This is a genomic window from Kocuria sp. CPCC 205235, from assembly GCF_040980905.1.
GTDB classification, from domain to species: Bacteria; Actinomycetota; Actinomycetes; order Actinomycetales; family Micrococcaceae; genus Kocuria; species Kocuria carniphila.
This window is the reverse complement of the sequence record NZ_JAVKPR010000001.1, coordinates 229,752-324,116: the sequence shown is the minus strand read 5'-3', so window position 1 is coordinate 324,116 and position 94,365 is coordinate 229,752. Positions and strand designations below refer to the sequence as shown.

General features: G+C 64.7%; 92 protein-coding genes and 3 pseudogenes (1 of these 95 cut by a window edge). 52 read left to right on the top strand and 43 right to left on the bottom strand.

Annotated elements, in window-relative coordinates:
• Positions 1 to 83 precede the first annotated feature (83 nt).
• The 4 genes and pseudogenes from RF638_RS01545 to RF638_RS01530 all read left to right on the top strand — a co-directional run.
• Positions 84 to 404, top strand: a pseudogene (locus tag RF638_RS01545) (MarR family transcriptional regulator); the annotation flags it as partial.
• 66 nt (positions 405 to 470) lie between these two features.
• The gene (locus tag RF638_RS01540; protein WP_095798754.1) at positions 471 to 872 is read left to right on the top strand and encodes a molybdopterin-binding protein; all 402 of its coding nucleotides are present in this window, start codon (positions 471 to 473) and stop codon (positions 870 to 872) included.
• The gene (gene modA / locus RF638_RS01535) at positions 869 to 1,666 is read left to right on the top strand and encodes a molybdate ABC transporter substrate-binding protein (RefSeq protein ID WP_095798755.1); all 798 of its coding nucleotides are present in this window, start codon (positions 869 to 871) and stop codon (positions 1,664 to 1,666) included. Before RF638_RS01540 ends, modA begins: the two co-directional genes overlap by 4 nt.
• Positions 1,663 to 3,336, top strand: coding sequence for an ABC transporter permease (locus RF638_RS01530; protein WP_368841269.1), 1,674 nt, complete (start codon positions 1,663 to 1,665; stop codon positions 3,334 to 3,336). The genes modA and RF638_RS01530 overlap by 4 nt, the downstream gene beginning before the upstream one ends.
• On the opposite strand, the gene RF638_RS01525 is transcribed toward RF638_RS01530, so the two are convergent.
• From RF638_RS01525 to RF638_RS01500, 6 genes are all read right to left on the bottom strand, one after another.
• Positions 3,333 to 3,512 carry a hypothetical protein gene (locus RF638_RS01525; RefSeq protein WP_095798756.1) on the bottom strand — a complete coding sequence of 60 codons (180 nt, stop codon included), beginning with the start codon at positions 3,510 to 3,512 and terminating at the stop codon, positions 3,333 to 3,335. The two genes, RF638_RS01530 and RF638_RS01525, sit on opposite strands and share 4 nt — an antisense overlap.
• A 3-nt stretch (positions 3,513 to 3,515) precedes the next feature.
• Positions 3,516 to 3,722, bottom strand: a complete 207-nt coding sequence (locus RF638_RS01520; RefSeq protein WP_095798757.1) for a helix-turn-helix transcriptional regulator — start codon at positions 3,720 to 3,722, stop codon at positions 3,516 to 3,518.
• Positions 3,722 to 4,201 carry a DUF2975 domain-containing protein gene (locus tag RF638_RS01515; protein WP_095798758.1) on the bottom strand — a complete coding sequence of 160 codons (480 nt, stop codon included), beginning with the start codon at positions 4,199 to 4,201 and terminating at the stop codon, positions 3,722 to 3,724. The genes RF638_RS01520 and RF638_RS01515 overlap by 1 nt, the downstream gene beginning before the upstream one ends.
• 76 nt (positions 4,202 to 4,277) lie before the next feature.
• A complete protein-coding gene (locus RF638_RS01510; RefSeq protein WP_143470017.1) occupies positions 4,278 to 4,700 on the bottom strand; it encodes a hypothetical protein in 423 nt (140 codons plus the stop codon).
• Positions 4,701 to 4,793: 93 nt separating this feature from the next.
• A complete protein-coding gene (locus tag RF638_RS01505) occupies positions 4,794 to 6,398 on the bottom strand; it encodes an ABC transporter permease (RefSeq protein ID WP_368629884.1) in 1,605 nt (534 codons plus the stop codon).
• A complete protein-coding gene (locus tag RF638_RS01500; protein WP_368841268.1) occupies positions 6,395 to 7,513 on the bottom strand; it encodes an ABC transporter ATP-binding protein in 1,119 nt (372 codons plus the stop codon). The genes RF638_RS01505 and RF638_RS01500 overlap by 4 nt, the downstream gene beginning before the upstream one ends.
• 113 nt (positions 7,514 to 7,626) lie before the next feature.
• On the opposite strand from RF638_RS01500, the gene RF638_RS01495 reads away from it, so the two are divergent.
• On the top strand, positions 7,627 to 8,028 hold the full coding sequence (locus RF638_RS01495; protein WP_016997151.1) for a RidA family protein: 402 nt from the start codon (positions 7,627 to 7,629) through the stop codon (positions 8,026 to 8,028).
• A gap of 154 nt (positions 8,029 to 8,182) precedes the next feature.
• Here the strand turns inward: RF638_RS01495 and RF638_RS01490 are convergent, their stop codons facing one another.
• The 3 genes from RF638_RS01490 to RF638_RS01480 form a co-directional block, all read right to left on the bottom strand.
• Positions 8,183 to 10,048, bottom strand: a complete 1,866-nt coding sequence (locus RF638_RS01490; RefSeq protein WP_368841267.1) for an AMP-binding protein — start codon at positions 10,046 to 10,048, stop codon at positions 8,183 to 8,185.
• A 138-nt stretch (positions 10,049 to 10,186) separates the two neighbouring features.
• The gene (locus RF638_RS01485; RefSeq protein ID WP_315278703.1) at positions 10,187 to 10,957 is read right to left on the bottom strand and encodes an SDR family NAD(P)-dependent oxidoreductase; all 771 of its coding nucleotides are present in this window, start codon (positions 10,955 to 10,957) and stop codon (positions 10,187 to 10,189) included.
• 166 nt (positions 10,958 to 11,123) lie between these two features.
• Positions 11,124 to 12,851: a CocE/NonD family hydrolase gene (locus RF638_RS01480; RefSeq protein ID WP_368629887.1), complete on the bottom strand. Its 1,728-nt coding sequence runs from the start codon at positions 12,849 to 12,851 to the stop codon at positions 11,124 to 11,126.
• 165 nt (positions 12,852 to 13,016) lie between these two features.
• Here RF638_RS01480 and RF638_RS01475 point away from each other — a divergent pair, with 165 nt between their 5' ends.
• Positions 13,017 to 13,958, top strand: coding sequence for an MBL fold metallo-hydrolase (locus RF638_RS01475; RefSeq protein ID WP_368841266.1), 942 nt, complete (start codon positions 13,017 to 13,019; stop codon positions 13,956 to 13,958).
• A 14-nt stretch (positions 13,959 to 13,972) separates the two neighbouring features.
• Here RF638_RS01475 and RF638_RS01470 read toward each other — a convergent pair whose 3' ends face one another.
• The 8 genes from RF638_RS01470 to RF638_RS01435 form a co-directional block, all read right to left on the bottom strand.
• A complete protein-coding gene (locus RF638_RS01470; RefSeq protein WP_259916325.1) occupies positions 13,973 to 14,200 on the bottom strand; it encodes a hypothetical protein in 228 nt (75 codons plus the stop codon).
• Entirely contained in the window at positions 14,190 to 15,239 is a 1,050-nt protein-coding gene (locus tag RF638_RS01465) for a DUF2332 domain-containing protein (RefSeq protein ID WP_368841265.1), read from the bottom strand. Before RF638_RS01465 ends, RF638_RS01470 begins: the two co-directional genes overlap by 11 nt.
• A gap of 157 nt (positions 15,240 to 15,396) precedes the next feature.
• Positions 15,397 to 16,692 (bottom strand): MFS transporter, encoded by a 1,296-nt coding sequence (locus RF638_RS01460; RefSeq protein WP_259916331.1) that lies wholly within the window; start codon positions 16,690 to 16,692, stop codon positions 15,397 to 15,399.
• A gap of 146 nt (positions 16,693 to 16,838) precedes the next feature.
• The gene (locus tag RF638_RS01455) at positions 16,839 to 17,762 is read right to left on the bottom strand and encodes an alpha/beta hydrolase (RefSeq protein ID WP_259917698.1); all 924 of its coding nucleotides are present in this window, start codon (positions 17,760 to 17,762) and stop codon (positions 16,839 to 16,841) included.
• A 12-nt stretch (positions 17,763 to 17,774) separates the two neighbouring features.
• Entirely contained in the window at positions 17,775 to 18,938 is a 1,164-nt protein-coding gene (locus tag RF638_RS01450) for an NAD(P)/FAD-dependent oxidoreductase (protein WP_259917700.1), read from the bottom strand.
• A 68-nt stretch (positions 18,939 to 19,006) separates the two neighbouring features.
• Entirely contained in the window at positions 19,007 to 19,969 is a 963-nt protein-coding gene (locus RF638_RS01445; protein WP_259917702.1) for a phosphotriesterase, read from the bottom strand.
• A gap of 9 nt (positions 19,970 to 19,978) precedes the next feature.
• Positions 19,979 to 20,992: a phosphotriesterase gene (locus RF638_RS01440; protein WP_259917704.1), complete on the bottom strand. Its 1,014-nt coding sequence runs from the start codon at positions 20,990 to 20,992 to the stop codon at positions 19,979 to 19,981.
• 510 nt (positions 20,993 to 21,502) lie between these two features.
• Positions 21,503 to 22,246, bottom strand: a complete 744-nt coding sequence (locus RF638_RS01435; RefSeq protein WP_259917707.1) for a GntR family transcriptional regulator — start codon at positions 22,244 to 22,246, stop codon at positions 21,503 to 21,505.
• Between the two features lie 223 nt (positions 22,247 to 22,469).
• Between RF638_RS01435 and RF638_RS01430 the strand changes: the two genes are divergently transcribed.
• The 4 genes from RF638_RS01430 to RF638_RS01415 all read left to right on the top strand — a co-directional run bounded on the left by RF638_RS01430 (position 22,470) and on the right by RF638_RS01415 (position 27,341).
• On the top strand, positions 22,470 to 23,093 hold the full coding sequence (locus RF638_RS01430; protein ID WP_095798800.1) for a thymidine kinase: 624 nt from the start codon (positions 22,470 to 22,472) through the stop codon (positions 23,091 to 23,093).
• A 479-nt stretch (positions 23,094 to 23,572) separates the two neighbouring features.
• Complete coding sequence (locus RF638_RS01425) at positions 23,573 to 25,249, top strand: Mu transposase C-terminal domain-containing protein (protein ID WP_129701449.1); 1,677 nt, start codon at positions 23,573 to 23,575, stop codon at positions 25,247 to 25,249.
• Positions 25,243 to 26,160: a TniB family NTP-binding protein gene (locus RF638_RS01420; protein ID WP_166826448.1), complete on the top strand. Its 918-nt coding sequence runs from the start codon at positions 25,243 to 25,245 to the stop codon at positions 26,158 to 26,160. Before RF638_RS01425 ends, RF638_RS01420 begins: the two co-directional genes overlap by 7 nt.
• Positions 26,157 to 27,341 (top strand): TniQ family protein, encoded by a 1,185-nt coding sequence (locus RF638_RS01415; protein WP_368841264.1) that lies wholly within the window; start codon positions 26,157 to 26,159, stop codon positions 27,339 to 27,341. The genes RF638_RS01420 and RF638_RS01415 overlap by 4 nt, the downstream gene beginning before the upstream one ends.
• Positions 27,342 to 27,404: 63 nt before the next feature.
• Here the strand turns inward: RF638_RS01415 and RF638_RS01410 are convergent, their stop codons facing one another.
• Together RF638_RS01410 and RF638_RS01405 are read right to left on the bottom strand one after the other, a co-directional pair.
• Positions 27,405 to 28,007: a cadmium resistance transporter gene (locus RF638_RS01410; protein ID WP_016997609.1), complete on the bottom strand. Its 603-nt coding sequence runs from the start codon at positions 28,005 to 28,007 to the stop codon at positions 27,405 to 27,407.
• On the bottom strand, positions 28,004 to 28,363 hold the full coding sequence (locus tag RF638_RS01405) for a helix-turn-helix transcriptional regulator (RefSeq protein ID WP_006590980.1): 360 nt from the start codon (positions 28,361 to 28,363) through the stop codon (positions 28,004 to 28,006). The genes RF638_RS01410 and RF638_RS01405 overlap by 4 nt, the downstream gene beginning before the upstream one ends.
• Positions 28,364 to 28,556: 193 nt before the next feature.
• On the opposite strand from RF638_RS01405, the gene RF638_RS01400 reads away from it, so the two are divergent.
• From RF638_RS01400 to RF638_RS01385, 4 genes are all read left to right on the top strand, one after another.
• Positions 28,557 to 29,153, top strand: a complete 597-nt coding sequence (locus tag RF638_RS01400) for a recombinase family protein (protein ID WP_010534181.1) — start codon at positions 28,557 to 28,559, stop codon at positions 29,151 to 29,153.
• 7 nt (positions 29,154 to 29,160) lie between these two features.
• A complete protein-coding gene (locus RF638_RS01395) occupies positions 29,161 to 30,558 on the top strand; it encodes a Mu transposase C-terminal domain-containing protein (protein ID WP_368841263.1) in 1,398 nt (465 codons plus the stop codon).
• A complete protein-coding gene (locus RF638_RS01390; protein WP_368841262.1) occupies positions 30,555 to 31,355 on the top strand; it encodes an AAA family ATPase in 801 nt (266 codons plus the stop codon). Before RF638_RS01395 ends, RF638_RS01390 begins: the two co-directional genes overlap by 4 nt.
• A gap of 240 nt (positions 31,356 to 31,595) precedes the next feature.
• Complete coding sequence (locus RF638_RS01385) at positions 31,596 to 32,219, top strand: recombinase family protein (RefSeq protein WP_119296828.1); 624 nt, start codon at positions 31,596 to 31,598, stop codon at positions 32,217 to 32,219.
• 228 nt (positions 32,220 to 32,447) lie between these two features.
• On the opposite strand, the gene RF638_RS01380 is transcribed toward RF638_RS01385, so the two are convergent.
• The 4 genes from RF638_RS01380 to RF638_RS01365 all read right to left on the bottom strand — a co-directional run bounded on the left by RF638_RS01380 (position 32,448) and on the right by RF638_RS01365 (position 35,642).
• Positions 32,448 to 33,221 carry a sulfite exporter TauE/SafE family protein gene (locus RF638_RS01380; RefSeq protein ID WP_062862459.1) on the bottom strand — a complete coding sequence of 258 codons (774 nt, stop codon included), beginning with the start codon at positions 33,219 to 33,221 and terminating at the stop codon, positions 32,448 to 32,450.
• Entirely contained in the window at positions 33,218 to 33,841 is a 624-nt protein-coding gene (locus RF638_RS01375) for a rhodanese-like domain-containing protein (protein WP_062862458.1), read from the bottom strand. Before RF638_RS01375 ends, RF638_RS01380 begins: the two co-directional genes overlap by 4 nt.
• Before the next feature lie 78 nt (positions 33,842 to 33,919).
• Positions 33,920 to 34,222 carry a rhodanese-like domain-containing protein gene (locus RF638_RS01370; RefSeq protein ID WP_119296827.1) on the bottom strand — a complete coding sequence of 101 codons (303 nt, stop codon included), beginning with the start codon at positions 34,220 to 34,222 and terminating at the stop codon, positions 33,920 to 33,922.
• A gap of 40 nt (positions 34,223 to 34,262) precedes the next feature.
• Positions 34,263 to 35,642: a rhodanese-like domain-containing protein gene (locus RF638_RS01365; protein ID WP_062862456.1), complete on the bottom strand. Its 1,380-nt coding sequence runs from the start codon at positions 35,640 to 35,642 to the stop codon at positions 34,263 to 34,265.
• A gap of 124 nt (positions 35,643 to 35,766) precedes the next feature.
• On the opposite strand from RF638_RS01365, the gene RF638_RS01360 reads away from it, so the two are divergent.
• From RF638_RS01360 to RF638_RS01335, 6 genes are all read left to right on the top strand, one after another.
• Complete coding sequence (locus RF638_RS01360; protein WP_062862455.1) at positions 35,767 to 36,024, top strand: metal-sensitive transcriptional regulator; 258 nt, start codon at positions 35,767 to 35,769, stop codon at positions 36,022 to 36,024.
• Between the two features lie 63 nt (positions 36,025 to 36,087).
• Positions 36,088 to 36,507: a DUF302 domain-containing protein gene (locus tag RF638_RS01355; RefSeq protein ID WP_062862454.1), complete on the top strand. Its 420-nt coding sequence runs from the start codon at positions 36,088 to 36,090 to the stop codon at positions 36,505 to 36,507.
• 53 nt (positions 36,508 to 36,560) lie between these two features.
• Entirely contained in the window at positions 36,561 to 37,916 is a 1,356-nt protein-coding gene (locus RF638_RS01350; protein WP_062862453.1) for a rhodanese-like domain-containing protein, read from the top strand.
• Between the two features lie 309 nt (positions 37,917 to 38,225).
• On the top strand, positions 38,226 to 38,492 hold the full coding sequence (locus RF638_RS01345; protein ID WP_062862452.1) for an SHOCT domain-containing protein: 267 nt from the start codon (positions 38,226 to 38,228) through the stop codon (positions 38,490 to 38,492).
• The gene (locus tag RF638_RS01340; protein WP_368841261.1) at positions 38,489 to 39,982 is read left to right on the top strand and encodes a multicopper oxidase family protein; all 1,494 of its coding nucleotides are present in this window, start codon (positions 38,489 to 38,491) and stop codon (positions 39,980 to 39,982) included. The genes RF638_RS01345 and RF638_RS01340 overlap by 4 nt, the downstream gene beginning before the upstream one ends.
• 284 nt (positions 39,983 to 40,266) lie before the next feature.
• Positions 40,267 to 40,857, top strand: a complete 591-nt coding sequence (locus RF638_RS01335; protein WP_095798774.1) for a recombinase family protein — start codon at positions 40,267 to 40,269, stop codon at positions 40,855 to 40,857.
• A gap of 102 nt (positions 40,858 to 40,959) precedes the next feature.
• On the opposite strand, the gene RF638_RS01330 is transcribed toward RF638_RS01335, so the two are convergent.
• Positions 40,960 to 42,021, bottom strand: coding sequence for a LacI family DNA-binding transcriptional regulator (locus RF638_RS01330; RefSeq protein ID WP_368629891.1), 1,062 nt, complete (start codon positions 42,019 to 42,021; stop codon positions 40,960 to 40,962).
• Positions 41,982 to 43,709 carry a glycoside hydrolase family 13 protein gene (locus RF638_RS01325; protein WP_368629892.1) on the bottom strand — a complete coding sequence of 576 codons (1,728 nt, stop codon included), beginning with the start codon at positions 43,707 to 43,709 and terminating at the stop codon, positions 41,982 to 41,984. The genes RF638_RS01330 and RF638_RS01325 overlap by 40 nt, the downstream gene beginning before the upstream one ends.
• 293 nt (positions 43,710 to 44,002) lie before the next feature.
• Between RF638_RS01325 and RF638_RS01320 the strand changes: the two genes are divergently transcribed.
• Genes RF638_RS01320 through RF638_RS01305 form a run of 4 tightly spaced genes read left to right on the top strand, consistent with a single transcriptional unit; the run spans position 44,003 to position 49,087 of the window.
• Entirely contained in the window at positions 44,003 to 45,139 is a 1,137-nt protein-coding gene (locus RF638_RS01320; protein ID WP_095798775.1) for an ABC transporter ATP-binding protein, read from the top strand.
• Between the two features lie 57 nt (positions 45,140 to 45,196).
• Positions 45,197 to 46,426: a maltose ABC transporter substrate-binding protein gene (locus RF638_RS01315; protein ID WP_095798776.1), complete on the top strand. Its 1,230-nt coding sequence runs from the start codon at positions 45,197 to 45,199 to the stop codon at positions 46,424 to 46,426.
• Positions 46,426 to 48,057: an ABC transporter permease subunit gene (locus RF638_RS01310; RefSeq protein ID WP_368841260.1), complete on the top strand. Its 1,632-nt coding sequence runs from the start codon at positions 46,426 to 46,428 to the stop codon at positions 48,055 to 48,057. The genes RF638_RS01315 and RF638_RS01310 overlap by 1 nt, the downstream gene beginning before the upstream one ends.
• A 1-nt stretch (position 48,058) precedes the next feature.
• Positions 48,059 to 49,087, top strand: a complete 1,029-nt coding sequence (locus tag RF638_RS01305) for a sugar ABC transporter permease (RefSeq protein WP_216823186.1) — start codon at positions 48,059 to 48,061, stop codon at positions 49,085 to 49,087.
• A gap of 274 nt (positions 49,088 to 49,361) precedes the next feature.
• Here RF638_RS01305 and RF638_RS01300 read toward each other — a convergent pair whose 3' ends face one another.
• Positions 49,362 to 50,396, bottom strand: a complete 1,035-nt coding sequence (locus RF638_RS01300; protein WP_095798778.1) for a hypothetical protein — start codon at positions 50,394 to 50,396, stop codon at positions 49,362 to 49,364.
• A 196-nt stretch (positions 50,397 to 50,592) separates the two neighbouring features.
• Between RF638_RS01300 and RF638_RS01295 the strand changes: the two genes are divergently transcribed.
• The 5 genes from RF638_RS01295 (at position 50,593) to RF638_RS01275 (ending at position 55,842) form a co-directional block, all read left to right on the top strand.
• Complete coding sequence (locus RF638_RS01295; RefSeq protein WP_158222960.1) at positions 50,593 to 51,630, top strand: phosphotransferase family protein; 1,038 nt, start codon at positions 50,593 to 50,595, stop codon at positions 51,628 to 51,630.
• A gap of 23 nt (positions 51,631 to 51,653) precedes the next feature.
• A complete protein-coding gene (locus RF638_RS01290; RefSeq protein WP_368841259.1) occupies positions 51,654 to 52,382 on the top strand; it encodes a phosphotransferase in 729 nt (242 codons plus the stop codon).
• 119 nt (positions 52,383 to 52,501) lie between these two features.
• Positions 52,502 to 53,389: an SDR family oxidoreductase gene (locus RF638_RS01285; RefSeq protein WP_109223188.1), complete on the top strand. Its 888-nt coding sequence runs from the start codon at positions 52,502 to 52,504 to the stop codon at positions 53,387 to 53,389.
• A 212-nt stretch (positions 53,390 to 53,601) separates the two neighbouring features.
• A complete protein-coding gene (gene argS / locus RF638_RS01280; protein ID WP_368841258.1) occupies positions 53,602 to 55,242 on the top strand; it encodes an arginine--tRNA ligase in 1,641 nt (546 codons plus the stop codon).
• Positions 55,243 to 55,353: 111 nt separating this feature from the next.
• Positions 55,354 to 55,842: a GNAT family N-acetyltransferase gene (locus tag RF638_RS01275; protein ID WP_058874201.1), complete on the top strand. Its 489-nt coding sequence runs from the start codon at positions 55,354 to 55,356 to the stop codon at positions 55,840 to 55,842.
• A 76-nt stretch (positions 55,843 to 55,918) separates the two neighbouring features.
• Here the strand turns inward: RF638_RS01275 and RF638_RS01270 are convergent, their stop codons facing one another.
• The gene (locus tag RF638_RS01270) at positions 55,919 to 56,086 is read right to left on the bottom strand and encodes a hypothetical protein (protein ID WP_167318961.1); all 168 of its coding nucleotides are present in this window, start codon (positions 56,084 to 56,086) and stop codon (positions 55,919 to 55,921) included.
• A 160-nt stretch (positions 56,087 to 56,246) separates the two neighbouring features.
• The gene (gene trpS / locus RF638_RS01265) at positions 56,247 to 57,287 is read right to left on the bottom strand and encodes a tryptophan--tRNA ligase (RefSeq protein ID WP_095798781.1); all 1,041 of its coding nucleotides are present in this window, start codon (positions 57,285 to 57,287) and stop codon (positions 56,247 to 56,249) included.
• 537 nt (positions 57,288 to 57,824) lie between these two features.
• On the opposite strand from trpS, the pseudogene RF638_RS01260 reads away from it, so the two are divergent.
• The 3 genes and pseudogenes from RF638_RS01260 (at position 57,825) to helR (ending at position 60,986) form a co-directional block, all read left to right on the top strand.
• Positions 57,825 to 58,158, top strand: a pseudogene (locus RF638_RS01260) (hypothetical protein).
• Positions 58,151 to 58,378, top strand: a pseudogene (locus RF638_RS01255) (rRNA methyltransferase); the annotation flags it as partial. The pseudogenes RF638_RS01260 and RF638_RS01255, both read left to right, overlap by 8 nt.
• Positions 58,379 to 58,742: 364 nt before the next feature.
• Complete coding sequence (gene helR, locus RF638_RS01250; protein ID WP_368841274.1) at positions 58,743 to 60,986, top strand: RNA polymerase recycling motor ATPase HelR; 2,244 nt, start codon at positions 58,743 to 58,745, stop codon at positions 60,984 to 60,986.
• A gap of 81 nt (positions 60,987 to 61,067) precedes the next feature.
• On the opposite strand, the gene RF638_RS01245 is transcribed toward helR, so the two are convergent.
• Positions 61,068 to 62,249, bottom strand: coding sequence for a cytochrome P450 (locus tag RF638_RS01245; RefSeq protein ID WP_259915421.1), 1,182 nt, complete (start codon positions 62,247 to 62,249; stop codon positions 61,068 to 61,070).
• 124 nt (positions 62,250 to 62,373) lie between these two features.
• Positions 62,374 to 63,333, bottom strand: a complete 960-nt coding sequence (locus RF638_RS01240; RefSeq protein ID WP_202976196.1) for a LysR family transcriptional regulator — start codon at positions 63,331 to 63,333, stop codon at positions 62,374 to 62,376.
• Between the two features lie 157 nt (positions 63,334 to 63,490).
• Between RF638_RS01240 and RF638_RS01235 the strand changes: the two genes are divergently transcribed.
• The 6 genes from RF638_RS01235 (at position 63,491) to RF638_RS01210 (ending at position 67,855) form a co-directional block, all read left to right on the top strand.
• The gene (locus RF638_RS01235; protein ID WP_368841257.1) at positions 63,491 to 63,679 is read left to right on the top strand and encodes a ferredoxin; all 189 of its coding nucleotides are present in this window, start codon (positions 63,491 to 63,493) and stop codon (positions 63,677 to 63,679) included.
• Positions 63,680 to 63,684: 5 nt separating this feature from the next.
• Positions 63,685 to 64,884, top strand: a complete 1,200-nt coding sequence (locus RF638_RS01230; RefSeq protein ID WP_368841256.1) for an NAD(P)/FAD-dependent oxidoreductase — start codon at positions 63,685 to 63,687, stop codon at positions 64,882 to 64,884.
• A gap of 63 nt (positions 64,885 to 64,947) precedes the next feature.
• Entirely contained in the window at positions 64,948 to 65,529 is a 582-nt protein-coding gene (pyrE, locus tag RF638_RS01225) for an orotate phosphoribosyltransferase (RefSeq protein ID WP_368841255.1), read from the top strand.
• A complete protein-coding gene (locus tag RF638_RS01220) occupies positions 65,522 to 66,172 on the top strand; it encodes a TrmH family RNA methyltransferase (protein ID WP_368841254.1) in 651 nt (216 codons plus the stop codon). The genes pyrE and RF638_RS01220 overlap by 8 nt, the downstream gene beginning before the upstream one ends.
• Positions 66,173 to 66,496: 324 nt before the next feature.
• Complete coding sequence (locus RF638_RS01215) at positions 66,497 to 66,739, top strand: hypothetical protein (RefSeq protein WP_238663143.1); 243 nt, start codon at positions 66,497 to 66,499, stop codon at positions 66,737 to 66,739.
• Between the two features lie 39 nt (positions 66,740 to 66,778).
• A complete protein-coding gene (locus tag RF638_RS01210; protein WP_368841253.1) occupies positions 66,779 to 67,855 on the top strand; it encodes a lipase family protein in 1,077 nt (358 codons plus the stop codon).
• 115 nt (positions 67,856 to 67,970) lie between these two features.
• On the opposite strand, the gene RF638_RS01205 is transcribed toward RF638_RS01210, so the two are convergent.
• Positions 67,971 to 68,573 (bottom strand): TetR/AcrR family transcriptional regulator, encoded by a 603-nt coding sequence (locus RF638_RS01205; RefSeq protein WP_368841252.1) that lies wholly within the window; start codon positions 68,571 to 68,573, stop codon positions 67,971 to 67,973.
• 114 nt (positions 68,574 to 68,687) lie between these two features.
• Here RF638_RS01205 and RF638_RS01200 point away from each other — a divergent pair, with 114 nt between their 5' ends.
• The 9 genes from RF638_RS01200 (at position 68,688) to ald (ending at position 78,648) form a co-directional block, all read left to right on the top strand.
• Complete coding sequence (locus RF638_RS01200) at positions 68,688 to 70,115, top strand: FAD-dependent oxidoreductase (protein ID WP_368841273.1); 1,428 nt, start codon at positions 68,688 to 68,690, stop codon at positions 70,113 to 70,115.
• Positions 70,116 to 70,212: 97 nt separating this feature from the next.
• Positions 70,213 to 70,851: a TetR/AcrR family transcriptional regulator gene (locus tag RF638_RS01195; RefSeq protein WP_368841251.1), complete on the top strand. Its 639-nt coding sequence runs from the start codon at positions 70,213 to 70,215 to the stop codon at positions 70,849 to 70,851.
• Positions 70,848 to 71,624 (top strand): VC0807 family protein, encoded by a 777-nt coding sequence (locus tag RF638_RS01190; RefSeq protein WP_368841250.1) that lies wholly within the window; start codon positions 70,848 to 70,850, stop codon positions 71,622 to 71,624. The genes RF638_RS01195 and RF638_RS01190 overlap by 4 nt, the downstream gene beginning before the upstream one ends.
• Positions 71,621 to 72,331, top strand: coding sequence for an alpha/beta hydrolase (locus RF638_RS01185; protein WP_368631308.1), 711 nt, complete (start codon positions 71,621 to 71,623; stop codon positions 72,329 to 72,331). The genes RF638_RS01190 and RF638_RS01185 overlap by 4 nt, the downstream gene beginning before the upstream one ends.
• A gap of 110 nt (positions 72,332 to 72,441) precedes the next feature.
• Complete coding sequence (fbaA, locus tag RF638_RS01180; RefSeq protein WP_016995989.1) at positions 72,442 to 73,464, top strand: class II fructose-bisphosphate aldolase; 1,023 nt, start codon at positions 72,442 to 72,444, stop codon at positions 73,462 to 73,464.
• A 127-nt stretch (positions 73,465 to 73,591) separates the two neighbouring features.
• Positions 73,592 to 74,986, top strand: a complete 1,395-nt coding sequence (locus tag RF638_RS01175) for an amidohydrolase (RefSeq protein ID WP_368841249.1) — start codon at positions 73,592 to 73,594, stop codon at positions 74,984 to 74,986.
• A 63-nt stretch (positions 74,987 to 75,049) separates the two neighbouring features.
• Positions 75,050 to 76,684: an AbgT family transporter gene (locus RF638_RS01170; RefSeq protein ID WP_368841248.1), complete on the top strand. Its 1,635-nt coding sequence runs from the start codon at positions 75,050 to 75,052 to the stop codon at positions 76,682 to 76,684.
• A gap of 91 nt (positions 76,685 to 76,775) precedes the next feature.
• Positions 76,776 to 77,198, top strand: a complete 423-nt coding sequence (locus RF638_RS01165) for a DUF3151 domain-containing protein (RefSeq protein ID WP_368841247.1) — start codon at positions 76,776 to 76,778, stop codon at positions 77,196 to 77,198.
• Between the two features lie 361 nt (positions 77,199 to 77,559).
• On the top strand, positions 77,560 to 78,648 hold the full coding sequence (gene ald, locus RF638_RS01160) for an alanine dehydrogenase (RefSeq protein WP_095798791.1): 1,089 nt from the start codon (positions 77,560 to 77,562) through the stop codon (positions 78,646 to 78,648).
• 104 nt (positions 78,649 to 78,752) lie between these two features.
• Here the strand turns inward: ald and RF638_RS01155 are convergent, their stop codons facing one another.
• Positions 78,753 to 80,162, bottom strand: a complete 1,410-nt coding sequence (locus tag RF638_RS01155; RefSeq protein ID WP_095798792.1) for an amino acid permease — start codon at positions 80,160 to 80,162, stop codon at positions 78,753 to 78,755.
• 251 nt (positions 80,163 to 80,413) lie between these two features.
• Between RF638_RS01155 and RF638_RS01150 the strand changes: the two genes are divergently transcribed.
• Positions 80,414 to 81,703: an adenylosuccinate synthase gene (locus RF638_RS01150; RefSeq protein ID WP_259915436.1), complete on the top strand. Its 1,290-nt coding sequence runs from the start codon at positions 80,414 to 80,416 to the stop codon at positions 81,701 to 81,703.
• A gap of 123 nt (positions 81,704 to 81,826) precedes the next feature.
• On the opposite strand, the gene RF638_RS01145 is transcribed toward RF638_RS01150, so the two are convergent.
• A complete protein-coding gene (locus RF638_RS01145; RefSeq protein WP_095798794.1) occupies positions 81,827 to 82,090 on the bottom strand; it encodes a hypothetical protein in 264 nt (87 codons plus the stop codon).
• A gap of 489 nt (positions 82,091 to 82,579) precedes the next feature.
• Here RF638_RS01145 and RF638_RS01140 point away from each other — a divergent pair, with 489 nt between their 5' ends.
• Positions 82,580 to 84,007, top strand: a complete 1,428-nt coding sequence (locus RF638_RS01140) for an amino acid permease (protein ID WP_095796614.1) — start codon at positions 82,580 to 82,582, stop codon at positions 84,005 to 84,007.
• On the opposite strand, the gene RF638_RS01135 is transcribed toward RF638_RS01140, so the two are convergent.
• Together RF638_RS01135 and RF638_RS01130 are read right to left on the bottom strand one after the other, a co-directional pair.
• Positions 84,004 to 84,336, bottom strand: coding sequence for a DUF202 domain-containing protein (locus tag RF638_RS01135; RefSeq protein ID WP_095796170.1), 333 nt, complete (start codon positions 84,334 to 84,336; stop codon positions 84,004 to 84,006). The two genes, RF638_RS01140 and RF638_RS01135, sit on opposite strands and share 4 nt — an antisense overlap.
• A 3-nt stretch (positions 84,337 to 84,339) precedes the next feature.
• Positions 84,340 to 84,732 (bottom strand): YidH family protein, encoded by a 393-nt coding sequence (locus RF638_RS01130; RefSeq protein WP_095796171.1) that lies wholly within the window; start codon positions 84,730 to 84,732, stop codon positions 84,340 to 84,342.
• A gap of 322 nt (positions 84,733 to 85,054) precedes the next feature.
• Here RF638_RS01130 and RF638_RS01125 point away from each other — a divergent pair, with 322 nt between their 5' ends.
• Positions 85,055 to 85,345, top strand: coding sequence for a hypothetical protein (locus RF638_RS01125; RefSeq protein WP_368841246.1), 291 nt, complete (start codon positions 85,055 to 85,057; stop codon positions 85,343 to 85,345).
• Between the two features lie 60 nt (positions 85,346 to 85,405).
• On the opposite strand, the gene RF638_RS01120 is transcribed toward RF638_RS01125, so the two are convergent.
• Positions 85,406 to 87,394: a M13 family metallopeptidase gene (locus RF638_RS01120; protein ID WP_368841245.1), complete on the bottom strand. Its 1,989-nt coding sequence runs from the start codon at positions 87,392 to 87,394 to the stop codon at positions 85,406 to 85,408.
• Between the two features lie 75 nt (positions 87,395 to 87,469).
• On the opposite strand from RF638_RS01120, the gene RF638_RS01115 reads away from it, so the two are divergent.
• A complete protein-coding gene (locus RF638_RS01115; protein WP_259915444.1) occupies positions 87,470 to 87,847 on the top strand; it encodes an MmcQ/YjbR family DNA-binding protein in 378 nt (125 codons plus the stop codon).
• 49 nt (positions 87,848 to 87,896) lie between these two features.
• On the opposite strand, the gene RF638_RS01110 is transcribed toward RF638_RS01115, so the two are convergent.
• From RF638_RS01110 to paaA, 7 genes are all read right to left on the bottom strand, one after another.
• Positions 87,897 to 88,766 (bottom strand): formate/nitrite transporter family protein, encoded by an 870-nt coding sequence (locus RF638_RS01110; RefSeq protein WP_095796616.1) that lies wholly within the window; start codon positions 88,764 to 88,766, stop codon positions 87,897 to 87,899.
• A gap of 428 nt (positions 88,767 to 89,194) precedes the next feature.
• The gene (locus RF638_RS01105; RefSeq protein WP_095796174.1) at positions 89,195 to 89,968 is read right to left on the bottom strand and encodes an enoyl-CoA hydratase/isomerase family protein; all 774 of its coding nucleotides are present in this window, start codon (positions 89,966 to 89,968) and stop codon (positions 89,195 to 89,197) included.
• Between the two features lie 114 nt (positions 89,969 to 90,082).
• Positions 90,083 to 91,276: a 1,2-phenylacetyl-CoA epoxidase subunit PaaE gene (gene paaE / locus RF638_RS01100; protein WP_368841244.1), complete on the bottom strand. Its 1,194-nt coding sequence runs from the start codon at positions 91,274 to 91,276 to the stop codon at positions 90,083 to 90,085.
• Between the two features lies 1 nt (position 91,277).
• Positions 91,278 to 91,856: a 1,2-phenylacetyl-CoA epoxidase subunit PaaD gene (gene paaD / locus RF638_RS01095; protein WP_303382947.1), complete on the bottom strand. Its 579-nt coding sequence runs from the start codon at positions 91,854 to 91,856 to the stop codon at positions 91,278 to 91,280.
• 5 nt (positions 91,857 to 91,861) lie between these two features.
• Positions 91,862 to 92,698 carry a 1,2-phenylacetyl-CoA epoxidase subunit PaaC gene (gene paaC / locus RF638_RS01090; RefSeq protein WP_368841243.1) on the bottom strand — a complete coding sequence of 279 codons (837 nt, stop codon included), beginning with the start codon at positions 92,696 to 92,698 and terminating at the stop codon, positions 91,862 to 91,864.
• Positions 92,695 to 92,991: a 1,2-phenylacetyl-CoA epoxidase subunit PaaB gene (gene paaB, locus RF638_RS01085; protein ID WP_016995969.1), complete on the bottom strand. Its 297-nt coding sequence runs from the start codon at positions 92,989 to 92,991 to the stop codon at positions 92,695 to 92,697. The genes paaC and paaB overlap by 4 nt, the downstream gene beginning before the upstream one ends.
• 2 nt (positions 92,992 to 92,993) lie before the next feature.
• On the bottom strand, positions 92,994 to 94,028 hold the full coding sequence (gene paaA / locus RF638_RS01080) for a 1,2-phenylacetyl-CoA epoxidase subunit PaaA (protein ID WP_303382945.1): 1,035 nt from the start codon (positions 94,026 to 94,028) through the stop codon (positions 92,994 to 92,996).
• A 202-nt stretch (positions 94,029 to 94,230) separates the two neighbouring features.
• On the opposite strand from paaA, the gene paaI reads away from it, so the two are divergent.
• Positions 94,231 to 94,365 carry the beginning of a hydroxyphenylacetyl-CoA thioesterase PaaI gene (gene paaI / locus RF638_RS01075; RefSeq protein WP_303382944.1) on the top strand. The gene runs 276 nt beyond the window's last position, so only the first 135 of its 411 coding nucleotides appear in the window; it begins with the start codon at positions 94,231 to 94,233; its stop codon lies off the right edge, out of view.

Here is a 94,365-nt window from a genome sequence, read left to right as displayed (position 1 = left end):
CCTCGGAAGACCTCGACCCCTACCCGGTGAGCGACGCGCTGACAGATCTACACCCTCGATTGTGAAGAGCCCTCAAACCTGGGGAAATGGAGGTCATGAACTACCTCGCGGAGAATCCAGGTGAATCGGTCAGTGGGATCGCGCGGGGGACGCGATTGTCCAAGAGCCTGGTGTCGCGATACGTGCGAGAGCTCCACGGTGTGGGACTCGTGCAGTACCGAGTTGACTGCTTTGACGCGCGGTTCAGAATGATCGAACTCTCGGAGTCGGCGCGGAAAGAGATCCAACTTAGAGCGGAAGTCTCCGTGCAGTTTGCTCTCTATGAACACGAACCGTGGCTGTCCTATAAACAACAACGTGATGCTCTTGACCTTATGAAGTCATTGGCGGACATTCTCCGGTGACAGCATTGATCCGAATTTACGGAATCTACTCATGATTGGGGCCGCAGATGCGGATAGTCTCATGACATGACTTTGTTGCGGGTGGCGGATGCGGCGCTCTTTCTCGGTGTCAGCGATGACACGGTGCGGCGGTGGATCGATCAGGGCACGCTCACTCGTCGGCAAGACTCATCCGGTCACGCGGTTGTGGACGGGGTCGAGCTGGCGGAGCTGGCCAAACGTAATGCGGTGAACCCCAGGGATCCCAACAGCGGCAAAGGATCCGCCCGGAACCGGCTGGTCGGACTGGTGACGACCGTGACCTCGGACAAGGTGATGTCCCAGGTGGAAATGCAGTGCGGTCCCCACCGGATTGTCTCGCTGATGAGTACCGAAGCAGTGCGAGAACTCAAGCTCGAACCGGGATCGGTCGCGACGGCGGTGGTCAAGGCAACCACGGTCATTGTCGAGTCCGGAGATTTCTCGTGAGGGCTCGGGCGATACTTGCCGTGCTGAGTGCGGCGGCAGCACTATTTCTGACGGCGTGCGGAACCGGCGGTGGTATTGACGAGAGGTCGAGCGAGAGTGGGGGAGCGGCGTCGTCGGCGGAGGGAACGCTGACGGTGTATGCGGCGGCGTCGCTGACCACGAGCTTCGACCGGCTGGCCGAGGAATTCGAGGCTGAGTACCCGGGCGTAGATGTGACGGTGGATTACGGCGGCTCGACCGGCTTGGCGCAGCGGTTGCAGGAGGGGGCGCGGGCGGACGTGTTTGCGTCTGCGGACGAGCGGACCATGCAGCGCCTGACCGATTCGGACCTGCCGTCCGGTGAATCAGAGATTTTCGCGAGCAATACGCTCACACTCGTCGTGCCAGAGGGCAACCCTGCCGATATCTCCGGGCTGGACGACCTTCGGAAAGACGGTGTGAATTTTGTCCGGTGCGCGCCAGAAGTGCCGTGCGGAGCGGCCGCGGATGAACTCGAAAAGGCGAATGGCGTAGCGCTGAGTCCCGTGAGTTCGGAACTGTCTGTGACCGACGTGCTGGGCAAGGTGACGTCGGGTCAGGCGGATGCGGGACTCGTGTACGTCACGGATGCCAAGGCCGCGGGGGGTCGTGTGGAAACGATCGAGGTTCCGCATTCGCAGGACGTCGTCAATTACTACCCCGTGGTGACGTTCCCGGACTCGCCGAACGCGACGGCCGCACGGGAATTCGTCGACGCGCTCACGAGTGAGCGTGGCCAGACCATCCTGCGGGACGAGGGGTTCGGGGCGCCGTGACGCGCGCTCGCTTCCGGACGGTGCCCGGGTGGGTGCTGGTACCGGCGTTGATCGGGGCGCTGTTCGTGCTTCTGCCGTTGCTCGGGATGCTGCTGCGCGTGGATTGGCCGAACCTGTGGAGTTTGCTGACGTCAGAATCCTCACTCACCGCACTCGGTCTGAGCTTGCGCACGGCGTTGATGTCGACGGTGCTGTGCGTGGTGTTGGGCTGTCCGCTGGCGTTGGTGCTGGCCAGGGTCCAAGTGCCTGGACTACGGATACTGCGATCACTGGTGCTCCTGCCCCTGGTGCTGCCACCGGTGGTGGGCGGTATTGCGCTGCTGTACACCTTTGGTCGACTTGGACTCGTGGGCCAGCAGCTGGAGGCGCTCGGGATCTCGATCGCGTTCTCCACGACCGCGGTGGTGCTCGCGCAAACGTTCGTTGCGCTCCCGTTCCTGGTGGTCTCCCTCGAGGGTGCGCTGCGAACCATGGGGACCCGTTATGAAGAAGTTGCCGCCGGGCTGGGAGCATCGCCAACCGTTGCGATGCGGCGGATCATTATTCCCCTGGTGACCCCGGCCCTTGCATCGGGTGCGGCGCTGTCGTTCGCGCGCTGCTTGGGAGAGTTCGGTGCGACCCTAACTTTTGCCGGAAGTATGCAGGGTGTCACTCGCACGCTGCCGCTCGAGATCTACCTGCAGCGTGAAACTGACCCGGATGCCGCGATCGCGTTGTCACTTCTCTTGGTTCTGGTTGCCGTGGCGGTGGTCGGATTTTCGGCACCCGCTCGACGACGCCGCGGCGTCGGCTTTCGTGCGGGACTTTCCGGTTGGCTGCGGGGCGCGGGGCGTTCCGAGCAGGGTTCGGCTGATGCCGATGGGGTCAATGCTTCACCGGTGACCGGTCCAGGCGATGCCGTCGATCGGGGTCGTGGTGAACCCTTCAGTGCGGGATTGCAGCCGGGACCTGGCGACCTCCGGGGGCTTGAGGTCAATCCAGTAGCCGAGCAGAACTCAGTGGCCGATCAACGCAAGGAGACTTGGATGGATGTGCACGTGGTCGTCGCTGAACGGGCAGTCATTGCTGAGTTTCGAGCTGATCGGGGACAGACCGTCGCGTTGGTCGGACCCAATGGGGTGGGTAAGTCGACGGTGTTCGCGGTGATTGCGGGTCTCCTGGCACCCGACCGGGGACGAGTGCGAGTGGCGGGGAGCGACGTCGTCGACCTGGATACGAAGGGTCACGGCACCTGGAGGCCGGCGCACCGGCGGGGCGTGGCGTTGATGGCGCAGGAACCGTTGTTGTTCCCGCATCTGAGCGTGTTGGAGAACGTGGCCTTCGGGCCGCGGTGCAAGGGCCTGGGCCGGGAGGCCTCGAGACGGGCGGCTCGTCGTTGGCTGGATGAGACGGGTGCGGGGCGGTTCGCTGACCGTTATCCGGAGCAACTTTCGGGGGGTCAGGCGCAGCGGGTCGCAATCGCGCGAGTATTGGCGGCGGAACCGGAACTGGTGCTGCTGGATGAGCCCCTGAGCGCTCTGGATGTATCGGCCCGCCCGGAAATTCGGAGTGTCCTGAAACGAGTGCTGGCGGACCGGACCGCGGTGATCATCACGCACGACCCGGATGACGTGGCCGAGTTGGCGGATCGCTCGGTGCGTTTGGTGCCGGTACGGGGCCGGGCAGGCTAAGGAGCTTGGCGGGAGCGGCGTCGAAGTGCTCTCGCTGTGAGCGTCACTGAGCCAAGGGCCAGCAGAACGCCGATCCCTTGCAGTCCCGGGGAATCATCACCTTCCCCCAGGATCATTCCGGCAACGCCCACGGCGAGGCCCAGTATGCCGAAAAGGATGATGACAAGAAGCCTCATGGTTCAGTCCTCGACCCACTCGAGGAGATCCCCGGGTTGGCACTCAAGCACGCGACACATGGCGTCCAGCGTGGTGAAACGGACAGCTTTGGCGCGGCCGTTCTTGAGCACGGCCACGTTGGCGGGAGTGAGCCCCACGCGTTCCGCGAATTCGCCAACACTCATTTTCCGTTTTGCGAGCTCAACATCGATGCGCACGACGATGGGCATCAGATCACCGCTTCCATGTCGGTGCGCAGCGTGGTGGCCTGGCGGAGGAGCGCTCGCATCACCACCATGAGCAGCCCCAGCACGGTGACGCTGGTCAAGACGAGGAACATCAAGAGGGGTAGTCCGGGATCGTCGGCGTTGAAGCCTACGGCCAAGAACACGCCCAGCAGGACGGCCCAGGCTGCGGCAATGGCCCACACAATGGCGTCCACCCATTTCAAGGAAGACTGCGTGAAGATGCGGTCACGGTTTACCAGCGTCAAGAGCTTCCACGTGCAGACGACCACGACCTGAGCGCACACCACCCAGAACACGGTGATGGCAGTCAGCGGCCACCGCAGGTGAGCCATGTCCGGTGACTCCTGGGCCATATGCGCAAATTGGCCGGGCAGGGACATCACCTGAAGCAGGACGAGGACTCCGAAGAGAACCGCCAAGAAAATTCTGAGGGGCACAACGGCCCAGCGTTCCGACAGCATGCATTGAGTATCGTTTGAAATCTATCGAAAGTCAATAGCTTCTCGCTGAAGCAAGAGCATCACGCGTGCTCAGTGCTCAGTGCTCGACCGAGTACCGGGCGTTCAGCGCTTTCGCGAGTTCCTTCATGTCGACTTCTCGATCGGGGAACGACCTCTGCTGAACCTCGGACGGGTCCGCGACAAACCAGTTGGCCCCTTCCACGATGTACACAGCACCGGAGGGGTCGGCGGCACTCGCGGCTGCCGATCGGGCTTCCTGGTGTGTCTCCGAAGCTTGGAACCAGAGGATCTCTACGGATTTGGTGCACATGCGAGATTCACCGGTCGGTTGAATGGAAGTCGAAATCGAGATCGGTTGTCCTTGAGCATGGTCCGCGCATCCGACGTGACCGTCCACCGCTCGATAGACGTCATCCATGGAGTCGTAGGCGGGTAAGGCTTCGGTGGGAGTGCATGAGGCCGCCATGAACAGCATGCCTGTTGCTGAAGCGAGAAGCATTCGCTTCTTGACCAAGGGGTACATGGTCGCCCCAATTCATGGTGAGGTGTATCGCCCGTCTAGGTCACTTAATCATCTCATAAGCATGCTTACTTAATCTCTCGGAATGTCCCTGCGACGGAACGCGGCCACGGCCAAGGCGGCCGTGAGAACGGCGACGGTCGAGATCCAGGTGAGGGCGGCGGCGTCGGCGGCGGAATCACTGGCCAGGCGTGCGACGTGATGGAACGGCGAGAGGTCCGTGACCCACGAGGGCACGCTCAGGAGCGGTCCCAGGATGGCGACGATCACCACGAACAACACCGGCACCCACGCGAGCACCGTGAGGCGGGGGGAAAGGGCGTAAACCAGCACGGCAAGGGAGGCGAACAGGGTCAGCGCGGGCAGATACGTGGCCCAGATCAGCAGAAGGCCCGAGTACACGCCATCTACCGTGATCACCGCGTCCGTGGTGGCGGCCAGGACCAGAGTGCTCAAGAGCAGGACCACCGCGGACACCACGAAGGCGAGCGCCCACCAGCTCAGCAACCACCGGATCCGGGCCACGGGTAGTGACAGGACAAGTTCGGTGCGACTATCCGTTTCCTCACCGTGCAGCCGCGATGCAAGCGCCACGGCCAGGGCCGCCGCGCCGCACGCCAGGGTGGTCATCGCGAGGTCCAGGAAGCCTTGCACGGCACGGTCCGAACCGCCCATGATCGCTTGATACGAGGCCGGAAGGTCCGCGAATGAGTCCCGCATGGACGGCGCCAACGACCCGTAGGTCACGGCCAGGAGCACCAGGGCGATCAACCAGGTGATGTTGGAAGTGCGGGTCAGCCGGACACCCAGGGAGAGTGGGCCGCGTAGGTAACTCGCGGCGTGTGACCGCCCGGAGCGTTGCGGAAGCAGGCCAGCGTCCAGGTCGCGGCGGGACTGCAGGGACATTGCGGCCAGCGTCGCGAGCAGGGTGAGCCCCACGGCCAGCAGAAGCGGCCACCAGCGCAGCTCCACGAACGCGCGCGTCTGCATGGACCAGGCAATGGGCGAGAACCACGAGAGCCAACTGCCTTGCAGTTCCATGATGTCGCCCACTCCACGCACCACAACGGCCACGCCAAGCACCGCGAGCCCGAGGCCCATGGCACCGCGGGGCGTCGAAGAGAGTTGCGCGCACAGCAATCCCACCGCCCCGAACACCAGCACCTGCACCCCGATCCCCGCGCCGAAGGCCCAGCTGTCTTGGGCCGGAAGGTCGAGCATTAGCATCGATCCGGCGCACACCAGCGTGATCAAGGTGGCGGTGATGAGCAGCATGACCGTGGCCGCAGCGGGTGCCGCGTGCCGCCCGACTCGTGTGGAGCGCAGCAGCTCGATCCGCCCGGCGGACTCCTCACCGCGTGTGTGGCGCACGGCCGTTTGCAGGGCCATGATCGCGACTGCCACCACGATGAACAGCGTGTATTCATTGGCCATCATGGCCCCTACGGTGTAGTCGTCCAGGCCGTAGCCGGGGCCTCCCATGAAGATGCCGCTGGGCTGTCCCATGATGGTGGCGCGCACCTGGCGTTCCTCGGCGCTCGAGAAGACCTGCGCGAGTTCCTGACCGCCCCCGGCCAGCAGCAGTCCCACGGCCACGACCCAGATGGGCAACCGGATGCGGTCGCGTTTCAGCGCCAACTTCAGCAAGGTGGCCGTGCCTTGCAGCTCGCGTGTCATGACGGGTCCGGTTTCGCAGGCTTCCCAGGCGCGCGAGTCTCCACGCCGACGACGCCGCCCGGGCCAGCTGCCTGCCCCGCCTCACCGTGCGGTTCCGCGCGGTAATGACGCATGAACAACTCTTCAAGCGAGGCCGGAGCAACGTGCAGTTGTCGTACGTGCAAGCTGTGGAGGCCGGGAAGCATGTCCTGGAGTGCGGCCGGTTCCACCTGCCCGGTGATGTGGAACCCCTCGGCCATCTCATGGATTTGCAGCTCGCCCAGATCCATCGAGTCATCGAGCAGCGCGGGGTCATGTGCGGTGATCACGTCGATCGTGACCCGGGTCAGGTGGCGCATGTCCTCCAAGCGGCCTTGCTCCACCACGGAGCCCTCGCGGATGATGGCCACGGTGTCACACAGCTGTTCCACTTCGGAAAGGATGTGGCTGGATAACAGCACGGAAACGCCCTCGGCCCGGCGCTGCCGCACGACCTCTTGGAACTCGCGCTCCATGAGCGGGTCGAGTCCGGATGTCGGTTCATCCAGGACCAGAAGCTCGGCATCCGAGGCGAGCGCGGCGATCAGCGCGACCTTCTGCCGGTTGCCCTTGGAGTACGCGCGCGACTTCTTGCGGGGGTCCAGCTGGAACCGTTCGGTCAGCTCTGCCACGGCGCCTTCTCGGGTGCCACCGCGCATCCGGCACAGCAGGTCGATGCATTCGCCACCGGTCAGCCCGGGCCACAGATTCACGTCCCCGGGCACATAGGCCAGGTGTCGGTGAGCATCGACGGCGTCCCGCCAGGCATCTCGTCCGAGCACGGTCGCGGTGCCCGAATCCGCCCGCAACAACCCCAGCAGAACTCGAATGGTCGTCGATTTACCCGACCCATTGGGCCCCAGGAAGCCCGCGATCACTCCGCGGGGAATCTGCAGGTCCACGCCGTTGAGCACATGGGCTTTTCCGAACGACTTGTGGATTCCTTGCAGGTCAGTAGCCAGATCGGCGGGATCGGGTGGCTCTACAGCGCGGACCGCTGTGCCGACGTCGCGCTCACCGTGACCCTCGCGCTCACCCGGCGGGGCGGCGTCGTCAATGGAAGGTGTAGCTGCTCGGTGACGTGGATGGGACGGCATGATGCACGGCCTCTGAAGGACGAGTCACGAAAAGTGATACCTCTATGTTGCACCCGTCACGGGGGTTTGGGAAGGTTGAGCGGATTCATCTTTCGCCTTCTTGAGGAGTGCTCATGCCCCGCCGCCAGAGAATCGTTCCGTCCTGCCTGCCCGCTCACGTCGCGGACAACAACGCCTATTCCTACGGCGTGCTGGACGGTGACACGCTGCACGTGTCCGGCATGGTCGCCTTCGCCCCGGACGGTTCCTACGTGGGCGAGGGCAACATCACCGCCCAAGCCACCCAGGTTTTCGACAACCTGCAGGCCGTGGTCGTCGAGGCCGGCGGCACCCTGGAGGACGTCGTCTCCACGACCACCTACCTCGCCTCCGCGGACTACGCGGGCGCGGTGGGCGAGGTGCGCAAGAAGTACTTCACCGGCGACGTCCCGCCCACCTCTACCGTGGTGGTCGCCCCCATGGCGCGGGAGCAGTTCATGGTCGAGGTTTCCGCGATCGCGCGGACCGCAGAATAGAGCCGACGACGCCGCTCGGGCGCCGTTCCGCGCGGTTGGTTACGCGCCGCGTATTTCGGCTATCCCTTCGGATTTTGCTGCCGCGCCGTTGGGTGCGGTCCGGTGCATGCAGCGCCCAGGTACGTCACCCCGGGACTGCCCTGAGCCACTTCGGCTACTTCCCACGCAGCGACGGGAAGTCGGTGTCCGCGTACTCCACGTGTTCACCCGCCGGTTCCGCACCGGCTGCTGGGTGCAGTCGGATTTCGCGGTCACGCAGTTCCACGCGGCGGATCTTGCCGGAAATGGTCTTGGGTAGTTCGAAGAACTCCAGTCGCCGCACGCGCTTGTACGCCGCCAGGTTCACACGGCAGTGGTGGAGGATGCTCTCGGCGGTTGCCGCATCGGGTTCGTGGCCATTGCCGAGGACCACGTAGGCCTTGGGAACGGCCAATCGGATGGGGTCCGGTGAAGGAACCACGGCCACCTCGACCACGGCGGGATGTTCGATGACCACGGACTCCAGCTCGAACGGGGAGAGCCGGTAATCGGAGGCTTTGAACACGTCATCGGCGCGGCCCACGTATGTGAAGACGCCGTCCTCGTCCTGAGAGACCACGTCACCGGTGTGGTAGACGCCGTCGCAGAACGCCTCGGCGGTCTTCTCCGGATCCCCGTGATACCCCGGGGTCAGACTGATGGGGCGGGGATCCAGACGCAGGCACAGCTCGCCTTCGTCGGTGCGTTCTTCGCCGGTCGCGGTGTCGATGAGCACGGTTTCGTAACCAGGCAGGGCCCGGCCCATGGCTCCGGGCTTGACCGGCATGCCCGGGGTGTTGGCGATCTGCAGCGAGGATTCGGTCTGACCGTAACCGTCGCGGATGTCCGTGCCCCAGGCGTTCTTAACGCGGGAGATGATCTCGGGGTTCAGCGGTTCGCCGGCGGACACCGTCTTCTGTGGCGGGTTCTTGAGGTGACTCAAATCGGACTGGATGAGCATGCGCCACACGGTGGGTGGTGCGCAGAAGGACGTCACACCCTCGCGCTCCATCTGGTCCATCAGAGCTCGGGCATCGAAGCGTGAGTAGTTGTAGAGGAACACCGTGGCCCCGGCGATGAACGGTGCGAAGAAGTTCGACCACGCGTGCTTGCCCCAGCCCGGGGAGGCCACGTTCAGGTGCACGTCACCGGGTTCCAAGCCAATCCAGTACATGGTCGACAGGTGCCCCACGGGATAGGTGATGTTCGTGTGCTCCACCAACTTGGGCAGCGACGTGGTGCCGGAGGTGAAGTACAACAGCAGCGGATCATCGGCCGGTGAGGACTCGAGCACCTCGAAGGTTTCCGGGCCGGAGCAGGAGTCCGCGAAATGGATCACCGGGTGCTCACCCACGGTGGAGGAGCGCTCGGGTGGCGAAGCGGCGGCGTCGTCGGCCTGGGAAGTGGAAGGTGCGGCCGGATTGCTCGGCAGCACGGAAGGTGGAACGGGCTTGCGGAAGTCGGGCTGGTCGTCGACCTCGATGATCGTGAAGTCGCCAGCGACATCGGCGAATTTCTGCGCGTTGGTGTGGGAGGTGACCACCCACTTGGCCTTGCCGCGTTCCAAGCGATCGCGCAGGTCAGCGGGGCCGAGCATCACGGTGGTGGGGATCATGGGCGCGCCGAGCTTGGTGCATGCGAGCATGGTTTCCCAGAGCTCCACCTGGTTGCCGAGCATGAGGATCACACGGTGACCGCGCTGCACACCCTGCTCGCGCAACCACGTGGCCAACTGCGAGGACCGGACGGAGAGATCGCGGTAGGTGCGGCGGGTTTCGGTGCCGTTCTCCTCGACAATAACGAGGGCCTCCCGGTCTGCTTCGTCGCCGTGGCCGAGCGCGTCGAACCAGTCGAGGGCGAAGTTGAAGTGCGTGAACCGGGGCCACTCGAACTCGCGGTGAGCGGCGTCGAGATCCGTGCGCAACCGCAACAACTGATCCCTGGCGGCGCGAAACTGCTCCGTGACGGACCGGGTGGAATCGGATGAGGTGGGAAGAGTCATGACGTCCTCGCTTGGCTGTCCGGCGCGGACCGCAGGCCGGTTCACCGGACCCTCGCGGTCATCAGTGACCTAAACGTACTGCACAGGCAGCTCAAGTTGGGCCCATCATGTCCGTTGGTTACGAGGGCTCCGTGTGCATTATTGTTCGCGAGAATCTTTCGAGAACCGCCGGGCCTTGCGCTGCTCACCCAGGAACTTGTTGAGAACCGCGGACCGCCTGGTCTTCCGGTCTCCGCCGACCACGTGGTCGCGGCCGGCGAAGAGGCCGTTCAGGGCGAGGCGTGCGACCAGCTCGGGGTCGTTCTTGGTGGAGTTATCGCCGAAGGCCGTGTTCTGCATCCCGGCTCGGTCATGGAATTCGGTGGCAGTCGCCCCCGGGAGGAGTGCGGTCACGTTGACGTCGTACTCGCGCAATTCCTCTCTCAGCCCCTGCGCGAAGCTGTACATGAACGCTCGCGTGGGGCCGTAAATCGACTCGTACGGGGTGGGCGTGGTCGCGGAGAGCGAGCTGGTGATCAGAATGTTGCCCTGCCTGCGCTCGGCCATGTGTCGGACTACGGGCTTGGCCAGCAGGATCTGCGAGGTGACGTTGAGCGAGAGCATCTGCAGTTCGTCGTCGATGTCGGTGTCGATGAAGGCCCCTCCGAGGCTCTTGCCCGCGTTGAACACCGCAACTTCCAACGGGCGGTTCAAGGATTCGACCTTTGCCCAGACTTCTTTCGGCCCGTCGGGGCTAGAGAGGTCTGCACGCACCGGGTACACGGTTACCTCCAAGAGTTTTCCTGGCAACTCATCAATGCGCGAGCTCGCGCCAACCCCCACAATGTCGTACCCGCGGGCCGCAAGTCCCTGGGCCAGGTAGAACCCGATGCCCGATGAAGCTCCCGTCACGAGTGCAAGTCCGGCCATGTCAGTTCTCCTCGTCCCAAAGGTGTCGGGTGCCGATCGCGGCCAATGGTCAACTTCGTAGTGACAAGCCGCTTCGCCCCGTTTGTCGTGAGGGCCAACGATAACAGTGGACCTTTGGTGGGTCACGGGGTTGCGCCTACCCGCCCCAGCGAGGCGCCGTCAGCGTCTACGCCTCAACACCTTTCACCGTGAACGGCAGCACCAAACGGGACTGATGCTTCGCGTCCCGGTAGATCTTGTGCGTGACCGGGCGGCCCACCGGCAGGTGGAAGGCATCCGGGGGCAGCAGGGAGTTGTGCTCATCGGCCAGCGGCTCTGCATTGGACAGTTCCACCGTCAGCCGGTGCCCCTGCTTGAAGGTGTTCGCGAACGGGTAGAGCCGCAGTACGTACTCCTCGACAGTCCCCGGCTCCACCGGTTCGGTGCGAGTGTGCGGGTGATACGGGTTGCCCTCGGTCGTACGCTCGTCCAGCTCGCGGTGTGAAGCCTTGAGGTATCCCGTGGTGATCAGCTGGCGCTTCCCATTGGGAGCTGTGTCCCACATGCGCAGGATGAAGTTGGTGTCGTCTTGGTCGATCTCCGCGAAGATGTGTGCGGCACCGGTCCCAATCATTTCCGTAGGTTCGTCGAAGGGTTCGGTGTCCCAGCGGAGGATCTCCACCTTGTCCGTGACGGTGAGCGGGGCCTGATAGAAGCCGTCCGGGGCCGCGTACTCAGCGCCCATTAGCTCAGGCTCGAACGACAGCTTCCGCCGGGGGCGCAAGTACAACGGCCGGTACTCGACCGGCAGCGGTGGCCATTGCTCACCAGACGCGATCTCTCGCGAACCTTCCACGAACACGTTGACGGCGGGACCATCCATGGCCCCGTTCTCGATGCCCTTGAGCCAGTAGTCGTACCAGCGGAACATCTTGTCGTGTTCCTCGATGAACGGGCGCGACTGCATTGGAGGGTAGGACCCGATATCCAGTTTCTTCGGTCCCTGAAGCGCATCGAACAGTTCGATGGTCCCGTCCATGGTCCAGCCGCGGCCCTGATCGATTTGCAGGTACACGGGGATGTCGATGTTCGGGGCCAATGTGATGGGATTGCGTTCCTCGTACCACTCACCGTCCAGCTCATTGGTGATGATGTCGAACCAGGCCTCGTGGTTCTTGGGGTAGTTCAGGACGTGGACGAGATTTGGCCACGCGGCGACGTCGGGATCGGCCAGACGCTCGGCGACCCGCTCCTGGATCTCGCCCGGCGAGAATGTCTCGAGCATGCGGGACTTGACGTTGTCCGTGAAAGCCCAGCCGGAATCGCCGCCGCGTCCCTCGCGTGCGGCGCGCGGCATGAACCACATGATGCCGCCGTGGTACGTGGTCTCGTAGAAGTCGTAGTGGCCACCGGAGACGAATATGGCTTTCAAGTGCGGCGGGCGTTCGGCCGCGGCCAGCACCTGCATGGAGCCGAAGTAGGAAATGCCGATCATGCCCACGTTGCCGTCGCACCAGGGCTGCTCGGCGACCCACTCGATGAAGTCGTAGGCGTCCTGTCCCAACGAGACGCCACCGGCGTTGTAATTGCCAATATGCTCACCCTCGGCATGACCGGTGCCGCGGAGGTCGCCGATGACGTGGGCGTAGTCCTCTTTGACCACGCGGGTGATATCGCCAGCTTCGATGCACCCGTCCCACATGGGGCTGGGCCGCCGCTGCGCGGGCATGGTCAGCGCCATGGCCTGCAATTCCTTGCCGTACGGGCTCAGGGCGACGAGCGCAGGACGAGGCTTATTCTCGGTGCCGTGATAGACGTCCGCAATCAGATTGACGCCGTCGCGCATCGGAACTTCGAGGTTCTTGCGAACTGCTATGGATTCCCCGCCGGCGTCCAGCGTTTCAAACTCGGCCATGAGTGGGTAGCTCCTTCACTAGCGCCGGAGCGCACGCCGTCCTGGTGACGGGCACGATCCCTGGGCACTTTATGGAAATATTATTATACTAAAGTTAGTGTGTGCAAGACCACACCGCACAATGGACTCAGCAGTCCTCGGCCGTTCGTCCCGTAGGAGATCACCATGACGCACAGCGTTCCCGTCCATCCGTTGGTTTCACCGTGGGGTCGCTTCGGTCTCTACAGCTTCTTCATCGACGCACCCGAACCCGCCATCGTGGACACGGGCATCGCGTCCTCTCCCGCGGACGGTATGGCCCCCGAACTCGAAAAGCTCGGCCGCAACATCAAGGACGTTCGCTGGATCCTGCTCACCCACGGCCACATCGACCACATGGGTGGCGCGTATGCGCTCTGGGAAATGACCGGCCGCAAGGCCCAGGTGGTCATCCATCACGACGACGCCGCCCTCCTCCGCTCGCGGCGAGCCCACGTCGACCAGTACATGGAGACGCGAGCCCGGTACCTGAACGACCCCGAGGGTGAAGAACAGCAGATGGGCATGGCAAATCAGGTCATCTCGGGTGAGATGGAGCCGCAGGTGCTGGTTCGTGGCGGTGAAACGTTATCTCTGGGCGGCGACGTCACCGTGTCCGTTCATCACATCCCTGGTCATACCGCTGGTTCGGTCGCGTACTGCATCGACGGTCAGAACGACGTGTTCGTGGGCGACTCTGTTCAGATCCACGGCGCGGCCAACGGCTTCCCAGGCTATGAGGATCCGGTCGCTTACCGTTCAAGCCTCGAGTACCTGCGCGACACAGTGGAGCCCAACCGTCTCTTCCTGGGCCACCCCTATCGCAACGCCGCGGGTGAGGCGTACGAGATCGGTGTTTCGGGAGACCAAGCACGGCACGTGATCCAGGAAAGTATCGACATCGAGTCCCGTGTAGCCGACGCCGCTCAGCGGTACCTTTCCGACGGCCTCCGCGAGTCGGATTCGCCGTACTCTCCGTATGCTGCGGTCGCGGAAGAGCTGGGTTACTCCGGTGACCCAGCCCTGGAGCCGTCACCCTTCTTCACCACGATGCACGGGTATGCGGAGCAGGCGGGTGTGGTGCAGTAGCCGCGTCGCTCGCGTTACTCCCGTCCATGGACATGGTTCAGGAGCACATAGATCACCAATCCCGCAGCGATCAGGACTGCGAACACAATCGATGATGTTGTGTCGCTGATGATCCCGTTGGCCCTCATGGCGAGTGTTCCGATACCTATCAGCACTAGCAAAAAGGATGGGATGAAAGATTTGATGGTCTGGGAAATCCCGCGTTCGGAATCTGAACCGGTCGCTTGTTCATCAGTTTCCATACCCCATGGCATCAGTCCTGGGGCCATCTCGCAATAGCCCTTCGGCCAGTTTTTTGCTCGCTCCCTCAGCGATCCCGATTCGTTCGTAGCTCTGCCCGTGAGGACCAACGACTGCGCACGGCCGGCCGTTTAGTGCGAGCACGGTTCGTCCGTTGACAGGTACGGAGATCCGCGAAGCGACCGTGGGCAATACGTCTTCACCCTCATTGCTGATCCACGTCACGTCAGGCATGGATTCCATCAGCTCGACGAACTGATCACGGCGTTCAGGCGTCAGATAGACGAGGACCGCACTGTGAAACACCACCACGCCTGCGTTCTTGGGGGCCTCGGTGATTAATGCGGAAATGTTGTCGAGGAGATCACCCTTCACGAGCATCGGAGGGTCCGCAGCAACTAACTCCGCCGCTGCCCGAAAGCGATGACGGCGGTCATCGTGCTCCGGCCAGATCAGAGTCTCAAGCCACTTCACTTGATCAGAATCTCGTAGATCAACCGGATTTAGGTCGATCCCCGCACGGAATACGACAGTAGGAAGTTGGTTGGGGACACTGTCCGCTTCAATGCGGCAGGACAGCTCAACCGAACTGGGTCCAGTAGTCGGATCAAGCGGAACAACACCTTGATCGGTCTCGTACCGATAGCTGTACTGATCCGGATAAAGACACAAACCCGCGGACGCCCCCACCTCGATGAGAGCGAGCGGCCCCCGCAGTCGGCTCAGGACCGGGAGGAGCACGGCGCACTGCCCGGCTTCATTGGTTTGAGTTGCCCGCTCCCGAATCACCGATTCGACCTCGAGCCAACGCGATAGTAACCAAGGACGCAGTTCCGAATACGATCCGACTGGTGCACCACAGAAACGGGCGGCCGTGAAAACCAGATTGGGTTGGCGCTTCGAGGTAGGGAGATCATCAATCAGCCCCAGCACCTCGGAATCGTCCGCAATGGAAGTGGCCCAGTCGTAGAAAATCGGGGACAGTTCTTTGACCTCGATCTCGGCCCACCGCTGGTACAGCTCCGCCACCGTTTGTTCCATAGTCGTCAACCTACGGCATGAGGATCCAGACAACGCTCATGACCCACGACTGATCGAAGCGCGCTCGAGACTGGTCCAAATAAGCGGAGTGAACCCCGCGGACCGACCAACTCGATCAGCGGGGCTCACACGGTTCGGTGGACGGCGCGGTCGCCGGTTACACCTCCACCAGCTTCCGGTCCTCTTCCCGCCGGCCCACAATGCGGGGCGCGGTTTCCTTGAGGAACAATGCAAAGATCGTGGCGACAATGGCACCGCCGCAGCTCACGAGCAGCGCCACGGGAAGCCCGAACTGATCGGCCGCGATGCCGGTCAGTAGGGGATTCAAGAACCCGCCGATGAGTTCGCCGATTCCTGTGGGTAGTCCCACGGCCAGGCCAGCGTAGATCGCGGGAACGGACTCGGCGGGAATCACCGACATGGCCATGCCGCCCACGCCCATACCGGCGGCGAAGATGAACACCGCCAGGGCCATTAACAACGGGCTGGAGAAAAACAACAGGCTCAACGGGGCCATCACGGACAACAGTCCGAAGATCACCGAAGTGGGCTTGCGGCCAATGCGATCCGAGATCAGCGGAACCACGAAACCCCACACCGCGGTGCCCAGTCCGAATGCAGCCATGACCATACTCATGGTGCCCGGCGAGAAGCCCTTCATGCTGGTCAGGTAAACGGGACCGAACACCATCAGTGCCATCAGATAGACCATGAAACCGCTGAAAATCAGGATCGACAGGATGATGTTCCGGTTCTTGAGCACCTCTTTGAGCTGACCCTTGGGGCGCACGCGGGCTGCGGAAGCCGCCCCGTCGGCACCGTGAGAATCCGAGGCGGAAGGCGCCAGAGCGGCGTCGTCGACCTTGGGCTCACGCATGACCTTCCAAATGATCGCGGCCATGATCAGGCCGGGAACCAAGGTGAGGAAGAAGGCAGTGCGCCAATCGAAAATGGTCGCGAGGGCCACGATCACCAGCGGTGCCAGGATGGATCCGAACGAGCCGTTTGCGGTGTTCATGGTGAAACCCAGGTTGAAGCCGCGGCGGCGCGGGGAGGATTCCATCGCGAGCACGGACTGGGTAACCGGGATGATCGGGCCCTCGAGCAGGCCCATGAGCAAACGCAGGATCACCAGGTGCGCGAAGGTGACTACGAAGCCCTGGAAGAACGAGGTCAACGAGAACGCGACCATCAGGATGACCAGGTAGAGACGCTTGCTCTTGACCTTGTCGGAAATGCGCCCGCCGATGATTGAGGCGAGCGCCCAGGTCACGGACAGCGCCGCAGCGAGCAGACCGATGGACTTATTGTCCAGATGGATGTCTTCCTGAATGAACGGGATCAGAAAGTTGAGGATCAGTCGGTCGAAGAACACGAAACCGACGGTGAAGAAGAAGATCGCGACGATCTTGTTCTCATAGGTCCAGAATTTCGTACGGGGTGAAGTGGACATGGTGGCCTCTCGGGTCACTCAGTGCTGTCGCATAGTGAAACTGATGGATCACAGGCTTTCTATGCTGGGCAGGTTGAAAGCGGCGGCGCGGACACGTGGGTCCGCGCCGCCGTCGTTATTTAGGGGTGGTGGCTGAGTCCGGTGTCTTAGCTCCGGCGCAGGAACTCAGCCGTCTCCGTGAACACCCGTTGGAATTCGGGGATCCAGGAGAAGTGCTGGACAAAGCCGTGGTTGGCTCCGTCGTAGCGGGACACGGTGGCGTTCACGCCGGCTTCCTGCAGGCGCTTGCCGTAGAGCTCGCCCTCATCGCGCAGTGGATCGTGCTCCGCGGTGACGATGAGGGCTGTGGGCAACCCGGAGAGATCCTCGCGCTTGATCGGAGAGACCAGTGGGTCGGATCGATCCGCGCCACTCTCGAAATAAAACGCGTTGAACGGTTCCAGGATGCCGGTTTCCAGGCCGTAACCCTCTGCGTTCTTGCGCAGGGAGGGGTAGCGGTCCACATCGAAATCCAAGTCCAGGGACGGGTAGTACAGGATCTGGTGTGTGATGCGGTCGAAGCCGTCGTCGCGGGCTTTTGCGGCGACCGCGGCGACGAAGTTGCCGCCGGAGCTGTCACCGGCGATCGCCAGCGTGCGCCCGTCCCACTTCAGCTCCCCACTGTTCTCCGCAACCCAGCGGACCACGCGGTAGCAGTCCTCCAGGCCGGCCGGGAACTCGTGCTCGGGGGCGAGTCGGAAGTCAACGGCCACGACCTCGAGGCCCGTCTCCTTGGCCAACGAACGCGCAATGTGGTCGTGAGTCTCGAGGCTCCCGGAGAAGAACGCTCCGCCGTGGAAGTACACGAGCACGCCGTAGCTTTCGGCCTCGGCGGGCGTGTAGATCCGCACGGGTACGTCTCCGGACGACGTCGCTGCGGTCGCCTCCCGCACGTCATGGATCGGCAGGCGATCCGCCACCGGTGGTACCTGTGCGTTCTCCCCGGCACGCATGGCCACGGGGTCCAGGGGTGAACCGTCCGGCTCGGGAAGGGACTTGAGGAACTCGGCAATCTTCGGGTGAATGGTCATGGAGTGCGCCTCCTACTTGGTGCTGGAGTCGAGGTCGGCAGTGTCGTGATCCGCGGCCTGCTGCTCGGCGGGGTTCTGGTTCTCGGGCTTCTGGCCGGGGAACACGGAGTTGACCTCGTCCTCGGTCCAGCCGGAACGGGAGATCCGCTGCAGCTCGTCGGTCACGGGTTTGCGGTCGGCCTGGTACTGGGCCAGCGCTTCTGCCACGGTATCGGCCGTCTTGAGGGCGTCGGCAAGTCCACCGGCGTCCAGGATCGCGGAGTTCGCACCCTGGCCCTGGTGGTGGAGCATGGAGTGGGCGGCATCGCCCAGCAACGCCACACAGTCTGAGTGCCAGTTGTCCACGGGGTCGATGTCGTACACGGCCCGCAGGTTCACGGTGTCCATGTTCAGGCCGCGGGCGATGTCCACGATGCGCTCGTCAAAGCCCTCCACGGTCTTGAGGATGTCTTCCTTGGTGACGTCCGGTGACCAGGTGCTGTCCGGAATCAGTGCGGTGATGTCGAAGGACACCTGGTTCCGGTGGCGCAGCGGCAACAAGTACACCTTGGTGCCGTGGCCGATGTACATGCGCAGGTTGTCGTCGTTGATCATCCCGTGGGCGTCGTCGATGGAGATCACGGAGCGGTAAGCATGCTCACCGGAGAACACCGGCTGGTTGTCGCTGAACAGCTGCTTGCGCACCACGGACTTGATACCGTCCGCACCCACCACGAGGTCTGCGGTGACGACCTCACCGTTGGTGAACGTGAGAGTGGCGTTGCTGCCGTTGTCCTCGATCTTCTCCAGCTTGTGGCCGAGCTTGACCATGCCCTGCGGAAGCGCACCCACCAGGGCTTCGATGAAGTCACCGCGGTGGATCAAGTAGGTGTGCTTCTCCTTGCCGTCCTCGGGCCAGTCGTCCTTCATGATGGGATCGCCGGTGGCCGTCAGGATCTCGAAGTAGTCACTGGGAGAGCTCACCGCAGCGATGTTGTCGAAGATGCCCCACTCACGGAAGCGATTCATGGACGAGGGACGCAAGCCGATGCCCGCGCCCACCTCGTGCATTCCGGAGGCCTGTTCGTACACGGTCACGTTCGCGCCCAGGGCGCTCAGAGCGGCCGCCGCGGACGCGCCGCCGTAGCCGCCACCCACAATGGCGATGGTCAGGTTCTGAAGGTCCGAAGTCTTCATGGTGTGTCACTTTCTGGTGAGATCTGCGGTGAGCGGAGCGCCGTCGTCCCGCCCCGCATGAGAAGTGCTTATTTCTGGATCGAGAGGAAATCGGCAGGGTTGTGGATGAAGAGTGTGTCGATAGTTGCCTGGTCCACGCCCGCTTCGCGCAGGTCCGGGATGAGGTCCTCGAACAGGTAGTTCACGGTGTGGCCTTTCACGCCCGGCCAGCCCAGAGGACTGCAGTTCGCGTCCACGCCGGCAAGAGCCTTGTCGAGGTGGCCCTCACCCAGGAAGCGCAGGAAGTGATCCAGGCGCTCCTTGCGCGGACGGGCCCAGAACGGCGGATCAGGCAGTTCCGTCTCGTAGCCGAACGTGTCGAAACCGACGCGGCCGCCCTGCTCGGCGATCCAGGTGTCGCGCGTGTTCTGGGCGTTGACGCCGTCGTCCGCGTGACCGAAGAGCACTCGGTCCAGCGGCAGGCCTTCCTCGTTGAAGATGTTGATGGCGTTTTCCGCATCGATCGCCAGGTGGGTGAGGATCGGAACACCCGTGGCGAGCGCAGCGCGGGCGGCCGCGCGATAGATGCGCTTGTCCAGATCGGTCATCTTGCCACCGCGGGAAACGCCCACCTTGATCACGCCGGCCTTGGATCCGGTGTCTCCGATTCCCACGGTGATCTCGTGAATGAACACCTCGGCCAGGTATTCCACGGAGGCGCGGGCGAAGTGCGGCAGTGCCGTATCGCCACCCACGAATCCTGTGCACGCAATGATGTTCACGCCGGTCTTGGCGGACAGGGACTTGTAGTAGTCCACGTCGCGGCCGTTGCAGATACCGGTCACATCCACGAACGAGCCGCCGCCGTACTCGTGGAACGCACGCAGCTTGGGCACGGTTTCCTCGTAACGCTGCTCCGGGGTCTTCCACCACTGGGTGTCCAGTTCGGAGCCCGGCATGCCGTAGCCGATGTGTTCGTGGATGGCCACGATGCCCAGTTCTTCGGCCGGGATGGTTCCCAGCACGGTGTTTACTTTCGACAACTTCTTCACCTCAAGAATTCAGGATTGGTCGGCGCGGTGCGCCGGGGCCACGGTCAGCAGGTCACGCGGGTTGCTCTCCAGGATTTGCTGCGCGTGATCCGCGCTGAGTCCCTTGGCCACGAGCTGCGGGACGAACGTGGCCGCGACATAGCTGAAGGGCAGGTCGTAGTCGGGTTGGCCCTTGGCCACGCCAATCGCGTTCGAAGACAACAGAATCTTGTCCGCGTGGCCGGCATCGACAAGCTCGAGCACCAGATCCGCGCGCTCCTCGTCGGTGAGGTGGGCGGCGTCGTCGTTGAGACCCACGTGATCGAGCGCGACGTACGCACCCTTCGTGGCCACCTCGAGCGCCCCGTTCGACGACGCCGCGTCCTTACGATCCAGCCCACCCACCAGCACGCGGCGGGCCGGGATGCTCTCGGCGAGCACGATGTCCAGGTCGTGGAGGGCGTCCGCGCCAAAGCGGATCGAGACGGGGACCCCGGAATTCAGGGCCGCTCGTGCCGCACCGCGGAAAAGGCTTTCCTCGGTGGGGGTCATGCCGTCGCGCGCTGCCGCGGTGGCGACCATGCCAGCTGCGGCGCGACGTTCAACGCGCGGAACAACCATGCCCTCGGTGACCTCCTTCTCGAAGAGGTCGGCGAACTTCTCCGCGGGCCACGGCGTGGGTGGATTGGTCTGCGGGGTGAGGAAGTAACCGCCGAGCATTTCCTCCGGGCCCATGCCGGTGGTCGCGATGATGTGCACACCAGTGGACTTGGACAGCGCCTCGTAGAGCTTGGGATCGCGGCCGTGGAACATGCCGGTGCTGTCCACGATCGTGCCGCCACCGTGCTCGCGGAAGTCCTTGAGTTTGGCGGCGAGGGTCTCGAAGATCTCGGCGCGATCCATGGACACGTCCGGCGCGAACTGGGCTCCCGGGATCACCGAGAGCAGCGCCTCGTGGACCGCAATGATTCCCAACTGATCGGCGGGAACGGGACCGAGAACTGTGTTGACCGTTGCATTGCCGACAGTCTCTGAATCTGTCATGGGCACTACCTTTCATCGGCGTCACCGACCATGAGGGTGACGCGGTGTGGAGCGTGGGGCACTTCGCGTCCCCTGGCTTGTGGCTGCCGTTGATGGCCTTCCGTGGTGGGCCGTGTCGGTCTGCTCGCAAGTAGGGGCGGGTGCTGGCGGTCGTCAACGTGAGAAGCGATGAACCGGAGAGCCTCGTGTCCGCCGTACGGGCCGTAGCCATCGCCTGTGGTGTGATCTGAGTAACGTTGTGGCACCAATATACATATTGTTATGCCAAAGCGTAAGTGGAGTGCAGCTGGGAATTTCAGCCGGATCTATGGCGCAGGTCAGGGGTGGATTGGGAGTTGACGAGGTTGGGAGCGGCAGCTGGATCCCACCTCAAGCGATGCCGCAGCCCTCCCGATCGCATGATGTTCCGCTAGAACCCTTAATGGCTCGCCCAAGGGTCCTCATGGCCCACGGTGTGTCATCAGCGGCCCTAAGGGCACACTGAATGCTCCACCTGCTGAGGCTGCTCGACTACGCGCCGGTGATGAAGTGGTACTTGAACTCGTCAGCACGGTGAACGGCGGTGCGCCAGCCGGCGGGAAGTCCTCCCGTGGCGAAGAACAGCGTCTCGATGACCAGCAAGGGGCTCCCCTCGGGGACGCCAAAGGTCTCAGCTTGCCGCGGAGAAGCTGCCGTAGCCCAGGCTTCATGTTCAGCGCGTTCCAGTGTGATGCCGAACTGCCGCTCGAGAAGTTCGAACGCGGAGCCTCTTTCTTCCAACGCGCCACCGGTCGGGATGAACTCCTTGGGAGCGCGGATGTAGACATCTGCTTCCACGAGCGGGGCGCCCTCCACCGAAATCACCCGCGTGAAGTGCAGCAGCTCTTCGCCCTTGGACAGGTCGAGGTTCTGTGCAATCCGAGTCGGCGGCACCACGCGTTCGACACCGGTAACCGTTGACTCCGGGTCGAGGCCAGTGTCGGCCAGGAACTGGTACAGGGCACCCGAGCGAACGGTAGCCGGTCGATGCACCCGAGAGCCCGGCACGGGAAACGTTCCTTTGCCTTGCTTGCGGTAGACGAATCCTTCGACCGAGAGTTCTTTCAAAGCCTGACGGATGGGCGCACGGCTCACGTCGAAGCGGTCCAGAAGTTGCGCTTCAGTGATGGGGGTTTGAGGGTCGGCGGAGCCATCAATGATCTCGTGACGCAGAATGTCCTTGATCTGCCGGTACAGGGGGATACCAGACGACGAATCGAGCTCGTTCACTGGCACGATCGCCCTCCCCTATACCTGGGTTCGCCGGATTTACTCCCGACAGTCAAGCATAGTTTCCCAGGACAAATCGCTGCCAGGAACAGCTCATTCAAGGACACCTGCCCAGATAGCCATCAGCCCGGCGGAGAGGCAATCACCTGCGATTTCCGGTCAGTGATCGATGTGGTCCCACGGCACATCCACGCGTCCCGGTCGGTTGCTGCCGATAGACTGTCCCACCGTGGCCAAGCTCTACTTCCGCTACGGCGCGATGAACTCCGGAAAATCCACGGGTCTGCTGCAGGCGGCCTACAACTACGAAGAACGCGGGCAGCGGGTGTTGCTCGCCAAACCCCAGGTCGATACCAAGGGCGAGGACCAGATTCTGTCCCGCTTGGGTGTCACGCGCACGGTGGATTTCTTGATCCCCCACGGTGCGAGCGTGCTCGAACTCTTCCACCGCTACGCGACAGGTGACGATCCGGATGCGCTCCTCGAGCACGTGGACGCCAAACCCGTTGCGTGCGTTCTGGTGGATGAAGCCCAATTCCTCGAAACCGACCAGGTAGATGACCTGCTGCGCATCGCCGTGCTCCACAACGTTCCGGTCATGGCCTACGGCATCCGCACGGATTTCCGCACCCAGGCGTTCCCAGGTTCGGCGCGCTTGATGGAGCTCGCGCACTCGCTGGAAGAGCTGAAGACCATTTGCCGCTGCGGCCGCAAGGCCGTGTTCAACACCCGCAAGGTGGGGGAGCGGTTCGTGTTCGAAGGCGATCAGGTCGCCATCGACGGCGTCGAGGTTACCTATGAGTCCCTGTGCGGGCAGTGCTACCTCACCGAATCCGGTGGCCGACTGGGCTGAGGTGCCGCTTCGAAAGGCCGAAGCCTATCTCTTCCGTAAAGAGTCACCACATGACGGGTGTGGGGACAGGCCGGGCCGCCCGATTCAATATTGCCGCATGAGCGTCGGTCGGCCTGAGGGCAATCACTTTGCACTTCTGAATAGCCGAGTTGGGCTGTCCAGCCACGGAGTGGTTCTCATAAACAAATCTCGAACGGCAGCGCTGGCACAGCGGATAGTTAGCTGAACATGCTGGTTGTCGGTTAACTCCCTGAAGTTGCAGTCATGTGGATCTCGGGTAAGTGGCGGGATGTTTCGCAGATTATGGGATGCGAGACGTCTCATCGCAAAAATTTGCTGTCATTTTCCGAAGTCGCCTGCACATCCGGCCCCGTGTTCTCGGGGCTTGTGCAGTCGGCTGTTGAACGCTGGCCGTTCAGTAGTCGTGTGCACTAAAGTCGTTTTTGCTCAATAGTCCTGTTCTCAAAGGAGAGGCAGGGATGGACGAAGAACCATACGGGATCCCGTCGCCGGGGCATTTAACGATGTCGGATGCTCAGTGGGAGCAAACTCGGTTGCGTGCTGAAGTGATCGGCAATCTCGCCGAGCGTGACCATGTTGGGGTGGCTGCTGCCGATGAAGCCGCCGTCGAGCTGGGAATCTCTCGCCGACAGGTGTACGTGCTGTTGGAACGCTACCGTCAGGGCTCTGGTCTGGTGACCGATCTCGCCAGCCGACGGTCCGACGGTGGCAGGGGTGGTAACCGGCTGTCGGAGCCGGTCGAGCAGGTCATTCGCGAGCTTGTCCGCACACGGTACTTGACGCGACAGAAGCGAAGCATCGCTTCGCTGCACCGCGAGATCGCCCGAGTCTGTGCTGTGCGGGGGTTGCCGGTGCCGGCGCGGAACACGGTCGAGACGCGAATCGCACGGATGAATCCGATAGCAGTCGGTCGGCGACGAGAAGGGCCCGACAGTGTGCGGCCCTTGCAGTCGGCCGGTGATGACGTCCCAGCGATCGGATCCATCTTGGACCAGGTACAGATCGATCACACCGTCATTGATCTGATCGTCGTCGATGAGCGGGAACGGAAGCCTGTCGGCCGCCCATATCTGACGTTGGCGATCGATGTGTGCAGTCGCTGTCTCGTGGGCATGGTCGTGACTTTGGAGCCGCCCTCGGCGGTGTCTGTGGGCTTATGCCTAGCTCACGCAACCGGTGATAAACGGCCCCGGCTGGAACGACTCGGGATCGAAGCAGACTGGCCGATGAGCGGGAAGCCGAAGGCGTTGTTCGTCGATAACGCCGCCGAGTTCAAGAGCGAGGCACTCACCCGTGGGTGTGAGCAGCACGGCATCGCACTGGACTACCGGCCGCTGGGCCAGCCGCATTACGGCGGGATCGTAGAACGCGTCATCGGCACGGCAATGCGCGAGATCCACGAGCTGCCAGGCACGACGTTCTCGGACCCAGGTGAGCGTGGCCGGTATGACTCCGAGAAAATGGCTGCACTGACTCTTGCCGAACTGGAGAAGTGGCTGAGCCTGGCAGTGGCTGCGTACCACGGCACCGTCCACAGCACGCTGGGCCTGACTCCGGCTGGGCGCTGGGCTGAGGGTGTCCTCGCGGACGGCTCTCCTGTGGTCACGGCGAATCCGACAGCGTTCTTGGTGGATTTCCTGCCGGTGATCCGGCGGAAGCTGACGCGTACCGGATTCGTCATCGATCACGTGCGTTATTTCGCCAACGTGCTCAAGCCCTGGATCGCGCGTCGCGAGAGTCTCGAACAGTTCATCATCCGCCGAGACCCGCGCGACATCAGCCGAATATGGGTGCTGGACCCTGAGGGCGAGGAATACCTAGAGGTGCCCTATCGGACGTTGTCGAATCCTGCTGTCAGCGTGTGGGAGCACCGGCAGGCGCTGGCACGACTGCGTGAACGCGGTGCCGCCGAAGTCGACGAGGTCGCGTTGTTTCGGATGATCGAACAGATGCGTCACATCTCTGAGACCGCCGAGAAGACCACCAAGCGGACCCGCCGGGAAGCTGAACGCCGTAATCACGCGGGAACCACGAGAAAGGCGTCTCCCGCGCCGACACCGGCTCCGCCGGCGACTGCGCCGGAACCGGGCGCGATGCGGCCTGCGGCCCGCTTCGAGGAGATTGAACAATGGTGACAGTCGACGAGGACCAGCCACCGGATCTGTCGCATCTGCATCCATCTGCACAGTCGACGGCGCGGCTGCCAGCTGCCGAGCGGGTCCACAGGATTCGAGCCGACCGCTGGATCGGCTACCCGAAAGCCGTCGAGGCTGTCGGGCGGTTGGAAACGCTGCTCGGGTGGCCACGGAAGCAACGCATGCCCAACCTGCTGCTGGTGGGGCCGACGAATAACGGCAAGTCCATGATCATCGAGAGATTCCGTCGACAGCACCTGCCCACGACTGAGTTGGATCGGGAACACATCCCGGTGCTGTGCGTTCAGATGCCCTCGGAGCCGTCCCCGTTGCGGTTCTATACAGCAATCCTCGCAGCCCTCGGCGCGCCGCTACGGCCGCGCCCTCGTGTGATCGAGCTCGAGCGCCTCGCACTCTCCCTACTGCGCGAGGTCGGTGTGCAGATGCTGGTGATCGATGAGCTGCACAATGTGCTTGCTGGACGTGGTGACGTCCGTCGAGAGTTCTTGAACCTCTTGCGATTCCTTGGCAACGAGCTGCGCATCCCGCTCGTGGGAGTCGGCACCCGTGAGGCATACCTGGCGATACGCTCGGACGACCAACTGGAGAATCGGTTCGAGCCGTTCGTGCTGCCTGTCTGGAAGGCAGGCGAGGACGCCCGGTCGCTGTTGGCCAGCTTCGCGGCGGCCTTCCCATTGCGGCGGCCCTCCCGCATCGAGACCGACGACATGACGCAGTACTTGCTCGCCCGCAGTGAAGGAACGATCGGTGAGCTTGCGCACCTGCTGACCGCGGCCGCGGTCGCGGCCGTCGAGTCCGGCGCTGAGACGATCAACCACCGGACGCTGACGATGGCCGACTACGTTGGCCCCACAGAGCGGCGGCGATTGTTTGAACGCGAGCTGATGTGACCGCCCGCTGGCCGATCCATCCGCGGCCGATTCCGGGTGAAGCCCTCACCTCATGGCTGCACCGGATCGCCGACGGGTATGGGATCACCGTCGATGATCTTGCATTCGATATCGGCTACTCCCTCGACCGCGATACGGATCTCGACCTGGCCCCACCGGAGGGGTTGATCGAGCAACTAGCGATCCAAACCGGAGTCAGCTCCGATCGGATTCACGGCATGAGCATCAGCGGGTACACCCCGTGGCTCTTGGACGACGTCGAGCCTGGCCCCGACGCGTTCAGCACCTACATCCGGCAATTGACCGTTCTCTTGCCCGAGAGGAACCGTCGTCGCCGGACGGTGAGCTCGTGGCGAGCATGGGTCCCGACCGCCGCTGTCCGACACCACCGAACCTGCCCACAATGTGTGCGAGATTCCACGTCTCCTCACCCCTACCTCGTGGTGTGGTCGCTGCCACTGATGCTCTCCTGCCCCGTCCACCACTGCTGGCTTGAGCACCACGACGGTCCGCCCGGCCATTACTACGTATGGCGCGACCCATCGAGCGCCCCCGAACCGCAGAGAGCCTCGCTGGCGATCCGGCGCATGGACGACCGGACGTGGCAAGCCCTGACAGCCGGAGTAGTCGACCTTCCACGGCATCGCATCCACGCCGGCACGTGGTTCCGGCTGCTGCGCACTGTGGTCGATGAGCTTGGTGCAACCATGAGCGAGTGCGGTGCCGCGCAGCGGCTGACGCGCGAGGTGTGGCAGCGCGCGGGATATCCCGTGCGAGCCGGTCAAGCGATGTGGCGGCCCTTTGAAGCGCAGACCCTGCAGAGGCAGACGCGGACCCTCGAAGCCGCAGCCATCGCAATGCGCGTGCTCGAGAACGGTCACCTGACGGGTCTGGGCCGCGATGCCGCATTGTTCCTCCCGGCACCCGACACCTCTCTTGATCCTGGCAAGCCACTGGTAACAACAGGATGCCCGAAATCCCTTAACGAAGCCCTGCACGACGCCGTCGAGGATGCCAAGCAGAACCCGGACAGCGCACGCCAGCTATTCAATCTCATGACGCTCTACCGCAGCGACGACGACGAGCACGTCCACTGTGGCTTCGTTCGCTTGGTGGCGGGGTTTTTGCAGCGCTCCGTGGCGGTCTTGTTGCCGCGATCACGCAGGACTGGCTGCAGGTAGGTGTCGCGGTCTGAACCGAGAGGGGTGCGCCCGGTCGGGGCCGTTTGGATCGCTGCCGCTACGTCAGAGTCCGAAGGCTCCGCCGCTGACGAGGATCACGATGCCGAGGCCGATGAGAACGATGGGGAAGAGGATGTGCTCCCAGCGTTCGAGCACTTCGGCGATCGGGGGGCGGGTGGCGACGAACTTTGCCAGGGCCACCAGGACCGCGACGAGCGCGAGGAAGACGATGCAGTAGGCGACTACTGCGAGAGGTTCCACGCTGAGGAAGACAGGGGTGTAGACGCCGATGTTGTCGCCGCCGTTGGCAAGGGTGACGCCTGCGACTGTCCACACGCCGACCTTCTTGCCGGCAACCTTGGCCTCGTCGTCATCGTCGTCATCGTCTCCGCGCCAGGCCTGCCATGCGGCCCAGAGGCCGAGGCCCAGAGGGATGAGACCGAAGTACGGGATGGCTGCCGAGGGCAGGAATGCTCCGGCACCGATGGTCACCAGGACCGCGGCACCGAGGATGCCGGCGAATCCGAGGTACTGGCCGGCCAGAATGCGGGCGGTAGTGCCGCGCTGGCCTGCCCCTCGCGCGAAGAAGAGGGAGAGCACGATGATGTCGTCGATGTTGGTCGCTGCGAACAGGCCCATCGCCTGCAAGACCGAGGTGAGGATCATGCGCCCTCCCCAGCTGCGTCGCATCCGGGAAGCGAGCAGGCGGGATCGATGCACGGGGCGTCTTCGTCCACTGCCAGGGTGGCATCGACCAGTGCCGTCAGCGCCTGCGCCAGGTGCGAATCGGCGATCTCATATCGTGTCCGACGACCCTCGGGCTCGGAGACGACGATCCCGCAATCGCGCAGGCATGCCAGGTGGTTGGACACGTTCGGGCGTGTCAGGTCCAGATCTCGGGCCAGTTCCGCCGGGTAAGCGGGATGGTCGAGCAGGGTCAAGATGATCCGGGATCGAGTGGGGTCGGCCAGTGCACGACCCAGGCGGTTCATCACGTCGAGACGCGAAGCAATAGTCAACATGGACTGAACTATACAGCGCGCACTGAACACTCGGTCACAGGCGTCAGCCCAGATCGCATGCCCGTAAGGGGAACCCTCACCGGACACCACCGCTACTTATCGAGAGGAACGACGGCACGCCTGGCGGGCTGTCCCGTAAGACCCGTCCGGTGAACTGTCCGGTGAAGGGAGGCTATATGACACACTGGGGAGCATGTCCCCCTTGAAGGTCGGCTATGCCCGAGTCTCCACCGACGAGCAGGACCTGACCGCGCAGCGTGACGGACTCGCGGCGTTCGGCGTCGATCCCAAGCGCATCTACGTCGATCACGGGCTCACGGGCCGCAACGCCGACCGTGAGGGCCTGCGGCAGGCGCTGGCTGCCTGTCGGGACGGCGATACGTTCGTGGTCACCAAGCTCGATCGGCTGGCGCGTTCAGTCCGTGATGCCCACCAGATCGCCGACGACCTCGCGGCGCGGGAAGTGAAGCTGAGCATCGCCGGATCGGTGTACGACCCGACCGACCCGATGGGGAAACTGTTGTTCAACGTGTTGGCGATGGTCGCCGAGTTCGAAGCCGACCTCATCCGTGCCCGCACCCGCGAGGGGATGAAGGTCGCCAAGGCCAAGGGCCGGCTGCGCGGGAAGTCACCGAAACTCACCCCCCGGCAAGAAGCTCACCTCGTCCAGCTACATGCTGCCGACGAGCACACCGTGGGCGAGCTGGCCGAGCTGTTCAGCGTGGGCCGCTCCACGGTCTACCGCGCCCTTCAGCGCGCCGAGCGCGGGCGCGAGAACGCCTTGCAGTAGGTGCGTCGTGGACGCTCGAGCGCGGTGGCGAATCCTCAGGCTCCACGTCGAGGACCAGGTGCCCCTCGCGCGCTTAGCTCGCGAGACCGATGTAGGGCTGCGGACCCTGGAGCGCTGGCACGCCCGCTACCGCGCCGACGGCTACGCCGGACTGGAGACAGCCTCACGGGCGGACGTCGGCTCCCGCCGCCTTCCGCCCGACCTCGTCGACCTGATCGAGGGCCTGGCACTGAGCAAGCCGCGGCCGGCCATCGCCACGATCCATCGCAAAGTCACGGGCATCTGCGCCGCCCGGAGGTGGCCGGTCCCCTCCTACTCGGTGGTGTGGGACATCGTGCGGACCCTGGATCCCGGCATGGTCACCCTCGCCCTGGAGGGCGCAGCGTCCTACCGCGACAAGCACGAGCTGGTGCTACGCCGGCAAGCAGAGCTGCCCAACGCGATGTGGCAATCCGATCACACCATGCTCGACATCCTGGTGGTGGGCACCGACGGCAAGCCCGCACGGCCATGGCTGACAACGATCCTCGACGACTGCTCCCGGGCGGTCTGCGGCTACACAGTCTTCCTGGGCGCACCGTCGGCGATGAACACCGCCCTGGCGCTGCGCCAAGCGATCTGGCACAAGACCGACCCGGCCTGGCCGATGTGCGGCCTGCCCGACGTGCTCTACGTCGACCACGGCAGCGACTTCACCAGTGACCAGCTCGCCCACACCGCCGTCGACCTCCATATCCGACTGATCCACTCCACCGTCGCCCGACCCCAGGGACGGGGCAAGATCGAGCGGTTCTTCGGCACCATCAACACCGAGCTACTCGCCACCCTGCCCGGACACATCACCGAAGGGCACCCCTGGCCGACACCGAAACTGTCCCTGGCCGCCCTCGATAGCGCCCTGGAGGCGTTCGTGGCCACCTACAACGACCGCACGCACAGCGAGCTCGGAACCTCCCCGCGCAGCGCGTGGATCGCCGTTGGCTGGCTGCCCCGAATGCCCGAGAGCCTGGAAGACCTCGACGGACTGCTGTTGACCGTCGCCAAGACCCGCGTCGTGCGCCGCGATGGCATCCGCTTCCCGGGTCTGCGCTACGTCTCGCCGACTTTGGCCGGCTACGTCGGAGGCTCGGTCGTGATCCGCTACGACCCCCGCGACATCACCGAGATCCGCGTCTTCGATCACGACGAATTCGTCTGCAAGGCCGTCAACCAAGAGCACCACGACCAGAAGGTCAGCCTCAAGGAGATCCAGGCCGCGCGCAACGTCCGCCGCCGGGCGCTGCGAGCCGGCATCAACGAACGCATCGCCCTCGTGGCCGCACCTACCGAGACGCCACGGATCACCGAAGCACCGGCTCCGGCGCCGAGGTCGGCGTTGAAGATCTACAAGGAGGACCTCAGGTGAGCAAGCGCTTCATCGTCACCAAGGAGCACCGCCGCTTCACCGAGTTCGCCGACGCCGTGCGCCGCGGGCACACCATCGGTTTGTGCTTCGGATCAGCCGGCGTAGGAAAGACACTCTCCGCGCGCCGCTACGCACACTACGAGAAGGCTCATGACCTGCTGACCTACTGGGGGCCGCGCTCCGACAACGACGCCAAGATCTACGCCGCCTTGAACCGGAGCCGCACCGTGCTCTACACCCCCAGCGTGCTGACCACCCCGCGGACCCTGAAGGACGAGCTGACCCAAGCCATCACCCGCACCAACATGTGCATCGAGCAGCATCTCGTACCTCCCGGCACGGCCACTCCCGAGGCCTGGGGATGGCGAGACGGCAGGAACTACGTGGAGCTGATCATCGTCGACGAGGCCGAACGTCTGCGCCCCACCGCTCTGGAACTGCTGCGCGATCGCTACGACATCGTCCTGATCCTGATCGGCGTGCCCGGCCTGGAGAAGCAGTTCAGCCACTACCCCCAGTTCTACAGCCGAGTCGGTTTCGCCCACCAGTACCGGTCTCTGGGACAAGACGAACTGCTGTTCGTCCTCGAGAGACACTGGCGATCCCTCGGCAAGACCCTCGACCCCGACGACTTCACCGACGCCCAAGCCATGGCACGGATCACCCGCGGCAACTTCCGGCTCCTCGAACGCCTCTTCCCCCAGATCCAGCGGGTCCTGAAGATCAACGAACTCGACACCATCACCAACGACGTCATCGAAGCCGCACAGAGCACCCTGGTCATCGGTGTCACCTGACCCCGCCACGAAGCGACCGAAGAACCCCGCCATTCAGCAGACGAAGTCACACGTCCACCGAGTTCGGAACGATTTCGCCGAACTTGGCATCCCTCTCGAATTTCTGTCACATTAACTGCTTTTAGCGGGGTCTGCACGACATAGAATAAGTAACGGGTAAAGTGACAAATTTTATGTGGCGGCGATACTTCGGTTCTCATGTCACGTAAACGAACGTATAAATGATGGAGGAGAAACCTGATGCTGGTCGGCTACATGCGCGTTTCCAAAGCCGACGGCTCCCAAGCCACTGACCTGCAGCGCGACGCGCTCCTTGCCGCCGGCATCGAGCCTGCGCAGCTGTATGAAGACAAGGCCTCCGGCAAGAAAGAGGACCGCCCCGAGCTGGTCTCTTGCCTTCGGTCCCTGCGGGACGGGGACACTCTAATGGTGTGGAAGCTGGACCGGCTCGGTCGGGACCTGCGCCATCTGGTCAACATCGTCCACGACCTCACCGAGCGCGGCATCGGGCTCAAAGTCCTCACCGGTCAGGGTGCAGCGATCGACACCACCACCGCCTCCGGCAAACTGGTCTTCGGGATCTTCGCCGCCCTGGCCGAATTCGAACGCGAACTCATCTCCGAACGAACCATGGCCGGCTTGGCATCGGCCCGCGCCCGGGGCAGAAAAGGCGGCCGGCCCTACAAAATGACGTCCGCCAAAGTCCGCCTGGCGAAAGCGTCCATGGGTCAGCCCGACACCAAGGTTGGTGATCTCTGCAAAGAACTCGGCATCACCCGGCAGACGCTGTACCGGCACGTCTCGCCCACTGGAGAACTAAGGCCTGACGGCGCTAAATTGCTCTCCCGAAGCCGGGCGCAGTGAATATTGAGTACGACTGTATGGGCCGGCGCCCAGCGGCACGGAGGGTCCCCTTCACAGGCAGGTGTCTCTCTACCGCTTGCAGGTCCGACACCGCACCCAGTTGCTTGAAATCCAGTGCCAGGTTTGCTTACTAGTTGCAGATGCGGTTGGTGCATCGATCAACCCCGGTGGCGGTTACGGCACTGGGACAGTCGCTGAGCGCGGTGGAACGAAAGGAGCGGCGAATCGTCAGCCGCCGATGATGCCGATAATGGTGCTCACCGCCACGATGGCGGCGACGGCGAACACGAGGATGGCGAAGGCGGTGCGAACGTGTTTGCTGTTGAGTTTGTGTGACAGGCGGCTCGCGGCGAGCGAGCCGGCGATGGCGGGAATTGCGAAGGCCAGTGTTGGGACCCAGTCGATGGTGAAGCCGGTGGCGTGGGCACTGAATCCTGCTGCTGCGTTGATGGTGATGATGACCAGTGATGTTCCGACGGCCTGCGACATCGACAGACCGAGGAACAGCGTCAGTGCCGGAACGATGAGAAAGCCACCGCCGACGCCGAGCAGTCCGGTGAGAAAACCGATCCCAAGTCCGACGGCGGCTGCCTTGGGTAAGCACGATCGCAGGAAGGATCCCTGATCGGAGCCACAGTGTCCGGTTATCTCTGGTGTCTTGGTGAGCATCCGGGCCCCGGCGGCCACCATGATGGCGGCGAAGGCGAGAAGGAGCACCTCTTCGTTCAGGAGCCGGCCGGCGGCGGCTCCGCCCCATGCCGCTGGAATGCCGGCGGCCCCAACCGGCAGTGCGATACGCCAGCTGATACCGGTGCGGATACGGGGGATGACGGCGGCTATGGAGGAGAGTCCGACGACGAGTAGTGAGGTGGGGATGGCGTCGTGGGTGCTCATTCCCACGCCGTAGACAAGCGCGGGAACGGCAATGATGGAACCGCCGGCCCCGACCAGGCCCAGGACCGCTCCGACGAGCAGTCCCAGGGCCAGGGCGGCGGCGATCATGAAGCCTGGGTCTGCGGTGCCGGTCCCCGGGAGGGCAGTTGCAGGATGACTGCTTCGCGGGTTGGCTCCTGAGCCGCGCGGTTCCAGGGCATTGCGGCCAGTGCTTTGCCCATGGCGCAGGTGTTGGTCGCGGCGGAGAAGGTCAGTCCGGTGCCGATGGCCCCGGCGAGCATGCGGAATTTCGGTGAGAGGAACTTGCCGCCGGCGAGCCCGGTCACGACGAGGGAGCCGGCGACCAGGCGGACCTGGCGTTCGAGGTCCCAGCGTTGGGTGCCGTGGACGACGTCGCCGCCGGCGGCCGCGTAGGCGGGAATGCCTCCGGTCAATACATGGGCGGCTTCCACGCCGGCGCCGTTGAGGCGCTGCCGTGCCTGTTCGGCACGCGTGCCGGATTGGCAGACCAGTACGGTGCGTCGGCCGAGCCGCCCTGCGAGCTCATCGGCGTGTTCGGAGAGCAGCGGCAGCGGCACGTTGTATGAGCCGCGGATATGCACCGTTTCGAATTCGGCTCCGCTGCGCACGTCCAACACGATCAGGTCATCGTCGGTGTCGATCCAGGACTGCAGCGTTGCCGCGCCCACGGTATCGATCGTGGGTTTAGGTTGTGTTGAAGTAGTCATACTTTCCTTTGTGCTCAAGGTGTCCCCGCCGCCGGCAAGGACCGGCGGCGGACCGCCGGGATGGGTGGATGCGCCTTTTTAGGGCTTGTGTGTGGGTCGACCTTCGGTTTCCCAGGCGGTCATGCCGCCGGCCATCGTGTCTGCGCGGAAACCTGCGACCAGCAGGTCCACGGCCGCGTGGGCGCTTCGGTTTCCGCTGGCGCAGACGGTGATGACCGGCCGGCCCGCATCGAGTTCTCCAAGACGGGATGCCAGTTGGCCGAGCGGGATGTGCACTGCGCCGGGGATCATGCCTTCGGCGGTTTCAGCCTCTTCACGTACGTCCAGGATGGTCGCAGTATTGCGGCGTGCATTGGCCTCTGCGGTGGTGATTTCGGACATGGCGGTATTTCCTTTCCGGTGATGGTGCTGCCCGGTGTTCTTAGGCGTTGGATGGTTCGTGAGTGGCTGTCCAGGCGCTGTAGCCACCGGTCAGATCCTTAACGTTGGTGTGGCCGAGGGCTCGCAGGGTGCTGGCGCCGACGCTGGAGCGCCACCCGCCGGCGCAGTGTACGAGGACGGGCCGGTCCGCGGGGACTTCGTTGTGGCGCTGCGCCAGTTCTGCCAACGGAATCCGCACGGAACCGGGCACCGCGCCGTCTTCGATTTCACCGGGATTGCGGACATCGAGAACCGTGGCCCCTTCGTTTTGGCGTTCTGTGTCGAAGGTTTCGACGTCGACGCGTTCTCCCCGCTGGACAATGTCGCCGAGTTCGGTGAAGGCGCGTGCCGGTTCGTTGAGGTAACCGGCCACCCGGTCGAAGCCGATCCGGCCCAGCCGCATCGCGGCCTCTTCTTCACGTGACGCGTGGGTGATAAGGACGATCTCCTCATCTGATCCGATGACCATGCCGGCCGTCTCGGCGAAGCGTCCGTCGAGTCCGACGTTGAGAGATCCGGCGAGGTGGCCTTCGGCGAAGTCCTCCGGTGAGCGGGTGTCGAGGATCCGAGCGCCGCGGGCGGCGGCATCCTGCAGGTCCCGTACGGACAGTGCACGGAGGTCACTGGCGGCGCCGATCAAGGGGCGGTCCTGACGGTTCAGTACGGCATCGACGGCAAAGTACTCCGGGATGGCCGGCTGTCCACTGCGGATCATGGCAACGAATTCGTCTTCACCCATCGGCTGGACGGAGAGGTTCATCATCCGCTGCGCACCGATAGTGGACTCGAGTTCATCCGAAAGGTTTTTGCCGCATGCGGAACCGGCGCCGTGGGCCGGCAGCACACGCACGTCGTCGGGAAGCTTCATCAGCACATCATGGATCGACGCGTAAAGGGCACGTGCCAGCTCGTCCGGGTCGGCGCCGACGGCGGCAGCCAGGTCGGGGCGGCCGACATCGCCGATGAACAATGCATCGCCGGTGAGTACCGCATCCGGGCTCGCACCGGACTGTTCGCGTACCAGTACGCTGATCGACTCCCAGGTGTGCCCGGGAGTCTCCAGGATCTCGAGTTCGACCTCACCGAGGGAGACCTTATCGCCGTGGCTGAAGGTGCGGATCTCGTATTCGGTTTCTGCTCGGCGGCCGTAGCCGATCCATGCGCCGGTGGCCTGGGCGAGTTCAAGGTGGCCGGCGACGAAGTCGGCGTGGAAGTGGGTATTGATCACCCCGGTGATCGTCAGGTTGTTCGCCGCCGCGTCGGCGAGGTACTCGCCAATGTCGCGCCGCGGATCGACGACGACCGCCTGACCGCTTCTCTCATCGCCGATCAGGTAGGAGCCATGGGACAGGCAGCCGAGGTAGTACTGATTCACGATCATTATCGTCCTCCAAAGGATTGTCGTTGGTGGGAATGAAGCCAGTCTTACACATACCCTAGGGGGTATGCAATAAGCCCCTGGGGGTATACAATTGAAGGCAAGCACGAAAGACTATGGAGGAACAATGCAACTCGACACCACAGATCTGGGCCCGGTCGTGAACCGGCTCAAGCGTGCACAGGGACAACTTGGTGCCGTCACACGGATGCTCGAAAACGGCAGTGACTGCAAGGATGTGGTGACTCAGCTTGCCGCCGTATCGCGGGCGCTGGATAAGGCTGGATTTGCCATCATCGCCAGCGGGCTTCAGCAGTGCATGAGCCAGGAGGACCCCAGTATCGATAAGAAGGACTTGGAAAAACTGTTCCTCTCCCTCGCCTAACAGCACCCCCGCCCGCACGAATCGTCAAGCAGCACTGCAGGTACAACCAGCAAGGAGCAGCAGATGAGCTACACCCACACGATCACCGTCGACCTTTCCTACACCGACGCCGTGGAACGGACCAAGGAGGCCCTCTCTGAACAGGGGTTCGGCGTCCTGTCGGAAATCGACGTCCGCTCCACCTTCGAGAGCAAGCTGGGCGCTGAGGCCGCAGAGGCGCTCGGCGATTACGTCATCCTGGGTGCCTGCAACCCCGGCCTGGCCCAGCGCGGCCTCACCGCCGAGCCGGATCTGGGGGCGCTGCTGCCGTGCAACGTCGTCGTGCGCCGCGGCCCATCAGCCGGCACCACGGTGGTCCAAGCCATTGACCCGCAAACCATGGTCGAGCTCAGCGACACCGATGCTGTCCGCGAAGTGGCCGACGATGCCGATACCCGGCTGCGCGCCGCATTAGCTCAATTGCCGGCCGCCGCCGGAGCGTAGGAACCCCACCTATTCCATCAGCGTGAACAGTGCCCATAGTGAAGGAGCATCCCATGGACGTCATCACGATCGACACCCCGCAACTGGGCGACCGCAGCTACCTGGTCCACGACGGCACGAGTGCACTGGTGATCGACCCGCAGCGCGATACCGACCGGCTCGAAGCCGCCGTCCGGAATGCGGGGGTGAAAATCACCCACGTTGCCGAAACCCACATCCACAACGACTACCTCACCGGCGGGCTGATGCTCGCCAAGGCTCACGGGGCAGAGTATCTGGTCAACGCCGCCGACCCCGTCGACTACGAACGGACCCCGGTTGCCGACGGGGAGGTCTTCCAGGTCGGCGATCTATCCGTCAAGGCGGTGGCCACGCCCGGGCACACCCACACCCACCTGTCCTATATCGTCAGCGATGGTCAAGGGCAGGCGGTTTTCTCCGGAGGGAGTCTGCTGTATGGCTCCGTTGGGCGCACCGACCTGGTCAGCGACGATGACACCGAGACCCTCACCCGGAACCAGTACGCCTCGGCGCGGCGGCTCGTTGCCGAAGCCGTCCAGGACGCCCCGCTGTATCCCACCCATGGGTTCGGTTCCTTCTGCTCCAGCGGACCTGCCGCCCAGGTTGATTCGTCCACTATCGGCGAGCAGGCCCGGGACAACCATGCTCTGACAGATCCGGACGAGGACCACTTCGTTTCGGAATTGATCGCCAACCTCAGCGCTTACCCTGCCTACTACGCACACATGAGCCCCCTGAACATTGAAGGCCCCGGTCCCGCGGACCTGACAGTGCCAGAGTCGGTCGACGCCGGCGAACTCGGCCGCCGCCTCAACGACGGCGAATGGGTCATCGACCTGCGCAACCGGGTCGCTTTCGCCAGCAACCATCTGGATGGGTCCGTCAGTTTCGAATATGGCGACGGGTCCAGCTTCACCGGATATTTGGGCTGGGTGCTGCCCTGGAACGACAAACTGACACTGCTCGGTACGCACGAAGATGTGGAGAACGCGATCCGGGACCTGTCCCGGATCGGCATCGATTCCCCCGATACTGCCACCGGCGGCGGCCCGGCCGAATGGGCCCATGGAGTGCCAACCGCCAAGTATCCCCGGGTTGGCTGGGATGAGGTTCCCCGCGGCAGCACCGGTGACGAAGTCATTCTTGACGTGCGGCGCACCGACGAGTTCGAAACCTCCCACATTCGAGGGGCCGTCAACATCCCCGTCCATGACCTGCCGTCCCGGATGGGCGACGTCCCGCCACAGCGGCTGTGGGTGCACTGCGCCTCCGGCTACCGTTCCGGCATCGCCGCGAGCCTGCTGCAGCGCGCCGGCAAAGACGTGGTCCACATCGACGCCATGTTCAACGAGGCCGAAAGTGTCGGCCTGCCCATGGCCGAATCGTAACCGCTCCTCACAGCGACAGCCTTCGCGCTGGCTCACCAGGCTCTGCTGTTCCGTGCCCGATTCGCTGCTGCTGCGCTTCGGACAGGCCCAGCCCGGTTAGCGACCGCGATCGAAGAAGCCACCGAAGCTGGGATCGCCGCCGTCTCCATCGGCGGGGCCCCTGCAGCACACGGTCCATCCCGGTGGTGGTGAGCAGGAAATGCCCGCTGCCCAAGGCTTGAGAGGTCAAAACTGGGTTGACACATACCGGCAAGAGACACATAGGACTGAAGATCTGACCATGCACGACCAGAGAGAAGGAGCACGATCATGATGAACGGCGGCGGTATGGGTGGTATGGGATTGATGTGGGTCTTCGGGCTGCTGGTGCTCGCCGGGGTAATCGTGCTGGTGGTCGTGCTGGTAAAGACCCTCTCCGGCAGATCCTCGAACACCGGCGCACCCGATCACGGTCGTGCCCCCGGCGCGGATCCTGGCCGGGGGCGGGAGATCCTCCAGGAGCGCTACGCCCGCGGCGAGTTGAGCGCCGAGGAGTACCGCGAACGGTTGCAGACCCTCGAAGATGACGGCCGGTGAGCCCGCTGACCCGCCGGCAGCTGCTGGCGCTTGGCGCGGCAGGGGCCGGTGCCACCGTCGTCGGCGGGACCGGGCTGTGGTGGACCGCCACCGGCGGCCGCGGGTACACCGGTGGTGAGGACCTGATCGAACCGCAGGTGCTGGCCAGCCGCGAAGGCGTGCTGGAACTGGACCTGACCGCCGCCCAGACACGCATCCAGGTCGGCGGACGGCAGGCATCCGTGAAGGCTTTCAACGGCTCCCTTCCCGGCCCGACTCTGCGCGTGGCACCCGGAGATACAGTGCGGGTTGCGATGACCAACCGTCTGGAGGCGCCGACGAACCTGCACGTGCACGGGATGCACGTTTCCCCGGAAGGCAACGGCGATAACCCGTTCGTGAGTATCGCACCCGGTGGGTCCTTCAACTATGAGTTCGCCTTGCCCGCCGACCATCCGCCGGGCACCTACTGGTACCACCCGCACCGCCACGGCCACGTGGCCGATCAGGTCGCCGCTGGACTCTACGGGGCCATCATCGTTGAGGACACCGAGCCGGTCCCGGTCACCCGGGAGCGGGTCATGGTGGTCTCGGATCTGACCCTGGATGCTTCGGGCAACCTCGCCGAGGTGAGTCAGATGCAACAGATGATGGGCCGGGAAGGTGAGGTCGTGCTGGTCAACGGAGCGGTCCGCCCGCAACTGAACGCCGCGCCCGGGGAGCGGGAACGGTGGCGAATCGTGAACGTCTGCCCCTCCCGGTACCTCCGACTGCGGTTGGAGGGCCAGCAGGTGCGGGTGCTCAGCCGCGACCTCGGCCGCCTGCCGACCCCCGAGGACATCACCGAAGTGGTGCTGGCCCCCGGCAACCGCATCGAGATGCTCGTGGAAACGACCGAGGGCTCCTCCACGCTGGTCGCCGCACCGGTGGACCGCGGCGGCATGGACGCCATGATGGGCGGGACCATGATGGGTGACAACGAGACCGGTAGCGGCGAGCCGGTCGAGCTGCTCACTCTGACAGTGTCCGGAGCACCCGTCCAAAAACCTCCACCTGTGCCTGAAGGACCGGGCCTGCGAGATCTGCGCGGGGAGCCGATCACCGCCCGCCGCACCCTGGACTTCGCCATGGGCATGGGCGGCGGGGCCATGATGGGCAGTGGGGGCGGTGAGGGGGACACCACGATGATGGCCTTCACCATCAACGGCCAGGAGTTCGGCCCCGACCGGGTCGACACCCCCGTGGCGGCCGGGACCGTGGAGGAGTGGACCCTGAAAAACTCCAGTCCCATGGACCACCCCATCCACCTGCACGTATGGCCCATGCAGATCGTCCAGGACGGAAACCGCGACCTCTCCGAACCGAGGTGGCAGGACGTAGTGAACGTCCCGGCCCGCAGCCAGGTAAAAGTCCTCATCGCCTTCGAGGACTTTCCCGGGAAGACCGTCTACCACTGCCACATCCTCGACCACGAGGACCAGGGCATGATGGGCACCGTAGAAGCCCGCTGACCGCGACGTGCGGTGACGACCGTGGCGACACAGTGCTCCGTGCCCTGCGCCGCCAGGCGAAAAAATGAGGGAAGCGCCGAAGAACAAGATCAGCAGGGTCGTCGATCAGAGCGCGGCCTCCAGCAGATAGTGCAGCCGACTTCGGACATTCCGTGCAGCCGACTTCTGAAAATGACATTTGCGCCCGCATGTTTTCGCGATTCGGCATGTCTCGCATCCTTGTGCTTTATCCATGCCCCTAGAATCGGATACTCAACGTCGGTTGCGAGACAGATGAGGTGGACATGGGGAAGCTGATCGGGTATGCCCGAGTCTCGACACGGCAACAAGACGCAGACCGTCAAGTGTCTGACCTCTTGGCCGCCGGCGTGCGGCCTGACGACGTCTATGTCGACAGTGGAGTGTCTGGAGGGCGTGCATCTCGTCCGGCCTTCGACAAAGCGGTGACCGCCCTCGAGGAGGGCGACACGTTGGTCATCACGACGCTGGACCGACTGGGTCGCTCGACGCAGAACATGTTGGTCTTCGCCGAAGCACTGCGGGGGAGGGGGGTGGGGCTACGGGCGTTGAATCTTGGCGGAGGAGACGTGGATACCGCCACTCCGATGGGCTCGATGGTCTTCACCGTCATGGCGGCTCTGGCGCAGATGGAGTTGGAGATCAAGCGGGAGCGGATCACCGACTCGGTGGCCAAGCGCAGGGCTGCTGGCAAGGACCTCGGTGGGCGGCGCCAGACGTTCACCGACTCCCAGATCCGCAATGCCCTCCGGTTGATCGACGGCGGGGAGCCGGCCACCCAGGTCGCCCGGGATCTCGGGATGTCGAGGGCCACCCTCTACCGGCGCATCAGAGAGTTGCCAATACCGACCGTGTGAACCCATAGGGGCTCAGGGATGACGCCGGTTCTCCGTGCTGGGATCTGTGCCTGAACGGTCCGGCTTTTGTTTGATGGCAGAAGTGCGGGGAGTTGTGACAGGTCAGATTGCGGTCGGGTTGGCTGGGGTCCCGGTGGAGGATCGGACGACGAAGTTGGCTGGGACGATCTCGTTCGTGGGCTCGGTGTTCTGTCCGGTCAGGTGCTGGAGGAGCCGCCGGATGGCGTGGACGCCTTGTTGGCGGGCGTGCTGATCGATGGTGGTCAGGCCGAAGGCCTCTCCGATGGGGTGGGCGTCGATGCCGATGACCGACAGATCCCCGGGCACGGTGAGCTCGAGGTCCCTGGCTGCCAGGATTGCCCCGGCGGCCATCTCGTCGGAGGCAGCGAAGATGGCCGTGGGGCGGTCGGTGGGGTCCGCCAGGAGATTCTTGGCCCGTTGGTAGGCGTCGGTGAAGGTGTAGTCGGCGATGAGCGACCACGTGGGTTCGATGGGCAACCCGGCCTTGGTCATCGCCTGTTCGTAGCCGGTGCGGCGGTCGTTGGACATGGGGAAGTAGCGCCTGCCCTCCTCGGCCCCGCCGAGATGGGCGATCCGCCGGTGGCCCAGTCCGATGAGGTGTTCGGTCGCGCGCCGTCCGACGTCGAGGTCGTCGATGCTGATGGTGGACGCACCCACCAGGGGGCCTCCGACTCCGACGAGGGGGATCCCGGCGGAGAACAGCTGCTCTGTCTCCGCCGGATCCAGTTGCAGGGAGACCGCCACGGCCGCGTCCAGTCGCTTGCGCAACAGGAAGTCGGTCAGCACCGTCTCCCGGTAGCGGTCTCCTTCGAAGTTGTACAGGGACAGGTCGTAACCGGCTTCCATGAGGGCGCCGGCCACTCCTTCCAAGACGGTGGAGAAGTACCACCGGTCGACGTAGGGCAGCGCCACTCCGATGTTGCGGCTGCGGCCGCTGGCCAGGCTCGAGGCGTGGTAGGAGACGACGAAGCCCAGCTCCTGGGCGGCCTGCTGGACCCTGGCCCGGGCGCGGGGGGACACCTGGCCGTTGCCGCTGAGTGCACGGGAGACGGTGGCGGTAGATACTCCGGCTCGCGCGGCGACGTCCTGCAATCGCGGAGGGTTCACGGGTATGTCGTCGCGGGGTCGTCCAGGTGCAGCCATGTGCTTTCCTCCGGGTGCAAGAGATAGGGCGTGTCCGTCTCGGGATCGCTGCGCAGCAGCACCGGCAGGTCCGGCAGCTCCACAGCAGTGGTGCCCATGTTCAGCAGTACCAGGACATCATTGTTGAGGAATCCCACGCAGTTGCGTGCGGTGAAGTCCTCGGCCCAGGCCAGGGACCCGCAGCCCAGTCCGTGGGTTCGTCGCAACGCCAGCGCTGCGCGGTAGAGCGACAGCGTGGAGGCGGGGTTCTCGCGCTGGGCCTGGCGGGAGAGTTCCGACCAGTCGGAGGGTTGCGGCAGCCAGGACTGACCGGTGGCGCTGAACCCCAAGGAGCCTCCCGTGGTCGTCCAGGGCAGCGGCACCCGGCAGCCGTCGCGCCCGAGACGGTCGCCCCCGGTGCGGTGATAGGTGGGGTCCTGCCGGACGTCATGAGGCATGGTCGTGTGATCGGGCAGCCCGAGTTCCTCACCCTGGTACAGGTACACCCCACCCGGTAGGCCGAGCATGAGCAGGGAGGCCGCCTTCGCCCGGCGCGTGCCCAGCAGGTGGTCCGGCTGCTCGTCTTCGGGTCCGAGGCCATCGCCTGGGCGGGGCGTGTTCTCGGGCAGACCCAACCGGGTGGTGTGCCGCACGACGTCGTGGTTGGAGAGCACCCAGGTGGTAGGGGCTCCGACCGCGTCGAAAGCCTCGAGGGAGGAGGTGATGATCCGGCGCAGCTCCGTAGGGTCCCACGGAGCCGCCAGGTAGGAGAAGTTGAAGGTCTGGTGCATCTGGTCCGGGCGCACCCAGTCCGCCAGGCGGTCGAGCGGGTCCACGCTGGCCTCAGCGCACAGGATCCGTTCCCCGTCGTATTCCGCCAGCACCTCGCGCCAGCGACGGTAGATGTCGTGGATCTGCGGCTGGCCGAACATCGGGGCGTCGGTGAAGGGGTAGCCCGGGATGCTGCCGCCGTCGGCCCGTCCTCCCCAGTCGGGAAGGCCCCGGGCCTTGATCAGCGCATGGGCTACATCGACCCGGAATCCCGCGACGCCGCGGTCGAGCCAGAAACGCAGGACACGTTCGAATTCCACGCGGACGAGCTCGTTGTCCCAATTGAAATCGGGTTGGGAGGAGTCGAACAGGTGCAGGTACCACTGGCCCGGCTCCCCGTCGGCCTCCACCACCCGGGTCCAGGCCGGGCCGCCGAAGTGGGACTGCCAGTTGTTCGGCGGCAGCTCCCCGGAGGGGTCCTGCCCGTCACGGAAGATGAACAGGTCGCGCTCAGGGCTGCCGGGGACGGCGGTCAGGGCTTGACGGAACAGCGTGTGCTCCACGGAGCAGTGGTTGGGCACCAGGTCGATGATCACCCTGATGGACAGCGCCTCGGCCGCGGCCACCAGTGCGTCGAAGTCCTCCAGCGTGCCGAAGACCGGGTCGACGTCGCAGTAGTCGCTCACGTCGTAACCACCGTCGCGGTGGGGGGAGGGCTGGAAGGGCGAGAGCCAGATCGCATCAATGTCCAGCTGCCCCAGCTGCCCCAACTCTGCGGTGATGCCGGCGAGGTCGCCGACGCCGTCCCCGTCGAGGTCGCGGAACGAACGGGGATACACCTGATAGATCACCGAGGACCGCCACCACTTCGGGTCCTGGTCGCGGGCATGCAGCGGGGTGAGGCGCAGTGACTGGAGCTCACCAGAGGTCGTCGACATGAGCACCATCGTAGGGCTCGCACACCCAAACTGAAAGCGCTTACTTGTCTGAACGGCTCTTTCGGCAACTGCTCTCTCGACCGTGGACACCGAAACTGTAAACGCTTACAGTAGTGATGTGGCTCACCTTAGGATCAGTGTCTTCCGTACTTGGCACTCCTGATCTCCTGTTCGGCGAGGTGTGTCCTAGTACCCCGGGGCTGGGCTTCGACCGCCAACACCGGACCTGACCCAATGGCCGGCCCGACCTCGGATCTCCTCAATGGCAGGGCCTCTGAAAGGAAACCTTGCTCATGTCTTCTGTGCGCTACGCCAACGTGACCTGCCAGTACCCCGGGGCCGAACGCCCCTCGGTGACCGACCTGAACCTCGACATCACCGAAGGGGAGTTCCTCGTCCTGGTCGGGCCCTCAGGGTGCGGCAAGTCCACCACCCTGCGGATGCTCGCCGGCCTCGAGGAGGTCACCGGGGGCAACATCTACATCGGCGACCGCGACGTCACCGACGTCCCCTCCCGGGACCGCGACATCGCGATGGTCTTCCAGAACTACGCCCTGTACCCGCACATGACGGTCGCGGACAACATGGGCTTCGCCCTGAAGATCGCCAAAATCAGTGCCGAAGAAAGAAGGCACCGGGTGGAGGAGGCCGCGAAGATCCTGGACCTGAGCGACTACCTGGACCGCAAGCCCAAGGCCCTGTCCGGCGGGCAGCGCCAGCGCGTGGCCATGGGTCGGGCCATCGTGCGGTCCCCGCAGGTGTTCCTGATGGACGAGCCTTTGTCGAACCTGGACGCGAAGCTGCGGGTGCAGACCCGCACCCAGATCGCCTCCCTGACCCGCCGACTCGGTGTCACCACGGTGTACGTAACCCACGACCAGGTGGAGGCGATGACGATGGGCGACCGAGTGGCGGTGCTCAAGGACGGGCACCTGATGCAGGTCGACACCCCGCGGGCGCTCTACGATCGGCCGGCCACGGAGTTCGTGGCCGGGTTCATCGGCTCCCCGGCCATGAACCTCTTCCGCGTCCCGGTCACCGAGACCGGGGCCCAGCTGGGCACGGTGCGGATCCCGCTGAGCCCCGCCCAGCGCTCCGCCCTGAGGGGGCCCCAGGTTACGGTCGGGATCCGCCCCGAGGACCTCGCCCCGGCCGCCGAGGGCACCGGCCTGCCGATCGTCGCGGACGTGGTCGAAGAACTCGGCGCCGACGCCTTCGTCTACGGCCACCTCGCCCCAGTGACCGCCGCCAACGCGATCGTGCCCGTGGACCCCACCGCAGGAACCACCGACGAGTCCACCAGCAACGAGTTCATCGTTCGGGTCGAGGGCCGCACCCCGCCGCGGGCTGGGTCCACCATCTGGGTCGCCCCGAACTTGGAGCACGTCCACCTCTTTGACGCCGCCACCGGTCGGCGTCTGCCCGAATGACCACCAGCCCCGCGCGTACGCCGCCGACTGACTACGACGACAATGAGGAATGCCACTATGAAACACATCCACCGGGCGGCCGTCGCGGCCGGTGCCGTGCTCCTGCTCGCCGGGTGCTCATCGGCGCCCACGGCCGGGGTCGCCGGCCTGGGCGGCGGGCCGGGAAGCATCAAGATCCAGGCGGGAGCCGACGAAATCCCTGCCCTGCAACAGGTCGCCGAGACCTACACCGCCGATACCGGGGTGGAGGTGGAGTTCGTCCAGCGCGAGATCAATGCCCAGGCCATCTCCAACTTCATCTCGCAGTCCCCCACCGGGCAGGCACCGGACATCATCGTCTCCCCGCACGACAACCTCGGGCAGCTCGCCGCCAACGGCGTGGTGGCCCCCGTGGAGATGGGCGAGCGGGCCCAGGAGTTCACCGAGAACGCCCGGGACGCCGTGGTCTACAACGGGGTCAGCTACGGGGTGCCCTACGCGATTGAGAACGTGGCGCTGCTGCGCAACAACGAGCTCACCACCGAGGACCCGGCCACCTTTGATGAGCTGCGGACGATCGGACACCGGCTCATGGAGGAGCGGGGCATCGAGTACCCGTTCACGGTCAGCCAGTCCCCGGAGGCCGGGGACCCGTACCACCTGTACGCCCTGCAGACCTCCTTCGGGGCCGAGGTGTTTGAGCGCACCGAGGAAGGCGAATACACAAGTAACCTCACGATGGGTGGCGAGGACGGTCAGGATTTCGCCCGCTACCTGCAGGACCTCGGGGCCACCGGCGACCTGCAGACTTCCATGACCCCGGACATCGCCAAGGAATCCTTCCTCAACGGCCAGTCGCCTTTTCACATGGGCGGGCCGTGGGAGCTGACCGATGTCGAGGCCGCCGGGATGGACGTGAGCGTCCTGCCGGTGCCCCCGGCCGGTGACGAGCAGGCACGCCCCTTCGTGGGCGTCCAGGCGTTCTTCGTCAACGCCAACGCCCCCAACCCGGTCGCGGCCCAGGACTTCGCGGCCAACTACCTCACCCGCCCCGAGTCTCAGACGGCCATGTACGAGAGCACGGGCCGGCCCCCCGCCAGCCAGATCGCGGTCGAGCGCATGGAGGGTGACCCGCTGCGCTCGTCCTACGCCGAGATCGCCGAGACGGGCCTGCCCATGCCGGCCATCCCGGAGATGGGCGCGGTGTGGAGCTTCTGGGGTACCACGGAGAACGCCATCGTGGACGGCCGCGGGGACCCCGTGGAGCTGTGGGACCGCATGATCGACAACATCGAAGGACAGATCTGATGAGCACACACACCACCGCACGGGGCGCCACCGCCGCCCGTGGCGAGGCGGGCAGGGGCGCCGGGCTCGGCGCTCCCCTCGACCTGCGCGACTCGCACTCCCGAGGATTCGGCTTGGGCTTCGTGGTCAAGCTCGTCCTCATGGCACTGATCAACGCGTTCGGCCTCTACGGCATCCTCGCGGCCTGGGCCGCCGGAAACTGGGGCATCCTGGCCTTCCTCGTCGTCGCCTTGGTCGTGGCCGACCTCGTGTACTTCCTGCCGACCCGGAAGATGCTGCCCGCCAAATACCTCTACCCGGGGCTGATCTTCCTGCTGATCTTCCAGATCTTCGTGGTGCTCTACACGGCAGCCACGGCGTTCACCAACTACGGAGACGGCCACAACGCCACCAAAGCGGCGGCGATCAGCCAGCTCACCACCACTTACGAGCAGCGTGTGGAAGGCTCCGCGCCCTACCCCGTCACGGTTGTGGAGCGCGGCGCTGGACTGGCCCTGGCCACGGTGCAGGAGGGCCAGGTGCTCGTTGGCACCGCCGAGCAGCCGCTGGCCCCGGTCGGGGACGCTGCGGTCACCGACGGCCGCGTCGCCGAGGTGCCAGGCTACGAGGTCCTCTCCTACACCGAGGTCCTCGGGGCGCAGGACCAGCTCTCCGAGCTGCGGGTCCCGGTGAGCGAGCAAGCCGAGGACGGCGCGCTGCGCACCGATGACGGCCGCACCGCCTACGCTTACGACCCCACCCTGGTCTATGACGAGGGCGTCGACGCGATGGTCGCCGACGACGGTACCGTGTACACCAACAACAGTGAAGGTGCCTTCGTCAATTCCGACGGCGAGGCCCTCAGCCCGGGCTGGCGCGTGTTCGTGGGCCTGGACAACTTCGCGGCGATCTTCGACCCGGCGATCCTGGGCGGACCGTTCCTCGCCGTGACCCTGTGGACCTTCACCTTCGCCATCCTCTCCGTGGCCCTGACGTTCTTCCTCGGGCTGCTGCTGGCGATCTTGTTCAACGACGAGAAGCTGAAGTTCCGCAACGTCTACCGGGCGATCATCTTCCTGCCCTACGCCTTCCCCGCGTTCCTCTCCATTCTGATCTGGGCCGGGCTGCTCAACACCGACTACGGCTTCGTCAACGAGATCCTGCTGGGTGGGGCCGGGGTTCCCTGGCTGGACAACCCCTGGCTGGCCAGAATCTCGCTGCTGCTGGTGAACCTCTGGCTGGGCTTCCCCTACATGTTCCTGGTGACCACCGGCGCCCTCCAGGCCATCCCCGGCGAGCTCTACGAGTCGGCCGAGATGGACGGGGCCGGCCCGGTGCGCCAGTTCGGCTCGATCACCCTGCCGATGCTCATGGTGGCGGTGGGACCGCTGCTCATCGCGTCCTTCGCGATGAACTTCAACAACTTCAACGTGATCTACCTGCTCACCGGCGGTGGCCCCCAGGACGTCGAGTCCACCACCGGGGTAGGTGCGACGGACATCCTCATCTCGTTCGTGTACAAGATCGCGTTCGCCGGCGGCAGCAACGACTACGGTCTGGCCGCGGCCCTGTCCATCCTCATCTTCATCATGGTGGCCGTCATCTCCGGACTGACGTTCCGCCGCAGCAAGGCTCTCGAGGAGATCAGCTGACATGTCCACTCCCACCACGCCCCCGCCGGGCGACCGCCCCGGCCCCGACGGCTCGAACCGCGCCCCCTGGGCCGCGGCCATGGCCGCCCCGTCCATCGGCACCTCGAACACGGTCCAGCCGACCGGCTCCCTGCGACCGGCGGGCACCGGAACCGCGGCGCCCCGGCCCCGGCCCGGTGCCGGCCGGCGCTTCGCCCGCGGCGGGTGGAAGCACCTCGCAGCCATCGCGGCGTGCGTCTTCGCCCTGTTTCCGCTGGTCTACGCGTTCTCGGCGTCACTATCGGCCTCGGGATCGCTGCTGGGGTCTAACCGGCTGTTCTCCGACGTGACCGGCGCCAACTACACCAACCTGCTCAACGACCCGCAGAACCCCTACCTCACCTGGTTCGCCAACTCGATGTTCGTCTCGGTCACCACCGCCGTGGGCACGGTGCTGATGGGCGCGGCGGCCGCCTACGCCTTCTCCCGGTTCCGCTTCCGCTCCCGCAAGGGAGGGCTGATGACCCTGCTGATCATCCAGATGTTCCCGCAACTGCTGGCGTTCGTGGCCATCTTCCTGCTGCTCTTCGCCATCTCCGAGGTCTACCCGTTCCTGGGCCTGAACTCCCGGCTGGGCCTGGTCGCCGTGTACCTGGGCGGGGCGCTGGGGGCGAACACCTTCCTCATGTACGGCTTCTTCAACACCATCCCCAAGGACCTGGACGAAGCCGCCGAGATCGACGGCGCCTCGCACGCCCAGATCTACTGGACCATGATCCTGCCCCTGGTCACCCCCATCCTGGTGGTCGTCGGCATGCTGTCCTTCATCGCGTCCTTCTCGGACTTCCTGCTCGCCCAGATCGTGCTGCAGGACCCGGAGAAGTACACGCTGGCCGTGGGGCTCTACCAGTTCGTCTCCGTGCAATTCGGCGAGAACTGGGGCGTGTTCACCGCCGGAGCGATCCTGGCCGCCATCCCCGTCGTGGCGCTGTTCCTGTTCCTGCAGCGCTACATCGTCTCCGGCCTGACCGGAGGTGCCGTCAAGGGCTGATACCGGCCGTGCGCCCGCCGCACACGCCCCGCACCACCCCAAAGAGTGACCAGCCACTCCACTCACCGCACTCGAACCGTGCAGCGACCGCCCGTCGCTCCACGGTTCGAGTACTGCGGTAAGGGCCTCCACTACGGACGCCTGCCCCAACCCTCAGCCTCGGAGAGACCGGGCAACTGCTTGCATGGCCCGTGGACCATCGGGCGCCACAGCAGCTGAACGTCCTGCGCTTTACATATGGCCCGGTTAGCGGCGGACCGTGCTGCGGTAGCGGTTACTCGCTGACTTCTTCGATCTCGGCGGGCCAGGTGTATGCGTGGCCGGGGACGGCGACGATGATGGTGTGCTTGATCTCTTGTCGGGCGAGCCGGTCGTGCAGCTCGGCGGCGGTGGTGAGCGTGGACTCCGGGAGAGGACCATCCGGAAGCGCCCCGAAGTCGTCCCGGGTTTCTGCCCAGAAGCTCAGGCGGCCGTCCTCGCCTCCGTAGCCGATGTCCAGGGTGCGGATACCTTGGGCGTCCCCCAGGCGTGCGCCGGCGACGATGTCCGCGGCGGTGACCTGGCCCATGCCCGTGGGCTTCTCGGCCAGCACGGTGGTGTTGCCCTCCTGACCGATGAGCTGAACGTCATCGGGCATCACCTGGCGGGCGTCCAGGAACCCCTGGACCGAGGCCTCCGAGGTGAAATCCACCTCGCGGTAGCCAATCAAAGTGATCGCCGGGCCGGGTCCGGGCGCATCTCCGGTCACCAGGCGGTCCGTGGCGGCCCGGGCCGCGTCGGTCCACTGGCGGGCCAGCGGCAGCACCGACACGGGCCCCTTCCCAGCCTCGAGGCGATCGGAGCCGGAGGTGACGAGGACTTTCCAGGTGGCCGGCTCCACCGGGAAGGTCACCGCCTCGGGGCCCTCCTCGGGACCGACGCGGTGGCCCTGCTCCACCGGCCAGTCGTGCTCCGTGATGATCCGGTGAGCCTCAGGAAGAAGTTCCAGCAGCCAGGCCTGGTCCGTGTCCTCGTCCAGGTCCAGTTCCAGGGTTCCGGACCTGGGCGGCCAGGCTCCGTGCAACGAGCGGTTGACCCAATACGGGGTGTCCACCGTCAGCACCGCCCGATCCACGCCCTCGAGCCGATCCAGCTGCCGCTCCACGCTCTTGAGGCTGCGCCACCAGGGGTCGAATGGGGTGGTCACGCTCATCTGACTCCAGAGGAATACTGTGCCGGCCACAGCACAGAAGAGGAACACCCCCACCAGGGCGAGAACGGTGCGCCTCACGGCGCGGTGGCGCGCGGAGACGTCGACGAAGGGTGGCACCTGCTCAGCGTAGGACGCACTCAGGCGTTCGGACGGTCATGGGCGCCGTGGCCAGAACCGCTGACATTCGCATCAACGGCGAGATATGCACCGTTGCAGTTGGGGTTCCGGTGTGAGCACTAAAGGCGTTTCCCCGGTGCAGCGGGGGCATGACATTGGTTGTCGAGCCAGGTGTGATTGCGGGCAGACTGTGCTCATGACTCCTGCCCGTCCTGAGCATCCGTCCATGGCCGACCGACTGGTTCATCTGGCCGGCCAGGCCCCGGCTGCGCTCGGCCTGGGCTCCTCACCGGGCGACGGAGACGAGGTGCGTCTGCTGGGGCATGGGGAGAGCTTCGCGGCGTGGTTACTGGAGGCCGGCGAGCAACGGGTGGTGGTGCGGATCGCCCGGCGTCCGGTGGAGGAGCTGCCGCGGCCGATGCAGGAGGAGTTCCACGGGCTGAGCCTGGTGCCTGAGGGCATCGGCCCGCAGGCGCTGGTGCTGGAGGAGTCGGTGGACAATCCGTTGGGTGCTCCGTACATGGTGGTCGGTTTCGTGCCCGGCCGTGTCCTTCCACCGGGGCAGTGGACCCCGGGGCTGGTCCAGGCCCACGCCCAGCAGATGGCTCGTCTGCATGCCCAGCGCTTCGACCGCTGCGGTGAACTGACCACACCGGAGGAGGAACGCCGAGAGACGGTGGATATCGCCGGTCAGTTCGCCGCCGGGCTGGAGTGGTGGTCGGACAACCACCCGGGGGTGATGAACGAGCCCGACGTGACACGCCTGGCGCGGAAGGTGGGGGCGTATCTGCAGGACGCACAGAAGGTTTTCAATCGGTTGGAGTCCTTCGCGCTGATCCACGGGGATCTGTTGCTGCCCAACATCCTCGTCGAGGGGGAGACCGGGGTGCGGTACATCGATTGGGAGTGGTCGGAGATCGGGGACCCCGCCCAAGACCTCGCTTACCTCGGTGGGCGGATCACGGTGGAGCCGTGGCATCTACCCATGACCCGGGCCCAGACCCGGGACCTGATCGAGGTCTACCTGGCGGCCAGCGAGCACCGGGCGGCCACGGGCACCGTGGAGGAAATGATGATCCGCTGTGATGCTTGGGAGGTCTACGAACGGTTCCTCACGTCTCTGCATCACCGCAGCCTCCTGGCCGGCCGCCCCGACCTGACCGAACAGGAGCGGAACTTGTACGCCAGTGCGGCTGCCCACGTTACCCGGGAGTTGGGCCGCCGGTTCGGCTGAGGTCCTCCGGATAGGGTCGTTCCATGGCAGAGGAGATGTTGACCGGCGGCAACTCCACCACCGTCGTGCGGGTCGACGACAGTGTCCGCCGCACTGTCGGACCCTGGACCCCGGCGGTGCATGCACTGTTGAGTCGGTTGCGGGCGGAAGGGATCACCGAGGTCCCGGAGCCTCGCGGGGTGGACGAGGACGGCCGGGAGGTCCTGTCCTACATCGTCGGGGTGGTTCCCGGCTATCCGCTGCCCGAGTGGGTGTGGGCGGAAACGGTCCTGGCGGCGGCCGGGAGGTTGCTGCGCCGGGTCCACGACGCGTCCACCGCGCTGGTAGGGGAGGACCTGGTCTGGCAGCTGCCCACCCACCACCCGGTTGAGGTGATCTGCCACAACGACTTTGCCCCGTACAACCTGGTGTTCCGCAACGGTCGGCTGCGCGGGGTGATCGACTTCGACACGGCCTCCCCGGGCCCCAGGATCTGGGACCTCGCCTACCTGGCCTACCGGTTGGTGCCTCTGACCGATGACGCGCACGACGGCGGCCCGCCCGCACCCGAGCGTGCGGGTCGCCTCCGGTTGCTGATCGACTCCTACGAAATGCCCTACGAGCCCGCAGAGTTGCTGGCTGCGGTGGCGGCACGTCTGGAGGAACTCGCGGCGTTCACCGACGCACGAGCCGCCGAGACCGGCCGGGACGACTTCGCCGAGCACGCCGCGATGTATCGCCGCGATCGTGACCGGGTGCTGGCCACCGGTTGACTCTCTTCCTGGTGGCGCACCGCTTGGAGCGGCGGTCACTGATAGGTTCCCCATCATGAAGACGGTGTGAGTGTCTGCCCTGTGAACGAGGAATCCCCGAGTACGTCAGGAGCACCACCATGTCTCATCCCTCTTCCGCACGCCCGCTGCAGGGCAGGACCGCCCTGGTCACCGGGGTCTCCCGCCGCCGCGGCATCGGCTACGCGGTGGCCGTGGAGCTCGCTTCCCTGGGGGCGAGCGTGTTCTTCCACCACTACAGCCCCCATGACGCGGACCAGCCCTGGGGCGCCGATGACCTCGATGCGGTACGCGCCGGCATCCGGGCCGCTCTGCACGACGGGGCCCTCGCCGGCGACGTCTCCACGGACTTGAGGGACCCGGACACCGCTGAAAACCTCGTCGAGCAGGCCCACGCCCTGACCGGGCGCCTGGACATCCTCGTCTGCAACCACGCCCGCAGCGGCGGCGACGGGTCCATCCTGGACATGACCGCCGAGAACCTGAACGCCTTCTGGGACACCAACACCCGCTCCACCCTGCTGCTGACCCGGCACTTCGCCCACCGCCACGCCGCCACGACTGCTCGATCCGCCTCAGCGCGGCCCGGCGACCGCATCGAAAAAGCCGGGCCCGTCGATGAACGGGCGGCGGGCCGGGTGTTCTGGATGACCTCGGGCCAGGGCCAGGGGCCGATGCGCGGTGAGGTCGCCTACGCCACCAGCAAGGCCGCTCTGGCCGGGGCAACTCCCACGGTGGCCGCGGAACTGCTCGAGCTCGGAATCGTGTTGAACACCATCAACCCGGGCCCGGTCAACACCGGCTACCTCGACCCCGGGACCACCGACCGCTCCCTGGAGGAGATCGAGACATGGCGACAGGCCACCCCCTTCGGCCGCTGGGGGCACCCGAGAGATCCCGCGCGGCTGATCGGGTGGCTGGCCACCGACCAGGGCGTGTGGGTCGCCGGGCAGGTCATCACCACCGACGGAGGCATGAGCCTGACCTGAACGCACCATGAGGCCCGACAACTCCACCCTGACGAGAACAGCCGTCCCACTGCTGAAGCTTCGGCTGACTACTCCGCCCACGGCGTTACGGTGAGGGTTCCCGTCGGACGTGGCGGCGGTGTCCTAGAAGAGGTGCATGGCGCCGTCGCGGACCGGTAGCGACCATGTCAGGGAGATCAGGGCGCTCGAGACCGCGGCGTTATGCTTCACGGGTGACTCCAGAGGAACTATCCGCCGCCATTTCCGCTTGTTTGCAGGCCGCCGTCGAGGCCGGTGACTTCCATGTCGACCTCCCGTCGGAGGTGCGTGTGGAGCGACCGAAGAACCGGGAGCACGGTGACTGGGCCACGAACATCGCCCTGCAATTGGGCAAGAAAGCGGGAATGAACCCGCGCGAGCTCGCCCAGATCCTCCGCGACCGGCTGGCCGGCATCGACGGCGTCAAGAGCGTCGACATCGCCGGACCGGGCTTCCTCAACATCACCCTGGACGCCGGCGCGGCGGGGGAGCTCGCCCGCACCATCGTCGAGGCAGGGTCCGCCTATGGCACCAATGACGCCCTGGCGGGCCACACCATCAACATGGAGTTCGTCTCGGCCAATCCCACCGGGCCATTGCACCTGGCCCACACCCGCTGGGCCGCACTGGGCGACTCGATCGCCTGTGTGCTGCGCGCCAGCGGCGCGGCGGTGACGGCGGAGTACTACATCAATGACGCCGGAACGCAGATGAACACCTTCGCCGCCTCCGTCCTGGCAACCATCAAGGGCCGACCGATCCCGGAAGGCGGCTATCCGGGGCAGTACATCGCCGACCTTGGCCGCCAGGCTCTCACCGCCCGGCCGGAGCTGGCGGACATGGATGATGAGGAGGCGCTGCCAATCGTCCGGGAACTGGCCTATCGAGCGCAGATGGCCGACATCGAGGAGACCCTGGCCGACTTCGGGGTGCACTTCGACGTGTTCTTCTCCGAGTCAGCCCTGCACGAGGGCGCAGCGGTGGGGCAGGCGGTGGACCGCCTGCGGGAGCAGGGACACGTCTTCGACCTCGATGGTGCCGTCTGGCTGCGCACCACCGACTTCGGCGACGACAAGGACCGGGTCCTCATCCGGGCCAACGGTGAGCCCACGTACTTCGCCGCAGACGCGGCGTACTACCTGTCGAAGAAGGACCGCGGGTTTGAGCAGAAGATCTATCTGCTCGGCGCCGACCACCACGGCTACATCGGCCGGTTGCAAGCCATTGCCGCCTGCGCCGGGGACGACATGGAGCACAACATCCAGGTGCTCATCGGCCAGATGGTGTCCGTGAACGGAGCCCGCCTGTCGAAGCGGGCCGGGAACATCATCGAGCTGCGGGATCTGTTGCAGTGGCTCGGCAAGGACGCGCTGCGATACTCCCTGGGCCGATCCTCGGCGGACTCGGCGATGTCCATCGACCCGCAGCTGCTGCAGAAGAACACCAACGAGAACCCGGTGTTCTACGTCCAGTACGCCCATGCCAGGACCCACGCCGTCGCCCGCAATGCGGAGTCGACCGGCGTGGACACCAGCAGCTTCGACGCGGCGACGCTGAACCATCCCACCGAGAGCGACCTGCTGGCAGCGCTCGGGCAGTTCCCCGGCGTGGTCGCCCAATCGGCGACCTTCCGGGAACCCCACCGCGTCGCCCGCCACCTCGAAGTCATCGCCGGCACCTACCACCGCTGGTATGACGCCTGCCGCATCGCTCCCCAGGGCGACGCACCGATCCAGGACGTGCACAAATCGCGCCTGTGGCTGAACAACGCCACGCAACAGGTCCTGGCCAACGGCCTCGACCTCCTCGGCGTTTCCGCACCCACGAGGATGTAACCAAGTACGTAGCAATCTGTCCCGTGACTGTTCAGGAGAGGTTCGTCTTCGAACCTGCGGCCTGGTCAGCGGCAGCGCCGGTCGCCGGTGGGGCGTCCCTAGCATTGGGGCATGCGCCTGCGAGAGACCAGCTCAGCCGATTTGGACGTCTTCCTGAGTTGGGTGCCCTCTGAGGCCGACATGGTGCTCTGGTCCGGGCGGACCTTCAGATGGCCTCTGGATCGGGGGCAGCTGGAGACTTATCTGCAGCATGATCAGCGCCGGTATTGGACCGGGTTGGACCCCTCCTCCGGGGATCCAGTCGGTCACGCCTCGTTGCTCGTCGATGTCGACGCACACATGATGCGGCTCGGGTGCATCCTCCTCGACCCGGACGCTCGAGGGCGCGGTCTGGGGCGGGAACTGATTGGCACAGCGGTGCGCACGGGCTTCGAGGTCACGGGGCTGCCGGTCATGAAGCTCGGTGTCTACGCGCACAATGTCTCCGCCCGGCGCGTGTACGAGAGCCTGGGGTTCCAGGAGACTGGGCGGGTGCGCAGCACCGAGGTGGGCGGCCAACCCTGGCACGCCCTGGAGATGCAGCGGCGACGACCCAGCTGACCCCGCCCATGGGCGCCGATCCTTTCCCCCGGTGCCCGAGCCGTCGCGGGAATGCGGCGTCGCGATGGGGCTTCGTCTATGGCCGCAAACTGTCGGCACGGTCGCCGTGCTTGTGCACGTAGTCCTTGATGCCGGCGGTGACGCCCTTGCGCACCACCCAATACAGCAGCCACAAGGTGATGGCGACCATGAGCAGCCAGATGAATAGGCCGAGGAACGCTCCGAAGCCAGCGACGTCCATCATGAGGAACCTCCTGGGGTAGGTCTTTCCACGCTATAGAGGATTGCCGTGTTCCTCTCCACCCCGCCCCTGCTGTGCGTGTCGGCCGTTCCTCCCGTGTTCCGCGCCTCGTGCGTTGGCTTCACATCCCGGCCCGGCGGCAGGACTGGGTGGGTGTGGAGGCTCAGTAGGTGGTGCCCATGGCCTCGCGGACTTCGGCGAGGGTGGCCTCGGCGATCTCGTGGGCTCGTGCATTGCCGCGGCCCAGGACGTCGCGAACCAGGTGCGGGTCCCGGCCCAGTTCCTGACGGCGTCGCCGGTGGTCGGTGAGGAAGTCGTTGACGGCCCCGGTGGTGAGCTGTTTCAGGCGCCCGGCCCCGGCGTCGCCGACCTGCTCGGCGACCTGTTCCGGGGTGGTGCCCCGGCACAGGGCCGCGGTGGACAGCAGCGCGGAGACCCCGGGGCGGGTTGCTGGGTCGAAGGTGATCCGACGCTCGGCGTCGGTGACGGTACGCCGGATCACCGCCGCGGTCTCCTCGGCGGTCATCGACAGGGCGATGGTGTTGCCGTAGCTCTTGGACATCTTCCGCCCGTCCAGTCCCGGTACTTCCGGGGCGGCGGTGAGCAGGGCATCGGGCACGGGGAAAACGGGCCCGTAGCGGTCGTTGAAGCGCCGGGCGATGACCCGGGTGATTTCCACGTGGGGCAGGTTGTCCTTGCCCACGGGCACGAGATTGCCCTTGCAGAAGAGGATGTCAGCGGCCTGGTGCACCGGATAGGTCAGCAGCAGCCCGCTCAACGCCCGGCCGGAGGCGGCGGCCTCGGCCTTGACCGTGGGATTGCGGTGCAGCTCGGCCTCGGTGACCAGACTCAGGAAGGGCAGCAGCAGCTGGTTCAGCGCCGGTATCGCCGAGTGGGTGAAGATCGTGGTGCGCTGCGGGTCCAGCCCGGCGGCCAGGTAGTCCAGCACTGCACTGTGCACGTTCTCCTGCACGCGGGCGGTGGTGTCGCGGTCGGTGATGACCTGGTAATCGGCCAGCACCAAGAACGTCTCCACCCCGGCCTGCTGCAACCGGAGGCGTTCGACGATGCTGCCGAAGTAGTGACCCAGGTGCAGAGCCCCGGTAGGGCGTTCCCCGGTGAGCACCCGGAAGTTCTCCGGGGCCTGGTCGATGGTGCGGGTCAGTTCGGCTGAGCGCTGCTCGGCAACGGCGAACGAGTCCATGTGCGTGCTCCTGTCAGACAAGGAGCTGCACGCAAGGCCGTGGCGGTGGGGCACGGGCTGCTGTGCAGCCCGTGGTCATGCTTCAACCGGCTGCTATCGCAGCCACCACCACGCCAGACGGTTGAAGATCATGCCCATACTCTGCGCACACGGCGCACCAACCACCGTGGGGATCAAGGGCAGGTGGCTCATCGCCACCACTCGCTTTACATATGGCCGGTTCTCGGTCGTGTCGTTATCTGTCTGAAAGGCGTTTTCGGGATAGAAGTGCATATCTGGGCATGCCCTGCCTGGATGTACATGGCGACGTGCTCCGGTCTCTGCATCCTACTGGTGCTCTTTGGGTAGAGAGTTCGGGTGAGTGAGTCGACGATCTGCGGTTCGGCCGAGAGCTTGACTGTACTCCAGTACTTCATCCCCGTGTGCCTGTCAGGTCCTACTCGCAGCATGGCCGCGGCAACCGCGGGGATGTCCTCGTGAGTCGCGACATCGCCACCCACCGTGCTCAAACCCGCCCGGAAACGTGAGCAGGACGCCATGAACACCAATTTCTCCCCTGGGGATCTGGACACCGCTCGCGAGCGACTGCGCGACGTCATCAAGGGACTGGCCGTAGTGCGCTGAAACGTGACGTTGGCCAGCGACAGTCAGGCCGATTACCACGTGGATCTGCGCCATGTGACCCTGCATCATGAGGCCTCGCGTTACGTCGGGCAGGTCATGTTCAGCCTGACGGCAGAAGACCGGAGCGAACGTTGTGGCTGTGGCCGTGATCGTGGATCGCCGCACGGGTGCCAAGGAACGCATCGAGGAGTACACGGGAGTGCCCTGCCTGTACGCCTACTCGAAGGACGAGCTGGGGCTTGACTGACCCGGCCACCACTTCTGAAGCCAATGTCGAACACGTGGTGGGCGTGGGCCCATGGGAAGGTCCGCGGCCGGAGGGTGAGCACTGGGATCGTGAGTTACTCGCGGACGGTTACCGCTACTGGGCCATGGACGCGATCATCGCGGACTTGGACACGCGGCGTCATGAATTCCACGTGGCGGTGGAGAACTGGGAACACGACTTCAACATCGGTTCCGTAATCGGTGCTGATCGAGATGATCGACCTACTCAAGAAATGCGTTCTGGTGCTCGGGAGGTAGGGTCTGATGGCGTCGAAGTCACCTACGAGTCCTTTTGTGGCCAGTGCTACCTCACCGAATCCGGCGGCCGCCTTGGCTGACGGCTTCCGCCCAGCTGACGGAGCGCGTTCAACGGTCAATCTCGATCGCGAAATACCAAAGTTGCGCGGACACGACAAAAGGGGCCTCGCGATGTCGAATTCCGAAGCGCGCGTGTGCCCCTCTACTTCCAAGGCATAGCTCACCCCGGGGCTTGCGGCAAGACCCCCGGAGAGCGGGATGATCAAGCTCCTTCCCCACCCGATTTCCGCTTTCGGAGCTGATGACATGCATCCCGTGGCCACTTCCATCTTCACCCTGCCCGATCACCTGGCCGCCAAAGCCGATCCGCAGCTCATTGCCCGCGACGAGCAGCACCTGCGCGCCGTGGCGACTGCACTCCAGGACTACATCTCTGAACTGACCGCTCGGCTCGACGCCGCTCGCAAAGCCCCCGGCGGGGCAGGCCAGGCCGCTCTGGACCGGGACCAGGACATCCACCGCCTCACGGGCCGCCTCCGCGTGTTGCGCCGCTTCAACTCCGACCTGTGCCTGGGCCGCATGGTGGCCGGCGATTCTGATGCCGACGACGCCGCCGAACCCACCTATATCGGCCGGCTCGGGTTGACCGACCGTTATAGCCAGCGGCTCCTGGTCGATTGGCGGGCGCCGGCCGCCGAACCGTTCTTCGCAGCAACCCACGCCAACCCGATGGGATTGATCAGTCGCCGCCGTTATCGCTGGACCAGCGGCCACATCACGGACTTCTGGGACGAGGTGTTCACCCCGGAGGGCCTGGAAGGCAACGCGGCACTCGACGATCAGTCCGCCTTCATCGCGAGCCTGGGTGGCAGCCGGTCGGAGGCCATGCGCGATGTGCTGGGCACCATCCAGGCCGATCAGGACGCCATCATCCGTGCCGGGTCGCGGGGCGCCCTGGTGGTGGATGGCGGTCCGGGTACCGGCAAGACCGTGGTGGCCCTGCACCGCACGGCGCACCTGCTGTATTCGGACGCGCAGGTGAGCGAACATCGCGGGGGCGTGCTTTTCGTGGGCCCGCACCGCCCCTATCTGGCCTACGTAGCGGATGTCCTTCCCAACTTGGGCGAGGACAGCGTGCGGACCTGCACACTCAACGATCTCCTGCCCGAGGGACTCGCCGCCACGGAAGAATCCGATCCGGAGGTGGCTCGGCTGAAGTTCTCAGCCGAGATGGTCAACGCGATCGAACCCGCGGTGGCCCTGTACGAGAACCCTCCGACCGAAGGGATGGAGATCGACACACCATGGGGCGAAGTGTGGCTCAGTTCGTTCGACTGGGCCGAGGCCTTTTCGGCCCCGGACCCCGGGACGCCCCACAATGAAGCGCGCGGGCTGATCTGGGAATCGGTGGTCGAGATCCTCACGGACAAGGTGCGGGACCTCGGGGAGGACGCGAGCGACGTCGGCGTAGACCCGAACGAGGATGTGGACGGTGAATTCAACGCCTACGGTCTCACTCGTGAGGATTCCGCGGCCCCGTTCCGCCGTGCGATCAGCCAGAACCCCGAACTGAAGCGAACGTTCGGCCGCGCCTGGCCGCTGCTCCATGCCACCGACCTGGTGGGTGACTTGTGGGAGGTTCCGGCGTACCTGCGCATGTGTGCCCCGTGGCTCGAGCCGCGCCAGATCCAACTGTTGCGACGTGCCGACCCGCGCGCCTGGAACACGGCCGACCTCCCCTTGCTCGACGCCGCACGCCAGCGGTTGGGTGACCCGGATACAACGCTGCGCGCCGAACGGCGACGCGCAGCCGAGGAGGCAGAAAGCACCCGCATGGCGGACGTGGTTGATCAACTGATCGAATCCGACGATTCGGTTATGAGGGTCATGCGGATGCTGCGCGGCCAAGATCTGCAGCACGCTCTGTTGGAGCACGCGGCACCGCCCGAGATCAACCAGGACGCGCTCGCGGGACCGTTCGCTCACATCGTGGTGGACGAGGCGCAGGAGCTGACCGATGCGCAGTGGCAGATGCTGCTTCGCCGTTGCCCGTCGCGTAGTTTCACCATCGTGGGGGACCGGGCCCAGGCCAGGCACGGTTTCACGGAAACGTGGGAGCAGCGCCTGGAACGGGTGGGCTTCGACCGCGTCATCCACTCCACCCTCACGATCAACTACCGCACCCCGCGAGAGGTCATGATCGAGGCTGAGCCGGTGATCAGAGCGGCAATACCGGATGCGAACGTTCCCGTCTCGGTCCGCAGTAGCGGGGTGCCCGTGAAGCACGGGGTCGCGGCGGATCTTGAGGAGATCCTCGACCAGTGGGAGGTCGGCCACGATGACGGCGTCGCGTGCGTGATCGGCGCTCCGTACTTCACGCCCCGCGACCGGGTGCAATCGTTGCCGCCCGCGCTGGCCAAGGGGCTCGAGTTCGACCTGGTGGTGCTGCTCGACCCCGAGCGTTCCGGCGGTGGGATCTCGGAGGCGGTGGACCGCTACGTGGCCATGACCAGAACCACGCAGGAGCTCGTTCTTCTCGAACGCCCCTGAAGGCTTGCTTTAGGAGGCCGACGCCGCCCGGGCACCTTGCGTGGGCAAGGCGCCCGAGCGGCGTCGTCGAACCGCGATGGACTAGGCGCGCACGATGTCCGTCACCAGGATGCTCTCGTAGGAGCGCGTGGTGTTAGTGATCTTGCGCGTGAAGTCGCTGACCGAGTAGCTCTTGATGTACTTGGCGAGTGAGCCGAGCGCCGCGTAGGCCTCCAAGCGCGCCAGTCCCTGACCCGCGCAACCGTGGATTCCGTACCCGAAGGTCAGGTGATCCACGGGATTGCGGGTGACATCGAAGGTATCCGCGTTGGGGTAGTGGCGCTCATCGCGGTTGCCGCCGGCGAGCAGTAAGGCAACCTGGGAGCCTTCCGGGATCACGACGTCGTCCACTTCGACGTCCCGCATCGTCTTGCGGCCCGTGGCGGGCAGCGGGGAGTGCATGCGCAGCACCTCGTTGAACGCGGAAGGGACCAGCGCGGGGTCCTCGCGAACCTTGGCGTACTGCTCCGGGTGCTCGGCGAACAGCATGATGGCGTTGCCGATCGAGGCGATTGTGGTGTCCATACCCGCGGCGACGTACTGGTGGATGATCATGCCGCAACTTTCGTAGGCGATGTCCCCGCGCTCGGCGGCGGCGAAGATACCGTGTCCCATACTGCCCTCGGTGAGATCCGAGACCTGGATGTTGTGAGTCCAGTCGAAAAGCTCCTTGGCCACCGGAAAACTGTTCTGGGCGCGTTCATTCATTGGGCCGAGGAGGTTGAATGCGGCCTCACCCCAGGTGAGGATCTTGGCGCGGATCTCCGGATCCTTGATGCCGATCATGTCCACGACCACGTTGAGTGGAAGGGCGCGGGCGAGGTCCTGCATGCCGTCGAACTCGTCTTGTTCCGCCAGCTCGCGGACCATGGTGTCCGCCTTGGTCTCGATGTCAGCTTTGACCGAACGCAGCGCACGCGGGGACAGGTTCTGGGACAGCACCTTGCGCAAGTGCTGGTGATCCGGCGGATCCGTGGCCAGGGTGGTGCCCTTGAGCACCTCGTTCATCTGGGGGTTGAAGGCCACCGCGGTAGAGGAAAACGTCCCCGGATCGCCCAATGCCTCGCGGACCGCCTCATAGCGGGTGACGGCCCACAGCTCACGAGCCGGGATGTACACGGCAGCGGCCTGATCCCGAAGGCGCCCGTAGGCCTCGTACGGGTTCTCCAAGACTTCGTCGGCAAAGATGTCCACGCTGTCCTGAACAGCCGTTTCCGTTGTCATGATTGACCTTTCGGGTCTGAGTCACAAATGCTCACTCACCCTGGAATCGAGGGGTGTGTGGTGCATCACAGTCAACGGCGTGGGGCCCTATCCGGCAAGTGAATTATTCTTATGGCCAGCATTCTTAGTGTGCATACCCACTGGCGGTAGCGGTCTTGAGGGTGCCCCCGAGCCACTGGCGGAACGGGTCGTCCTGGAGCCACGGATTCCAGACGATGTCCACTCCGAGTGAGGGGATTTCCAGCGGAAACTCTGCCACGTGTATGTCCGTGACCGGGTCCATGAGTTCGGCAGTGCTCCTGCGGTGCAGGGCGATCAGATCCCGCCCCGAAACCAGGTGGGGGATCAGCAGGTTGTCGTTGATGCGCGTGCGCACCGAGTACTCGACGCCGTGTTCGTGGAGTGCTTGATAGGGCCGCGAGATGCGCGGGGCGTCGAACATCACGTGGGGCAGGGTGGCCAGCAGCTCCAGCGCATTCTCGTTGGTGAGAGCAGAGGAGCCGGAAATCACCACCCAGCGATCGTCGTAGAGGCGCTCGCGCGGATGACTCGTCGTGAAGGCCTCGGGGAGCAGGATCGCGTCCACGTTGTCCTGGGTGAACAGCGAGTCGGACGGATTGGCGGTGGTGATCATCCGCAGAGTGCAGTTCGGCGCCCGTTCCGAGATCCCACGGCAGATGTCCGACCCGGCGACAAGAGCTGTGCTCGTGCTCAACGCGAGCGTGATCTCCCGATGACTGGTGCCCGGTTCGAAGGTGGCTTCATGGACGAGGGTGGTGCTCTGACGCACGAGGTGCTTGAGCGGACCCAGGAGTTCCTTGGCGCGGGGCGTCAGCAGGGACTCGTTGCCCCGACGAATCAAGATGTCGTCCTTGAGCATGCGACGAATCCTGCGGAGCGCGTGGCTCATGGCCGGTTGGGACAGGCCCACTCGCTGCGCCGCGCGGGTCACCGATTGTTCCTCGATCACCGCCAGGAGCGGGACCAGCAAATTGAAGTCCATGGCGGCGGCCCGCGCGAGTTCCGTGTCCTGCGGTTCGGTTTCGGCGGGGTTCGACGACGTCGCTCCGGCTGATTTTTTCACGGCTCTCTTTCTGTGGGTAGCACCCGGGGTTATTCACAACGTGAATGCAACTAATGATATCTATGCATTGGACGCACTGTGTGATCTGGGCAACACTCGAAAGGAGTCGCCGGTTGGCGGCCCATGGCAAGACAGCACGCGAGTAGGAGGACACCTCATGCGGATTGAACTGGATCAGGCCCGTTGCGAAGGTCACGGATTGTGTGAAGAAGCGGCACCGAATCTCATGCACCTGGACGACGATGCCGAACTGATCATTGACGTTCCCGAGGTCGAGGGTGACGACCTGACCAAGGCCCAAGCTGCCGTGCGGGTGTGCCCCGTGGCCGCTCTGCGATTGGCGTGATCCCTATGGCCCAGCACGCTCCCGCGGACATGAACCGAATCGTGGTGGTCGGCCACGGCATTGCCGGTGTGACCGCCTGTCACGCGCTGCGCGACGCGGGCTTCACCGGCCACCTGACAATCGTGGGCGATGAGAGTCATGCACCGTACAGCCGGCCGGCACTGTCCAAGGCGGCGCTCGTGGACGGGCAGGATCTTTCGGCACATCTGCTGCCGGAAGCCACTCACGGCGGGGTGGCATTACAAGGAGTTCCGGCTTGTAGCGTGGACCTGGCGGAGCGCACGGTGACGCTTGAGGACGACACCGACGTGGCCTTCGACGGTCTGGTCATCGCAACGGGTGCCGGTGCTCGAAAACTGACCGACAGCCCGCACGAGCTGACCCTCCGCACCATGGATGATGCGGAAAACGCGCAGTCCCGTTTCATCCCGGGCCAAGACGTGGTGGTAGTCGGCGGCGGTGCACTCGGCATGGAACTGGCCTCCGGTGCCCTGGAGCGAGGGTGCCACGTAAGCGTGGTGTGTTCCGGAACTCCCATGACGCGCCACCTCGGTGAGTACTTGGCCTCGGCAATCACCGTCGTCGCCAGGGGCAAGGGCGTGCGGTTCATTGACGCAACCGCGGTGTCGGCAACCGCGGATCAACAATCGACGGTTGTGGAGCTCAGCGACGGGTCCCAGATCACCGGCGACGTTCTGGTCACGGCAATCGGCGATCATGCCCATGACCGCTGGCTGGAGGGATCCGGTCTGCTCAATGGCGACCGCGTGGTGACAGATTCCCGCGGCCGCGTTCTCCACGAAGACGGCACGGTGTTGCCGCATGTCGTGGCAGCCGGAGATATCGCGCACTGGGAGGGTCAACGTCAGCCACTGTGGACCACCGCGATCGAGCACGCCAAGGTTGCTGCTCTCGCGCTACTGCGCGGTGATCTGGCGGAGCCGCTGAACTTCATCCCGTATTTCTGGACCGAGCAGTTTGGGCTGACCATTCGTGTCATGGGACGAGTCCCCGTCCACGGTGCTCCCGAGGTGATCGACAGTGGCGCACCCAAGAGCGCGCCCGATGGCCAAGCCGTGGACCCGCACCGTGCGCTGTTGCGCTGGCAGTCCGAGGACGGATCGGGCACCGCTGTGGCCGTGAATTACAAGATCCCGATTCCCAAATTGCGGAGGCTGACCGAGCGGAAGGCGGCCGCCGCGTGAAGTCTCCGAGCGGCGTCGTCACTGACCGTTCTCAAACCCGGCCTGGGACGTAAGCTGGACGGCATGAGCACCAATTTCTCCCCTGTGGATCTGGACACCGCTCGCGAGCGACTGCGCGACCTCATCAAGGGCCTGGCCGTAGTGCGCGGAAACGTGACGCTGGCCAGCGGCATTCAGGCCGATTACTACGTGGATCTGCGCCGCGTGACCCTGCATCACGAGGCTTCGCGCTACGTCGGTCAGGTCATGCTCGGCCTGCTGGACAAGGCTGGCATCGAATTCGACGCCGCCGGGGGCCTCACCATGGGCGCGGACCCGGTCGGTCACGCCATCATGCGCACCGCCGGTGATCAGGGCCGCGAGATCGACACGTTCGTGGTGCGCAAGGCACAGAAGTCCTACGGCATGGGCCGTCAGGTGGAGGGCCCCAGCGTGGTGGGTCGCAACGTGGTGGTCGTCGAGGACACCTCGACCACCGGTGGCTCCGCGCTGACCGCGGTGGAAGCCCTGCAGAAGGCCGGCGCGAACGTGGTGGCGGTGGCTGTGATCGTGGACCGCCGCACGGGTGCCAAGGAGCGCATCGAAGAATACGCGGGAGTGCCCTGCCTGTACGCCTACTCGAAGGATGAGCTGGGGCTTGACTGACCCGGCCACCACTTCTGAATCCAATGTCGAACACGTGGTGGGCGTGGGCCCATGGGAAGGTCCGTGGCCGGAAGGTGACCACTGGGACCGTGAGTTACTCGAGAACGGGGATCGTCGCAACGTCGCGGACGGTTACCGCTACTGGGCCATGGACGCGATCATCGCGGACCTGGACACGCGGCGTCATGAATTCCACGTGGCTGTGGAGAACTGGGAGCACGACTTCAACATCGGTTCCGTGGTGCGCACCGCCAACGCGTTCCTAGCGCGCGAGGTCCACATCGTCGGACGACGCCGCTGGAACCGTCGCGGAGCCATGGTCACCGACCGCTACCAGCACGTTCGCCATCACCCCTCCGTGCCGGAGTTCATCGAGTGGGCGAAGTCCGAGGGGCTGCCGGTACTGGCCATCGACAATGTTCCGGGATCGGTGCTGATCGAGACGTTCGACCTGCCCAAAAAGTGTGTTCTGGTGTTCGGCCAGGAGGGCCCGGGGGTGTCCCCGGAAGTCATCGAGGCCGCAGACGCTGTGTTGGCCATCGAGCAGTTCGGTTCCACTCGTTCCATCAACGCCGGCGCCGCCGCGGCCGTGGCGATGCACGCGTGGATCCGTCGGCACGTGTTCGAGCAGCGCGTGAACTGAGTCTTTCCGGTGCGACGCGGGCGGTCCGACGCGTGTGATCTGCTGCGTACCGAATAACCACCGTGAACATCTGAGCACAGGTTTGTTGGCGAAAACCTTTCGGGCAGAGGTTCGCACGAGAATGGCATCTTTTTCGCGAACTCCCGCCTTAGATGTCGGGGTTCACGGCCGGTGCTCGAAACCCTGACGTAAATCTTCGACAAATCGCGTTCCGCCGTCTCACTACCGAAAACACCTCTGAGCCGTTCACCATTTAAGGGGACATCCCCCTAGTTACTCATCGGTTACTGTGGGCCATATCACATTTTGATAACGGAGGTTCTCGTGGCTCACAGACCCAGTTCGACCCGCGCGTCCATTCATTGGAAAGGTGCGCTCGCCGCCGTCGCGGGTGCGTGTCTGATCCTGGCCAACATGGCGCCCGCCCACCCTGCCGAGGACGGACTGGCGGAGATGCCACCGGCCGAGCAGGCTCAGATCCTGGAAGAAGCCGGGGTCGACCAGTCCGATCTGGAGCGCGATCGCGCGTTGAAGGAACTCTCCGAGACCACGGATACCGACTTCTAGTCGACGCCCGCGCAACTGCCCGCCAATAACGGCGATCTGGTGCGGCAGGAGCCCGCCAAGTTCTACCTGGATCCGGTCAAGCTGATCCAGCCCAATGCCAAGGCCACCCGGATCATGTACCGCACCACCAACAGTCATGGTCAGGCGGTGGGAACTACCGGAACGGTGCTGGCCTCCAACGCCACGTGGCCCAAGAAGGGGCCGCGTCCCCTCGTGGTGTTCTCACCGGGCACCCAGGGTATGGCCGACCGCTGCGCACCATCCCGGCAGATGGCGCTGGGTATGGAGTATGAGGGCTTTTCCCCGATAGGTCTGATCAACGCCGGTTACTCGGTGGTGGTCCCGGACTACATCGGCCTGGGTACCGAGGGGCCGCACACCTACATGAATCGCGTGGATCAGGCTCACGCGGTGCTCGACGCCGGTCGCGCCGCTCAGCGGGCAGGGATTCCCGGCATTGCCGCCGAGACTCCCGTAGCCATGGTGGGCTATTCGCAGGGTGGAGGCGCCACGGCGTCGGCGGCGGAAACCGCGCCCACGTACGCGCCGGAACTGAAGGTCAAGACCGCATGGGCCGGTGCCCCGCCGGCAGACCTGTCGGCCACCGGCAAGCACATTGATTCCACGCTGTTCTCCGGGCTGGCGTTCTACGTGATGGGTGCGGCCACGGAATCGGGCGCGGACGCTCGCGGTGATCTCAATGCCGATGGCCTGGCCCGCTACGCCAAGGCACAGGATTCCTGCATTATCAACGGGGTGCTGGACCACGCCTTGGTGCCCACCAGCTCGCTCACCAAGGACGGCAGCACGTTCACCCAACTCTTGGGTAAGCCGGAACTGGCCGGCTACCTTGCGCAGCAGACCAACGGCACCGAAGGTAGGCACCCGGCCGTTCCGGTGCGTATCGCGCACGGCCCCGCCGACGACGTCGTGCCCTACCGTGCCGGACGCGAACTCGCCCAGCGCTGGTGCGCCTCTGGTGCGAATGTTTCGTTCCAGACCCTGGTCACCCCGACGCACTTGGGCGGCTACCTCGAAGGCGTGCCGGCCATGCTGACCCACCTGGATGCCCGGTTCAATGGTTTGCCCCAGGTGAGTTCGTGCTGGCGCTTGTGAGCGGGGCTCCTGGCACCGCGCGATGTCGCTGACCGGCTGGCCAGTTCGCCAACTGTCGAGTCAGCCGTTGGCGGCGTGACGCGGTAAAGGGTGCGTCAGGCCATGGGTCGTGGCGTCACGTGAGGTCAAGCGCCGCGCGCGCCGTGCGCAGGGCGACCCGGGCGTAGTCCGGATCGCCCGTTCCTGCGGCGGTCGAGATGGCGCCTTCCATGAGCACGAACAGTGAACTGCCGGCTTCGGTCGAGCCACCGATCCGGTCCATGTAGGACCGCACATGGCGATCATGGTCCCGGATGACTCCCTGGGCTTCTTCACTTAGCCGCTCGCCGCGGGTGTTGGCGATCCCGCAGCCCACGAAATCGGGCGTTGCGAACCAGTCGCCCAGCCAGGTGAACAGCGCGGTAACGGCGGCAGTGCGAGCGGACTCGTCCAGAGCGCCGTCGTTGAGAATGTCAGGAACTGCAGCGGTTACGAATTCTTCCAGCAAGCGGGTCCATCCCGCGTGGGTCGACCGAAGGTACGCCGTGACCAGTGATTCCTTGGACGGATAGCGGGCATAGAGGGCTTTGAGGCTCACGCCGGCCAGCTGGCGGATGTCCTGAATCGAGACGTTGCCGATTCCGCGGCGATAGAACAGGTACGCGGCCGCGCGGAGGATGGGGTCATCCGTGAGCTCCGCGTGGGCGGCAAGCGGGGCGAGGTCGGCTGTCTCGGTCACGGTTCTGATGTGCCCCTTTGCATGGAGAATGGTAATTCTCTATGCTAGCTGGAGAACGACCATTCTCCGAACGATTCGGTTCGGGCCGAGAGAAGAAGGAACCCCGTGAACGCCATGCCGTCCGTATCCACCACCGACACCTCCGAGCTGGAGGCGCAGGAACCCCGCCGGCTGGACGTGGACGTTCTGGTTATCGGTTGGGGCAAGGGTGGCAAGACGTTCGCCGGGAAGATGGCCGCCGCCGGTAAGAGCGTGGTCATGGTCGAGCAAAGTGCCGCGATGTACGGTGGCACGTGCATCAACATCGGCTGCGTGCCCACCAAAACGCTGATCCACTCGGCTTCCGAGAAGCGCGCGGCGGACGGCGATCAGAAGTTCTTCGAGGATGCCGTCGACTACCGGGATTCCCTGATCGGCAAGCTCAACGACGTGAACTTCCACATGCTCGCGGATCAGGACACGGTGACCGTGGTGGACGGCCGCGCCTGTTTTGTGGGCCCCCGCGAAGTTGAGGTCACCCCGTCCGTGGGTGGTCGTGGCCTGGCCGAACACTTGCGCATCACCGCCGAAACCGTGGTCATCAACACCGGAGCCACGCCTGTCATGCCTCCCATCGAGGGCATCGACCTGCCGGGAGTTTACGACTCCACCTCCATCCAGCACGCGGAGCCATTCCCGCAGCGACTGGCAATCATCGGCGGCGGGCCTATCGGCCTGGAGTTCGCTTCGATGTTCACGAACTTTGGATCAGAGGTCACCGTGATTGCCCGCGGCGAGACGATGTTGCCGAGCGAGGACCGCGGCGTGCGCGGCGTCGTCGTCGACGTGCTGACCGACGCGGGAATCACGCTACGGACGAACGCGTCCGCGGAAGCGATCGAGACCCGCGACGGCGGATTGGCCATTACCTTGTCCGGCGGCGGGTCCATCGAGGCCGACGCCGTTCTGGTCGCCACCGGGCGCAGGCCCGCCACCGAGGGGCTCAACTTGACCGCGGCCGGGGTCGAGGTAGACGAAAAGGGTGCGGTCATCGTGGACGATCACCTGCGCACGACGGCCGAAGGCGTCTATGCCATGGGCGATGTGCACGGCGGCCCGCAGCAGACCTACCTGTCGCTGGACGACAGTCGCGTGGTGATGAGTGCGCTGACCGGGGATGGTTCGCGGCGCGTGTCCTCGCGCGTGGCTGTGCCGACCACCACGTTCCTGACGCCGCCGCTGTCGGCCGTGGGTATGACAGAAGATGCGGCCCGCAAGGCCGGGTGCGCAGTGAAGGTCGCGACGGCGATGGTGGCCGACATCAAGGCCATGCCGCGCCCCAAGGCCGTGCAGGATCCGCGCGGCGTGATCAAGTTTGTCGTCGATGCCGAAACCGACCTGGTGCTGGGCGCCCGGTTGTTCCATGTGGACTCGCAAGAGGTCATCAACCTGGTGGCACTGGCCATGCGCGCCGGAGTGACCGCGAGCGAACTGCGTGACGGTATCTGGACGCACCCCTCTTCCACTGAAGCCCTGAACGAGGTTCTGGGACAGCTGGAGTAAGACCGGGCGCCCCCGCGGTCGGGCGGGGGCGTTCCTGCTTGATTTTCGGACAGAACTCGTTCTATCCGTTTCTGACCGATTGGTCTATGATTAGACCATGCGGTCAAACAGTGTGCAGACGAGTTCGAATCCCACCTTCACCGAGTCGGCTCGCCGGACTCAGATCATGAAGTGCGCCATCGAGGTGCTGGCGGAATCCGGGTACTCGGGCGCGTCACTCGCGGAGATTGCGCGGCGGGCGGGCATCAGCAAGAGCGTGGTGCTGTACTACTTCTCCGGCAAGGACGATCTTCTCTCCAGCGTGGTGTTCGACGTGTACGGACGAGCGGGTCAAGCCATTACTGAAGCGCTGTCCCACGAAGCGAGCCCCGGCGACAAAATTGCGGCCTACGTGCGGACCAACCTGCATTTCTTGGAAGAGCACCCGGCCGACATCCGGGCCGTGGTGGAAATCGTCTCCAATGCGCGCGGCTCGGACGGTACCCACAGTTTTGTTCCTCAGGGCGAAGACCCGGTGCTCGCACACTTTGAGCAACTCTTGCGTGAAGGCCAGGACGGCGGGGAGTTCCGAGAGTTCGACCCGCATCACTTGGCGATCATCATCAGGAGCGCCATCGACACCGCATCCGGGCGATTGGTCGCTGATCCGTCATTCGACCTGGCCGCGTACACTCGCGAACTTCTCTCCGTGGTGGAGCTCGCGACAGGTATCCACCGAAGCGAGGAATCATCATGAAACGCGTTGCGAAACCACCGCCGGTAAATCGTCAGTCACCGGTTGTCGATCATCAACCGCCCACTCCGGACAAGCCGCCACCGGACAAACTGCCTGCGCAGGAACGATCCACGGGCCAGGTGCCTCCGGAGAAGCGCAAGCGGGCCGTGGCCGGGATGATCGGGATCGACCTGGTTCTACCCTTCGCCATCTACTACGGGTTGCGGTTAGCCGGCGCGGATCCGTGGTTGGCACTCATGCTCGGCGCGGTGGGGCCGCTGGTGCGCATCGCAGTCACCACCGTCCGCACCCGCCGGATCGACCGACTTGGTGTCTTCACCCTCAGCGTCCTGGCCATCGGAACGGCCGTGGGGATGTTCAGCGCCGACCCCCGGCTACTTCTGGCCCGGGAAAGCTGGCTCACCGCGCTCATCGGTTTCTGGATCTTGATCTCACTGGCCGGCCGACGCCCCATTCTGTTCGAAGCCACCATCGCCGTGATGCCGGCCGACGCCGCCACCCAGTGGGAACACGACTGGGACACCAACCCGTTCTTCCGGAAAATCTTTCGCACCATGACCCTCGCCTGGAGTATCGCCTTCATCCTGGACGCTGTGGCTCGCGTAATCATGGCCTATACGTTGCCCATTGATGTGGTTCCTATCGCGAGTATCGGTCTGCTTCTGGTCATGCTCTTCGCGATCGTCTACGGGACCAAGTTCTATGCGGGGCGCAAGCTGGCCGCAGACGGGCCGCAGCAGTCTTCCTCGGCTGAAACGAGAGGTGCGTTATGAACGCCCCAGAGAATCCGTCACCCACAACAACCTTCGCTCTCATTCCACCCGCCGCGAGCACGCCCTGGTACTGGCACCTGGTGGCCGATGAACTGCGTGAAAGAGGCCACGGCGTGATCACCGTCGATCTTCCGTGCGCCGACGACTCGGCCGGTCTTGAGGCATATGCGGACATTGCAGCGCAGACCATCGGCGATGCCCGGGACGTGGTCATCGTCGCCCAGTCGCTAGGCGCCTACACGGGGACGCTCATCGCCGACCGGGTAAACGCCCAACTGCTCATCCTGTTGACGCCCATGATCCCCCTCCCGGGGGAGTCGCCGGGCGACTGGTGGGAGAACACCGGATATGCGCAGGCCAGGCAAGAGCAGGCCGCGCGGCTCGGATGGGCACCGGAGCAGGATGACGATCCACAGAATGTCTTCTTCCACGAGCTCTCCGATCACATGGTCGAAGAGGTTACGGCGCACGCGGTCGGCCAGTCAGGACATCCGTTCCAGGACCCACTGCCGCTCGAGACGTGGCCTAACACCCCAACTCGGGTGCTGATCTGCCGGGACGACAGGTTCTTTCCCGTAGATTTCCTCCGGAAACTGACCCGGGAACGTTTGCAAATCGATCCGGACGAAATGGGTGGCGGGCACCCCGTCGCGCTCAGTAGGCCGGTGGAACTCGCGGACAAGCTCGAGGGGATCTGGCGGAAGTGATGTCCCAGTGACTCCCACGAAAGTGTGAATCGCCCGTCCACTAGACTTGAGAACAGGCCCACAGGCCACGGCTCAACCGTGCATCGGGAATCCAGTAGAAGGAGCACTTCATGCCCATCGCAACCCCTGACGTTTACGCCGAGATGATCGACCGGGCCAAGGAAAAGGGCTTTGCCTACCCGGCCATCAACGTGACCTCTTCCCAGACCTTGAACGCCGCAATCCGTGGCTTCGCCGAGGCGGGTTCGGACGGCATCATTCAGGCCTCCACCGGCGGTGCCGCCTACTGGTCCGGTTCCTCGGTCAAGGACATGGTGACCGGTTCGCTGGCCATGGCCGCGTTCGCCCGCGAGGTGGCCAAGAACTACGACGTCAACATTGCTCTGCACACCGACCACTGCCCCCAGGACAAGCTGGAAGGCTTTGTGCTGCCGCTGTTGGCAGAGTCCGAGAAGGCTGTGGCTCGCGGCGAGGACCCCATTTTCCAGTCGCACATGTGGGACGGTTCCGCGATCGAGCTGGATGAGAACCTCAAGATCGCTCAGGAGCTGTTGGAGCGCACCAATAAGGCCAAGATCATTCTCGAGGTCGAGATCGGTGCCGTGGGTGGCGAGGAAGACGGCGTGGTCGGCGAGATCAACGACACCCTCTACACCACCGTCGAGGACGGCATGAAGACCATCGAGGCGCTGGGCGCCGGCGAAAAGGGCCGCTACATCACCGCTCTGACCTTCGGTAACGTCCACGGCGTGTACAAGCCCGGCAACGTGAGCCTGCGTCCGGAACTGCTCAAGCAGATCCAGGACGAGGTGGGCGCCAAGATCGGCAAGGATCGCCCCTTCGACCTGGTCTTCCATGGAGGTTCCGGCTCCAGCGCCCAGGAGATCGCGGACGCGGTCTCCTACGGCGTGATCAAGATGAACGTTGACACGGACACCCAGTACGCGTTCACCCGCCCCGTCGCAGGCTTCATGTTCGACAACTACGACGGCGTCCTGAAGATCGACGGCGAGGTCGGCAACAAGAAGAAGTATGACCCCCGCGTGTGGGGCGCCGAGGCCGAGACCGGCATGGCCACCCGCGTGGTCGAGGCCTGCCAGAACCTCGGTTCCGCAGGTACCTCCATCAAGTAAGTTCTGTTTCAGCACACCGGTGCCCCGCGCGTTCTCGCGCGGGGCACCGCGTCGTTTAAGGCCGACGACGCCGCCGCGCCGCCTCATTGCCGCCGGTGATCCGAATCACTTGTTACGCTCCCTAAGCATGGGAATGAGCCACGCAGCCAACGAGACTCCTGACCGCAACCCCCGTGATCTGACGGTCAGTCCGGAACCGTCACGCGCGTACATGGAGCAGCTCGAACGGGACACCGAGCGACGCAAGAACGAGCTGGAACATCACCTGGCCGACCACGCGGGTGCTGCGGACGAACTGCACGAGCGCCTCGAATCCCTGGTCGACGATCAAGCCACCGACTTGCACCGCGTACTGCACGAACTGCACGAAAACCCCGAGACGGCGTTCCAGGAACACTTTGCCGTGCAGCAGATTCTCGCCCATCTCAAGGCCCACGACATTCCCGCGGAGAACCCCGCCTTCGGGCTGGACACCGCCATCCACGCGGAGATCGCCTCCGAAGACTTTGATCCGCAAAGCCACCGCACCATCGCGATCATGTCCGAGTACGACGCACTGCCCGGCATCGGCCACGGCTGCGGTCACAACGTGATTGCCGTGACCGGACTGGGCGCGTTCGTCGCACTCGTCGAGCTCATCCGCGACAACCCTTCCGCGTTTTCCGGTCGCGTGGTCTACCTGGGCACCCCCGCGGAAGAGGGCGAGGGCGGCAAGGAGATCATGGCCCGGGCCGGCGCCTTGGAAGGCATCGACGCGGCCGCCATGGTGCACTCCTACGTCACGGATCTCGTGGACCAGGTCTGGCTCGGACGCCGCCAGTGCACCGTGCACTACCGCGGCCGGGCGGCCCACGCCTCGTCGCACCCTTTCATGGGACGCAACGCGCTCGACGCCGCCGTGCTCGCCTACCAGGGGCTGGGGCTGTTGCGACAGCAGACCCCGCCGACCGATCGCATCCACGCCGTGCTGCCCGAGGGTGGGGAACGGCCGAACATCATCACCGAAACCGCCACGCTGCAGCTGTACGTGCGCTCGCAGCGACCGGAGACGCTCAAGGCACTTTCGGAACGCGTCACCGAGATCCTGCAGGGCGCAGCGTTGATGGCCGGGGTGGGTGTGGAGGTCGACTGGGATTCCTCGCCGGCCACCCTGCCCGTGCTGGGCAACGCGCCGCTGTCCGATCGCTGGGTCCTGGCCCAGCGGCGTCGTGGGCGCGATCCGTTCCCGGCAGGCACGGTGTCCGAGGTGCTGGCGGCCTCCACCGATTTCGGCAACGTCAGCTACCGCATCCCGGGCATCCACCCGTTGATCAGCATCACGGACCAGGACATGGGCCTGCACACCCGGGATTTCGCGGCCGCGGCGGCCACCCCACTCGCGGAGAGCGCCGGGGTCGACGGCGCGTACGGTCTGGCCGCGGTGGCCCTCGACTACCTGGTCGATGACGCTCTCGCCCAGCACGTCACCGAAGATTTCGAGGCCAACGGCGGCGGAATCGCCGTGGAGAACTACTTCGACTGAGCCGACCCCGGCCGGTCACCACCAGGAAAAGATCCATCGATCACTGACCATCATGGAGTGCACATGAACGCCACCGCGACCAAGACATCGAATCTGGGGGACAGGCTTCTCACGGGCATCGAGCGGGTCGGCAACAAGTTGCCCGAGCCGTTCGCCCTGTTCACGATCCTCTTCCTGATCACCGCGATCGTGTCCACGGCCATGGCCTGGGGCGACGTGATCGTCACGGTCCCGGGAACCGATGAGCCCCTGGCCATCAAGGGCCTGTTCACCGGCGAGGGCATCGCGTGGTTCACCTCCACACTGGGTGACAACTACATCGGCTTCCCGCCGTTGGTCACCGTGGCGACCATCTTGTTGGCCATCGGTATCGCTGAAAAGTCAGGCTTCCTGGCGGCCGCGATCCGCTACACGATCGGCAGTGCGCCCCGCTGGCTGCTGCCCTACACCGTGGGCTTCGTGGGCGTGGTCGGCTCCATCATGGCGGACTCCGCGTTCGTGGTCATCCCACCGCTGGCCGCGCTCGCTTTCAAGGCTGCCGGGCGCCATCCAGTGGCCGGCCTGTTGGGTGGTTTCGCTGCTGCGGGGGCCGGGTATTCGACCAATATCTTCCCGACGTCGCTCGACGCCCTGTTCGCGGGCATCACCAACGCCGTGATCCCCACCGTCCCCGCGCTCGCGGAGAACGCGACCGAGGTCAACCCGATCTCCAATTACTACTTCAACATCGTCTCGGCGCTCGTACTCTCCGTGATTGCCGGTTGGGTGATCGACAAGATCGTGGAGCCGCGCGTGGAACGCGCCAAGGTTTCTCGTGAAGAGGTCAACCCGGAGACCGGTCAGATCATGACCGATACCCGGTCCATGCGGATCGTGGGCGACGAGCAGACCGTGACCGAGTCCCAGGAGCCCAAGACCGAAGCCGAACTGTCTCCTCGTGAGAAGAAGGCACTGATCTGGGCGTGCGTGACATTCGTGCTCATCGCCGTGGTGCTGACCGTGTTCGCGCTGCTCCCCAACTCGCCGTGGCGCAATGAGGAGGGCAACTTCCTCCCGGCTTCCCCGCTGCTGGCCTCCATCGTGTTCATCATCTTCGTGTTCTTCTCCGTGAGCGGCTACGTCTACGGCCGCATTGCGGGCTCCATCCGGGGCTTCAAAGATGTTCCGGTCATGATGGGCGAGGCGCTCAAGGACATGACCTCGTTCCTGGTGCTGGCGTTCATCCTGGGTCAGTTCATCGCACTGTTCAACTGGTCCGGAATCGGCTCCTGGATCGCCGTGACCGGTGCCACCGGGCTGCAGAACGTGGGTGTGACCGGGTTCCCCGTGATCATCGGCTTCATCATCCTCTGTTCGCTGCTGAACCTGTTCATCATTTCCGGGTCGTCCATGTGGACCCTGATGGCCGCAGTGTTCGTGCCGATGTTCGGCATTCTGGGTTTCGAACCCGCCTTCATCCAGGCAGCCTTCCGCGTGGGTGACTCCGCCACCCAGGTGATGACCCCGCTCAACCCGTACATGGTGGTGCTGTTGGCCATGCTCCGTAAGTACGAACCTGAGGCAGGCTTGGGCACGGTCATGGCCCGCATGATCCCGTTCGTGGTGCCCTTCTGGGTCGCGTGGACGGTCATCCTCATGGTCTTCTACTTCTTCAACCTGCCGCTGGGTCCGGGCGTGGGGATCATGATCGAGCAGTAAGTCACGCCGGGCGCGAAAGGCCGCGAGCGGCGTCGTCGAGCCTGCGTAGAGTGGGCAACAGACCCCATGATCTACGTGGAAAGGAACCACCGTGGCACTCGTTGGCAAGAACCTCCTGGACGGACCGGAGCCCACCTACCTGGAGGAGAACCCCCAGCTGACCGCGCGCTTCGACGCCGGGGACGAGGCCGAAGATCTCGCCGCTGCGTTCCCCAAGGAGCAGCTGCCGTGGGCCATCCTCGCGGAGGAGGCGCTCGCGGACGGCCGCACCCTGGAGGGCTACGCGTACGCTCGCGTGGGTTACCACCGCGGCCTGGATTCGCTGCGTGGTCACGGCTGGAAGGGCCACGGTCCGGTGCCGTATTCCCACGAACCGAACCGCGGATTCCTGCGCGCACTGGCTGCACTGGGTAAAGCTGCCGCGCAGATCGGTGAGATGGACGAGGCCGCCCGCATCGAGAAGTTCCTGGATGACTCCGATCCGGAGGCCGCGGGGCAGATCGCGCAGCGCTGACGCCGGTGGAATGACCGGGTGAACAATCGAGGCAGAGATCAGCACCAGGATCTCTGCCTCGAGCATCTGTGGTAGAGGAACGTAGCGTTATCGCACTTGAAGCGGCGATGCTCTGCCCAGAATGTTCGGGCCGCGAACCTATGCCTGAAATGTGCCACTCCGATGGTTCCCTCGTGACCTCCCACTCCAAAAGGTGAAGTGCGAGTGTCCCTCCCCCCGACCGCTGGCGGCATCGAGCCCGCCTGTGTCGCGCATCACTGCCGAGCGTGCACAATGGAGGGACACCCCGGGGTTCGATGCAGAGCCATGAGCGCAACCTGCCAGGCTCGCGCGCCCCATCTACGGCAGGAGCGTGGCAGTCATGCGGATTTCGGTTCCCCGCGAAGTCAAACCCGAAGAGGCTCGAGTCGGGCTCACCCCGGCCGTGGTCACGGCGCTGACGGGTCGAGGCCATGAGGTGCTCGTGGAGCGCGGGGCCGGCGAGGGGTCGGGTTTCGACGACGCCGCCTACGAGACCGCCGGGGCCCGCATGGTCAGTGTTGACGACGCCTGGAATAACGCCGACATGGTGGTCAAGGTCAAGGAGCCGATTGCCCAGGAGTACGGCTACCTCCGCGAAGACCTCACACTGTTCACGTACTTGCACCTGGCGGCCAGTCGGGATCTGACCGAGGCACTGCTCACCAGCGGCACCACGGGTATCGCGTACGAGACGGTCCGCGTGGGGCGCACTTTGCCGCTGCTGCGACCCATGTCCGAAATCGCCGGGCGGCTGTCGATCGGCGCGGCAACCCGCTACATGCTGCACCACGAGGGTGGCCCCGGAATTCTCATGGGCCGCGTCCCTGGTGTGGTTCCGCCGGTGGTGTTGGTCATCGGCGGTGGCACCGTGGGTGAGCACGCGGCACGTGCGGCCGTAGGGCTCGGCGCGGACGTCACCGTGCTGGATGCCAGTGGTGACCGCATCCGCGAGCTGGATCTCATGCTGCCGGGCGCCCGCATTCTCATGAGCGATCCCCACCGGATCGAGGAAGAACTGCCCAAGGCGGACGTGGTGGTGGGTGCCGTACTGATCCCCGGCGCAGCGGCTCCCAAGCTGGTGCGGCGAGAGCACCTGAAACTCCTCAAGCCGCACGCACTTCTCGTGGATGTGGCCGTTGACCAGGGTGGTTGCTTCGAAACAACTCGCCCCACGAGCTACGACGACGCCACATATTACGTTGACGGCATACGTCACTACTGCGTGGCGAACATGCCCGGAGCGGTCCCGGTCACCGCCACCCAGGCGCTGACCAACGCCACCATGCCGTACGTGCTCAAGCTGGCCGGGGGCATCGAACAAGCGCTGGTAAGTGATCCGGGACTGGCCGAGGGGCTGTCCACGTTCCAGGGTGTGTTGCGCTCCCCGGGGGTCGCGGCCACGTTCCCGGATCTGCCGGCGGAGGTCTAGTCGGCAGCGTTGGTTCCTCGAGATCCGGCCGCAGTCAGTAAGGATCGCGGCCGGATTTTGAAAGCCGAATCCGGAGCGACTGAGCCGTCCGGGTGGCAGAAGCGTTAGGTGCGCGGAGCGGCGTCGTCGGCGGAGACCGAACCCGCCCGAGGCTTGATGAAGACCTTGCAGGCCAGGGCGATCAGGCACACCAGGATGAAGGTGGCGATCAGCTGGAACCGGACCACGGAATCGAGCAGGCCCAGGATGATGATCGCGGCCAGCAAGGCCAGAGCGAAGTAGGACAGCCACGGGAAGAGCCACATCTTCAGCGGTGATTCCACGCCGGCGCGGTCCGCGCGCTTACGCAGGATGATCTGGGAGATCAACGCCAGGCCCCAGACCACCAGGCACGTGGAGCCGATCACGTTGAGCATGATGTTCAGGATGGTTTCGGGCCACAGGTAGTTCAGCACCACCGCGATGAAGCCGAACAGCACCGAGATCACCACGGCGGCACGGGGGACTCCTCGTGAAGAAGTGCCCGCGAGGGCGTTGGGCGCGGAACCGCGTCGTGCCAGCGAGTAGAGCATGCGCGAGCTGCCATAGACGTTGGCGTTGAGCGCGGACAGCAACGCCAGGATGATCACGATGTTCATGAGAACGTCCGCGCCGGGGATGCCCGCCACGTTCAACACGGCCACAAACGGGCTGGAGGAAAGTTCGGTGTTGTTCCACGGCAGCACCAGGACCATGACGGTCACGGCACCCACGTAGAAAACCAGGATGCGGATCAGAATGGTGCGAATCGCCGCGGCCACGTTGCGCTGGGGGTCTTCGGTCTCGGCTGCCGCGATGGTGACCAGCTCGGTGCCTCCGAAGGCGAAGATCACCACGAGGAGCGCCGCCGCGACACCCGTGATGCCGTTTGGCATGAACCCGCCGTGTTCGGTGAGGTTACTCAGGCCGGGGGAGGGTGCGGGAAGCACACCGATCAGCAGGAGAACGCCCACCGCCAGGAACGCGACCACCGCGGCGACCTTGAGGAGCGCGAACCAGAACTCGGTTTCGCCCAGGGTGCCCACGCGCACCAGGTTGATGGCGGTGAAAACGGCCATGAAGATCAGTGCCCAGACCCACTGGGGCAGAGACGGCCACATCTCGGTGACCAGTTGCGCGGCCGCCGTGGCTTCGGCCGCGACGACCACCACGATCTGTGCCCACCACAACCAGCCGAGTGCGCGGCCCACGGTGGGTCCCATCGCCTTACCGGCATAGGTCGAGAACGCACCCGATGAAGGATCTGCTGCGGCCATCTCACCCAGTGCACGCATGACCAGCACGAGCAGCAGACACGCCACCAGGTAGGAGATCAGCACGGCGGGGCCGGCGGTCTGGATGGCGGCACCCGTTCCCACGAACAAGCCGGTGCCGATCGCCGAGCCCAGGGCCATCATCACCAGGTGGCGCGGCTTGAGATAGCTGCTCTGCGCCTTTTGGGCGTTCTGGGTGTTGCTGTGGGGAGTGTGCTCCACCGGTCCGTCGTGAAAAGTACTGCTCCCCGTTCCCTGGACTGGCGCGGAGGGAGCGGAGGTGGGACGCGAATTCGACGGACTCATAGCCATCAACGTTACCCCCGTTCCGGGCCCGTCCAGGCACCGTGAAAGGTCACGAGGCTGTGGTTGTCGTCGCACCCCGTTAGAATCGGGAGGTACGTGCTCGTGGTGCGTACACCTCAACTGTTGTCGTGCCAAATGGGTTCGCGCCCGGGCAGGAGAATTCTGCAATGCCAGCAATCGTGATCGTCGGAGCCCAATGGGGCGACGAGGGTAAAGGCAAGGCCACGGACCTCCTGGGTGGTCGAGTGGACTACGTGGTCAAGCCCAACGGCGGTAACAACGCCGGGCACACCGTAGTGGTGGGCGGCGAGAAGTTCGAGCTCAAGCTCCTTCCCGCGGGCATCCTCAGCCCCAACGCAACCTCGGTGATCGGCAACGGTGTGGTCATCAACCCGCAGGCCCTGTTCGAGGAGATCGACGGTCTCGAAGCCCGCGGAGCAGACACCTCCCACCTGCGCATCTCTGCCAACGCGCACCTGGTGGCTCCGTACCACCAGACCCTCGACCAGGTCACCGAACGGTTCCTGGGCAAGCGGGCCATCGGCACCACCGGCCGCGGTATCGGACCCACCTACATGGACAAGGTGGGTCGCCTGGGCATCCGCGTTCAGGACGTGCTGGACGAGTCGATCCTGCGCCAGAAGATCGAGGGCGCGCTGCGCCAGAAGAACGAGCTGCTGGTCAAGCTGTACAACCGCCGCGCGTTCGAGGTGGACGAGATCGTGGAGTACTTCATGGGCTTCGCGGACCGCCTGGCACCCATGATTGTGGACTCCACGCGTCTGCTCAACGAAGCCCTTGATCGTGACGAAGTGGTGCTCATGGAAGGCGGCCAGGCCACGTTCCTGGATGTGGACCACGGCACCTACCCGTTCGTGACCTCGTCCAACCCCACCGCAGGCGGCGCGTCCGTTGGTTCGGGTGTGGGCCCCACGCGTATCACACGCGTGATCGGCATCCAAAAGGCGTACACCACCCGCGTGGGGGCCGGCCCGTTCCCCACCGAGCTCTTCGACGACATGGGCGAGCAGCTGCGCAAGACCGGCGGCGAATTCGGCGTGAACACCGGCCGCCCGCGCCGCACCGGCTGGTACGACGCCGTCATGGCCCGCCAGGCCTCGCGCATCAACGGCTTCACGGACCTCTTCATCACCAAGCTGGACGTGCTCACCGGCCTGGACGAGATCCCGGTGTGCGTCGCCTACGACGTGGACGGTCAGCGCTTCGACGAAATGCCCATGACCCAGTCCGACTTCCACCACGCCAAGCCCATTTACGAGAACTTCCCGGGCTGGAAGGAAAACATCACCGGCGCCCGCAGCATGGAAGACCTCCCGGCCAACGCCCGCGCGTACATCAAGGCGCTCGAGGGTATATCCGGTTGCCGGATCTCCGCGATCGGTGTGGGCCCCGACCGCGAGGACACCATTGTGGTGCGGGATCTGATCGAGGGCTGACCTCCCGGTCGAACTTACTGACACGCCGACGCCGCTCCAAGCCTTGGAGCGGCGTCGGCGTGTTTTTCTAAGGTGTTTGACCCCGAGGCAGCTGCATTTCTTGGAGTCCTGACTCACATTAATTTAGTGATCACTTGCTGTGGGTTCATCGGGTCGAAGATCATTCGGATCAAGCGGTTCCCGGACCCCGAAAGCGTCGACAAAGAATTCCTCGCCCGTGTCAGGGTCGGTTTCGATGTGAGGCCACCCCTCGTAGCTCGGCCATCCTGTTTCCTCTCGCAGCGCGTCCACGGCCTGAAGAACAACTACGACGATGAGAACGGCCAGAATAATCCAAATGATTGGGTTTTTGAGGATGACTGCCGCAATCACGAACACGATCATCATCAGACATCTTGACCGAAGATTTGAAACGGTCGCTGGTTTCAGCTTGAACAAGGCCCTTCGTTTCACTGAGGGCACCTCGTTGTGCGGTCTCGGGTGACTGGTGCGAAAAGAGGCGGATCGAACATCACAGCCGCGCCCCCCCAACTTCAAATCCACGTGAGTGAACGTCAGCGTACGCTCCTACGGGCGGGCCTCGGAATACCGAGACACGATCCGTTATCCCCCAAAATAGGGACCTACCGGTCTGGTGAGGCACGATGCCGGGCCGGAAAGCGGCAGAAATTCCCTGCTGGAGGGGAGGGTCCCGTGTTGGCGGAGGGTGTCCGCTAGGCTCGCTCATTATCATTATCGTTCAGCTCCAGCCCCCGTGGAGCCCCCCGGAACGTGTAACGCCAATAGAGAGGCACGTCCGTGTCCAAGGAAACCGCTCCCGCTGTGAGCACTGAAGCCGAGGGTCAGGGGCTGCGCCGCAGCCTGGAAACCCGGCACATGACCATGATCGCGATGGGTGGCGCGATCGGTACGGGCCTGTTCGTGGCCTCCGGTAATTCGATCGCCACCGCTGGGCCTGGTGGCGCATTAGTCGCGTACATCGCGATCGGGCTCATGGTGTACCTGTTGATGCAGTCATTGGGTGAGATGTCTGCATGGCGGCCCACGTCCGGCTCCTTCGGTGATCACGCCGCCAACTACGTCTCGCCGTCCTTCGGGTTTGCGATTGGTTGGAATTACTGGTTCAACTGGGCTATCACCCTGGCCGCGGAACTCGTGGCCGCCGCGCTGGTGATGCGCTATTGGTTCCCGGACGTGCCGTCCTGGATTTGGTCGGCGTTGTTCCTGCTCACGGTGTTCTCCCTGAATGCGCTGTCCACGCGCGCCTATGGCGAGGGCGAGTTCTGGCTGGCTGCCATCAAGGTGGCCGCGGTGGTCGTCTTCCTGGGACTGGGCGTTCTGATGATCTCCGGAATCATGGGCGGGGAGCCGTCCGGGTTCGACAACTGGACTACGGGTGAGGCGCCGTTCGTCGGAGGACCCATCACCATTCTGGCGATCTTCATGGTCGCGGGCTTCTCCTTCCAAGGCACCGAGCTGGTCGGTGTGGCCGCCGGTGAGGCCAAGGATCCCGAACGCACGGTGCCCAAAGCCATCCGCACCGTGTTTTTCCGCATCCTGCTGTTCTACGTAGGCGCGATCACCGTGATCGGCTTCCTGCTTCCCTACACACACCCGAATCTGCTCGCCTCGGACATCGAGGACATCGCGATCTCGCCCTTCACTTTGGTGCTTGAGAATGCTGGTGTCGCCTTCGCGTCCTCGATCATGAACGCGGTGATCCTCACGGCCATCCTGTCCGCGGGCAACTCCGGCTTGTATGCCTCGACACGTATGTTGTGGTCGCTGGCCATGGACGGCAAGGCCCCCAAGTTCCTGCGCAAGCTCAACAAGCGCGGCATCCCCATGCGAGCGCTGCTGGCAACCTCCGCCTTCGGGTTGCTCGCCTTCGGTACTACCTGGTTCGGCGACGGTGCCGTGTACACCTGGTTGATCAACGCGTCCGCGCTGGCTGGCTTCATCGTGTGGGCCGGTATCGCCTGGACGCACTACAAGTTCCGTCAGGCGTTCAAGGCGCAGGGTCGTTCGGTCAAGGAGCTGCCGTTCCGCGCCAAGTTCTTCCCCGCGGGGCCGATCATCGCGCTGGCCATGTGCTTGCTGGTGATCGTGGGCCAGAGCTACGAGGCGTTCATCAACGACACCGTGACCCCTCTGTCCTTGCTTACCTCGTACATCGGGCTGCCACTGTTCCTGGCGTTCTGGTTCGGTCACAAGTTCGCCACCAAGTCCCACGCCGTGGATCCGGCTCAGGCTGACCTGTCACGGAATCCCCAGATCGTGGATCGCCGCAGCGACCTGGTCTAGAACACCACCACGGTGACCAGGCCCAGGACCCCCAGGGCCACCACGGCCGTCGAGGTCACCACCACGGCTACCGCGTCCGGCTCCACGTGCTCGTTGCTGATCCCCACGGAGCCGCGGCGGTACCGTGCCTGCTGAGTAGTGTAAATGCCGATTGCGGTACATGCTGCCAAACCGAAAAGCGCCAGCACGAACGGGCCGTGGGTGGGCAGCCACCGCAGGAATATGGCGGCAGCAGTGCACAGGGCCAGCATGGTGCGACCCCAGGACAGCACCGTGCGTTCAGGCTGCAGCCCCGGGTCTTCGTGGAAACGTTGCGCGGTGCGTGGCATGGCTCAGCGGGTCAGGACGACAACGACCAGCACGCCGGAGGCAATGGCCCCGCCCACGGCCACCAGCGGCGCAATGATCGGCAGCGGCAGAGGCGCCTTGTGGCGCATGGAGCGCTCCACGCCCAGCCAACGGAAGGTGGCGCCCGCGCTCAACAGCATGCCCAGGAGCAGCAGCACCGTGGCCAGGAATTTGCGGATGGCTAGGTCGAAGATATCGCCCGTGAACGCCTCGATGGCGATGCCACCGGCCAGGAACGCCAATGACGTACGGATCCACGCGAGGAACGTCCGTTCATTGGCCAGGGTGAACCGGGGGTCGGGCTCGCTACCGCCCTTCAGCACGCGTTCGCTGAACGAACTACGACGCCGCTCGGCCGGGTCTTCTGCGGAACTCACCTGGTCTCCTTCGATGGGATTTCTACGATATTTGTCGCAGGTTACTAAGGAAGCTTCCCGGGCGACACACACTGTCTCGGTGCAGCTGAGGCCACTAAATCCGTGGGCGTGGTTGCTCAGTGAGACAGGATGGCACCAACTGCACGCTACGACCTCGCGGAGGCACCTTATGAGTTCCACCCATTCTTCGGGCAACAATCCCACGAACTACCGGGACTCCACTCAGGAGTATGCACCGAACGGAGGCGCACAGGGCGGGAATCCGTCAGTGCCCGCCAACCAAGTCTCCCCGTACGGTTAGCCTCCCGGCCGTTGGGAGTATGTGCCGGTCAGCACTCGGGACGCGCAGCAGCAGGACCAAGCAGCCAGGAGTTCCGAGGCATCTCTGGTGCTGGGCATTTTGGGTGTGGTGATACTTCCCATCCTCGCGCCGTTCGCCCTGTGGCAGGCCTACAAGTCCGAGAAGCTCGGTGGCCGTGCAACCGCCGGTAAGGTCCTCGGCTGGGTGGGTGTTGCCCTGCTGATCCTGGGCATTCTGTGGGCAATCCTTTTCTTCGCGTTCTTCGGAGTGATGATGAGCGAATTCGAGACAGCCACGAGCACCACCATCTGACCTGATCACCCTCAACGGGATCGCCCCTTTCCGGGGCGATCCCGCCAGGACCTCAACACATCACCAAATCGCGACGCGCTCCTCCTGCGGAAGCCACATCTGGTCCGATTCCTGCACGTCGAAGGCCTCGTAGAAGGCGTCCACGTTGCGCGGGGTCTGGGCGGCGCGGAACTCTGCGGGGGAGTGCGGGTCCGTGGCAATGCGCGTCTTGAGCGCCTCGTCGCGGGACTTCTCCTGCCACACGTAGGCCCAAGACACGAACAGGCGCTGCGCCGGGGTGAACCCATCAATGGGCTCGGTATCCGGGGCGGCCTTCTTGTCCTGCGCGGTTCGCCAGGCCTTGTACGCGATGGACAGCCCGCCCAGATCGCCGATGTTCTCGCCCAGGGTCAGTTCGCCGTTGAGCTTGGGGGCGTTCTCGGAACCGTCGAACTGAGCCGGGGACAGCGCCGCGTACTGGTCCACCAGGCGCGCGGTGCGGGACTCGAAAGCCTCGCGGTCGGCGTCGGTCCACCAGTTGCGCAGCTTGCCGTCGCCGTCGCATGTGGAGCCCTTGTCGTCGAAGCCGTGGCCGATCTCGTGACCGATCACCGCGCCGATACCCCCGTAATTGACGGCATCGTCCGCGTCCTGGCTGAAGAACGGCGGCTGCAGAATGGCGGCGGGGAACACGATCTCGTTACGCAGCGGGTGGTAGTAGGCGTTCACGGTCTGCGGGGTCATGAGCCACTCGTGCTTTTCCACGGGCTGGCCTGCCTTGCGGGCGATCTCGTCCACCGCGAACTGCGAGGTGCGGACCACGTTGCCCACCAGATCCTCGCCGTCCATGTACAGCGCCGAGTAATCCTTCCACTTCTCCGGGTACCCGATCTTGGGCGTGAACCCCGAAAGCTTCTTGAGCGCCTCCGCCCGGGTGTCCGCGGTCATCCAGTCGAGTGTTTCAATGGAATCTCGGTATGCAGCCAGGAGATTGTCCACCAGCTCATCCATGCGGGCCTTGGCAACGGGCGGGAAGTACTCCTGCACGTACAGCTCACCCACGGCCTCGCCGAGTGCGCCGTTGACCAGAGCCACGCCGCGTTTCCAGCGGTCCTTGAGCTGCGGGGTTCCGGACAGCACCGTTCCGTAGAACGCGAAGTTCTCGTTCACGAACGCTTCCGGCAGGTACGACGCCCGTGCGGAGACCACGTGCCAGCGGGCCCAGGACTTCCACGCGGGAAGCAGTTCGTCCGTGATCAGCTCATCCAAGCCGGTGAAGAAGCTGGGCTGCGCGTTGACCACGGTGGCCAACTGATCCTCGGTCAGCCCCACGCCCAACAGTACGGAGTACCAGTCCAGGCGGGACACCTGCCCCGCGAGTTCGGTGAAGGTCATGGGGTTGTACATCTTGGTCAGGTCCCGAACGGTGACCTTGTCCCAGTGGTGGAACGCGATGCGCGTCTCAAGGTCCATCACGGCCTGAGCCTGTTCAACTGCATCGTCGAAGCCAGCGAGTGAGAGCATCTTCTCCACGTGGGCCACGTACTTCTCGCGGATCTCCTGGTACTGGTCCTCGCGGTAGTACTCCTCGTCCGGCAGACCCAGTCCCGACTGACCCACGAACACCATGTTGCGCTGGGGATCACCGGGATCGGAGTCCAGATCGATGTCCAGGGCGCCGCCGATGCCCCGGCGCAGGGCTGTGCCAAACCAGCGGGAGAGGGATTTGATGGAATCCACGGCCTCGACCGCGTTCAAGTCCTCGCGCAGGGGTTCCGTTCCGAGCGCCTCAATGCGCTCGGTGTCCATGAAGGAGGCGTAGAGCAAGGCGATCTTCTGCTCGGAACTCTGCCCCGCGGCGGCGTCGTCAGCGTCCGGCTTGGCCTGCGTGATGATGTTCCGCACGGCCTCCTCGGCCTGATCGCGCAGCTCGATGAACGCGCCCGTGGTGGCCTTGTCATCAGGGATGGTGGCGTTGGCCAGCCAGGTCCCGTTCACGAATCGGAACAAATCGTCCTGGGGACGCACGGAGCGGTCGAATGCTTGCAGATCAAACACGGAAGTGGTCATGCAACCACGCTACTGAACCGCGGTGACGCGCACTACAGAGCCCTCGAGCTGTTCCCGGAGGGCAGAATGGTTGCCATGGACGGAGAACAGATCCAGGACTACGCCGCTTCGGTGGCAGCTGAGCTGCCCTCGGCCGAAAAGGACTTCCCGTTCGGGGACGAGACCACCGTGTACCGGGTGGCCGGCAAGATCTTCATTCTCGTGGCATCCCCGTACGGCAGACCTCTGGTGAACCTCAAGGTGGACCCCGAACACTCCGTGGCCCTGCGCCAGACCGTGGAGGGCATCGAGCCGGGCTGGCACATGAACAAGAAGCACTGGATCTCACTGGCTGGTTCCGAACAGATCACCGAAGACCTGGTGACGGAGCTGGTGCACGAGTCCTACGAGCTGATCGTGGAGTCCTTACCCCGAAAGAATCGACCGGTGGAGTACCGCTTCCGAGCCGACTGACGCCCAATTCATGGGAATCGTCCCCAACGAATCCCGGCCGAGCTGCCAGCTACTCGTTCTGGTCGCCTTTTTCGTCTTCCACGGTGGCCTCGGAAATGCGCTCCCCGCGTCGCTCCGCCATGAGCAACTCCCACGTGCGGAGCAATCGCGGCAGCGTGATGATCACCAGACCCCCCACCATGTTCAACGGGATCACCCACGCGAACCACACGAACCAGTCGGTGTAGGAATACTCCCAGCCCGCGTGCATGGCTCCGAACATGACAATGGAATTCAAGGCCCCGTGAAGCATGCCCATGCCCACCACGAGCAAACCGCCGATGAGCGAGATGACCGCCGTCATCACATCGTTTCCCGTGCCCTGCTGCATGCGCGTCATGAGCGTGATGGTGGATCCGGCGAGCAACGCCAGGCATACGGTTTCGAACGTCAGACCGTTTTCCACGTACCCGCTCGACACCTTGATCAGGGAATCGGTCATGTCCGGGAAGGCCGCCACGACCACCCACATGAAAGCCCAACCGCCGGCCAGGTTGGTCACCAGGGTCACGGCCCACAGTCGAACGAGTGACAGCCATGAGCCATGACCCGCCACCACCGCATTGATGGGCAGCAGAAAGTCTTCCGTGAACAGCTCGGAATGAGCCAGTCGCAGCGCCAACAGGCCAATGCCGAACGCCATGCCCGCCAGAAGCTTGGAACCCGTGGCGTCCATGACCGCAATCATGGCCATGATGCCTAGACCCACATCGATGCCGCCGAACAGGCCCGTAATGATCAGGGCCCGCCACGTGCGATGCAGTCGGTCGGTGCCCTCCTGGACGGTGTTCTGGAACTCTTCGACCAGTTCGTCCTCGAGGGGCTGGTCGGTGCGCCCGGAGGCTCGGCGCTTGGATTCACTGCTCGAGTGATCTGACATGAGCACAGCGTAAGCGAAAGTTTCTCCCCCCGAGACTGTGCCGTTCGAGCACGTCACAAGTCTGCTTTGGTGATGGGCAGAAACTCGTGACACCCACGCTCTGTTCGTGTGCAAAGAATTAATGGTTTCATTTCTGTCACAACACTTGAAAAAGCGTTAGAAAGGGTGCTTACTATATATATGGAACGTGGTTCTGAGCATTGCCCGTTCGGCGCTATCAGGGGGAACCAAAGCGCCGGATGGACCACGGTTTCAAGACGTCACTGCGGCGCCCGTTCATGGCCCACCACGTCGAGCTGCACCTTAGCTCGGTGCAACGGCGGTTCACCGGGACATCATCCATGAACGGAAGGGGCGGGTACCGGCGCGATCATTCGGGGAGAAATTCGCGTCAGTACCCGCCCCGTTGGCTCAGTGACGTCCCCTGGTCAGCCCTTGCCGGTGAACTCCGGCTTGCGCTTCTCCTGGAACGCCGCAAAACCTTCCGCGTAATCCTCGGTTGAGCACAGCGCCGCCTGAGCCTTGTTCTCGGCGGCCATGGAGTCCCACAGACCCACCTTGGCATCGCGTACCTGCGCCACGAGTTTCTTGGACGCCAGGTACGCTTGAGTGGCACCCTTGGCGGCCTTGGAGACGCGCTTCATCGTGAAGTCCAGCAGTTCATCGCCCGGGACGGCCCGCGAGAACAGGCCGGCGGCCACCGCCTCCGCGCCCTTCATCATCTCCGCCGTGTAAATCAGATCCAGGGTGCGATGGGCCCCGAGCCGCTCCGTGAACAGCGCGTGCCCGCCCGAATCGAGTGTGGCTCCCAGGTTGGCGAACGGCGATCCGATGGTGGCGTCCTCGGCCACGTAAACGACATCCGTGGCAATGGCCAGCCCCAGCCCAACGCCCAGGCACGCGCCGTGGACGGCGGCGAACGTGGGCGCCGGGAAATCGGCCATCTGCTGCAGTAGCGGCTGCACCTTGCCGGTCAAGTACGCGTCGGTGTCATCGGTCGCCGGATCCACCTGGGAGATATCACGGCCCGCGCAAAACGCACGGCCCTCACCGCGCAGCACCAGGGCGCGCACCCCCGCCTGCTCAGCCTCCGTATACGCCTGCGCCAGCGCGTCCAGGGCGGCTGCGTCCAACGAATTCAGCTTCTTGGGTGCGTTGAGCACCACGTGGGCAATGTTGTCCTCGATCGTCAGGTCAATCATGGGGTTCTCCTTGCGATTCGGTTCCTACGCCCGGTTTCGACCGAGGCGAGTGGGCACATACGACGACGACGCCGCGCGGGTCCCAGCGCGGCGTCGTCGGCAAAGCACGCGAACTCAAGCGTCGAAGTCGACGCTCAGTTCCTTGGAGGTGGGGCGGGTCTGGCAGGTCAGCACGTAACCGGCGTCCACCTCGTCCTTCTCGAGCGCGAAGTTCTCCTCCATCTCGAACTCGCCGCCGGTCACCCTGGCGCGGCACGTGCCACACACACCACCGGCGCACGCGAAGGGAACGTCCGGGCGAACGCGCAGCGCGGCATTGAGGACGGTCTCGCGGGCGGACATCGGGGAGTCCACCTCGCCGCTGGCGCCGTCCAGGGTGAAGGTGATCTTGTAGTTGTCGCCCTTGGGGTCGGCCTTGACCACGCGGCCCTGCTGGCCCTGCGGCGCGGCAGGCTTGCCCGTGGTGAACAGCTCGAAGCGCACCTTGGACTCGTCCACACCGCGTTCACTGAGGGTGTCGCGGCACATCTGGACCAGCTCGAACGGGCCGCACAGGAACCACTCGTCCGCGGAGTTCACCTGGATCACGTGATCCAACAGCTCCTCCAGCTTGTCCTGGTCGATACGACCGGACATCAGCGGGGAAATCCGCTGCTCACGCGAAAGCACGTGGTGAATGGCCACGCGGGAGGGGTACTTGTCCTTGAGGTCACCCAGCTCCTCGGCGAACATCACGTCCATCGAGGAACGGTTGGCGTACACCAGGTCCATGGACGCCGTGTCCGAGGCGCGCAGGATCGCGCGGGCAATCGACATGATGGGGGTGATGCCGGAACCGGCGGCAAAGGCCACCAGGTGAACGTTCTTGTTCTTGGCCACCTCCTGGCGCGCCACCTCCTCCGGGTTGTTCATGGAGGTGATGTTCACCCTGGACGTGAAGGCACCCTGCGGGTTCATCACGTCCAGGACGTCGCCGGCCTTGAGCTGCTCGTTGGCCCACGTGGAGAACACGCCGCCCATGTCCTTCTTGATGGCCACGCGGATCTCACCCGGCTTGGGGTCCGCGCAGATCGAGTAGGAACGGCGCACCTCGTGGCCGTTGATCTGGGCGCGCACGGCCACGTACTGACCCGGAAGGTAGTTGTAGTCGGCCACGAGGTCCTCGGGCACCGCGAACGTGACCTCCACGGAATCGGAGGTGAGCTTACGCACCTCGGAGACCTCGAGGGTGTTGAACGTGCCACGGCGCTTGGCGACGGGCTGGGCCTCGCCGGTTTCGGTGCCGGTGGCCTCGATGGTTTCGCTCATGTCAGTGCACCTTGAAGTAGTCGAAGGGTTCCTTGCAGTCGTTGCAGACCCAGAGGGACTTGCACGAAGTGGACCCGAAACGGGTCAGCTCCCGCGTGCTTAGCGAACTGCAGCGAGGACATTTGACGGACAGGGCCAAGCGGACCGGTCCCGAGTTGTGCCCGGCGCTCGTGCGACCGGTGGGCGGGGCAATGCCGTACTCGGTGAGCTTGGCCTGGCCGTCCTGGCTCATCCAGTCCGTGGTCCACGCCGGGCGCAGCACCTGCACAACGCGCACGTTGCGGTAACCGGCGGCCTGGACCACGGTCTCCAGATCGGCGGCCATGGTGTCCATGGCGGGGCAGCCGGAGTAGGTAGGGGTGATCACCACAACGGTCTCGTCCTGGCCCGCGTACGCATCACGCAGCACACCCAGATCCTCCAGCGTGAGCACGGGGATCTCGGGATCGCACACGGTCGCCGCAATATCCCACAGCTTGGCGTCCTCCGCGTCGGAGGGGCGCTGGGACGGGCCCAGCGGCAACTCGCGGGGAGCGGCGTCGTGACGAAGTACGGAATCGGAAGAAACGCGAGAGATCATCTACATCACCACTTGGCCCCGGGATGCTTACGCGCGAGCGACTGCATTTCGGCCAGGATGTAACCGCGGTACTCCGAGTACTCACCGTTGCGCGGAGAGTCGGGCAGGCGAGCCTGCGTGACTTTGGGGACCTCGAGCCCGGCCTCGGCCAGCAGGGCCTCGATGCGCTTCATGGTGTTCTCGCGCAGCGTGGACGGGCGCACCGCAATGCCCTCGAGCTCGTCATGCAGCGGCTCGTCCGCGAACAGCTCGTCCAAGTACGGCCACATGTAGTAGAGACCCTCCTGGATACGATGCTTGGACTCCTCGGTGCCCAGGCCCAGGCGCAGAATCCACTGCGCAGCGTGGTCCTGGTGGTACTCGACCTCCTTGACGGCCTTGTCCGCGATCGCGGCCAGGGTCTGGTCCTGGGAGGACTGCAGCGCGGAGTAGAGCTCGTACTGGTAGAAGGAGAACAAAAGTTGACGGGCAATGGTCTGCCCGAAATCACCGTTCTCCTGCTCGACCAGGCGCACCGAACGGAAATCTTCCTCGTCACGGAAGTACGCGAGGTCGTCCTCGGACTTGCCCCACGCGGAGCCCGCATAGGTCAACAGGAAGCGGGCGTGGCCCACCATGTCCAGGGCAATGTTGCCCAGGGCAATGTCTTCCTCGAGCTCGGGAGCGCGGGAGATCCACCAGCCCAGACGCTGAGCCAGCATCAGGGAATCGTCACCGAGACGCAGCGCGTACTGGGCGACCGGCTCGGACGCCTGGCCACCGGAGCCCGCGATGTCCTCGGCGGTGATGGCGTTACCGGCGGACTGCTTGGTCGCGGAATCGTGAGATGCGAAGGCGCTCACAGGTGCTTCACTCCCTCACTCTTGGTGTAGTAGGTGGCGTGGCGGTAGCTCTTGCCCTGAGCGGACTCGAAGTAGCCGCCCTTGGAATCCGGATCGGAGGACGTAATGGCGTCCGCCGGAACGACCCACACGCTGGTGCCCTCATTGCGGCGGGTGTACAGGTCGCGTGCGTTGCGCACGGCCATGGTGGCATCCGGGGCATGCAAGGAACCGGCGTGCACGTGGGACAGGCCGCGCGAGGACCGCACGAAGACCTCCCACAGGGGCCAGTTACCGGTGGTGTTTTCGCTCATGTTCAGGCTCCGATGAGTTCGGCGGACGCGCGGCCCGCAACAATGCTGACTTCTGGGCTGTCGGTGGCGGACTCTGCTGCCTGGGCAGCGGCCTGCATCTGACGCTTGGCGTAGGCCTCGGCGGCCTCGCGCACCCAGGCGCCGTCACTGTGGGCCTTACGACGGCGCTGCATGCGCTGCACGTTGCACGGGCCGGAACCCTTGATCACGGACATGAACTCGTCCCAGTCCAGCTGGCCGTAGTCGTAGTGACCGCGCTCCTCGTTCCACTTCAGATCGGCGTCCGGCAGGGTCAGGCCCAGGGCCTCGGCCTGCGGAACGATCATGTCCACGAAACGCTGGCGCAGCTCGTCGTTGGAGAAACGCTTGATGTTCCACTCCATGGACTGCTGGGAGTTGGGGGAGTCGGCATCCGGCGGGCCGAACATCTGCAGGGCGGGACCGTAGGTGCGGTTCACCGCGTCCTGGGCCATCTGCTTTTGTTCCTCGGAGCCGTGGGAGAGTTCGTACAGGATCTCCCAGCCCTGGCGCTGGTGGAAGGACTCTTCCTTGCAGATACGGACCATGGCGCGGCCGTAGGGTCCGTAGGACGCGCGGCACAGGGGAACCTGGTTGCAGATGGCTGCGCCGTCCACCAGCCAGCCGATCGCGCCCATGTCTGCCCAGGTGCGTGCCGGGTAGTTGAAGATCGAGGAGTACTTGGCCTTGCCGGACAGCAACTGCTGGTTGAGGACCTCGCGGGGAGTGCCCAGGGTCTCGGCGGCGGAGTACAGGTACAGACCGTGGCCGGCCTCGTCCTGGACCTTGGCCATCAGGATGGCCTTGCGCTTGAGGCTCGGTGCGCGGGTGATCCAGTTGGCCTCCGGCTGCATGCCGATGATTTCCGAGTGCGCGTGCTGAGAAACCTGACGGGTCAGGGTCTTGCGGTAGGCCTCGGGCATCCAGTCGCGGGGCTCGATGCGGGAATCGTCCGCAATGAGCGTGGCAAAGTGCTGCTGGTCCACGGAGTTCTCGGTGGAAGTGGTTTGTTCAGTCATGGTGTCCCTCAGTTCACGGATGAGTTGGGGCGGAGCATGCTGCCGCGGACTCCGCTTCGATAATAACTGACCGCTCGTTCAGGATATAACCGTACGGTGTGGGCGTCAACACACAATGCGAAAATTTGTGATGCACTTGACAGAACATTGCATTCTGCGATTCCCTACTGACCATTCGGTCATATAATGTGAGGGAGACAACATGCCGGACCATCCGATTCTGCGAGGAGACAAGACCTCGCAGTGGCTGGGGATCACGGTTCACCGTGCGGACCCGGGCCACGCCGTGATCAGCATGACCGTGCGGGAGGAGATGCTCAATGGTTTTGGCATCGTC

Coding starts and splice junctions, on each gene's coding strand:
- RF638_RS01540 (WP_095798754.1), top strand. CDS start 471: ATGACTTTGTTGCGGGTGGCGGATGCGGCGCTCTTTCTCGGTGTCAGC.
- RF638_RS01525 (WP_095798756.1), bottom strand. CDS start 3,512: ATGAGGCTTCTTGTCATCATCCTTTTCGGCATACTGGGCCTCGCCGTG.
- RF638_RS01520 (WP_095798757.1), bottom strand. CDS start 3,722: ATGCCCATCGTCGTGCGCATCGATGTTGAGCTCGCAAAACGGAAAATG.
- RF638_RS01515 (WP_095798758.1), bottom strand. CDS start 4,201: ATGCTGTCGGAACGCTGGGCCGTTGTGCCCCTCAGAATTTTCTTGGCG.
- RF638_RS01510 (WP_143470017.1), bottom strand. CDS start 4,700: ATGCTTCTCGCTTCAGCAACAGGCATGCTGTTCATGGCGGCCTCATGC.
- RF638_RS01505 (WP_368629884.1), bottom strand. CDS start 6,398: ATGACACGCGAGCTGCAAGGCACGGCCACCTTGCTGAAGTTGGCGCTG.
- RF638_RS01500 (WP_368841268.1), bottom strand. CDS start 7,513: ATGCCGTCCCATCCACGTCACCGAGCAGCTACACCTTCCATTGACGAC.
- RF638_RS01495 (WP_016997151.1), top strand. CDS start 7,627: ATGCCCCGCCGCCAGAGAATCGTTCCGTCCTGCCTGCCCGCTCACGTC.
- RF638_RS01490 (WP_368841267.1), bottom strand. CDS start 10,048: ATGACTCTTCCCACCTCATCCGATTCCACCCGGTCCGTCACGGAGCAG.
- RF638_RS01485 (WP_315278703.1), bottom strand. CDS start 10,957: ATGGCCGGACTTGCACTCGTGACGGGAGCTTCATCGGGCATCGGGTTC.
- RF638_RS01480 (WP_368629887.1), bottom strand. CDS start 12,851: ATGGCCGAGTTTGAAACGCTGGACGCCGGCGGGGAATCCATAGCAGTT.
- RF638_RS01475 (WP_368841266.1), top strand. CDS start 13,017: ATGACGCACAGCGTTCCCGTCCATCCGTTGGTTTCACCGTGGGGTCGC.
- RF638_RS01470 (WP_259916325.1), bottom strand. CDS start 14,200: ATGGAAACTGATGAACAAGCGACCGGTTCAGATTCCGAACGCGGGATT.
- RF638_RS01465 (WP_368841265.1), bottom strand. CDS start 15,239: ATGGAACAAACGGTGGCGGAGCTGTACCAGCGGTGGGCCGAGATCGAG.
- RF638_RS01460 (WP_259916331.1), bottom strand. CDS start 16,692: ATGTCCACTTCACCCCGTACGAAATTCTGGACCTATGAGAACAAGATC.
- RF638_RS01455 (WP_259917698.1), bottom strand. CDS start 17,762: ATGACCATTCACCCGAAGATTGCCGAGTTCCTCAAGTCCCTTCCCGAG.
- RF638_RS01450 (WP_259917700.1), bottom strand. CDS start 18,938: ATGAAGACTTCGGACCTTCAGAACCTGACCATCGCCATTGTGGGTGGC.
- RF638_RS01440 (WP_259917704.1), bottom strand. CDS start 20,992: ATGACAGATTCAGAGACTGTCGGCAATGCAACGGTCAACACAGTTCTC.
- RF638_RS01425 (WP_129701449.1), top strand. CDS start 23,573: ATGGACGAAGAACCATACGGGATCCCGTCGCCGGGGCATTTAACGATG.
- RF638_RS01420 (WP_166826448.1), top strand. CDS start 25,243: ATGGTGACAGTCGACGAGGACCAGCCACCGGATCTGTCGCATCTGCAT.
- RF638_RS01410 (WP_016997609.1), bottom strand. CDS start 28,007: ATGATCCTCACCTCGGTCTTGCAGGCGATGGGCCTGTTCGCAGCGACC.
- RF638_RS01405 (WP_006590980.1), bottom strand. CDS start 28,363: ATGTTGACTATTGCTTCGCGTCTCGACGTGATGAACCGCCTGGGTCGT.
- RF638_RS01400 (WP_010534181.1), top strand. CDS start 28,557: ATGTCCCCCTTGAAGGTCGGCTATGCCCGAGTCTCCACCGACGAGCAG.
- RF638_RS01385 (WP_119296828.1), top strand. CDS start 31,596: ATGCTGGTCGGCTACATGCGCGTTTCCAAAGCCGACGGCTCCCAAGCC.
- RF638_RS01380 (WP_062862459.1), bottom strand. CDS start 33,221: ATGATCGCCGCCGCCCTGGCCCTGGGACTGCTCGTCGGAGCGGTCCTG.
- RF638_RS01375 (WP_062862458.1), bottom strand. CDS start 33,841: ATGACTACTTCAACACAACCTAAACCCACGATCGATACCGTGGGCGCG.
- RF638_RS01370 (WP_119296827.1), bottom strand. CDS start 34,222: ATGTCCGAAATCACCACCGCAGAGGCCAATGCACGCCGCAATACTGCG.
- RF638_RS01365 (WP_062862456.1), bottom strand. CDS start 35,642: ATGATCGTGAATCAGTACTACCTCGGCTGCCTGTCCCATGGCTCCTAC.
- RF638_RS01360 (WP_062862455.1), top strand. CDS start 35,767: ATGCAACTCGACACCACAGATCTGGGCCCGGTCGTGAACCGGCTCAAG.
- RF638_RS01355 (WP_062862454.1), top strand. CDS start 36,088: ATGAGCTACACCCACACGATCACCGTCGACCTTTCCTACACCGACGCC.
- RF638_RS01350 (WP_062862453.1), top strand. CDS start 36,561: ATGGACGTCATCACGATCGACACCCCGCAACTGGGCGACCGCAGCTAC.
- RF638_RS01345 (WP_062862452.1), top strand. CDS start 38,226: ATGATGAACGGCGGCGGTATGGGTGGTATGGGATTGATGTGGGTCTTC.
- RF638_RS01335 (WP_095798774.1), top strand. CDS start 40,267: ATGGGGAAGCTGATCGGGTATGCCCGAGTCTCGACACGGCAACAAGAC.
- RF638_RS01330 (WP_368629891.1), bottom strand. CDS start 42,021: ATGGCTGCACCTGGACGACCCCGCGACGACATACCCGTGAACCCTCCG.
- RF638_RS01325 (WP_368629892.1), bottom strand. CDS start 43,709: ATGTCGACGACCTCTGGTGAGCTCCAGTCACTGCGCCTCACCCCGCTG.
- RF638_RS01320 (WP_095798775.1), top strand. CDS start 44,003: ATGTCTTCTGTGCGCTACGCCAACGTGACCTGCCAGTACCCCGGGGCC.
- RF638_RS01315 (WP_095798776.1), top strand. CDS start 45,197: ATGAAACACATCCACCGGGCGGCCGTCGCGGCCGGTGCCGTGCTCCTG.
- RF638_RS01310 (WP_368841260.1), top strand. CDS start 46,426: ATGAGCACACACACCACCGCACGGGGCGCCACCGCCGCCCGTGGCGAG.
- RF638_RS01305 (WP_216823186.1), top strand. CDS start 48,059: ATGTCCACTCCCACCACGCCCCCGCCGGGCGACCGCCCCGGCCCCGAC.
- RF638_RS01295 (WP_158222960.1), top strand. CDS start 50,593: ATGACTCCTGCCCGTCCTGAGCATCCGTCCATGGCCGACCGACTGGTT.
- RF638_RS01290 (WP_368841259.1), top strand. CDS start 51,654: ATGGCAGAGGAGATGTTGACCGGCGGCAACTCCACCACCGTCGTGCGG.
- RF638_RS01285 (WP_109223188.1), top strand. CDS start 52,502: ATGTCTCATCCCTCTTCCGCACGCCCGCTGCAGGGCAGGACCGCCCTG.
- RF638_RS01275 (WP_058874201.1), top strand. CDS start 55,354: ATGCGCCTGCGAGAGACCAGCTCAGCCGATTTGGACGTCTTCCTGAGT.
- RF638_RS01270 (WP_167318961.1), bottom strand. CDS start 56,086: ATGATGGACGTCGCTGGCTTCGGAGCGTTCCTCGGCCTATTCATCTGG.
- trpS (WP_095798781.1), bottom strand. CDS start 57,287: ATGGACTCGTTCGCCGTTGCCGAGCAGCGCTCAGCCGAACTGACCCGC.
- helR (WP_368841274.1), top strand. CDS start 58,743: ATGCATCCCGTGGCCACTTCCATCTTCACCCTGCCCGATCACCTGGCC.
- RF638_RS01245 (WP_259915421.1), bottom strand. CDS start 62,249: ATGACAACGGAAACGGCTGTTCAGGACAGCGTGGACATCTTTGCCGAC.
- RF638_RS01235 (WP_368841257.1), top strand. CDS start 63,491: ATGCGGATTGAACTGGATCAGGCCCGTTGCGAAGGTCACGGATTGTGT.
- RF638_RS01230 (WP_368841256.1), top strand. CDS start 63,685: ATGGCCCAGCACGCTCCCGCGGACATGAACCGAATCGTGGTGGTCGGC.
- pyrE (WP_368841255.1), top strand. CDS start 64,948: ATGAGCACCAATTTCTCCCCTGTGGATCTGGACACCGCTCGCGAGCGA.
- RF638_RS01200 (WP_368841273.1), top strand. CDS start 68,688: ATGCCGTCCGTATCCACCACCGACACCTCCGAGCTGGAGGCGCAGGAA.
- RF638_RS01195 (WP_368841251.1), top strand. CDS start 70,213: ATGCGGTCAAACAGTGTGCAGACGAGTTCGAATCCCACCTTCACCGAG.
- RF638_RS01190 (WP_368841250.1), top strand. CDS start 70,848: ATGAAACGCGTTGCGAAACCACCGCCGGTAAATCGTCAGTCACCGGTT.
- RF638_RS01185 (WP_368631308.1), top strand. CDS start 71,621: ATGAACGCCCCAGAGAATCCGTCACCCACAACAACCTTCGCTCTCATT.
- fbaA (WP_016995989.1), top strand. CDS start 72,442: ATGCCCATCGCAACCCCTGACGTTTACGCCGAGATGATCGACCGGGCC.
- RF638_RS01175 (WP_368841249.1), top strand. CDS start 73,592: ATGGGAATGAGCCACGCAGCCAACGAGACTCCTGACCGCAACCCCCGT.
- RF638_RS01170 (WP_368841248.1), top strand. CDS start 75,050: ATGAACGCCACCGCGACCAAGACATCGAATCTGGGGGACAGGCTTCTC.
- ald (WP_095798791.1), top strand. CDS start 77,560: ATGCGGATTTCGGTTCCCCGCGAAGTCAAACCCGAAGAGGCTCGAGTC.
- RF638_RS01150 (WP_259915436.1), top strand. CDS start 80,414: ATGCCAGCAATCGTGATCGTCGGAGCCCAATGGGGCGACGAGGGTAAA.
- RF638_RS01145 (WP_095798794.1), bottom strand. CDS start 82,090: ATGATGATCGTGTTCGTGATTGCGGCAGTCATCCTCAAAAACCCAATC.
- RF638_RS01140 (WP_095796614.1), top strand. CDS start 82,580: ATGACCATGATCGCGATGGGTGGCGCGATCGGTACGGGCCTGTTCGTG.
- RF638_RS01135 (WP_095796170.1), bottom strand. CDS start 84,336: ATGCCACGCACCGCGCAACGTTTCCACGAAGACCCGGGGCTGCAGCCT.
- RF638_RS01120 (WP_368841245.1), bottom strand. CDS start 87,394: ATGACCACTTCCGTGTTTGATCTGCAAGCATTCGACCGCTCCGTGCGT.
- RF638_RS01115 (WP_259915444.1), top strand. CDS start 87,470: ATGGACGGAGAACAGATCCAGGACTACGCCGCTTCGGTGGCAGCTGAG.
- RF638_RS01110 (WP_095796616.1), bottom strand. CDS start 88,766: ATGTCAGATCACTCGAGCAGTGAATCCAAGCGCCGAGCCTCCGGGCGC.
- RF638_RS01105 (WP_095796174.1), bottom strand. CDS start 89,968: ATGATTGACCTGACGATCGAGGACAACATTGCCCACGTGGTGCTCAAC.
- paaE (WP_368841244.1), bottom strand. CDS start 91,276: ATGAGCGAAACCATCGAGGCCACCGGCACCGAAACCGGCGAGGCCCAG.
- paaD (WP_303382947.1), bottom strand. CDS start 91,856: ATGATCTCTCGCGTTTCTTCCGATTCCGTACTTCGTCACGACGCCGCT.
- paaB (WP_016995969.1), bottom strand. CDS start 92,991: ATGAGCGAAAACACCACCGGTAACTGGCCCCTGTGGGAGGTCTTCGTG.
- paaA (WP_303382945.1), bottom strand. CDS start 94,028: ATGACTGAACAAACCACTTCCACCGAGAACTCCGTGGACCAGCAGCAC.